Here is a 113,889-nt window from a genome sequence, read left to right on the forward strand (position 1 = left end):
GCTTCCGCGGGCCCTGAGGCGTCCGGTCCTCACGGATCTCGAAGTCCAATGCATCCCCTGAACTGGGGTGTTGCAACAACTCCTAGAACCCAAGCCCGGGAGGCCGCCCCTTCGTCCCTCGTCACACCACCTGGTGCAGCCAGCGCACCGGAGCGCCTTCGCCGGCGTACCGGAACGGCTCCAGCTCGTCGTCCCAGGGTTTGCCGAGCAGCCGGGCCAGCTCGGCCTCCAGGTCGGTGCCCTCGCTGCGGGCCCGCAGCAGCACCGAGCGCAGCCGGTCCTCCGGGATCAGGATGTCGCCGTGGATCCCGGTGACGGCGTGGAAGATGCCCAGGCTGGGCGTGCTGCTGTAGCGCTCGCCCTCGGCCGCGGCGCAGGGTTCGCTGGTCACCTCGTAGCGGATCAGCTGCCAGCCGCGCAGCGCGGAGGCCAGCCGGGACGCGGTGCCCGGCTCTCCCTGCCAGGAGAACTCGGAGCGCCAGTGACCGGCGGCGGCCGGCTGGCGGATCCAGTCGAGGCTGACCCGCACGCCGAGTACGCCCGCCACCGCCCATTCGACGTGCGGGCACAGCGCGCGGGGCGCGGAGTGGATGTACAGGACTCCACGTGTCGTCACCGGGACCTCCAGGCTGTGGACGAGGGTCGCCTTCCCCAGCTGCCTCGTACCCGTGGCCGGTCAGTCCTGGGCGCCACTTGGCCAAACCCCGCCCGTTTGCCACTCAGGTCAATCGACATTAGGTCACTAACTTGAGCAAAACGGACAGGCTTCAACCATGTTAGTCAGTTCCCCACCGAGGTCTACCCCTGATCGGGATCTCTCCCCCGAACGGCCCCATCCGACGCCGGTCCGGCAGTGCCGCCACGCTATCGCGCCGGAGCCGGAGTGGTCCGACGGTCCGTCGGATGCGGCGGAAAACCGTCTCCAGGGGTCGCGCGGAACAATGCCGCGCGCCCCGAGGGACCATGACGGTCCGTCGGGGCGCGGTGTGCGTCGACGATCGATCAGGCGCCGAGCCGGACCACCATCTTGCCGGTGTTGTCACCGCGCAGCAGGCCGAGGAAGGCGTCCACGGCGTTCTCCACGCCGTCCCGCACGGTCTCGTCGTAGCGCAGGCTGCCGTCCTTCAGCCAGCCGGCCACCTCGGCCACGAACTGCTGCTGGAGGTCCGCGTGGTCGCGCACCAGCATGCCCTGCAGGCGCAGCCGCTTGCCGATGGCCTGCACCAGGTTGCGCGGGCCGGCCGGGGCGCCGGTCTCGTTGTACTGCGCGATGGCGCCGCACAGGGTGGCCCGGCCGTGCACGTTGAGCGCGCCGATCGCGGCCTCCAGGTGGTCACCACCGACGTTGTCGAAGTAGACGTCGATGCCCTCGGGGGCGGCCGCGGCGAGCTGCTCGGCGACCGGGCCGTCCTTGTAGTTGAAGGCCGCGTCGAAGCCGTAGTCGGCCACCAGCCTGGCGACCTTCTCGGCCGAGCCGGCCGATCCGATCACCCGCTTGGCGCCCTTGAGCTTGGCGATCTGGCCGACCAGCGAGCCGACCGCGCCGGCCGCGCCGGAGACGAAGACGGCGTCGCCCTCCTTGAAGCTGGCCACCTCCAGCAGGCCCGCGTAGGCGGTCAGGCCGGGCATGCCGAGCACGCCGAGGTAGTAGGAGAGCGGCGCGCGCGCCTCGTCGACCTTCACCACGTGCTTGGCCGGCACCGTCGCGTACTCGCGCCAGCCGAGCCCGTGCAGGACGGCGTCGCCCACCTGGAACCCCTCGGCGGCGGAGGCCACCACGTGGCCGACCGCGCCGCCGTCCATCACCTGGCCCAGCTGGAACGGCGGCACGTACGACTTCACGTCGTTCATCCGGCCGCGCATGTACGGGTCGACCGACAGGTAGGCGTTGCGCACCAGGATCTCGCCCGGCTCCGGCTGCCGGACCGGAGCCTCGACCAGCTCGAAGTCGGAGGCCACCGGCCAGCCGTTCGGACGGGACACCAGGTGCCACTCGCGGGCGGTAGCGGGCACGGTCTGCTCGGCCATCGGTTTGCTCCCTTGCTCAGTGTTGCCCTGAAAGGTTGAGGAACTGAAGCAACCATGGACATGAAAGGTTCACCTTGTCAAATATTCAGGTAGACTGTCGGCATGTCGAACCAGTCGGCCCCCACCCCGGAGGCACCCGCCGTTGCCGGCCCCGCGGACGACCTGACCCGCGAGGTCGTGGACCTCATGGCGGGCCTGGTCGCGCTCTTCCACCGGGAGTACGAGGAGGCCGCCGCCGCCCGCTCGCTCACCGGCGCCCAGGCCAAGGTGCTCGCGCTGCTGCGGCGCGGCCCGATGCCGATGCGGCACATCGCGCAGACGCTGAGCTGCGAGCCGTCCAACATCACCGGCATCGTGGACCGGCTGGAGGCCCGTGGCTTCGTCACCCGGGAGGCCGATCCGCAGGACCGCCGGGTGAAGCTGGTCGCCGCCACCGAGCCCGGGCAGGCCGCCTCGGACGAGCTCCGGGAGTCGCTCAACTTCGCCCGCGAGCCGCTCGCCGCGCTCGGCCAGGACGAACGGCGCACCCTGCGCGACCTGCTGCAGCGCATGATCACCGGGGCCGGCGGCCAGGCCTGAGGCCCTATTCGCGCCCAGCCGCCCAGCGGCGCCAGAGCGCCCGGCCGCACAGCAGCAGCCCGGCGTAGCCGGCCACCACCAGCGCCAGCGGCCCGTACGCCTCGGCCGGCAGCCCCTCGAAGCCCAGCCCCTTGCCCAACGGGCTGCCCGGCAGCAGCACCCCGGCCACCGTCAGCACCCCGGCCGCCCACCACACCGGGCGCGGCGGCCGCACCCCCGCCCGGTCCAGTCCGTACAGCACCAGCAGTGCCAGCGCCTGGGTGACCAGGTTCTCGGTGAAGAAGGCGGTGTGGAAGGCGGCGGCCGAACCGGCCCGCCGGAAGCCGTCGGTCACCTCCCGCATCGCCTCGAACATGCCGATGTCGGCGAGCGAGTTCAGCAGGCCGAAGACGACCGCGAAGATCCCGAGCGTCCCCCAGCGCAGCCGGGCCGGCCCGAGCGACCGTCCGCCGCGGCTGCCGGCCAGCGCGAACGACAGTTGGGCCGCGTCGAAGCAGAGGTTCTGCAGCAGTACCTGGGCCGGCAGCATCGGCAGGAACGGCAGCAGCACCCCGCCGGCCAGCATCGAGGCCGCGTTGCCGAGGTTGCAGGAGAGCGCGATCCGCAGGTAGGCGGCCACCTTGGCGACCGCCGCCCGGCCCGTCCACAGCGCCGGCACCAGCGCGCTCGGCCCGTCCTCGCCGAGCACCGCGTCGGCCCAGCCGCGGGCCGCGCCGACCGCGCCGCTCGCGCTGATCCCGAGATCGGCGGCGCGCAGCGCGGGCACGTCGTTGACACCGTCGCCGAGGAACCCGACGCTCCCGCCGCCCCGCCGCAACGCCAGTACCACCCGGGCCTTCTGCTCCGGCGCGCAGCGGGCGAAGACCGCCGTGCCACCGGCGGCCTCGGCCAGCTCTCCGTCGGTCAGCGCGTCCAGCTCGGAGCCGATCAGCACCCGGCCCGGCGGCAGGCCGAGCCGGTCGGCGAGCCGGACCGCGGTCGCCGGGTGGTCCCCGGTCACCACCTTCACCGCGACGCCCGCCCGGGCCAGCGCGGCCAGCGCCTCGGCGGCCCGGTCGACCGGTTCCTCCGCCAGGGCGACGAAACCGAGCAGGGTCAGGTCGTCCTCCTGCCAGGCCCGGTGGCCGCCGAGCCGCGCCGCGCGCTCGGCCCGGGCCACCGCGAGCAGCCGCAGCCCCTCACCGGCCCGGGTCGCCACCAGCCGGTCCAGCTCGGCCCGCCGGCCCTGGTCCAGCGCCCGCGGCCCGGCCGCGGTGGTCACCTCCGCACAGCGCGCCAGCACCGCCTCCGGGGCGCCCTTGACCAGCAGTACGGCCCGGCCGCGCTCGCGCAGGAGCACCGTGGCACAGCGCCGGACCGGATCGAACGGGACCGCGTCCAGCAGCACCGGCGCCGGGCCGTCCAGCAGTCCGGCCGCCGCCGCGGCGTCCAGCAGCAGCTCGTCGGTCGGGTCCGGCAGGCCCGGATCGCCGTCCCCGAACGCGGCCTCGGCGGACAGACCGGCCCAGTACAGCGGTCGCGGGTCGGGCCGGCCGTCCGGGTCGAACGAGCCGGCCACCACGGGCGCGCCGGTGGTGAGCGTGCCGGTCTTGTCCACGCAGAGCACGTCCAGCGCGCCCAGCTCGCTGACCGCCGAGAGCCGGCGGACCGGCACCCCGCCGGCCGTCAGGTCGTGGCTGCCCCGGGCGAGCACGGTGCTCAGGACCAGCGGCAACAGCTCGGGGGTCAGCCCGACCGCCGCCGCCACCGCGAACGGCAGCAGCTCGGCGCTCCAGCCGTGCAGCACGGCGTCCGCGCCCACCGTGAGCGGGACCGCGGCGATCATGAACAGCACCAGCGCCCGGACCGCGCGGCGCACCCCGTGCTCCACCGCCGACCGGCCGCCGCCGGGCAGCGGGGCCGGCCGGTGCGCGGCGCCGAAGCGGGTCGCGCCGCCGGTGGCGAGCACCACGGCGGTGGCGCTGCCGGTGACCACCCGGCTGCCGGCGAAGCAGAGGTGCGGCTCGTCGAAGGGCTGTCCGGCCGCGCCGGCGGGCGGCTGGTCCAGGGCCCACCGGGCCACCGGCTCGCTCTCACCGGTGAGCGCGGACTGGTCCACCGTCAGGCCCTCGGCGCGCAGCAGCCGCAGGTCCGCCGGGACGGCGTCGCCGACCGCCAGCCGGACCACGTCACCCGGGACCAGCTGGTCGGCCGGCAGCTCGCGGGCCATCGGCAGGTCCTGCCGCTCGGCGCGGCGCAGCACGGTCGCGGTCTCCGGCACCAGCGCGCGCAGCGCCCGCAGCGCCCGGGACGAGCGCCGCTCGCCGACCAGTCGCAGCAGAGCACCGGAGAGCACCAGGAAGCCGAGTATCGCCGCGCTGCCCCAGGAACCGATCAGCGCGCAGATCCCGGCGAGCCCGGTCAGCAGGACGGTGAACGGATCCCCGAGGGCGGTCGCGGCGTGCCGGGACCAGGAGACGTCCGGCCGGGGGAGCACGGTGTTCTCACCGTGCAGGGCCAGCCGGGCCTCGGCCTCCGCCTCGGTCAGTCCGCGCGGCGAGGAGTCCAGCTCGCGCAGCAGCGGCAGCCGGCCCAGCCGGGCCGCACGGCCCGGTTCACCGCCCCGCCGAGGGACCGCGTCGGCGGACCGGCCGACGAGCGGGAGCAGGCGCGCCCCGCTCTCAGGCACCACGGCTCCGGAACCGGTGGGCCTCGCCGCCGGCCGCCGGGCCGTCGAGCTTCTCCACCATCAGCCGGACCAGCGTGGCCACCTGCGGGTCGTCAACCCCGTACACCTGGCGGCGGCCCTCGCGGCGGTTGGTCACCATGCCCGCCAGCTTGAGCTTGGCGAGGTGCTGGCTGACGGCCTGCAGGGTGCCGCCGACCCGCTCGGCCAGCGTGCCGACGTCGGCCTCGCCCTGGCTGAGCACCCAGACGATGTGCAGTCGCATCGTGGAGGCGAGCAGGCCGAACGAGGCCGCCGCCTGCTGCAGGAGCTGCGGGGAGGGGTCGTCGAGCTTGGTCCAGCCCGTCATCCGTACCGCCCTCTCCAAGATCTGCGAGGGGGACAGTCTAGCCGGGCGCTCTCCCGGCGCGCAGTGGCCGTCCGCACGCCCGGCCCGGCTCCCCGTGCCGTCCGGTCCACCGGGCCCGTGGACCGGACGGCCGCTCCGTCGTGCGAGAATTCGGCGGTCCGGATCGACGGCCTGTGGGGAGTTCGTGTGATAGGCAGCCAACGGGCCGAGGGGCGACGCGCCGCCAGTCGGCGCCGCAACCTTGAACTGGTCATGCTGGCGTTCGCCCTGGTGGTCCCCCTCTACGGCTACATCGACGCCAATCTGGCGATGAACAACAAGATGCCCGCGGGCCTGCTGGAGTGCGGGGTCGCCTTCACCGCGCTGGCGCTCGGCGCGCACCTGGTGGTCCGGCGCTTCGCGCCCTACGCCGACCCGCTGATCCTGCCGATCGCCACGCTCCTCACCGGCATCGGCCTGATGCTGCTGAACCGGCTGGACCAGTCGTACGCGATCGTCATGGCGGGCAACTTCCAGAAGTACCCGACCGCGCCCACGCAGGCGATGTGGACCTTCATCGCGGTCTTCGTGGCGCTCGCGCTGATCGTGTTCGTCAAGCACCACCGGTTCTTCCAGCAGTACCAGTACATCCTGATGGTGGGCTCGCTGGTGCTGCTGGCCGCGCCGGCCTTCTTCCCCGCCGACGCCACCTACGGCGCCAAGCGGTGGATCGAGCTGCCGGGCGTGACGCTGGAGCCGGACGAGTTCGTCAAGATCGCGATCACCATCTTCTTCGCCGGCTACCTGACGGTCAGCCGGGACGCGCTGGCACTGGTGGGCCGCAAGATCTGGGGGCTGAGCCTCCCTCGCGGGCGCAACGCCGGTCCGGTGCTGGCGATCTGGGTGGTCAGCCTGCTGGTGCTGATCTTCGAGCGCGACCTGGGCACCTCGCTGATCTTCTTCGGGATCTTCGTGGTGATGCTCTACATCGCCACCGAACGGACCAGCTGGGTGATCCTCGGCGTGCTGATGGCGGTCGGCGGCGCGGCCGTGGTCGGCAGCTACGAGCCGCACGTGCACGGCCGCGTGGTGGCCTGGCTGCACCCGCTGGACTACTACAACGCCCACCACGACCCGGCGCTGATCTCCAACCAGCCGGCCGAGGCGCTGTTCAGCTTCGGCACCGGCCACCTGCTGGGCACCGGGTTGGGCCAGGGCCGGCCGTGGCTGGTCGGCTTCGCCGGCCGCAGCGACTTCATCTTCACCACGATCGGCGAGGAACTCGGCCTGGCCGGGGTGACCGTGATGCTGATGATCTACGTGCTGCTCGTCCAGCGCGGGCTGAAGACCGCCACCCAGCTGACCGACCCGTTCGGGAAGCTGCTGGCCAGCGGCCTGGCCGCGGCGGTGGCGCTGCAGGTCTTCGTGGTGGTGGGCGGGGTCACCGGCCTGATGCCGCTGACCGGCAAGGCGCTGCCGTTCCTGGCCCAGGGTGGTTCCTCCATGGTGGCGAACTGGCTGCTGACGGCCCTGCTGATCAAGCTGAGCGACGCGGCCGGGCGGGCCACCCTGGAGCCCGAACCGGAACCGGGACCGACGCCGGCGCTCGTCACGGTCTGAGCCCGGTCCCAGCCCGGTCCTCCGGCACGGTCCGAACGCGGTCTTCGTGCCCCCGGTCACCTTGGGTGGCCGGGGGCACCGGCACGGGTGATACTGGCAACGGGTCATACTTGCCTCATGGCGCAAGTGTGACCCGCACGCCTGCCCGAGCAGTCCTCCTGGCCGACCGGCCCCCGGCTCGCCGGCGACCGCATGGAGACCACCGATGAGCGATCCCCAGGCCCGCCCCGCCGACGAACCCTCGACCCCGCCCACCACCGGCGGACGGACCCGCCGCCGGGCGGTCCGGATCGCCGCCGGCACGCTGGCCGGCTTACTCCTGGCCGCCGGTGGCCTGAGCCTCTGGTTCTACCACCGGCTCGACGGCAACCTGCACGTCTTCGACAGCGGCGGGCTGGCCGGCACCCGCCCGCCGGCCGGCCCGCTCGACCCGAGCGGCAACAGCCCGGTCAACGTGCTGCTGCTCGGCTCCGACAGCAGGGCCGACGGCAACGACCAGCTGGCCGGCGGCCAGGTCGACAGCAAGGGCAACTCCGACACCGCGATCCTGCTGCACGTCGCCGGCGACCACCGGCACGCCGTCGGGGTCTCCATCCCGCGCGACTCACTGGTGGACATCCCGCCCTGCCGGCTGCCCGACGGCCGGTGGACCGCGCCGCAGCACGACCAGATGTTCAACTCCGCGTTCGGGGTCGGCGGCGCCCCGAGCGGCAACCCGGCCTGCAGCCAGAACACCGTGGAGGCACTGACCGGCCTGCGGGTGGACCACACCATCGTGGTCGACTTCAAGGGGTTCGCCGCGATGACCAGCGCGGTCGGCGGGGTCCCGGTCTGCGTGCCGGCGAACGTGGACAGCTACGGCATCCACCTCAGGCAGGGCCGCCAGGTGCTCTCCGGCGAGCAGGCACTGTCCTACGTCCGGGCCCGGCACGGCATCGGCGACAGCTCGGACATCGGCCGGATGAAGCGCCAGCAGGCGTTCATGTCCGCGCTCTTCACGAAGGTCCGGGCGCAGGGCTTCGACCTCCCCACGCTGCTCCCCCTCGCCGACGCGGCCACCCGTTCGCTGACCGTCGACCGCGACCTGGGCAGCCCGACGAAGCTGGCCACCTTCGCCGGGTCGCTGAGCGACCTCAAGCCGGCCGACGTCCTCTTCGTCACCACCCCCTGGCGCTACGTCGGCGACCGGGTGGCGCTGGTGCACCCCGACGTCGACCAGCTCTGGGCCCTGCTCCGCGAGGACCACCCCCTGGACGCCCGTCCCGCCACCGCACCCCCGTCCCCCGCCGCCGGTCCGGGCGGCCCGCCACCCAGCACGCTGCCGACCGCCCTCCCCACCACCATCACCCGGAACACCCGCCCCGCCGACACCGACCCCTGCGCCGACCTCAGCTACGGCTGAACCAACCTGCCGAAGGAGAACTCACCAGATGCTCTCGGGGGATCGCGAGACGGCCACCCGGCTCCGACTGGCGGCCGCGGTGGCCGAGATCGAAGGCCTGCACGCCGCCCTGCTGCACGCCACCGACCCGGCCCGCCGGATCCGCCTGCTGACCCGCCTCAGCGAGGCCGGCCACCGCCTCGGCGAACTCGCCAGCCCCACCGGCGCCGCCGTCCCACCGCAGAGCCGCCGCGCCCCGGCCCGCCAACGCCGCCGCGCCGCCATCCTCCGCGGCGCGCGCTGGCTCACCCGCCTCACCCGCTCCCCCGACCACCCCTGACCCCGGGTCAGCCGGTGCCGGTGTTCGGCCGTGCCGCGGAGGCCGGCAGGTGATCGGCGACCCGTCCCCTGTCCATCGGCACGGCCGGTCATGCGCCCGAGCGGGTGAACCTCGGCGTGGCGGTGGGGTCGCGGAGCAGGTCGTACTCTAGGATCTGCGCCAGAGGCCGGGGCGTTTCCGCAGGTCAGCCACAGGATTACTCTGATGATCCATCAGGATCTTGGGGTAGGGCGGGTGGGACTCGAACCCACGACCCAGGGATTATGAGTCCCCTGCTCTAACCGGCTGAGCTACCGCCCCGACTCACCGCGTCGGTACTGGCCACCACAGTGGCTGTCCATCGCAGCAACAGACGGCCCCGCAAGGCCGTCTTGGGCAGCATATCCGGTCGATCAGCCGTGGTGCGCGCCGGGGGCGCACCACGAGTGCGTCCTCCGGGCCCTTTCCGTTCCCGCCCGGGCGGCGGGCGTGCGGTGTCCGGCACACCACCGCCCGGGCGGGAACGCGGTGGTCACGGGGGGATCGAAGGGCGCGGAGGGAGTCGCAGTGACGGTCCGTACGGTCGCCCTCGGCTGCGCCTGGGCGCTGCTGCTGGCTCTCGGGGCCGCCGGCTGCGACTCGGGGCCGTCCGGTGGCGCGGTCTGGCTGCCCGCCGCCCCGAACAGCGGCCCGGCCACCTGGAGCCGCGAGCGCTTCCTGAAGGCCACGGACCGGCATCCGGGCACGGCCACCCCCGGCGCCTCCCCGGACGGGCCCGACGGGCCGGTCGGAGCGCTCTTCGCCAGTGACGCCGCCGGGGATCACCTCTGCACCGCCAGCGTGGTCGACAGCCCCGGGCGGAACCTGATCGTCACCGCCGCGCACTGCCTCTACGACCCCGGCAAGGGCGCCCGCGGCGAGCCGGTCTTCGTGCCCGGCTACCGCGCCGGCGACGCCCCGGACGGCGTCTGGCCGCTGGCCGCCATCACCGTGGACCGGAGCTGGGCCGAACACGGCAACGCCGACCTGGACGTGGCCTTCGCCGTGGTCCAGCCGATGAGCGGCAGGCAGGTGCAGCAACTGCTCGGGGCCAACCGACTGGGCACCGACCCGGGCTACCAGCAGGCGGTGCGGCTGACCGGCTATCCGAGCCCCGCCGGCCCGCCGGTCGGCTGCGCCAACCGGACCGCCGAGCAGAGCGCCGGCCAGCTGCGGCTAAACTGCCCGGACCACGCCGCAGGTGCCGGCGGCAGCCCGTGGGTGACCGGCGCCGACCCGGTCACCGGGGCCGGCACGGTGATCGGCGTGGTCGGTGGCTACCAGCAGGGCGGGGACACCCCGGGCACCTCGTACAGCAGCTACTTCGGCGGCGCCGTACGGGCCCTGTTCGCCCGCGCCACCGGCTGATCTGGCGTCCGACCGGCCGTGCCTGGTAGATCTTGGGTAGATCTTGTCACGGCGCGCCCGGCGCCGACCGAGCACCAGGAGGCGGCGGCGGATGGCCGAGCGGGGCTACCAGCGGCGCACACTGGTGCTCTCGGCCGCCCTGGCCGCGGTGCTCCCGCTCGCGGCCTGTGAGAGCCGCTCGCACCGTCCGGCGCAGAGCGCGGTCACCGCTCCGCGGGACGCGGCGGACAGCCGGATCGGGGTGCTCACGCTGCCCGCCGAGAGCGACAGCCGGTCCTGTACCGCCAGCGTGGTGGACAGCCCGCGGCGGAACCTGATCGTCACCGCGGCGCACTGCGTCTACCAGCCCGGCGTCGGGCCGGTCAGCGGCCTGGCCTTCTCCCCCGGCTACCGGGACGGCGACTCCCCGTACGGCAGCTGGCCGGTCGATCAGATCACCGTGGACCAGCACTGGCAGGACGACGGCGACCCGGAGTACGACGTCGCGTTCCTCACCGTGGGCCCGCTGAACGGTCGGCGGATCGAGGACGTGGTGGGCGGCAACCGGCTCGGCATCAACCGCGGCTTCGACCTGCCGGTGACCGTGACCGGCTACCCCAACGAGAGTGACCAGCCGATCAGCTGCGCCATCCGGACCACCGCCCGGAGCTCCACCCAGGAGCGCTTCGACTGCGGCGGCTTCACCGACGGCACCAGCGGCAGCCCGTGGGTGACCGGGACCGACCCGGCCACCGGCGTCGGGACGCTGGTCGGGGTGATCGGTGGCTACCAGGAGGGCGGGGACACCGCGGACACCTCGTACAGCGTCAGCTTCGACGACCGGGTCGCGGCGGTGTACCAGCGGGCCGTCAGCTGACCGCCCCGGCGGGGCCGTCGGGGACCGGCGGGGACCGGCGGGGACCGGCGGGGACCGGCGGAACCGACGAGAAACGCCGAACGCCCCTCGGCGGGCCGAGGGGCGTCGGTACTGGCTCCCGCAATTGGACTCGAACCAATAACCTGCCGATTAACAGTCGGCTGCTCTGCCAATTGAGCTATGCGGGATCGCACGGACAAGCAGCCTGCACCGACCGGAACCGGACCAGCTGCCTGAGCTCCCGCATTTGGACTCGAACCAAAAACCTGCCGGTTAACAGCCGGCTGCTCTGCCAATTGAGCTATGCGGGATTGAGTTGTTCGCATCGGCCGCACCTCGGTGCGGCGTTCGCTGCGGGACATACATTAGCGCATCCAGGGGGGTGGTCCGCCAATCGCTTTCCCGGCCCGGAGCCGCACCCTCCGGCTGGCGCGCCCGGCGGGCGGCGGTCCGCGCCGCCGGGGATGCTGAGGGGGACCCTCCGCTCGGCAGGCGGTTCGCCGCCCGCCGGGGCGGGTAGGGCATCGCGGCAAGGGGCCGCGAGAGAGCGCGAGAGAGGGTGGAGACCGAGACATGTGGAAGCTGACGTTGGTGGTGGGAGCCGCGGCCGGGTACGTCCTGGGGGCCCGGGCGGGCCGGGAGCGGTACGAGCAGATCGCCGCGACGGCCCGGCGGATCTCGCAGAACCCGAAGGTCCAGGACGCCACCCACCGGGCCCGCGAGTCGGCCGGCTCGGTGGCCGGCAAGGCCGCGCACGCGGTGACCGACCGGGTCGGCGAGCGGTTGCCGGACGCGTTGACCGACCGGGTGCCGTACTTCCACCGCCGGCACGAGGAGGACGACAGCTGGGGGACCGTCCGCCGCTGAGGGCGGCCGCGGTACCGACTGGGCAACACTTGCCGGGACGGTTCCCGGGCGGACCGCCGGCTGAGGCATGATCTCCACCATGGCCATCGTCGCGGGCATCGACAGCTCGACCCTCCGCACCCGGATCGTCGCGTGTGACGCGGACACCGGAGCCGTCCTGCGGTCCGGCAGGGCCCCGCACCCGGAGTCCGAGGCCTCCCAGCAACGCTCGACCCAGGCCGACCCGCAGTCCTGGCTGCACTCACTGGGCGAGGCGGCCACCGGCGGCCTGCTGGAGGGCGTGCGGGCGATCGGCGTCTCCGCCCAGCAGCACAGCCTGATCGGGCTCGACGCGGGCGGTGTGCTGGTCCGTCCGGCGCTGCTCTGGACCGACCCGCGCTCCTCCGGCGCGGCGGCCGCCCTGGTGGACGCGCTGGGCGGCCCGTCCGCCTGGACCGAGGCGATCGGCGCGGTGCCCGCCGCCACCTACACCATCGCCAAGCTGCGCTGGCTGGCCGAGTTCGAGCCGGCCAACGCGCGGCGGATCGCCGAGGTGCTGCTGCCGCACGACTGGCTGGTCTGGCAGCTGCTCGGCCACCCCGCCCGGCGCACCACCGACCGTGGCGACGCCTCCGGCACCGGCTACTGGTCGCCGATCACCGGCGAGTACCGGCAGGACCTGATCAAGCTCGCGCTCGGCCACGAGCTGCTCCGGCTGCCCGAGGTGCTCGGCCCCAACGAGCCCGCCGGACACACCCCCGAGGGCCTGCTGATCTCGGCCGGCACCGGCGACAACATGGCGGCCGCGCTCGGCCTGGGCCTCGGCCCCGGCGACGCGGTGGTCTCGCTCGGCGCCTCCGGCACCATCTTCGCGGTGCACGACCAGCCGGTGGTGGACCCGACCGGGACGGTCTCCTCGTTCGCCGACGCCACCGGCAAGCACCTGCCGATGGTCGGCACGCTCAACGCCGCCCAGGTGCTGCGCGCCACCGCCCACCTGCTCGGCCGCGACCTGGAGGGCCTGAGCGAGCTGGCGCTGCGCTCCTCCCCCGGCGCCTACGGGGTGGTGCTGCTGCCGTACCTGGACGGCGAGCGGACGCCCCGACTGCCGCACGCCACCGGCACCCTGACCGGCCTGCGCTCCGAGTCGATGACCCCCGAGCACCTGGCCCGGGCCGCGGTCGAGGGCATGCTCTGCAACATCGCGGACGCGCTGGACGCGCTGCGCGCCCGGGGCGTCGCGGTACGCCGGGTGGTGCTGCTGGGCGCGGTCGGCCGGCTGCCGGCGGTCCGCGAGATCGCCCCGCTGATCTTCGGCGTCCCGGTGCTGATCCCGCCGCCGGGCGACCACGCGGCCCGCGGCGCGGCCCGGCAGGCCGCCTGGGCACTGGCCGGCACCCCGGAACCGCCGCAGTGGGAGCTGCCGGACGTGCTGACCGTCGAGCCCGACCCGGACCAGCCGTTCGGGCGGGCGGTCCGCCAACAGTACGGCTCGGTTCGCGATCAGGTGCACCCCGAACTCAACGCGACGCCCTAACTTGGGATCACCTACCCCCGAGCGAAGGGCTCTTGCCCCATGCCACTGCACAAGGGCAACGGAACCGGTCACCGATCCGCCGTCGACTCCGCGTTCTCGGACGCCGATCCGGTCGGGGCGATGCGGCTGGCGCCGCCCAAGCACCGGCTGCACCACGCTCCGATCCCGCCGCACACCGCCTACCAGCTGATCCACGACGAGCTGATGCTGGACGGCAACGCCAAGCTCAACCTGGCCACCTTCGTCACCACCTCGATGGAGGACGAGGCGGGCCGGCTGATGGCGGAGTGCCTCGACAAGAACATGATCGACAAGGACGAGTACCCGCAGACCGCCGAGCTGGAGCGGCGCTGCGTGGCGATCCTGGCCGATCTCTGGCACGCGCCCGACCCGGCCGCCGCGATCGGCTGTTCCACCACCGGGTCGAGCGAGGCCTGCATGCTCGCCGGGCTCGCCCTGAAGCGCCGCTGGATGCGCCGCAACCAGGCCCGCTACGACGCCGGGGCCCGGCCCAACCTGGTGATGGGCGTCAACGTCCAGGTGTGCTGGGAGAAGTTCTGCAACTTCTGGGAGGTGGAGGCGCGCACCGCGCCGATGGAGGGCGAGCGGTTCCACCTGGACGCGCCCTCCGCGGTGGCGCTCTGCGACGAGAACACCATCGGGGTGGTCGGCATCATGGGCTCCACCTTCGACGGCTCCTACGAGCCGATCGCGGAGATCTGCGCCGCGCTGGACGAGTTCCAGCGGACCACCGGCCTGGACATCCCGGTGCACGTCGACGGCGCCTCCGGCGGCATGGTCGCGCCGTTCCTCGACCCGGACCTGGTCTGGGACTTCCGGCTGCCGCGGGTGGCCTCGATCAACACCTCCGGGCACAAGTACGGGCTGGTCTACCCCGGCGTGGGCTGGGCGCTCTGGCGGGACTCCGAGGCGCTGCCGGAGGAGCTGGTCTTCAAGGTGAACTACCTGGGCGGCGACATGCCCACCTTCGCGCTCAACTTCTCCCGCCCGGGCGCCGAGGTGGTCGCGCAGTACTACATCTTCCTGCGGCTGGGCCGGGAGGGCCTGCGCGCGGTGCACCACTCCTGCCGCCGGGTGGCCGAGGCGCTGGCCGACGGACTCGCGAAGCTCGGGCCGTTCCGGCTGCTCACCCGGGGCGACGAGCTGCCGGTGATCGCCTTCACGGTGGCGGACGAGGTGACCTCGTTCGACGTCTTCGACGTCTCCCGGCGGCTGCGCGAACGCGGTTGGCAGGTGCCCGCCTACACCTTCCCGGCCAACCGGGAGGACCTCTCGGTGCTGCGGGTGGTCTGCCGCAACGGGTTCAGCCACGACCTGGCCGACCTGCTCCTCGCCGACCTGGCCCGGTTGCTGCCCGAGCTGGAGTGCCAGCCCGGACCGTTGCGGGAGCACGGGGTCGCGCCGGCCACCGCCTTCCACCACTGACACCACTGGTACTACTGACACCTCTGACATCACGGGCCCCGGAGCACGGCGACCGGCGGGTCAGTCCAGGTAGCCGCGCAGTTGCTCGGCGTAGGCGTGGTCGCGCAGCTTGGCCAGCGTCTTGGACTCGATCTGCCGGATCCGCTCCCGGGTCACCCCGAGCAGCGCGCCGATCTCCTCCAGGGTGCGCGGCCGGCCGTCACTCAGGCCGTAGCGCAGCTCGACCACCATCCGCTCGCGCTCGCCGAGGATGGCCAGCACGGTCTCCAGGTGCTCGCGCAGCAGCAGGAAGGCGGCGCTCTCGGCCGGCGAGGCGGCGTCCGCGTCCTCGATCAGGTCACCGAGCGCGACGTCCTCCTCCTCGCCGATCGGGGTGTGCAGCGAGACCGGCTCCTGGGCCAGCCGGAGCACCTCGCGGACCCGCTCGACGGAGAGCTCCAGGGCGGCGGCCACCTCGGCCGCGGTGGGCTCGCCGCCCCGCTCCTGGAGCAGCCCGCGCTTGACCCGCAGCACCCGGTTGATCAGCTCGACCACGTGCACCGGGACCCGGATCGTGCGGGCCTGGTCGGCCAGCGCGCGGCTCATCGACTGGCGGATCCACCAGGTCGCGTAGGTGGAGAACTTGTAGCCGCGGACGTAGTCGAACTTCTCGACCGCCCGGATCAGGCCCAGGTTGCCCTCCTGGACCAGGTCGAGCATGGTCAGGCCACGTCCGACGTAGCGCTTGGCGACCGAGACCACCAGGCGCAGGTTGGCCTCGACCAACCGGCGCTTGGCGATCCGGCCGAGCACCACCAGCTGGTCCAGCTCGTCGGCCAGCCGACCGGTCGGGAGGCCGTGGTCGTGCAGGTACTGCTCGGCGAAGAGGCCGGCCTCGATCCGGCGGGCCAGCTCGACCTCCTCGGCGGCGGTGAGCAGCCGGATCCGGCCGATCTCGCGCAGGTACTGGCGGAACAGGTCAGCGCTCGGGCCAACCGAGCCGTCCCGCGGCAGGACGGGCGGCTCGTCGTCCAGCGGCCCGTCCGGGTCGAACTCCTCGTCAGGCGGTCGCTGCCGCACGGCAGCGACCGGTCTGCCCTCCGGGGACGCCGCGGGCCGGGACTCCGCTCGCGCGTCCGGCTCGGCTTCCTGGGTGGCGGTGATCTCCAACGGGCCCACCCCTCTGCGGGTCGGGCGGGCCCGACGCTGCGGACTGAGACCCCCTCAGTGTGGGGTACCCCGCGCCCGGCGGCCGATAGTCGTGCGGTGAGTTTTCTGCCGGAGTGGCGGGGCGCCGGTGCGCCGGGTTCAGAGCCCGGCCGCGCCGCGCGTCCGCAGGCTGTCGTCGTACTGCTGGAGCGCCCACAACTCCTGCTGCACCGGCGCCAGTTGCTCGGCAGTTGCCCGGTTTCCCAGGCGCTGGAGATGCCCGCGGACCTCCTCGATCCGGCGCTTCACCGAGGCCCGGCGCAGGTTCACCAGGAACTCGCCGGCGTAGAGCGCGTCCGGCTTGCGCCGGGTGCGGACCGGCTCGACCGTCAACTCGGTGACCAGCGAACGGACCTGGTCGTTCTCGGCCACCTCGCGGACCGCCCCGACGAAGTCCGGCACGGTACAGCCGTGCGTGGTCCCGCCGGCCTTGCCGATCGCCCGGCGGACGGCCGCGTAGGGCGCCGTCGGGAACTCGTCCTCGCCGTACTGGTCGAACGCCGGACTGACCAACTCCGGGTACTGCACGGCGAGTTTGAGCAGCTCACGCTCGACGAACTGGGCCTTGTCGCGCGGGTCGAGCCGGTACGCCGGCCGGGCCGGCTCCGGTGCCGGCGCCAACTCCGGCCCCCGACGCAGCTGTTGGCGGCCCTGCTGGGGCGCCTCGCGCTGCCAGCGGGCGATCTGGGCCACCCGGCGCACCACGAACTGCTCGTCCAGGATGCCCAGCAGACCGGCGAGTTGGACCGCGTACTCGTGCCGGATCGACGGGTCCTTGATCTTGGCGACGATCGGCGCGGCCTCCTCCAGCGCCGCGGCCCGGCCCTCCGCGGCGTCCACCCGGTGCCGGGCGACCGCCGAGCGCAGTGCGAACTCGAAGAGCGGCACCGGGTTGGCGATCAGCTCGCGGACCGCCTCGTCGCCCTGGGCGAGCCGCAGTTCGCACGGGTCCATGCCGTCGGGGGTGACCGCGATGGACGTCCGGGCGGCGAACTTCTGGTCGTCCTCGAAGGCGCGCAGCGCGGCCTTCTGACCGGCCGCGTCACCGTCGAAGGTGAAGACCGTCTCGCCCCGGTACTGCGAGGTGTCCATCAGCAGCCGACGGATGATCTTGACGTGGTCCTCGGCGAAGGCCGTACCGCAGGTGGCCACCGCGGTGGTCACGCCCGCCAGGTGGCAGGCCATCACGTCGGTGTAGCCCTCGACCACCACCGCCCGGCCGGACTTGGCGATCTCCTTCTTCGCCAGGTCGATGCCGTAGAGCACGTGCGACTTCTTGTAGATCGGGGTCTCGGGGGTGTTCAGGTACTTCGGCCCGTTGTCGTCCTCGCGCAGCCGGCGGGCGCCGAAGCCGACCACCTCGCCGCCCAGGTCGCGGATCGGCCAGACCAGCCGGCCGCGGAACCGGTCGATCAGGCCACCGCGCTGCCCCTGCGAGGCCAGCCCGCCCTGCAGGATCTCCCGGTCGGTGAAGGTCCTGCCGCGCAGGTAGCGGACCAGGTGCTCCCAGCCGGCCGGCGCGTAGCCGACCCCGAACCGCGCGGCCGCCGCGGCGTCGAAACCGCGCTCGGCCAGGAACCGGCGGCCGATCTCGGCCTCCGGCGTCTCCAGCTGCTCCTGGTACCAGGCCGCGGCCACCTTGTGCGCCTCGACCAGCCTGGTCCGCTCGCCCTGCTGGCTGCGCTGGGTGTAACCGCCCTCGATGTAGCGCAGCGTGATGCCGGCCTGGGCGGCCATCCGCTCGACCGCCTCGGCGAACGAGAAGTGCTCGATCTTCATCAGGAAGGAGATCGTGTCGCCGCTCTCGCCGCAGCCGAAGCAGTGGAAGACCCCCTTGGCGGGGTGCACGTAGAACGAGGCCGACTTCTCGTCGTGGAACGGGCAGACACCCTTGAGCTGGGCGCCGCCACCGTTGGTCAGCTGGACGTAGTCGCCGACCACCGCGTCGATGGGCAGCGCGTTGCGCACCGCCTGCACGTCTTCATCCCGGATCCGCCCTGCCACCCCGGAAGTCTACGGCTTTCCGCCGGCGCTCAGTCGAGCGTGCAGGGCCAGCGCCGAGGCGTCGGTCAGGGTGGCGATCTGGTCGATCACCGCGCGCAACGCCGCCCGGTCGTCCTCGGCCTCCCGGTACTGCGCGGCGAAGACCGGGTCCAGGCCGGCCGGTGCGTCCCGCCCGAGCAGCTCGGCCAACTCGGCGATCACGATCCGCTGCCGGGCCCGCAGCTGCGCCTGCTCGTCGCGCTGCATGACGTAACGCACGGCCACCGCCTTGAGCACCGCGCACTCCAGCCGCACCTCCCGCGGGACCACCAGCTCGGCGGCGTACCGGCTCAGCCGGCCCGGGCCGTAGCGGGCCCGGGTGGCCTGCTCGGCGGCCAGGCAGAAACGGCCGATCAGCTGGCTGGTGAGGTCCTTCAGGCCGGCCCGGGCGCGTGCCGATCCGTCGTACCCGCGCGGCCACCACTCCTCGGCCAGCAGCCGGTCCAGCGCCTCGCCGAGCTCCTCCGGCCCGGCGTCCCCGGCGTACCGCTCGGCGATCTTGAAGAGCTCGGCCCGTTCCTCGGCGCCGTGCAGCGCGGCCGGGTCGATGTGGCCGGCCTGCAGGCCGTCCTCGACGTCGTGGGTGGAGTAGGCGACGTCGTCGGACCAGTCCATCACGGTCGCCTCGAAGCACCGCCGGCCGAGCGGGGCGCCGGCCCGCAGCCAGTGGAAGACCGGCAGGTCGTCGGCGTAGACGCCGAACTTGGGCGAGTGCGGGTCGGTCGGGTGGCCGCCGCGGGCCCACGGGTACTTGGTGGCGGCGTCCAGCGCGGCGCGGGTCAGGTTGAGCCCCACGCTGCTGCCGGGGCGCGGACCGAGCCGGGTCCGCTCCGCGCCCGCCGGGGCGAAGCGCTTGGGCTCCAGCCGGGTCAGGATGCGCAGCGACTGGGCGTTGCCCTCGAAGCCGCCGCAGGCCTCGGCGGCCTGGTCGAGCGCGGACTCACCGGTGTGGCCGAACGGTGGGTGGCCGATGTCGTGCGCCAGGCAGGCGGTCTCCACCAGGTCCGGGTCACAGCCCAGCGCCGCCCCCAGCTCCCGGCCCACCTGGGCGCATTCGAGCGAGTGGGTGAGCCGGGTGCGCGGGAAGTCGCTGCGCATCGGGGCGACCACCTGGGTGGTCCCGGCCAGCCGGCGCAGCGCGGCGGAGTGCAGGACCCGGGCCCGGTCGCGCTGGAACGCCGTCCGGCCGGGCCGTTTGTCGGGTTCGGGGACCCAGCGGGCCTGCGCGTGGTCCGCCGCGGGCATCTCGTCGGTCGTCATCGGGTCGGTCGAGTACGAGGTGGCGTCCATATACAGGCCACCGTACGCCGTGGGGGTGACGGCCGGCTGGAGCGGCACTCGAACCCGTGTTTACCCGACGGTGAACACCAGCGAGGCGTTGTGGCCGCCGAAGCCGAAGGCGTTGGCCAGCGCCGCGTGCGGGGCCGCCGCGCGCGGCTCGCCCGCCACCACGTCCAGCTTCACCTCCGGATCCGGCTCGTCGAGGTTGAGCGTGGCCGGGATGACCCGGTCGCGCAGCGCCAGCACGGTCGCCAGCGCGCCGAGCGCCCCGGCGGCGCCGAAGAGGTGCCCGGTCATCGACTTGGTCGCGGTGACGGCCGGGTGGACGCCGATCGCCTCGGCGATCGAGCCGGCCTCGGTGAGGTCACCCAGCGGCGTCGAGGTGGCGTGGGCGTTGACGTGCCCGACGTCCAGCGGGTCGAGGCCCGCCGCGGCCAGCGCCAGCCGCATCGCGCGGAGCTGGCCCTGCGGGTGGGCCGCCGTGATGTGGTGCGCGTCGGCGGTGATCCCGGCGCCGGCCAGCACCGCGTGACCGCGCGCCCGTCGGGCCGCGGCGAACTCGGCCCGTTCCAGCACCAGCACGGCCGCTCCCTCGCCGACCACCAGGCCGTCCCGGTGCCGGTCGAACGGGCGGGACGCCCGCCGCGGCTCGTCGTTGCGCGTGGAGAGCACCTTGGCCTGGGCGAACCCGGCCAGCGGCAGCGGGTGGACGCACGCCTCCGCGCCGCCCGCCACCACCACGTCGGCCCGGCCCAGCCGGATCAGGTCGAGGCCCAGCGCGATCGCCTCGGCGCCGGAGGCGCAGGCGCTGACCGGGGTGTGCGCCCCGCCGCGGGCACCGAGTTCGATGCTGACCCAGGCGGCCGGCCCGTTCGGCATCAGCATCGGCACGGTGTACGGGGAGACCCGGCGCGGGCCGGCGGACTCCAGGACGTCGTCCTGGGCGAGCGTGGTCAGCACACCACCGGTCCCGGTGCCGATCACCACCGCGAGCCGCTCCGGCTCGACCTCGGGCCGCCCGGCGTCCGCCCAGGCCTCCCGGGCCGCGACGATGGCCACCTGCTCGCAGCGGTCCAGCCGCCGGGCCTGGACCCGGTCCAGCACCTCGGTCGGCTCGACCCTCAGCCGGCCCGCGATCCGGGCGGGCAGCCCGGCCGCCCAGTCCTCCTCGATCGTCCGGATCCCGGACTCCCCCGCCAGCATCGCCGCCCAGGTCGACGGCACGTCCCCGCCCAGCGGGGTGGTGGCACCGAGCCCGGTCACCACCGCTCGAGTCTGTCCAACTGTCATTTCGCCCCCTTGTTTGTGGATAGGGCACACAGCCGATGCCGGTTCGACGTGGTCGGTGTGCCCGGACAGCCACTACTCTGCCAAGGGGTTCACGGCGCGTCAGATGCCGTGCGACACGGACTCCGCACGGCGTTTATTGGAGGATCTCCACAGCATGGTCAGCCCCGGATCGCGGCCAGCACCGCCTGCGCCATCGCCTGCTCGCCGGCCGCGTTGGGGTGCAGCGGCGCCCGACCGGCCGCCGGAAAGGGCGGCTCCACCCAGCGCTCCGCCTGCCCCGCGCACATGTCGTGCCCGGTGGAGGGCGTGTAGGTGTCAACGAAGGTCGCCCCGGCGGCCCGAGCCTCGTCCCGCAGCACGCCGTTGAGCCGCTGCTCCTTCGCGGCGAGGTAGCCCAGGTCGGCCGGCGGCACGGTGCGTCCGAGCACCGGCAGGCAGCCGGCCGGGTCGGCGGGCAGCAGGGTGGGGTAGCCGACCAGGAGGACCCGGGCCTGCGGGGCCCGCCGCCGGGCCTCCTGGAGCACACCGGCCACCTTGTCCCCGACCGTCGCGAGTTGGGCGTCGAGCCGGTCCGTACCGTCCGCCGCCGTGTAGGAGGCGCGGCACGGCGAGTCCTGGGCCTTCACCAGGTCGAGCTTGGCCAGCACGCCCTGGGTCAGCCCCTTCTCGACGCAACGGGTGACCACCGTGGTGAAGTCCGCGTCGTTGCCGCCGATCCCGAGCGTGACCAGCCTGGTCCGGGCGTTCAACGCGCCCAGTTGGGCCGGGTTGCTGCCGCCGTCCAGCTGCTGGGGCGCGGTCAGGTCGGCCGTGGTCGCGCTGGAGCAGCTCATGTCGGTGAAGTCGGCGCCGCCGATGCCCAGCCCCTGGGCGACCAGGGCCGGGTAGTCCACCGCCGACCGGCCGCAGCCCTTCGGCCCGTCGGCCTGCGGCTGGACCTGCAGGCCCGCGGTGTAGGAGTCGCCGAGCGCGACGTACGGGCCGCGCGGCGGCGAGGCGGACGGCTGGGCGGGAGCGCCCCCGTCGGCCGTCGAGCAGCCCGCCAGCAGCAGCCCCGCGCCCAGCCACCCGACGGCCCTGGCCCGGCGTTTCACGCGTCACCCCCCGACTCGCGCGGTGGGACGGCCCGCCACCCGGGCCTCCCGGAGGTCAACGAACGGGTGGGCCGGAACGACTCCCGGCCCACCCGTTCGGACGCTCCCGGGCCCCCGAGCACCGCGCCGGCTACTCCGCGCCGCGCTCGTGCTCGGCCAGGAACTGCTCGAACTGCCGCCCCAACTCGTCGGCCGAGGGCAGCTCGGTGGAGGCGGCGAGCAGGCTCTCCCGGGTCTCGGCCCCCGCCACCGCGTCGTACTGGCCCTCCATGCCGCGGATCGCCGTGCGCAGCTCGCCGTCGCCGTGCGAGAGCTGCTCCTCGATGTCGGCGTACACCTCGCCGACCCGGTCGCGCAGCTCGTGGCCCGGCAGGACCAGACCGGTCGCCGACTGGACCGCCTCCAGGATCAGCACCGCCGCCGCCGGGTAGGCCGAACGGGCCACGTAGTGCGGCACGTGCACCGCGAAACCCAGCACGTCGTGGCCGGCCTCGGCGAGCCGGTACTCCACCAGCGCCTGGGCGCTGCCCGGCACCTCGGCCCGCTCGAACCACTGCGGGTAGCCGACCGCCAGGTCGATCCGGTTGCCGTGCGGGGTCAGGCCGACCGGGCGGGTGTGCGGGACACCCATCGGGATGCCGTGGAAGTCCACCGTGAGGCGCACCCCCAGCTCCTCCACCAGCCGGCGGACCGCCGCCGCGAAGGCCTCCCACTCGACGTCCGGCTCCGGGCCGCTGAGCACCAGGAAGGGCGCGCCGGTGGCGTCGTGGACCAGCCGCAGCAGGATCTCCGGCGGCTCGTACGCCGACCAGCTCTCCCGATCGAAGGTCATCACCGGGCGGCGGGCGCGGTAGTCGACCAGCCGGTCGTGGTCGAACCGGGCCACCACCACCGGGCTGCCCTGGTCGAGCAGGTGGGCCAGCACCTGGCCGCCGGCCTCACCGGCGTCCATGAAGCCCTCGAAGTGGTACAGCAGGACCAGGCCGGTCTCCGGCCCGCCCTGGACGGAGGTCGCCGCGGCGGTCGCCGCGGCCACCGCCGCCACGCCCTTCGGCTCCAGCTCGTACAGCGCCTCGGGATCACGCACCGCGCACCCAACCGTTTCTCGTCGTCGGTCCTACTCCTGGCCGGGGCCGCCCGACCGCAGCCGACCGCGGCGAACCCTCGCCCAGTGCAGCATGCCGCGAGTCGCGGACATTCCCCCGCTCACCCGTCCGGCGTGCACCCCCACCGGCCGCGCGGCCGGTGGGCGACCCGCCGACGCCATCCGGACGGTGTCGGAATCATCTCATCCCGCAACCGGCAACCGACGGAGAACCCCTGGTCAGAGGCGGTCCGGACGTTCCGGCGGCCAGGCCGCCGCCAGCTCGCGACAGCACCCGGCGCGCCGCGAAGTGACGTGCGGGGCCAAGGCAGGTATCGTCCTCTCGCTGCCTCGCATCATCGCGTCGCCGCCACGTCGTCTGTCACGCCGTGGGCCGCGGTCCCGATCCATGTACGGCCAGCCACCTGAATGTCACCTTGCCTTCATCTGGCCGCCTGCTTCCTTCGCGCTCTCCTTCCTCTCTCGGCCATCTCGCGGACGCACACTGTCCCCTCGCACGTCCCGCCGGATCGGTCCATGTGAACCATGCCCGCGCCGGCACCGCGTTGCCCGCCTCCCGGGCCGCCCCCTCCCCCTGGTACGACCCGCCCCGGCGTACCCGGGACCGGGGAACGGCAGGGGACGGGGCGACCTGTCCTCCCGACCGTCCGTACCCCGGACGTCAGGGCCCTCCGATCGCCGAAGGACCGAAGGTTCCGTGCCAGCACCCGTTACCCTGACCGGCCGCACCGTCCGGCTGGAGCCCCTGACAGAGCAGCACACCGAGGCGCTGGCCGCGGCCGCCGCCGAGGATCGCAGCTCGTACGCGTTCACGGCCGTCCCGCAGGGGCTGTCGGGCGCCCGCGAGTTCATCGCCACCGCGCAGGCCGACCAGGCGGCCGGCCGCTCGCTGGTCTTCGCCACCGTGCGGGCCTCGGACGGCCTGGTGGTCGGCTCGACCCGGTTCCTGGAGCTCGACTACTGGCAGGGCCCGGTGGTCTGGCCGCCGCTGCCCCAGGGCCCGATCGGCGACCCGGCGACCGCCACCCCGGACGCCGCGGAGATCGGCCGCACCTGGCTCTCCGCGCACGCCCAGGGCACCGGCATCAACACCGAGGCCAAGCTGCTGATGCTGCGCCACGCCTTCGAGGTCTGGGGCGTGCAGCGGATCTCGCTCCGGGCCGACGCCCGCAACCTGCGCTCGCGCGCGGCTATCGAGCGGCTCGGCGCCACCTCCGAGGGTGTCCGGCGGGCGCACAGCCGGGGGCTGGACGGGGTGGTGCGGGGCACGGCGTTCTACTCGATCCTCGCCGAGGAGTGGCCGGCCGTCCGCGACATCATCGAGCTGCGGATCGCCGCGGCCACCTCGCCGAGCGCTCCGGACCGCCGGATCGCCCGCGGCATGGGCCGCGAACTCGACCAGGAGTGTGTCAGACACGCCGGTTCCCTGATCCCGGCCTGATCTGATCCCGGCCCTGCCGGCAGCGGGCCCGGCCTCCACCGTCCGAGCCCGCACCGGGTGTGCCGCGGCCGCGGAGTCAACCGCGATCGGGGTTAGCCACCTGCGGGGGATATTTCGCATACCTACCGTCCTGCCGGGCACCCCTCCCCCATGACCGCGCTCAACTCCCTGCGACTGCTCGGCGCCGAGCAGCAGCACATCGTCACCCGTGCCCAGCTGATCGAGCACGGCGTTCCGTCCGGCACCATCGCGCACCGGCTGCGGCCGGGCGGACCCTGGCAGCGGGTGCTGCCGCGGGTGATCTGCCTGCAGAACGGGCGCCTGACACCGCACCAACGCCTGCGTGCCGCACTCAGCTACGCCGCGCCCAAGGGCCAGCGGCCGCACCCGGGCGCGGTGCTGCTGACCGGCATGGCGGTGCTGGCCGACGTCGGGCTGGCGAGCGCCGGGCACCCGGCGGATCTGGAGATGGTCGACGTGCTGATCCCGGGCTGCCGCCGGGTGGCCAGCCGCGACTTCGTCCGGGTGCACCGCAGCCCCGGGATGCCGGCCGGCTTCCAGCGCGACGACGGGCTGTGGAGCGTCGAGGTGGGGCGCGCGCTGGCCGACCTGGCCCCGGTGCTGACCGGCGACCGGCGGTTCCGCGCGCTCTGCGCCGAGGCGGTGCAGGGGCGGCACTGCGAGCGCGCCGAACTGCTCGGCAAACTGCTCGGCGGCTCGCCGGCGACGGCCTCGTTGCCACACGTCCGGCAGGTGGCGGACGAGCTGACCACCGGGGTGTACTCGATCGCCGAGGCCGAGGCGCGCGAGGTGTTGCGAGCCGGCGGACTGCCGGAGCCGCTGTGGAACCCGGTGCTGCTGCTGGACGGTCAGTTCCTCGCGGTGCCCGACGCGTTCTGGCCGGACGCCTGCGTGGCGCTGGAGGTCGACTCCCGCGCCTGGCACCTGCGGCCCGCGGACCACGAGTGGACGCTCACCCGGGGCAACCGGCTGCAGGTGGCCCGGTTGCCGGTGGTCCGGGCCACCCCGGCACAGCTGCGCCGGGACCCGGCTCCGGTGCTGCACGAGCTGCGGACGCTGCTGGCCTCCGGCCCGCACGGCCCCTACCACCGGGTCAGCTGGCAGCGGGCCTGCTGACCCGGCCGGATCGGGCCGGCGGGGTCGCGCGGCTCAGCAGCGGTCGTCGATCTCCTGGAAGGTGCCGTAGTGGTCCGCGGTCCAGTACTCCTCGCCCGCACCGCCGGTGACCACCCGCCGGGTCCCCCGGTCGGCCGAGCCCGGGGTCCGCACCGTGTACTCGTGGTAGTAGCCGCTGCGCTGCCGGGGCAGCCGGCCCTCGCGGTTCTCGAAGACCACGCCGTCCGACCGGTAGGGGTACGGGCCACCGCGGGCGATCAGCACCAGGGTGTCGCGGGCCTGACTGGGCAGCTTGCTGCGGCAGACGTCGGCGCGGGCCGGGCTGCCGGGTGCCCGGGAGGCCACCGGTCGCGCGCTGGTGACCGGGGAGCCGGCCGTCGGTGTCGGATGCTGCCCGTCGGTCAACGCGTAGCGCGCGGCCGCGGCGACGGCGACGGCGAGCAGGACGGCGACGACGATCAGACGGGCGCGACTGGTCATGAGGCCAGCTTGCCGGGCGCCCCCGGCCCGGCGTCGGCGAGCCGGCCGGGCCCACCCGGATGGCGCAGCCCCCGCGGGCGCCCCGGGAAACGCCTCCGGGGCGGGAACGGACGCCATTGTCCTTTCCCGCCCCGGCTGCTGTACGTACGGCGGCCCTCCTGCGCCGAGCTCCGCCGTACGCCCCTCCCCGCTGGAGGGGTCGCGGTCAGCGAGAGTCGCTGCCCGCAGTCTCGAGGGCGGCCCGGCCGGCCTCCAGCCGCGCCACCGGGATCCGGAAGGGCGAGCAGGACACGTAGTCCAGGCCCGCCTCGTGGAAGAAGTGCACCGAGTCCGGGTCGCCGCCGTGCTCGCCGCAGACCCCGAGCTTGAGGTCGGGGCGGGTCGCCCGGCCGGCCTCCACCGCGTGCTTGACCAGCGAGCCGACGCCGTCGCGGTCGATGGTCTCGAACGGGGACACCCCGAAGATGCCCTTCTCCAGGTAGGCGGTGAAGAAGCTGGCCTCCACGTCGTCGCGGGAGAAGCCCCAGACCGTCTGGGTGAGGTCGTTCGTCCCGAAGGAGAAGAACTCGGCGGCCTCGGCGATCTGACCGGCCGTCACGGCGGCGCGCGGCAGTTCGATCATCGTACCGAGCTTGATGTCCAGCGTGACGCCGGTGGACTTGGCCACCTCGGCCAGCACTCGCTCGCACTCGTCGCGGACGATCTCCAGCTCCTGCACGGTGCCGACCAGCGGGATCATCACCTCGGGCCGCGGGTCACCGCCGGCCAGCTTGCGCTCGGCGGCGGCCTCCGCGATCGCCCGGACCTGCATGCCGAACAGGCCGGGGATCACCAGGCCGAGCCGGACGCCGCGCAGACCCAGCATCGGGTTCTGCTCGTGCAGCTTGTGGACGGCCTGGAGCAGCCGCAGGTCGTTCTCGTTCGGGTCCTTGCGGGCCTCGGCGAGGGCGACCCGGACCGACAGCTCGGTGATGTCGGGCAGGAACTCGTGCAGGGGCGGGTCGAGCAGGCGCACCGTCACCGGCAGCCCGTCCATCGACTGGAAGAGCTCGACGAAGTCGCCCTTCTGCAGCGGGAGGAGGGTGGAGAGGGCCTGCTCGCGGTCCTTGTCGTTGTCCGCCAGGATCAGGTGCTCGACCTCCTTGCGGCGCTCCTCGCCGAGGAACATGTGCTCGGTGCGGCACAGGCCGATGCCCTGGGCGCCGTAGCGGCGGGCGCGGTTGGCGTCCTCGGCGTTGTCGGCGTTGGCCCGCACGGCGAGCCGGCGGCGCACGTCGGCGTGCGACATCAGCCGGTGCACGGCCTGCACCAGACCGCCCTGGACGTCCGCGCCGGCGTGCAGGGTGCCCTCGAAGTACTCCACCACCGGGGAGGGCAGCACCGGGACCTCGCCCAGGTAGACCTTGCCGGTCGCGCCGTCGATCGAGACGACGTCGCCCTCCTCGATGACCTGCCCGTCGGCGGTGGTCATCCGGCGGCGCTTGGTGTCGACCTCCAGCTCCTCGGCGCCGCAGACACAGGTCTTGCCCATGCCACGGGCGACCACGGCGGCGTGCGAGGTCTTGCCGCCGCGCGAGGTCAGGATGCCCTCGGCGGCGATCATGCCGTCCAGGTCGTCCGGGTTGGTCTCGCGGCGCACCAGGATGACCTTCTCGCCGGAGCGGGACCACTTGACGGCGGTGTAGGAGTCGAAGACCACCTTGCCGATCGCGGCGCCGGGCGAGGCGGCGAGGCCCCAGGCGATCTGCTTGGAGCTGGTGTCGGGGGCGAACCGCGGGAACATCAGCTGGGAGAGCTGACCGCCGGTCACCCGGTGCAGCGCCTCGTCCAGGTCGATCAGACCCTGGTCGACCAGCTGGACGGCGATCCGGAAGGCGGCCGCGGCGGTGCGCTTGCCGATCCGGGTCTGCAGCATCCAGAGCTTGCCGCGCTCGATGGTGAACTCGATGTCGCACAGGTCGCGGTAGTGCAGTTCGAGCTTGTGCATGATCGCCATCAGCTCGTCGTACGACTTCTTGTCCAGCTGCTCCAGGTCGGCCAGCGGGAGGGTGTTGCGGATGCCGGCGACGACGTCCTCGCCCTGGGCGTTGGAGAGGTAGTCGCCGTAGACGCCGACCGCGCCGGTGGAGGGGTCGCGGGTGAAGGCGACGCCGGTGCCGGAGTCCTCGCCGAGGTTGCCGAAGACCATGCTGCAGATGTTGACCGCGGTGCCCAGGTCGTTGGGAATGCGCTCCTGGCGGCGGTAGAGGCGGGCCCGGTCGCCGTTCCAGGAGTGGAAGACGGCGTGGATCGCCAGGTCCATCTGCTCGCGCGGGTCCTGCGGGAACTCCCGGCCGGTCTCGCGCAGCACGATCGCCTTGAAGGTCCCGACCAGGGCGCGCAGGTCGGCGGCGTCCAGGTCGAGGTCGTTGGTGCTGCCCTTGGCGCGCTTGGCCTCGTCGAGGGCCTCCTCGAACAGCTCGCCCTCGACGCCCAGCACGGTCTTGCCGAACATCTGGACCAGCCGGCGGTAGGAGTCCCAGGCGAACCGCTCGTTGCCGGACTGCGCGGCGAGCCCGGCCACCGAGGCGTCGGACAGGCCGATGTTGAGGACGGTGTCCATCATGCCGGGCATCGAGAACTTGGCACCGGAGCGGACCGAGACCAGCAGCGGGTTGTCCGGCTGGCCCAGCCGCTTGCCCATCTGCTGTTCCAGCGCGGCCAGGTGCTCGCTGACCTCGTTGTGCAGCGAGGCCGGCTCGGCGCCGGTCTCCAGGAAGACCTTGCAGGCTTCGGTGGTGAGGGTGAACCCCGGAGGGACCGGGAGCCCGAGGTTGGTCATCTCGGCGAGGTTGGCACCTTTGCCGCCGAGCAGGTCCTTGAGGTCCTTGTTTCCTTCGGTGAAGGAGTAAACAAACTTCTGCGTCGCCGCCACGGGTCGGTCTCCTCGCACGGGGTTGCCCTGACGCCGGAGAACATACCCATTTCGAAGGCACTTCCGCGCTGTCGATAGGCCGTCCGAGGCCGATTGCCAGCGGTGACCCACGAGATCAAATGCCCGTGAAGGTGTTCACCTCTGTTGATGAAATCGTCCGGCTGACGCTAGCGATCGTTCAAGTCTTGAAAGCAATGGCCCAGGAAGATCAACCGGAGCCGACAGAGGGTAGTGGCTCGCACGGCAGGCCGTTGCCTCGGCTTGATTTCCTGCAGTCAAGAGGTCCGATCCGCTCCGACACCCGTTCGGGAAGCGATTTGGACACCACGGCCTCTTTCGCGCTCCCGACACCCCTTCCGGGGTGGCCCGATGTGGTGAGGGTCACGGCCACGGTCTGCCCATGGTACGTACTAGAACTCATCGATCCGTCGCGGAACGCGCCGGATATCCTACGCTCCGTGGTGGATATTCTCCAAAAGGGAGCCCTCTTGGCCAGTATGGCCAAGAGGGCTGGGCCGTGACGTCCGGACCGGGCGCGCAGCGAATTTTGCCTCTACGTCAGGGGTCAGCCGCCCGAGGTGTCCAGTTCGGCGTCAACGCTCGGCAGGGCGCAGTCGTACGGATCGTCCAACCAGCCTTCGGGCAGGACCACCCGGCCGTTGCCACTGGTCCGGCCGCGCGGACCGTCCGCGCCGGCCGGCCAGCCCTGCTCCTGCCCCACCTGGCCGAGCAGCTCGGCCAGTTCGGCCAGCGAACCGGCCATCGCCAGCTTGACCCGCAGTTCCGAGCCGACCGAGAAGCCCTTGGTGTACCAGGCGACGTGCTTGCGGAAGTCCACGACGCCGCGGCTCTCGTCACCCATCCACTGCCCGAGCAGCTCGGCGTGGCGCAGCATGGTGCGGGCGACGTCGGCGAAGGTGGGGCGGGCGTGGTCGGTGTCGCCCTCGAAGATGGCGACCAGGTCCTTGAAGAGCCACGGGCGGCCCAGGCAGCCGCGACCGACCACCACGCCGTCGCAGCCGGTCTCGCGCATCATCCGCAGGGCGTCGTCGGCCGACCAGATGTCGCCGTTGCCCAGTACCGGGACCTCGGCCGGGACGGCCTCGCGCAACCGGGCGATGGCGGACCAGTCAGCGGTGCCCCCGTAGTGCTGGGCGGCGGTGCGACCGTGCAGGGCGATGGCGGACACCCCCTCCTCGGCGCCGATCCGGCCGGCGTCCAGGTAGGTGAGGTGGTCGTCGTCGATGCCCTTGCGCATCTTCATGGTGACCGGGAGGCTCCCGGCGTTGCCCACCGCCTCGCGCAGGATGTCCCGCAGCAGGTTGCGCTTGTAGGGCAGCGCGGAGCCACCGCCCTTGCGGGTCACCTTGGGGACGGGGCAGCCGAAGTTCAGGTCGATGTGGTCGGCGAGGTTCTCGTCCGCGATCATGCGGGCGGCCTTGCCGACGGTGGCCGGGTCGACGCCGTAGAGCTGGATCGACCGGGGCTTCTCGCTCGGGTCGAAGTGAATCAGCTGCATGGTCTTGGCGTTCCGCTCGACCAGCGCCCGGGTGGTGATCATCTCGCTGACGTACAGCCCCTTGCCGCCGCTCTGCTCCCGGCAGAGGGTGCGGAAGGGGGCGTTGGTGATCCCCGCCATCGGCGCGAGCACCACCGGGGGCCAGACCTCCAGCGGGCCGATGGCGAGCGGCGCGAACTCGCCGGGCGCGGGGACGGCCGGCGCGGGGATGTCCGCCGCCACGGCCGGGGGGACGCTCGCCGCAGGGGTGGTCGGGGCACTGTCAGGCGTGGTGGTCATGCGCGGCGGATCCTCAGCAGGTGCACGGTGGGCGGACGGGACTCTCCATTGTCCCCCACCGCCCACCGACCCCCGCTGGCGCTGCCTGCGGGCTCGATCCGCAGGGGCCCGTCAGCCGGTCGACGAGTAGGCCAGGCTCGCGTGCCCGGAGGTGGTGGACACCGTGATACTCCTGCTGGACTGCGGATCGTCCAGCCCCGGATCCCGATCGACCCCGCCCCCCGACGCGGTGTGCGTGGTGACCCGGTAGGTGCTCCCGGGGGGCACGGTCAGGTCGGCCTCGCCCGAGGTGGCGCTGACGGCGACCCGGGCCGGTGGCGCGGTGAACCCGAGGCTGAGCTGCCCGGAGGTCAGTGTGGTCTCCACGTCCTGGGAGGTCAGCCCCTGTCCCTGGATCTGCCCGCTGGTGCTGTGGGCGGAGATCCGGCCGGAGTCCCCGTCCAGCTCGATGCTGCCGGAGGAACTGCGCAGGCTGAGCTCGCCGCTCAGCCCGCTGACCTTGGCCGAGCCCGAACTCAGCCGGACCGTCACCGCCGTCGCGCGCGGGACGTTGATGCTCAGTGCCACCGAGCACGTGGGTTCACCGACTCCGAGGATGCTCGGGCAGCGGACCTTGATCCGGAGCAGCCGGCCGATCAGCGTCTGCTCGACAACCGGTCGGCGGAAGGTCCAGTCCAGGTTCTGCTGTATCCCGACCTGGCCCTCCGCCCCGGGACTGATCCGGGCCGAGGCATCGTCCAGGTCGAGGTCGAGGGCGCTGATCGGGCCAAGGACCTGGGTGGGCTCGCTCTCGGTCTGTTCGGTGAGCGCGCCCCATGCCTGGCCCGCGCCGATCAGGATCACCAGCACGGCGAGCACCAGGCCGGCCGGCCGCCAGACTCGCTGCTCCAACTGCGGTGACAGCATGGCGCGCTACCCCTCGCCCAGGAACCGGAGCACCGCCAGCACCCGCCGGTGGGTGGCGTCCGCCGCGGGCAGCTCAAGCTTGGTGAAGATGCTGTTGATGTGCTTCGCCACCGCGCTGTCGCTCACCACCAGGTGTTCCGCGATGGCCGCGTTGGAGTGGCCCTGCGCCATCAGGCCCAGCACGTCCCGCTCGCGCGGGGTCAGCCGCTCCAGCGGATCGCGACGGCCACGGACCAGCAACTGCGCCACGACCTCCGGGTCCAGGGCCGTGCCGCCGGCCGCCACTCGCTGCAGCGCCTCCACGAAGTCGTCGACGTTGGCCACCCGCTCCTTGAGCAGGTAGCCCACCCCGCTGGTGTTGGAGGCGAGCAGATCGGCCGCGTAGCGCTCCTCCACGTACTGGGAGAGCAGCAGGACGGCAACCTCGGGCCACTCGCGGCGGATCACCAGTGCGGCGCGGACCCCCTCGTCGGTGAAGCCCGGGGGCATCCGGACGTCCACCACGACGACCTGCGGCCGGTGCTCCTCGACCGCGGTGAGCAGTGCCTCGGCGTCACCCACCGCCGCCGCCACCTCGTAGCCGACCGCCTCCAGGACCTTGACCAGGCCGACCCTGAGCAGGACCGAGTCCTCAGCGATCACAGCACGCACGGCAACTCCACAGTGATGGTGGTGGGGCCCCCGAGGGGGCTGGTTATGGCAAGGGTCCCGTCGACCGAGGCCGCGCGTTTTCGCAACCCGACGAGTCCGGTTCCCTTGGCGGGATCGGCGCCGCCCACCCCGTCGTCGGTGATGGATATCCGCAGCCGCGGCCCTTGGAGGCGAACCGAGACATCCGCCTTGGCAGCCCGGGCGTGCTTGGCCACGTTGGCCAGCGCCTCCGAGACCACGAAGTAGGCGACCGCCTCGACCGTCGGCTCCACGCGGCGTGGCAGATCGACGTCCAGCCGGACGGGCAGCGGGGCTCGGGCCGCGATCCCGGAGAGCGCCGCGTCCAGCCCCCGGTCCTCCAACACCACCGGATGCAGGCCGCGGACCAGGTCGCGCAGCTCCACGATGGCGGCCTGCGCCTCCTCGTGCGCCTCGATGATGACCTGCATCGCGTCGGGCGGGACGTCCTTCAGGGTCTTCCGGGCCAGCCCGAGGTTCATCGCCAGCGAGACCAACCGCTGCTGGGCACCATCGTGCAGATCACGCTCGATCCGGCGGCGCTCGGCGTCGGCGGCGTCCACCACGCCGGCCCGGCTCTCGGCGAGGTCCTCGACCCGGCGCTCCAACTCCCGCGCCCGGTTCGGGCCGAGCAGCGCGGCGGCGGCCCGCCGGTCGCCGCGGGCGATCCGGCTGATCGCCCAGGGGGCGATGACCAGCAACAGCAGACCGAGCGCGGTGACCCAGGTGTCCAGCGTCGTCCAGCCGTCGCCACGGACCGGACTGCCGTGCGGCATCAGCCAGGCCCAGCCGAAGACGGTGGCCAGCACCACCCCGGCACCCCAGCCGAACAGGGTGAGCACCCCCGCGGTCGCCAGCAGCGGTCCGACCACCCAGTGGTAGGCGAACTGGCGCCAGGTCGCCTCGGCGCGCAGCCAGGCGAGCGGGGTCCACCTCGTCCCCGGTGGGAGGACCGGCCGGCGGGGGATGTCCAGCCCACCGAGCACCCGGAACCGGCTGCGCTGGCCGACCGTCAGCACGGCCGGCAGGAGCGCGAGGAGCGTGAACATCGGCCCGATCGCGTTGGCCTGGGTCAGCATCAGCACCACCGGCACCGCGAACGGCGCCCCGGCGGCGACCAGCACGGCGTCCCGCCAGGCCGCGGCGGCCCAGGCCAGCGGATCGGCATGGCCGGGCGCGGCGGCGGCCGCGCCGCCCGACGCGCTGCCGCCGCCACTGTCGCGCCCTCGGCGCAGCCCGCTGATGCTGATCATGCCGCTCAGCTTAGGACTCGCTCCCTGGCCCTGACATTGCACCTGGGTGCCCGCTTGGGGTGTACCTAGGTACACCCCAAAGACGGAAGTGAGCGACAAGGACTTCCGGTCCCGGGGCCGCGATTCTTGATTCCGTCAGCGGGAGAACCGGGATGAACGGGGGATCCGGCCAGTGAACGAGACGGACGGGGTGGTCGAGGTGGCCGAGGCGCAGCAGCCTGGCGGCGAGCAGGGGGAGGGCGGGCTGGTGCGCTCCGGCAACGCGGTCCGGGAGCTGGCCGACGAGCCCGGCGGGATCGACACGCTGGCATGGCCGGCCAAGGGTCCGTGGTCGGTGCGGACGACACCGCGGCGCAACGGCCGGTCGGCGCTGGAGATATACGAGCACGACCAGTTGCTTGACGTCCTGGTCGGCTCCTCGCTCACCGGCGAGCTGCTGCGCGGGGCCCGGCAGTCCCTCGGTGAGGGCGGCGGCAGCGGGTTCGCCTGGGGCCGCCTGAGGGCGGACGGTTCGGCACCCCAGGTGCTGTTCGCCATCGCGAAACTGCGCGAGGTCCAGCCACCGGCCGATGTCGTCACGGTCGCCGGGGAGTTCTGGCTCGCCTGGGTACCGGGCCGGGTGGCCGGGGTCCTGGTCCGGCACCCCGAAGGGACGACCGAGCGGCTGCGCCCGGCCCGGGTGGGCTGAGCAGCAGCGCGGCGCCACCGGGCCCGGCGGTTCCCGGGGAGCGGTGATCGGGGCCGGCGGTCGAGAGCGGGCGGTCAGGGCTCGGTGATCGAGGCCGGGGGCGGCAGTGGGCGAGGGGAGGGTGACGGTGATCGAGTCGAGCAGGGCGAAGGAGGTGCGGACGATGTCGGGGCTCTGGGCAGTGCGGACCAGACAGGCAGTGGCAGGGGTGGCAAGGAGCACCAGCGGGATGGGGCGGCTGCGGGTAGCAACCACCCTGCGCAGTACCGGGGTTCGGATACCCTCCCTGCTCCTCGGAGGGGCCGGCATCGTCCTGATTCCGTGGATCGCCGTGCTGGCCATCGTGGTTCGGCACTCGACGGGTTGGGTGGTACTGGACGTCCTGGAGGCGGTCTGCCTGCTCACCACGGCCGTCCTGCTGCGCCGGGGCGGCGAGCAGCACCGGCCCGCCGCCCTGGCGGCGGCTCTGCTGCTGAGCGGCGACGCCTGGTTCGACGTACGGACGGCCGCACCTGGCAGTGCCCTGGCGATAGCCGTGGCCATGGCGGTGCTCGCTGAGCTCCCGCTGGCAGCACTCTGCCTGGCCATGGCCAAGCGCCCCCGCAGGGCCACCGCGGGCGCGGCACCGCGCAGCAGCACGTCGCCGGCACTGCGGAAGATCGGAACAGTGGCGTGGAACGTGGGAGTGGCGATACGTGAGGTGCCGGCGGTACTGCGGACCGTGGGCACCGTGATACGGGATGCGGGAACGCGGGCCCGGGCACTGGGAGCAGCGGTGCTGCACCTGGCAACAGTGCTGCGGGCGCTGGGGGTTGTGGCAGGGGGAGCGGTGACGATGGTGCGGGTAGTGGGTGCGGCGGTACCGGAAGTGCGGGCGGCGGGAACGGCAGTGCGGGCAGCGGGAGTAGCCGTGGCACGGGCTGTGGAGATGTTGACAGGGGAGAGCACGGCCCAGGGAGCCAGTGGTCAGCGCCCCTGGAGCCAGCTGTGGCAGCCTCAACGCCTCAGCATGCAGCACTCGTAAGCGGTATCCGGTCGGGAACGGTCGGGAAGCCCGGGCCAGGAAGCCCGGGTTGGGAGGACCAGGTTAGAGGCCCCTGGCTGGGAAGCCCGGATCAAGAAGCCCGGTCGGCGGCGGCCAGACGCTGCAGTCGCTCCCGGGTCTCGTCGTCCATCGGGGTGTAAGCCACCAGCCGGCGGCCAGGTTGCGGAGAGAGCCAGAAGTTGGTGAAGTCCAGCCGCAGCAGGCCGACTTCCGGATGCAAGAAGCCCTTGCTCCCGTTGTCGCGCGCGGCGACCTCGTGCCGCTGCCAGGCCGCCTCGAAGTCCGGCGAGGCCTGCCGCAGCCGAGCGAGCAGCGCCTTCCAGGCGGGATCGTCGACGTAGTCAGCCATCGCCGCCCGGAGTCGGGCGACCGAGACGGTCCGGGCCGACTCCAGGTCCACCCAACGCGACTGGTACTGCTGGTTGGTGAAGATCAACCAGATCAGGTTCCGGTCCTCGTAGGGCAGTTCGGAGAGGCCGAGGACCCGGTCGTAGGCCCGGTTGTACGCGAGCACGTCGAACCGGCTGTTGAGCACGCAGGCCGGGTACGGCTCCAGCTGGTCGAGTACCAGCTTGATCGCCGGAGTGACCACCGGGCACTCCTCGGTCGGCGCCGGGTCGCCCGCCCCGGCCAGGGTGAACAGGTGCTTCCGCTCGTTCGGGTCGAGCATCAGCGCCCGGGCGACCGAATCGAGCACCTGGACCGATACCTGGATATCCCGCCCCTGCTCCAGCCACGTGTACCAGGTCACCCCGACCGCGGCGAGCTGGGCGACCTCCTCGCGCCGCAGCCCCGGAGTGCGGCGGCGGCCGGTCTTCGGCAGGCCGACCTGCTCCGGGGAGATCCGCTCCCGCCGGCTGCGCAGAAAGGCGGACAGCTCCTGCCGCCGGACGTCCGCGGCATGCGGCACGGCGGGGGCCGCGGGTGTGGCCGCAGTGGCGGAGGAGGCCGTAGCAGCGGCGGTGGCGGGAGAGATCAAGCTACTCATACTCCTAGGATGCGCCTGCGGCGATCCGGGTTCCAGGTACTCCTGATAACAGGATAAACAGACTCTGGTACCAGGTTCCCGCTCATCAGATCGTAGTACCCGTGACACAGCAACTGGATCGCCTACCGGCTCACCTCCTGCCAAACACCGCGCCCACCACCCCGACCGTCCCCCACCGCACCCTCACGGTCGCCGGACTGGTCACCGTCCTGCTCGGCGCCTTCCTGCCGATGCTGGACTTCTTCATCGTCAACGTCGCCCTGCCCACCATCGACCACGACCTGACGGCCGGGCCGGCCGTGCTGGAGCTGATCGCCGCCGGATACGGCATCGCCTTCGCCGTCCTGCTGGTGCTGGGCGGCCGGCTCGGTGACAGTGTGGGCCGGCGCCGGCTCTTCATCATCGGCGCCGCCGCCTTCGCACTGACCTCGCTGGCCTGCGGCCTCGCGCCCACCGCCTGGACGCTGGTCGCCGCCCGGGTCGCCCAGGGTGCCTCGGCCGCGCTGCTGATCCCCCAGGTGCTCGCCACCATCACCGCCGCCACCGACGGCCCGCAGCGCGCCCGCGCCCTGAGCATCTACGGCGCGGTGGGCGGCATCGCCGTGGTGATCGGCCAGGTGCTCGGCGGCATGCTGGTCTCCGCCGACCTGTTCGGTACCAGCTGGCGCGCGGTCTTCCTGCTGAACGTCCCGTTCGCCCTGGCCGCCGCGGTCCTCGCGATCCGCTGGGTCCCGGAGAGCCGGTCGGCGGCGCCCAGCCGGATCGACCTGCCGGGCACGGCGCTGCTCACCGTTGCCCTGCTCGCCCTGTTCATCCCGCTGATGGAGGGCCGCGCGGTCGGCTGGCCGCTCTGGACCTGGCTGTCGATGGGTCTGTTCCCGTTCGCCGCGGCCGCGTTCATCGTCGTCGAACTGCGCGCCGAGCGGGCCGGGCGGCTCCCCTTGGTACCGCCGTCCCTGCTGCGGATCCCCGAGATGCGCCGCGGGCTGGGCATCGCGCTCCCCTACTTCACCGGCTTCGGCGGCTTCATGTTCGTCCTGGCGATCACGCTCCAGCAGGGCCTGCGGCTCGACCCGGTGATGGCCGGTTGGGCACTGGTCCCGCTGGCCGTGGGCTACTTCACTTCCTCGCTGGCCGGTCCGCGGCTGATCGGCCGCTTCGGCAGCCGGGTGATCACCGCGGGCGCCGTGGTCCAGGCGGTCGGGACCGGCACCATGATCGCCACCGTGCTGGGCGACTACCACGGCCTCTCCGGCCTCACCCTGCTGCCCGGGATGGCACTGACCGGTCTCGGCAACGGGCTGATCGGCACCCCGTTGTTCCGCGTGGTGCTCTCCAAGGTGCCGCTGGAGCGCGCGGGCGTCGGCAGCGGCGTGCTGGCCACCGCCCAGCAGTCCAGTCTGGCCCTGGGCGTGGCCACCCTGGGCACTCTGTTCCTCGCCCTGGCCCCCTCGCTCGGCACCGGCCACGCGCTGTCGCTGGTGCTGGCGATCCAGCTGGCCGGCGCCCTGGTGATCTTCCTGCTCAGCGCCCGGCTGCCCCGCACCATGAGCTGACTCCAGGACAGCGGGAGTGGACGGCAGGAGAGGACAGCGGGAGTGGACGGCCGGTGGGAGCCCCGGTACGGCGGAAGAGGACCCGCGCCGGGGCGCCTGACCCGTGCCGGGGAAAATCCCCGACCGCCGTCAGTCCCTGCTGCGAGGATGATCGCCATGACGCACCAGACGCCGCCGACCGCCGCCGATGCCCGTGACCGCAGCGAACTCACCGCGTTGGTGGCCGCCGGCGAGCGCCCCAGGTACCTGCTGTTCTGGGGGCACCGCCCGAGCCGGGACGGCGGCATCGGTCCGGGCGCGCTCAGCCAGTGGTGGCCGTCCGAGTTCACCGTCGACGGCGTCCGCTACCCGACGGCCGAGCACTGGATGATGGCCGGCAAGGCCCGGCTCTTCGGCGACGAGGAGGCCGTGCCGCGCATCCTGGCGGCGAAGACACCCGCGGAGGCCAAGAAGCTCGGCCGGCTGGTCCGGGGCTTCGACGAGCAGCGCTGGGTCGAGCAGCGGTTCGAGCTGGTGGTGGCCGGCAGCGTGGCCAAGTTCGGGCAGGACGACGCGCTGCGCGGCTACCTGCTCGGCACCCGCCGCCGGGTGCTGGTCGAGGCCAGCCCGCTGGACCGGGTCTGGGGCATCGGACTGGCGGCGGACCACGAGCACGCCACCGAGCCGGCGTACTGGCGCGGCCTGAACCTGCTGGGCTTCGCCCTGATGGCGGCCCGGGAGCGGCTCGCCGCCGAACCCACCGGCTGAGCGCGGCGGGAACGGCGGGAACGCTGAATGCCGTTGCCCCCTCCACCCGGCCGGGTGGAGGGGGCAACGGCATTCAGCAGGCCGAATCGGCGGCCCCGGCTCAGCGACCTCAGCAGCCGATCAGCCGCGCGCCGAGGTAGGCCTTCACCTGGTCCAGCGAGACCCGCTCCTGCGCCATGGTGTCGCGCTCGCGGATGGTCACCGCGTTGTCCTCCAGGGTGTCGAAGTCGACCGTCACGCAGAACGGCGTGCCGATCTCGTCCTGGCGGCGGTAGCGCTTGCCGATCGCGCCGGCGTCGTCGAACTCGACGTTCCACGCGGTGCGCAGGTCGGCGGCCAGACCGCGGGCCTTCGGCGAGAGGTCGGCGTTGCGCGACAGCGGCAGCACGGCCACCTTGACCGGCGCGAGCCGCGGGTCCAGCCGCATGCCGACCCGCTTCTCCATCTGGCCCTTGGCGTTCGGCGCCTCGTCCTCGAAGTAGGCGTCGAGCAGGAAGGCCAGCATCGCGCGGTTGAGGCCCGCCGCCGGCTCGATGACGTACGGGAAGTACCGCTCGCCGGACTCCTGGTCGAAGTACTTCAGGTCCTGGCCGGAGTGCTCGCTGTGCACCGACAGGTCGTAGTCGGTGCGGTTGGCGATGCCCTCCAGCTCGGAGAACTCGCTGCCGCCGAAGTTGAAGCGGTACTCGATGTCCACCGTGCGCTTGGCGTAGTGCGAGAGCTTCTCCTTCGGGTGCTCGAAGAAGCGCATGTTCTCGGTGCGCAGGCCCAGGTCGGTGTACCAGTTCCAGCGCTGCTCGAGCCAGTACTCGTGCCACTTCTCGTCGTCGCCCGGCTTGACGAAGAACTCCATCTCCATCTGCTCGAACTCACGGGTCCGGAAGATGAAGTTGCCCGGGGTGATCTCGTTGCGGAAGCTCTTGCCGACCTGCGCGATGCCGAACGGCGGCTTCTTGCGCGAGGTGGTCTGCACCGCCTTGAAGTTGGTGAAGATGCCCTGCGCCGTCTCCGGGCGCAGGTACGCCAGGCCGGACGCCTCCTCGGTGACACCGAGGTGGGTCTTCAGCATGCCCGAGAACTCCTTGGGCTCGGTGAAGGCGCCCTTGGTGCCGCAGTGCGGGCAGTTGACGTCGGCCAGGCCGTTGGCGGGCACCCGGCCGTGCTTGGCCTCGTACGCCTCCTCCAGGTGGTCCGCGCGGAACCGCTTGTGGCAGGAGGTGCACTCGGTCAGCGGGTCGTTGAAGGTGGCGACGTGACCGGAGGCCTCCCAGACCTCACGGGCCAGGATCACCGACGAGTCGATCCCGACGACGTCCTCCCGAGCGGTGACCACCGCACGCCACCACTGGCGCTTGATGTTCTCCTTGAGCTCGACGCCCAGCGGTCCGTAGTCCCAAGCGGCCTTCGAACCGCCATAGATCTCGCTGCAGGGGTAGACGAAGCCACGGCGCTTGCTCAGGCTGACGATCGTGTCGATCTTGTCGGCGGCCACAGTGCTCTCTTCAGTACGACGACGCGGTCAAGGACCAGGGCGGGGCGCAGACAGGGCCCGCGCCGGGAGGGTGGGCGCCGCGACCGGAACCGCGCGCCCGAATACCTCAGGTTACCGGCCCGGTGGGTGGGGGGTTCAAATCGATAAGCACATGTCCCACCCACTCCCCCACGGCTCGGCCATAGCGAGTTGACAATCATTTCCAATTAAGATGAGAATGATTGTCATGATGTTGCGCCGCCTCCCCACCTCGACAGCCCTGGCCGCCACCGCGCTGACCGGGACGCTGCTGCTCGCCGCCTGTGGCAACGGCTCCACGGCCACCAGCGGCGACGGCCGACTGAAGGTGGTGGCGTCGTTCTATCCGATGCAGTACCTCGCCGAGCAGATCGGCGGCGACCACCTTGAGGTGACCGGGCTCACGCCGGCCGGTGCCGAGCCGCACGATCTGGAGCTGACGGCCAAGCAGGTCGGCACCGTCCAACGGGCCGGTGTGGTCCTGTACCTCAAGGGTCTGCAGCCGACCGTGGACAAGGCCGTCGCCGAGTCGAACGCCAGCCAGGTGGTGGACGCCGCCGCCGCGTCCCCGCTGGTCGACCACCACCTCGACGAGGACACCGAGGGCCACGACGGTCACCCGTCGTCCGAGGCGGCCGGCGATCCGCACGTCTGGCTGGACCCCAGCCGCTACGCGGCGGTCGCCAGGAGCGTCGGCGACGGGCTGGCCAAGGCCGACCCCACGCACGCCGCCGACTACCAACAGCGCACCGAGGCCGTGGTGCAGCGGCTCGACGGGCTGGACCAGCAGTACCGGGACGGGCTGCGGAGCTGCTCCGGCAAGGCCTTCGTGACCAGCCACGCCGCCTTCGGCTACCTCGCCGACCACTACGGCCTGCAGCAGATAGCCATCAACGGCGTCGACCCCGAATCCGAGCCGACCCCGGCCCGGCTCGCCCGGATCCAGCAGGCCGCCAAGGCCAACGGGGTCTCCACGATCTTCTTCGAGACGCTGGCCAGCCCCAAGCTGGCCGATTCGGTGGCCCAGGACCTCAAGCTGAAGACCGCGGTGCTGGACCCGATCGAGGGGGTCAAGGACCCGACCCGGTCCGACTACTTCTCGGTGATGGGCCAGAACCTCGACAACCTGCGCACCGCCCTCGGCTGCGCCAGTGGGGGCTGACCCCGTGACCGACACCCCCGTGACCACCGCCCCCGTCATCCGGCTGCGCGGCGCCGTCGCCGCCCTCGGCGGCCGCCCGGTACTGCGCGGCGTGGACCTCACCGTCCGCCCGGGCGAGGTGGTCGCCCTGCTCGGCGCCAACGGCTCCGGCAAGTCCACCACGGTCAAGGCCGTGGTCGGCTCGGTCCCGCTGGAGGACGGCGAGTTGGCACTCTTCGGCACCCCGCTCGCCGGGTTCCGTGCCTGGCAGCGGATCGGCTACGTCCCGCAACGCACCACCGCGACCGGCGGCGTCCCAGCGACCGTGCGCGAGGTGGTCGCCACCGGACGGCTGCCGCTGCACCGGCTGCTGCCACTGCGCCGCCGGGACCGGGCCGCCGTGGACCGCGCGCTGGACGCGGTCGGCCTGCTCGACCGGGCCGGCGACGGCGTCGCCGACCTCTCCGGCGGCCAGCAGCAGCGGGTGCTGATCGCCCGCGCCCTGGTCGGCGCGCCGGACCTGCTGATCATGGACGAGCCGATGGCCGGGGTGGACCTGGCCAGCCAGCGGGTGCTCGCCGACACCCTGCGCCACGAGGTCGCCCGCGGCGCGGCCGTACTGCTCGTGCTGCACGAACTCGGGCCGCTGGAGCCACTGATCGACCGCGCGGTGCTGCTCCGCGACGGCCGGGTGGTCCAGGACGGACCTCCCGACGCACACCACCGCCCGTTCACCGCCCAGGGAGTGCCGGCATGACCGAGATGCTCTCCTTCGCCTTCATGCAGCGCGCCCTGCTGGCCGCCCTGCTGGTCGGCGTCACCGCGCCGATCGTCGGCATCTACCTGGTGCAGCGCCGGCAGGCCCTGATGGGCGACGGCATCGGCCACGTCGCACTCACCGGCGTCGGCCTCGGCCTGGTCTTCCGGACCAGCCCGGTCTGGATGGCCGTGCTGGTCTGCGTGGCGGCCGCGGTGATCATGGAGCTGGTGCGCTCGCGCGGCAACCAGCGCGGCGACATCGCGCTGGCGATGCTCTTCTACGGCGGGATGGCCTGCGGCCGGCTGCTGATCAGCAAGGCCCCGACGGCCAGCGGCACCGGCGGCAGCCTGGACAGCTATCTCTGGGGCTCGATCCTCGCGGTGGACTCGTCCGATCTGCTGACCACCGCGGTGCTCGGCGCCGTGGTGATCGCGGTGACCCTGGGGCTGCGCCGGCAGCTCTTCGCGGTCTGCCAGGACGAGGAGTTCGCCAGGGTCACCGGGATCCCGGTGCGGCTGCTCAACCTGCTGCTCGCGGTGATGGCCGCGGTGACCGTGACGGTCGCCATGCGGGTGGTCGGCCTGCTGCTGGTCAGCGCGCTGATGGTGGTCCCGGTGGCGGCGGCGCAGCTGCTCACCCGCTCCTTCCTGGCCACCCAGGCACTGGCGATCGGGCTCGGCGTGCTGGTCTCGCTGGGCGGGGTGGGTCTCGCCTACCAGGCCGACGTGCCGCCCGGGTCGGCGATCGTGCTGCTGGCGATCGCCTGCTTCGCGCTCTTCAGCGCGCTGGCCGCGCCGCTGGCCCGCCGACGGCACCGGAGGGCGGCGCCGGCCGCGCTGCCGGGCCAGCGCGCGGACGGCGACGACGTGCGGCCGGCGGCCGCCGAGGAGGACCCGGTCGGGAGTGCGAGGCTGGCACAATGAGGGGTGACCCGCCCCATCCACAGGAGGAGCACCGGTGACCACCGCAGGCCCGTCGCCACGAGCCCGATCCACCCGTCAGCGCGCCGCCGTCTCCGCCGCGCTGGACGAGATCGAGGACTTCCGCAGCGCGCAGGAACTGCACGACATGCTCAAGCACCGGGGCGACTCGGTCGGCCTGACCACGGTCTACCGCACCCTCCAGTCGCTGGCCGACGCCGGTGAGGTGGACGTGCTGCGCACCGCGGACGGTGAGGCGGTCTACCGGCGCTGCAGCAGCGGGCACCACCACCACCTGGTCTGCCGGCACTGCGGCAGCACGGTCGAGGTGGAGGGCCCGGCGGTCGAGCGCTGGGCCAACACGGTGGCGGCGGAACACGGGTTCACCGACATCGCGCACACCCTGGAGATCTTCGGCACCTGCGGCGACTGCGCGGCCAAGCAGCGCTGAACAACGTCCGTGGGGCCGCGTCCCGGTCGGGACGCGGCCCCACGGACGTCGGGTCAGTGCTGCGCCGGCAGCGGCTCGCCCGGGGCGACCTCGTTCGGCAGCGCCCCCCCGAACCGGCGGTCGCGCATCGCGAACTGCTCGCAGGCGCGCCACAGATCGCGCCGGTCGAAGTCCGGCCAGAGCACGTCCTGGAACACGAACTCCGCGTAAGCCGACTGCCAGAGCAGGAAGTTGGAGGTGCGCTGCTCGCCGCTGGGCCGCAGGAACAGGTCCACGTCCGGCATGTCCGGGTGGTACAGGTACTTCGCGATGGTCTTCTCGTTGACCTTCTTCGGGTCCAGCTTCCCGGCCGCCACGTCGGCGGCGATCGCCGCGGTGGCGTCCGCGATCTCGGCCCGGCCACCGTAGTTGACGCACATGTAGAGGGTGACCTGGTCGTTGCCCCTGGTCTGCTGCTCGGCCACCTGGAGCTCCTGGACCACGCTCTTCCAGAGCTTGGGCATCCGGCCGGCCCAGCGGATCCGCACGCCCAGCGCGTCGAGCTCGTCGCGGCGGCGGCGGATGACGTCCCGGTTGAAGTTCATCAGGAACTTGACCTCGTCCGGGGAACGCTTCCAGTTCTCGGTGGAGAAGGCGTAGAGCGAGACGTTCTTCACGCCCAGCTCGATCGCGCCGGCCAGCACGTCGAGCACCACGCTCTCGCCGACCTTGTGCCCCTCGGTGCGGGGCAGGCCACGCTCCTTGGCCCAGCGGCCGTTGCCGTCCATCACGATGGCGACGTGGTTCGGGACCAGCTCACCGGGGATCTTCGGTGGCTGGGCGCCGCTGGGGTGCGGGGTCGGAGGAAGGTACTCCTTCTGCTTGCTGCCACCGAAGAGCCGTCGCGCTGCCATGCTCACTTCTCCACGTATCTCATCGAGCGGATACCCCGCTCAAGGTGCCACTGCAGGTAGGCGGCGACCAGACCGCTGCCCTCCCGCCAGTACCTGGGTTCGCAGGTGTCGGCCGTCTGCCAGTCTCCGGACAGCAGCGCGCCGAGCAGGACCAGTGTCTCAGGGGAGGGTACGGCACATCCGGGCACTCGGCAGTCCGGGCAGAGCACGCCGCCCGCCTGGAGCGAGAAGAACCGGTTGGGCCCGTCCAGTCCGCACTTGGCGCAGTCGGTGAAACTGGCACCGTATCCGTTGACCGCGAGCGACCGCAGCAGGAAGGCGTCCAGCACCAGGTGCGACTCGTGCAGGCCGGCGGCGAGCGTGCGCAGGCCGCCGACCAGCAGCAGGTACTGCTGGACGGCCGGTTCGCCCTCGTTCTCGGCGAAACGTTCCGCCGTCTCCAACATCGCGGTCCCGGCGGTGTAGCGGCCGTAGTCGGTGACGATGCCGCCGCCGTAGGGGGCGATGGTCTCCACCTGGGTGCAGAGCGGCAGCGAGCGGCCCACCAACTCGCTGCCACGGCTGAAGAACTGCACGTCCACGTGGGAGAACGGCTCCAGCCGGGCGCCGAACTTCGACTTGGTCTTGCGGACCCCGCGGGCCACCGCCCGGACCTTGCCGTGCTGGCGGGTCAGCAGGGTGATGATCCGGTCGGCCTCGCCGAGCTTCTGGGCCCGGAGCACCACGCCGTCGTCGCGGATCAGGCTCATCGCGCGGCCGTCCGGTGCTCGGAACGGGCTCGCTGGGGATGCCGGGCCGCACGGGGACGGCGGGACAGGATGGCCATCCACCCATTCTCCCGCACCCGCGGGGGCGGCCGGGCCATCGGCCCGGGTCCTGACAGCCGCGCGCCCGCACCGGGGGCTACGGGGGAGCCGGTGCGGGTCGCGGCGGGCCCGGAGGGGGGATCGGGCCCGGCTCGGGTGCCGTACGGCGGGGCCGGTGCGGGGGGCTAGTGCGGGGTACGGGTGGCGGCCTCGAGCAGCCGGCCGACGGCCTCCTCGCCCAGCCGCAGCCGACCGCCCACCGCGGTCAGCGTCGCGCGCTCCTGCGGCAGGTACCGGCCGTCGGCCAGCGCGATCCAGGCGCCCTGCAGCAACAGCCGCTCCCGGCCCTGCTGGCTGAGGTGCGGGGCCAGCGGTTCGAGCGCGGCGTGCAGTTCGATCGCCAGCCCGCCGCCCACGCCGTGCACGTCGAACGGCTCGCCGTCGCCGCGACCGGAGAGCGCGGCCAGCGCGGCCAGCACCTGGGCCTCGCCGCAGTCCTCGAAGCCGGCCGCCCGGATCACCTCGCAGGCCTCGCCGCGGACCGCCGCCGAGCCCGTCCCGCCGGCCGCGAGCACGGCCAGCGCGATGGTGTACTGCGCGTCGCGCAGCATCCCGGTCAGCCGGACGCAGGTCGGGGCCTCCAGGCTCTCCACGCCGTACCGGCCGTGGCAGGAGGTGCACTGCACGCTGCCCAGCACCGGGCCGAGCGGCAGCAGTGGCGTGCCGAGCAGCCGCAGCCACCGCCGACCGTGCTGCCGGCGGTAGTTGCGGTCCCCGCCACAGCCGGGACAGAAGAAGTCGCCGAGAACATCCGTCCGCCACCTCGGGCGAACACCCCACAACCGTGTCACGGCGCCAACTCCCCAGACATGGCAGGCGGCCTGCACGTCGACCGGCAGGTCTCGCGACCGGAAGTGCGGGTGGTCCCACCGACCCCGTTTCCGGTGCGTCGATGTTGCCATGGTTGCCGGGATGTGTCAGTACCCCGAACGCCGGCGGGACGGAAAAAGTGTGTCCCAGGCCACACCTGCGACCGGAGTCCACTCCTGCGGGTCAGTGGGGCCGCCCGGTTGACGGCCGGGCACGCCCGAGGGCCGCCGCGGCGAGCGACGGCCCTCGGGATCAACGCGGGGATCGAGCGGGGTCAGCGGCGGCCGCTCCGGTTGACCGCGCTGATGATCGCCTTCAGCGAGGCGCGCACGGTGTTGCCGTCGATGCCGACGCCCCACAGCACCTGGCCGTCCACCGCGCACTCCACGTACGCGGCGGCCTGGGCGTCGCCGCCCTCGCTCAGCGCGTGCTCGGCGTAGTCCAGCACCCGGACGTCCACCCCGATCGCGGCCAGCGCGTCCGCGAAGGCGGAGACCGGGCCGTTGCCGCTGCCGCTCAGCGTGGTGGCGACGCCGTCCACCAGCGCGGCCACCGCCAGCGCGTCGCGTCCGTCCTCGGTGGTCAGGCTCTGCTGCTCGCGCAGGCTGATCCGGCCCCACGGGTTCCGCTCGGTGGGCAGGTACTCGTCCTGGAAGACCTCCCAGATCGCGGCCGGGGTGACCTCGCCGCCCTCGGCGTCGGTCTTGGCCTGGATGATCTTCGAGAACTCGATCTGCATCCGGCGCGGCAGGTCCAGCTTGTGGTCGTTCTTCAGGACGTACGCGATGCCGCCCTTGCCGGACTGGCTGTTGACCCGGATCACGGCCTCGTACGAGCGGCCGACGTCCTTGGGGTCGATCGGCAGGTACGGGACGCCCCAGGTGTACTCGCCGACCGGCACGCCGGCCGCCGCCGCGTCCGTCTCCAGGGCGTCGAAGCCCTTCTTGATGGCGTCCTGGTGCGAGCCGGAGAAGGACGTGTAGACCAGGTCCCCGGCGTACGGGTGTCGCTCCGGTACGTTCATCTGGTTGCAGTACTCGTAGGTGCGCCGGATCTCGTCGATGTCCGAGAAGTCGATCATCGGGTCGACGCCCTGGGAGAACAGGTTCATCCCGACGTTGACCAGGTCCAGGTTTCCGGTCCGCTCACCCTGGCCGAACAGGCAGCCCTCGACCCGGTCGGCACCGGCCATGACGGCCAGCTCGGCCGAGGCCACGCCGGTGCCGCGGTCGTTGTGCGGGTGGGTGGAGAGCGCGACGAACTCGCGGCGCGACAGGTTGCGCGACATCCACTCGATCTTGTCGGCGTAGACGTTCGGGGTGCAGCGCTCGACCGTGGTCGGCAGGTTCAGGATGATCTCGCGGCCCTCGCCGGGCTGCCAGACGTCCATCACGGACTCGCAGACCTCCAGCGCGAAGTCCAGCTCGGTGTCGATGAAGATCTCCGGCGAGTACTGGTAGCCGAAGACCGTCTCCTCGCCCAGCAGCTTCTCGGCGTACTCCATGACCAGTCGGGTACCGTCCACCGCGATCGCCCTGATGTCGGCCTTGCTGCCCCGGAAGACCACCCGCCGGAACAGCGGCGAGGTGGCGTTGTACAGGTGCACGGTGGCGCGCGGAGCGCCGACCAGCGACTCCACGGTCCGCTCGATCAGGTCCTCGCGGGCCTGGGTCAGCACCGAGATGGTGACGTCCTCGGGGATCGCGCCGTCGGTGATCAGCGAACGGACGAAGTCGAAGTCGGTGGCGCCGGAGGACGGGAAGCCGACCTCGATCTCCTTGTAGCCCATCCCCACCAGCAGGTCGAACATCTTGCGCTTGCGAGCCGGCGACATCGGGTCGATCAGCGCCTGGTTGCCGTCCCGCAGGTCCGTGGAGAGCCAGCGCGGCGCCTGGGTGATCACCTTGTTCGGCCAGCTGCGGTCCGGCAGCTCGACGGTGCCGAACGGCACGTAGCGGCCGAAGGGCATGCCGGACGGCTGCTGCCGGACGTTCGCCGCGGTGATCGGAGTGGGCCGGTCGATGAACGCGCGAGCGACGGAGGACTGCTCGGTCATAGTGAGACTCTCGGCTTCTGTTCGAATGCGGGCTGGTCGGGGTGGCACTCACCCGACGGGCCGACTCGTGCGGCGCAGCGCTTCACTGGGATGCGCACAGCACAGACTCCGCGGCGAGGGAGCCGGCCTGGATTCGGTTTACAGGCCCTCGCCGCGGCAGCTAAGAAGAAGCAGCCCGTAACGCATGATGCTGCCAGGGTAGCCCAGGGCTCCGACGAGCCGAAGCGAACCAGGACAACGTTCCACTCCGTGAGACGGCGGGCCGCTCCGCCGCCGCGTGACCGGCTGTGACCTGGCGCGCAGCGACGGAGTTGGCGGAACCCGGGCGAAGCCGAGCACTGCGTAGCAGACTGACGACCATGCGTATCCAGGTGACCAGGACCGGCGGCCTCATGGGGCGCACCACCAGCGCCGAACTGGACACCGAGCGACGACCCGACGCGCCGCACGTGCACGCGCTCACCCGCGAGGCGGTGGCCGGGGCCTCCCGGCAGCCGGCCTACGGGGTACCGGACGGCTACCACTACACGATCATCGTGGACGGCCGGACGGTGCACTGCGCCGACCCACAACTGACAGACTCTCAGCGCGAGTTGGTGTCCCTTGTGCTGCACCAGGGGGTCGCCCGCTGACGGACGCGGTGAAGCGCAGCCCGGCCGGCACCGCCGCGTCGACGGCCCGGACGGCCGGCCCCGAGCCGGCGAAGAGGCCCGGCAGCACCGGGATGACACAGCCGTCCCGCCCGTACACCACCCGACCCGGGCCGCGCACCTCGACGCCGACCACCGAGGAGTACGGCAGCTCGCACAGCTCGCCGCCCGGCGAGCGCAGGACCAGCCCCCGGTCGGTCACCCAGAGCCGGGCCTCCCGGGCGGCCCCGCTCAGCAGCCGGTCCCGGCGCCGCGGCCGGAGCTGTCGCCCGGCGCCCGGCGGGGTGCGGTGCGCGCCGCAGCGGTGGGCGGGCAGGCCGGCCGCCGCCAGCCCCGACCCGGCGCCGCGGGGCACCACCAGCAGCGCCCCACCCAGCGCACCGGCGAACGCCTCGCGCACCCGGTCCGCCGTCAACTCCTTGAGCGCGTCGAGCTCCTCCTCCGGCGAGCGGTGCCGCCAGCCGAGCAGCTCGGCGTGTGCCCGGGCGAACGGCTCGGCCGGGTCGAGCGGCCGGTCCGCGGCGCGGGCGAGCCGCTCGGCCAGCTCCGCCGCACCGGGCCCGTCCGCGGCCAGCCGCCGGGCCTCGGTCCAGAGCAGTTCGGCCAGGCCCGGGTCCGCGCCGGACAGGTGGACGATCCGCTCGCCCCACCCGGGTCCGGTCAGCACGGACTCCTGCTCGACCCGGTCCCCCAGCGCCACCCGGAGCCGCCCGGCCAGCACCGTCATCGCCAACCGCACGGCCGCGTCGGCCAGCTCGACCCGGATCGCGAGGCCGGCCCCGGACACCCCGGCGGCCCGCCAGGACGGCCCGGCGGGCAGCACCGGCTCGGCCGCCCCGAGGACCGGACGGCGCCCCGGCGGCAACGGCAGGCGCAGACCCTCCGGGGGCGGGCCGGTCAGCACCAGGACGGCGTTGCCGGCGTGGAAGTACCGCCGCACCCGGTCGCGGACCGCCGCGGCCGGGATCCCACCGCACTCCGGGTACAGCGCCAGGCCCGGCCCCTGGATCCCGTAGCGGTGGGCGAGCAGGGCGCCGACCGTCGGGTGGGGCAGCGCATCGCCCGCGCGGCCGGCCCGCCCCGCCGACGGCTCGGCCAGCGCCCGGCAGACCCCTTCGAGGAAGCCGGCCACCTGCTCCGGACGGCCGGCGCAGCCGAACTCGGCGAGCTCCAGGGTGACCGTGGCGTGCTGCCGGCACCCGAGCCGCGGCAGCGCGCCGAGCACCCGTCGGGCGACCAGGCGGGTGACGCCCCGGGTCCGGAAGGTCTCGTCGCGGACGCCGCAGCCGAACAGCAGGGCGGCCTCCAGCGGGCCGGGGCCCGCCTCCCCGCCGGGGGCCGGCTCCCAGAACACCGGTACGCCGTCGATCAGATCACGCTGCACCAAATGATCATATGAAGCCAGTTTCCAACGTCAAGCATGGTTCAAGAGAGACCAAGGGGAGGCAAAGTCGCCCTTTTCGCCGATTCGGCCGATTCAGAAGCCCAGCTTGCGCAGCTGCTTGGGGTCGCGCTGCCAGTCCTTGGCCACCTTCACGTGCAGGTCCAGGTAGACCGGCGTGCCGAGCAGTGCCTCGATGTGCTTGCGGGCCGTGGTGCCCACGTGCTTCAGTCGCGCGCCCTTCGCACCGATCACGATCGCCTTCTGGCTCTGCCGCTCGATGTAGACGTTGGCGTGGATGTCGAGCAGCGGGCGGTCGGCCGGGCGCCCCTCGCGCGGGATCATCTCCTCGACCACCACGGCCAGCGAGTGCGGCAGCTCGTCCCGCACCCCCTCCAGCGCGGCCTCGCGGATCAGCTCGGCGACCATCACCTGCTCGGGCTCGTCGGTCAGGTCGCCGTCCGGGTAGAGCGGCGGGCTGGTCGGCAGCAGCGGGGTGAGCAGGTCGGCCAGCAGGTCGACCTGCTTGTCGCCGACCGCGGAGACCGGGATGATCTCGGCCCACTCGATGCCCAGCTCCACCCCGAGCTGCTGGACCGCGATCAGCTGCTCGGCCAGCCGCTTGGAGTCCACCAGGTCGGTCTTGGTGACGATGGCCACCTTGGGGGTCTTCCGGATCTCGGCCAGCTCCTTGGCGATGAACTTGTCGCCGGGGCCGAGCTTCTGGTCGGCGGGCAGGCAGAAGCCGATCACGTCGACCTCCGCCCAGGTGCTGCGGACCAGGTCGTTGAGCCGCTCGCCGAGCAGGGTGCGCGGCTTGTGCAGACCGGGCGTGTCCACCAGCACCAGCTGGGCGTCCGGGCGGTGCACGATGCCGCGCACGGTGTGCCGGGTGGTCTGCGGGCGGTCCGAGGTGATCGCGACCTTCGTCCCCACCAGGGCGTTGGTCAGGGTCGACTTGCCCGCGTTGGGACGGCCGACGAAGCACGCGAAGCCCGCGCGGTGGGGGGCTGCCGGGGAGGAGGGAGTGTCGCTCATGCGCACCATTCTCCCTGATCACCCCGGGCCCCCCGGACCGCCGGCCCGGGCGCGGTGACCCGGCTCACTTCCGACGCGAGGTCAGCGCACCGATCAGCGTCAACACCAGCAACGCGATCGAACCCGCCAGCCAGTACGGCGAGTGCGTCTCGTGCCACCGCCCCATGCCCATCACCACCACGAGCAGCGCGGCGAAGAAACCCAGCGCCCCCATCGCTCACCCCCAGTCAGGGTGAGGTTATCGGTAATTCATTCGATCGACGGTGGGCCTACCGGGGGTGACCGGACGCCGGATCAGGCCTCGGTCCGGCCACGGAGCGCTCCGTCCGGACCGGCCAGCAGCAGCGGGGTGCCGGCACCGCCCAGGTCGCGGACCGCGGCCAGGTCCTCGGCCGCGGGCTCCGCCGCCGCGGTCACCACGGCCGCCGCCTCCAGCCCCTTGGCGCCGCTGGCCACCGCCATCGCCACCGCCGTCTGCACCGCGCTCAGCCGCAGCGAGGGCAGCGCGACCGTGCCGGCCACGTACGTCCGGCCGGTCTCGTCCCGGACCGCCGCCCCCTCCGGCACGGCGTTGCGGGCCCGGGCCGAGCGGGCCAGCGTGATGATCTTCCGGTCTTCGGCGTCCGGGCCGTGATCAAGGTCAGTCATGCTGCCGAGCATAGGACGCCCGGCCCCCACCGGGCACGGGCGTCCACCGAGTGGTCCGTACCGTGGACGGCCGGCGCTACTCGCCCTCGTCCGGGGCGCCGGCGGTCGCGTGCACCGGGGCCGTCACGATGGTGCCGATCCGGTTGCGGCGGCCGGCCGAGCTCTCGGCGGTCAGCCGGATGCCGGCCAGGCCGTCCGGGGTGTCCGGGGGGAGCGGGATCTCGCAGGCGGAGCCGGGGATCGGCACCCGTCCGAGGTGTTTGGCGAGCAGGCCACCGACCGTCTCGACGTCCTCGTCCGCCAGCCGGATGCCGAACAGCTCCCCGAGGTCCTCGACCAACAGCCGGGCGGTGACCCGGTACGAGCCGTCGCCGAGGTCCTCGATCGGGGCGATCTCCCGGTCGTACTCGTCGGTGATCTCACCGACGATCTCCTCCAGGATGTCCTCGATGGTGACCAGCCCGGCCGTGCCGCCGTACTCGTCGATCACGATCGCCACGTGCGAGCGCATCTGCTGCATCTCGCGCAGCAGGTCCCCGGCCGGCTTGCTGTCCGGGATGAAGACGGCCGGCCGCATCACCGCGTCCACCGGCTCCGACTCGGCGTCCCGGTTGACGTGGGTGCGCCGGACCAGGTCCTTGAGGTAGACGATGCCGACCACGTCGTCCTCGTTCTCGCCGACCACCGGGATCCGCGAGAAGCCGGAGCGCAGCGCCAGGGTGAGCGCCTGGCGGACGGTCTTGTTCCGCTCGATCATCACCAGGTCGGTGCGCGGCACCATGACCTCGCGCACGATGGTGTCGCCCAGCTCGAAGACCGAGTGCACCATCCGGCGCTCCTCGTCCTCGATCAGGTCGTCCTTCTCCGCCAGGTCGACCAGCGCCCGCAGCTCCGCCTCGGAGGCGAACGGCCCCTCGCGATAGCCCTTGCCCGGGGTCAGCGCGTTGCCGAGCAGGATCAGCAGCCGCGGGATCGGGCCGAGCACCCCGGCCAGTGGCAGCAGCACGAAGGAGGCCGCGGTCGCGGTGGTCAGCGGGTGCTGGCGGCCGATGGTGCGCGGCGAGACGCCCACCGCCACGAACGAGACCAGCACCATCACGCCGAACGCCAGCAACACCGCCTGCCAGGCCTGCTGGAGGTTGCGCACGCACACCACGGTCACCAGGACCGCCGCCGCCATCTCGCTGGCCACCCGGATCAGGGTCGCCAGGTTGAGGTAGCGGATCGGGTCGCTGGCCATCGCCAGCAGCCGCTGCGCGCCCCGCCGGCCGCGGCGCAGGGCCTCCTCGGCGCGGAACCGGGAGACCCGCGAGATGCCCGCCTCGGCGCAGGCGGCCAGCCAGCCGAGCACCACCAGCAGGCAGGCCCCGATCAGGAAACTCGTACTGTCAGCACTCATCGGATCAGTGGGTGGTGGGCGCCGGGGAGATCCCCGTCAGCCCGCGACCGGCCCGCCAGTCGTCCAGGATCCGCTTCTGGAGGGCGAACATGGTCTGCTCCTCCTCCGGCTCCTCGTGGTCGTAGCCGAGCACGTGCAGCACCCCGTGCACGGTGAGCAGCTGCAGCTCCTCGTCCATCGAGTGGTTGGACGGCGCCGCCGCGCCCTGCGCCTTGGCCACCTCCGGGCAGAGCACGATGTCGCCGAGCAGTCCCTGCGGCAGCTCCTCGCCCTCCTTGCCCGGGCGCAGCTCGTCCATCGGGAAGGACATCACGTCGGTCGGGCCCGGCAGGTCCATCCACTGGATGTGCAGCTGCTCCATCGCCTCGCTGTCAACGATGATCACGGACAGTTCGGACTGCGGGTGGATCCGCATCTTGTCGAGGGCGAAGCGGGCGACGTCGAGGATGGACTCCTCGTCGACGTCCCAGCCGGACTCGTTGGCGATGTCGATGGACATGGGGAGGTCTGTGCTCAGCTTTCGGTGCGGTGGGGCTGTCGGGGGGTGCGGGTGCGCGGGCCGCGCGGGGCCGACTTGCGCGGCGCCGGGCCGGTCTCGTCGCCGTTCTCGGCGTCCCAGCGTTCGTAGGCGTCCACGATCCGGCCGACCAGCTTGTGGCGCACCACGTCGGTGCTGGTCAGGATCGAGAAGTGGATGTCCGGGATGTCGGCCAGGATCTCCTGGACCACCTTGAGGCCGCTGCGGGTACCGCTCGGCAGGTCGATCTGGGTGGTGTCACCGGTGACCACGACCTTGGAGTTGAAGCCGAGGCGGGTCAGGAACATCTTGATCTGCTCGGGCGAGGTGTTCTGCGCCTCGTCCAGGATGATGAAGGCGTCGTTCAGGGTCCGGCCGCGCATGTAGGCGAGCGGGGCGACCTCGATGGTCCCGGCGGCCATCAGCCGGGGGATCGAGTCCGGGTCCATCATGTCGTGCAGCGCGTCGTAGAGCGGGCGCAGGTACGGGTCGATCTTCTCGTAGAGGGTGCCGGGCAGGAACCCGAGCCGCTCGCCGGCCTCGACCGCCGGGCGGGTCAGGATGATCCGGTTGACCTCCTTGGCCTGCAGCGCCTGCACGGCCTTGGCCATCGCCAGGTAGGTCTTGCCGGTGCCGGCCGGGCCGATCCCGAAGGTGATGGTGTGCTTGTCGATCGCGTCGACGTAGCTCTTCTGGTTGAGCGTCTTGGGCCGGATCGTGCGACCGCGGTTGGAGAGGATGCTCGCGGTGAAGACCGAGGACGGGCTCGTGCCGGCGCCGTCGGGGTCGCCCGCGTTGGCCTTCAGCATCGCGATCGAGCGCTCGACGGCGTCCTCGGTCAGCGGCTGGCCGGTCCGCAGCACCAGCATCATCTCGCTGAACAACTGCTCGACCAGGGCGATCTCCGCCCGGTCGCCGGTCGCGGTGACCTCGTTGCCCCGGACGTGGATGTCGGTCTCGGGGAAGGAGCGCTCGATCACTCGCAGGAAGGAGTCGGTGGCACCGAGCAGGGTGACCATCGGGTGCTTCTCGGGAATCACGATCCGGGCGCTGAACCCGTTGGTGCCCTGGGTGCGGGACTGTGCGGTGTCACTCATCGGTTCGCTCATGGGTCGGCGCTGAGGCCTGCCTCATCCCATCCGTGGTCTCGGGGTGGCCACTCGGTCGGTTTCCGAGGCCACCAGGGTACGCCGCGCAGGTGTTCGCCGGTGTCGCGCGGCCTGATCGATGGTGCGACAGCCGATCCTCCGGCGCCACCTCTTTTGCCGCCGGGGCCGGTCAGCGCCGGTTTTGCCGCCGGGTCCGGTCAGCGCCGGGGCGGCAGCGGGATCCGGGCCAGATCCTCGGCCAGCACCAGTTCACCGTCGAACTCCGCCCGAGCCTCGGCCAGGTGCCCGGCCAGGTCCGGATAGCGCTGCGAGAAGTGGGTGAGCACCAGGGTCCGCACCCCTGCCGCGGCGGCGGCCCGGGCGGCCTGGCCGGCCGTGAGGTGGCCGTGCTCCTCGGCCAGGTGGGCCTCGGCCGCCAGGAAGGTCGCCTCGACCACCAGCAGGTCGGCGCCCTCGGCCAGCGCCGCCACCCCGTCGCACAGCCGGGTGTCCATCACGAAGGCGAACCGCTGGCCGCGCCGGGGCTCGCTGACCTCGTCCAGGGTGACCGTCCGGCCGGCCAGCTCCAGCCGGCCCTCGCGCTGCAGCCGGCCGACCGCCGGGCCGCGCAGCCCGAGCGCGGCCAACCGCTCGGGCAGCAGCCGGCGGCCGTCCGGCTCGGTCAGCCGGTAGCCGAAGGACTCCACCGGGTGCGAGAGCCGCACCGCCTCCAGCGCGAACGGCGCGCCGGCGGCCTCCAGCGGGCCGGGCCCGGCGACCGGGTGCGGGCGCAGCTCGGCCGTCTCGTGGAACGCGGTGGCCTGCCGCAGCCGGTCGAAGTAGGCCTGCCCGGAAGCCGGGTAGTAGGCGTGCACCGGGTGCGGCACCCGGTCCAGGTTGATCCGCTGGATCACGCCAGCCAGGCCCAGGCTGTGGTCGCCGTGGAAGTGCGTGACGCAGATCCGGGTCAGGTCGGTGGCCGAGACGCCCGCGTGCAGCATCTGCCGCTGGGTGCCCTCCCCCGGGTCGAAGAGCACCCCCTCGCCTTCCCAGCGCAGCAGGTAGCCGTTGTGGTTGCGGTGCCGGGTGGGCACCTGGCTGGCCGTACCGAGGACGACGAGTTCGCGCTGCGTCACCGGATCAGACCAGGCCCTCGTGGAAGGCCTGGCCTCCGAGCACGTGCACGTGCGCGTGGTAGACGGTCTGGCCGGCGGCCGCGCCGGTGTTGAAGATCAGCCGGTAGCCCGACTCGGCGATCTTCTCGTCGGCCGCCACCTCGGCCGCCTCGGTCAGCAGCGCGGCGGCCAGCTCCGGGTCGGCGGCGGCCAGCGTGGCGGCGTTCGGGTAGTGCGCCTTGGGGACCACCAGGACGTGCGTCGGGGCCTGCGGGTTGATGTCGCGGAAGGCCAGCGTGCGGTCGGTCTCGCGGACCACGGTCGCCGGGATGTCCCGCGTGACGATCTTGCAGAAGATGCAGTCGGGGTCGGGCAGGTCGGCCATCGGTCGGGCTCCAGGAGGGGTGACGGGCAAGGGGTGTGACGTGCCGCCAAACTACCCGACGGCGCCCGGCGGTCCGCTCGCGGGCGGACCGCCGGGCGCCGGCCGGCGGGCTCAGCGCCGCGGGCCCGGCGGCGGGAGCGGCGGTGCCGCCTTGGCCGGCCGCTCGGCCAGCGCGGCCAGCGCGATCCGGACCGCCTCGACCAGCTGCGGGTCCTCCCCTGCCGCCCAGTGGTGCGGCCCGATCGGCACCTCGACGTCCGGGTCGACTCCGTGGTTCTCCACGCCCCAGCCGTAACCCTCGATCCAGGTCGCGTACTTGGGCTGGGTGACGCCGGTGCCGTCGACCAGGCTGTAGCGCGAGTCGATGCCGATCACGCCGCCCCAGGTCCGGGTGCCGACCACCGGGCCGATCCCGAGCGCCTGGATCGCGGCGTTGACGATGTCGCCGTCCGAGCCGGAGAACTCGTTGGCCAGCGCCACCACCGGGCCGCGCGGGGCGTCCGCCGGGTAGACCTCGGGGGTGGCCACGTCGCGGGCCAGGCCCCAGCCGACCACCCGGCGGGCCAGCTTCTCGACGATCAGCTGCGAGGTGTGGCCGCCACGGTTCTCCCGCAGGTCGACCAGCACCCCCTCCTTGGCCATCTCCACCCGCAGGTCGCGGTGGAGCTGGGCCCAGCCGGCGCTCAGCATGTCCGGCACGTGCAGGTAGCCGAGCCGTCCGCCGGAGCGCTCGCGGACCTCGGCGCGCCGGCCGGCCACCCAGTCGTGGTAGCGCAGCGCCTCCTCGTCGGCCAGCGGGACCACCACCGGGTGGCGGACCGTGCCGTCCGCGCCGCGGACCGCCAGCTCGACCGGCCGACCCGCGGTGCCGGCCAGCAGCGGAGCCGGTCCGCGGACCGGGTCGACCGGGCGGCCGTCGACCGCGAGCAGCGCGTCCCCGGCCCGGACCGCGACGCCCGGCGCGGACAGCGGCGAGCGGGCCCGCGGGTCGGAGGACTCACCGGGCAGCACCCGGGCGATCCGCCACTCCCCGCCGTCCCGGACCAGGTCCGCGCCGAGCAGCCCCTGCCGGCGGCCCGGCTCGGCGCCCCAGCCGGGTGGGGAGACGTAGGCGTGCGAGGTGCCCAGCTCGCCGACCACCTCCCAGAGCAGGTCCACCAGGTCGTGGTGCGAGCCGAGCCGGTCGACCAGCGGGCGGTAGCGGTCCAGCACGCCGGCCCAGTCGACCCCGTCCAGATCGGCCCGCCAGAAGTTGTCCCGCATCAGCCGGCCGTTCTCGTCGAACATCTGCCGCCACTCGGCCGCCGGATCGACGGTGACCCGCAGCCGTTCCAGGTCGACCCGGGTCTCGTCGTCCTCGCCGGGCTTGCGGTCCGCGGGGACGATCCGCAGCTCGGCGCCGTCCAGCACGGCGAGCCGGCTGCCGTCGCCGCTGACCGCGAAGGTGTCGACGCTGTCGGTGAGCTGCTCCAGCCGCAGCTTGCGCAGGTCGAAGCGCTCCAGCACCGGGCCGGGCCGCTCGTCGTCCAGCGAGGCGGCCTCGTCGCCCAGCTCGCCGAGGAGCGGCAGCCTGGTCCAGAGCACGCCGTCCCGGGCCGCGCGCAGGCTGCCGAACCGGCCGGCCTCGACCGGGAACGGAACGATCCGGTCCGCCAGGCCGGGCAGGTCGACGGTGGTGGTGACCACCGCCTCCTCACCGTCGGCGGCCTTCTCCTCGCGGTCCTCGCCCTCGGCCGGCCGCCCGGCCCGCTGCGGCCCGAACGGCGACGGGGTGTCCGCCGCCAGGGTGACCAGGTACGGGCGGGCACCGCCGGGGAACCCGAGGTCGAAGGTGTGCGCGTCGTAGACCGGGTCGAAGTTGCGCACCGACAGGAAGGCCAGGTGCCTGCCGTCGGCGGTGAAGACCGGCGAGGTGTCCACGAAGCGCTGGGGGGTCGCCTCGCTGACGGTGCCCCCGGTGAGGTCGGCGAGCATGATCTGCCGCAGCGACCAGGGGCTCAACGCCGGCTGCGACCAGGCCAGCCAGGCCGAGTCCGGCGCGAAGACCAGCCCGCTGACCTCGCCGTCCGCGCTGCGGGCCAGCTCCCGCACGGCGCCGTCGGAGAGCGTGACCAGCAGCACCCGGCCGTCGTGCGCGGCCACCGCGGCCCGCTTGCCGTCCGGCGAGACGGTCAGCCCGAGCACCCGGCCGAGCCGCCCGGCGGCCAGCCGCCGACGCTCGGGGCCCAGCGCGTCCGGGGCGTACTCCAGGGCGTCTTCGCCGGCCGCGTCGGTGACCCAGAGCGCGCCCTGCGCCGTGCCCTCGCCGGTCGGCGGCACCACCCGGGCGAGCCGGGACCGGGTGCCCGGGGTCTCGTCCAGCACCCGGGCCGGGCCCTCCCGGTGGGTCAGCCAGTGCGCGGTGCCGCGGACCACCACGGCGGCGGCCCGGCCGGTGCGGTCCGGGCTGACCGTCTCCAGCCGGCCGGCGGCGGCCACCGGGTACGGGCGGCGGCCGGTGCGCGGGCCGCCGAGCCGGACGTCCAGCCGGCGCGGGGTCGCGGCGTCGAGGTCGTCCAGGATCCAGAGGTCGCCGGCGCTGTGCCAGACCACCCGGGTGCCGTCGGTGGCGGCGTTGCGGGCGTAGAAGCCGTCCGCCCGCGCATGGGCGCGCAGGTCGGAGCCGTCGGGGAGGCTGGAGTAGAGCCGGCCGGTGCCCTCGTGGTCGGAGAGGAAGGCGATCCTCGCTCCTCGGTGGGGCCCGTTGCCGAGCCAGAGCGGGGAGTCCAGGTTGCCGTCCAGCTCGGCGTGCAGGCGGACGAACCCTCCCCCGCCCGGGCTGCCGATCCAGAGCTTCCCGGCGGTGCCACCGCGGTAGCGCTTCCAGTGCGCGGGCTCCCGGCTGAAGGCGGAGAGCAGCAGCACGCGGTCGCCGTCGGGCTCGAAGGCCAGCCCGCCGACCGGCCCGTACGGCAGCCGGCGCGGCTCGCCGCCGTCCAGCGGGACGGCGTGGGCCCAGGTCCGGCGGGAAGTGGCCTGCCCGGCGGAGGTGATCGCCACCGGCTCGCCCTGCGGGGTCCAACCGCGCACCAGGCCCTGGCCGCCGGAGCCCCAGTGGGTCAGCCGCTCGGCCGGGCCGCCGTCCACCGGCGCGGTGTACACCTCGGCCGAGCCGTCCCGGTACGAGGTCCAGGCGAGCCGGCGGCCGTCCGGCGAGAAGCGCGGGTGGGCGACCGGGAAGCGGTCGGCGGTCACCCGCCAGGCCCGGCCGCCGTCGAGGGGGGCGAGCCAGACGTCGTCCTCGGCGACGAAGGCCAGCAGGTCGCCGTGGAGGTGCGGGTGGCGCAGGTAGGCGCCGGCGGAGGTGCTCACGGGTTCCGTCACGGCGTCAGGGTATGCGCGACGGCCGCGGCCCGGAGGGCTTTCTTTGACAGCGAACGACGGGTGGGGCGGCTCGGGCTCAGGACCAGCGGCCGGTGCGACCCAGCAGCAGCGCGCCGGCGGCCACCCCCGCGGTGGAGGTGCGCAGCACGGACGGGCCCAGCCGGTACGGCCGGGCGCCCGCCTCGGCGAAGGCGGCCAGCTCCTCGGGGGCGACCCCGCCCTCCGGCCCGACCACCAGCACCAGGTCGCCGCTGCCGGGCAGCTCGGCGGTGGCCAGCGGCTCGGCGCCCTCCTCGTGCAGCACCGCGGCGAAGGCCGCCGCGGCCAGCAGCGGGCCGAGCTGCCGGGTGGTCATCGGCTCGCGCACCTCGGGGAAGCGCAGCCGGCGCGCCTGCTTGCCCGCCTCGCGGGCGGTGGACCGCCACTTGGCCAGTGCCTTCGCGCCGCGGTCGCCCTTCCACTGGGTGATGCAGCGGGAGGCCGACCACGGGATCACCACGTCCACCCCGACCTCGGTCATGGTCTCCACCGCCAGCTCGCCCCGGTCGCCCTTGGGCAGCGCCTGCACGACGACGATCCGGGGGCTCGGCCCGGGCTCCGCGCGCAGCTCGTCGAGCGTGACGTCCAGCGCGTCCTTGCCGTGCACCGCGCTGACCGTACCGTCCCCGCCGAGGCCCAGGCCGTCGGTCAGGGTGACCGCCTCGCCGGTGGTCAGCCGCTTGACGGCGGCGGCGTGCCGGCCCTCGGCGCCGTCCAGCCGGACCACCGTGCCGGGGGTCGCGGCGGCGAGCCGGGCGGTGTCGACGACGAAGACGGGCGCGGTCATGGGCGTTCCTGGAAGTGGGTTCTCTGGGTGAGAAGCCGGAGTGGCCGGCCGACGACGGGTCGGCCGGCCACCCCGGTCAAGCGGTTCAGCGGCCGTTGAACGCGTCCTTCAGGCGCGAGAACAGCCCCTGCTGGCCGGGCGCGAAGTGGCCGGAGGGCCGCTCCTCGCCGCGCATCACCGCGAGCCGGCGCAGCAGCTCCTCCTGCTCGGTGTCGAGCTTGGTGGGCGTCTGCACCTCGACATGCACTATCAGGTCGCCCCGGCCGCCGCCGCGCAGGTGGGTGACGCCCCGCCCGTGCAGCGGGATCGACTGGCCGGACTGGGTGCCGGGCCGGATGTCGACCTCCTCCAGACCGTCCAGGGTCTGCAGCGGCACCTGGGTGCCGAGCGCCGCGGCGGTCATCGGGATGGTCACCGTGCAGTGCAGGTCGTCGCCGCGGCGCTGGAAGACCGCGTGGTTGGTCTCGGCGATCTCGACGTAGAGGTCGCCGGCCGGGCCGCCGCCGGGGCCGACCTCGCCCTCGCCGGCCAGCTGGATCCGGGTGCCGTTGTCGACCCCGGCCGGGATCTTGACGGTGAGCGTGCGGCGGGCGCGCACCCGGCCGTCGCCGGCGCACTCGGGGCACGGGGTCGGCACGACCGTGCCGAAGCCCTGGCACTGCGGGCAGGGGCGGGAGGTCATGACCTGGCCCAGGAAGGACCGGGTGACCTGGGAGACCTCGCCCTTGCCGCGGCACATGTCACAGGTCTGCGCGGAGGTGCCGGGGGCCGCGCCCTCGCCGCTGCAGGTGGTGCAGGTGACCGCGGTGTCGACCTGGAGTTCCTTGGTGGTGCCGAAGGCGGCCTCCTCCAGGGTGATCTCCAGCCGGATCATGGCGTCCTGGCCGCGCCGGGTGCGCGAGCGCGGGCCGCGCTGGCCCGAGGCGGCGCCGAAGAAGGCGTCCATGATGTCGGAGAAGCCGAAGCCGGCCGCGCCGGCGCCGAAGCCGCCCGCGCCGCCCCCGCCGTTCGGCGAGAGCGGGTCGCCGCCGAGGTCGTAGACCTGCCGCTTGGCGGGGTCGGAGAGCACCTCGTAGGCGGCGTTGATCTCCTTGAACCGCTCCTGCGTCTTCGGGTCCGGGTTGACGTCCGGGTGCAGTTCGCGTGCGAGGCGCCGGAACGCCTTCTTGATCTCGTCCTGCCCCGCATCCCGTCGGACGCCGAGTACCGCGTAGTAGTCCGTGGCCACCAAATGCTCCGCTTGTTCCGCCTGTAGAAGTGCTTGCGACTGGTCTCGGCCACCTGCCGGGTCCGGCAGGTGGGTGCTTCTCTACGACTCGGCCAGGATCTGGCCCACGTACCGTGCCACCGCTCGCACCGCCCCCATTGTGCCCGGATAGTCCATCCGGGTCGGGCCGATCACACCCAGTTTCGCCACGCTCTCGTCGCCCGAACCGTAACCGACCGAGACGATGGAGGTGGAATTCAGACCCTCGTAGTCGTTCTCCCGGCCGATCCGGACGGTCATCCCGGCGTCCGCCGTCTCACCCAGCAGACGGAGCAGGACGACCTGCTCCTCCAGGGCCTCCAGCACCGGCTGGATGGTCAGCGGGAAGTCGTGGCCGAACCTGGTCAGGTTGGCGGTGCCGGCCAGCATGATCCGCTCCTCGTTCTGCTCCACCAGGGACTCGAAGAGGGTCGAGAGCACGGTGGTGACGGTCGGCCGGTCGGCCGGTTCGAAGGAGGCCGGGAGGTCCTCGACCAGCGCCGGCACGTCCGGGAAGCGGCAGCCGGCGGCCCGGGCGTTCAGCCGGGTCCGCAGGTCGGCCAGGGTGGTCTCGCGGACCGGGCCCGGGCAGTCGACGACCCGCTGCTCGACCCGGCCGGTGTTGGTGATCAGCACCAGCATCACCTTGGTCGGGGCGATCAGCACCAGCTCGACGTGCCGGACCGTGGACCGGCTCAGCGACGGGTACTGCACCACCGCGACCTGACGGGTCAGCTGGGCGAGCAGCCGGACGGTGCGGGCCACCACGTCGTCGAGGTCCACCGCGCCGTCCAGGAAGTGCCGGATCGCCCGGCGCTCGGGCGCGCTCATCGGCTTGACCTCGGCCAGCCGGTCGACGAAGAGCCGGTAGCCCTTGTCGGTCGGGATCCGGCCCGCGCTGGTGTGCGGCTGCTGGATGTAGCCGTCCTCCTCCAGCGTGGCCATGTCGTTGCGGACCGTGGCCGGGGAGACGCCCAGGTTGTGCCGCTCCACCAGGGCCTTGGAGCCGACCGGCTCCTCGGTGCCCACGTAGTCCTGCACAATGGCCCGCAGCACGGCGAGCTTGCGCTCGTCCAGCGGACGGATGTCGCCGTGCGACTCGACCAGCCCGCGCGGGGTGATCGGGGGCCTGGCGCCGGACGGACGTGCGGCCCTCGCGGCCGACGGGCCGTCGGACGCCGACTCGCGCCCGGTCGGTCGGGAGCCGGACTCGGGTTCGTCGAACATGGCACGCACCTCCCTCTTCGCGCGTTGTCCTGGTGCCAGGCCTTGCGGTGTCGGTTGATCGCTTTGGCACTCTGCTCAGCAGAGTGCCAGAACGGTACCTGCCAGTGTAAGGCCCGGGTCCGACAGCAGGAACGCCCTGGCCCGGGATGCCACGCGGATCACGTCGCGTCCGGCCGGTGCGCCCGCCCCGTGGCGGGGCCCGGACCGGGCGCGACGCGCGAGCGCGGAAGCCCCGGCAGGGGTGGTGCCTGCGACCGGACGAAGTGGCAGCATCGATAGCGTTTCTAGACGGAAAGATCTGAGGAGCAACCATGTCGGCGTCTGGCCCCCACACCCGCTTCGCGCCCGACCGTGGTCTGACCGGGCGGATGGTCACCACCATGTTCCTGATCGGGCTGCTGTACGTCGGTTTCACCGGGGTGCTGATCGTGCTGCTGCGGGGGGCCTGGCCACTCGTGGTGCTGCTCGCCGGCGGGCTGTTCGTGGCGCAGTTCTGGTTCAGTGACAAGATCACCGAGCGGGCCATGGGCGCCCACGAGGTCACCCCCGAGCAGTACCCGCAGCTGCACGGCACCATTGACCGGCTCTGCGCGCTGGCCGACATGCCCAAGCCCCGGGTCGCGGTCGCCAACAACGACATGCCCAACGCCTTCGCCACCGGCCGCAACCCGCAGAACTCGGTGGTCTGCGTCACCACCGGCCTGCTGCGCCGGCTGGAGCCGGAGGAGCTGGAGGGCGTGCTCGCCCACGAGTTGTCGCACGTCGCCCACCGGGACGTCGCGGTGATGACGGTGGCCGGCTTCCTCGGCGTGCTGGCCGGTGCGATCACCCGGATCGCGCTCTACAGCGGGATGATGAGCGGCGGCAACAACCGGAACAACAACAACGACAACTCCGCCGCGATCGCGATGATCCTCATCCCGCTGGTGTCGATGGTGGTCTACGCGATCAGCTTCCTGCTCACCCGGCTGCTCTCCCGCTACCGCGAGCTGGCCGCCGACCGGGCCGCCGCCCAGCTCACCGGCCGGCCCAGCGCGCTGGCCTCGGCGCTCACCAAGGTGACCGGCCAGATCGCCGCGATTCCGACCCAGGACCTGCGCAAGGCGCAGCCGTACAACGCCTTCTACTTCGCCCCCGCGCTGAACGCCCGGGAGGCGGCCAGCCAGCTGATGTCCACTCACCCGAGCCTGGAACAGCGGCTGGAGCAGCTGGCCAAGATCTCGGCCGAGCTGGGACGCTGAGCCCCCTGAGACCGACCTGAGGAAGGAACGACCGTGGGTTTCCTGGATGCGCTGCTCGGCCGGAGCAAGCCGGTCCGGCCGGACCTCGACCAGCTCTTCGGCGTGCCGTCCGCGGCCCTGACCCTGGAGGCCGCCGCCGGCTTCAAACCGACCGGGCGCGGCTCGGTCTGCTTCGCCGCCGTCGAGGGCGGGGCGTTCGGCGAGGTGGAGCGGCAGGTGCGGGCGCTGCTGGACGCCGACACCGCCTCGGGCGGGGTGCCGGTCGAGGCCAGCCAGGACGACTACGGGTACTCCTGGCTGCTCGCCCGGCACGCCCCGGAGGAGCTGCCGGAGCTGGTCAACGACCTGCACGCGGTCAACAGCGAGCTGGAGGCGAACGGCTTCGGGCCGCAGCTGCTCTGCTCGCTGGTGGGCTTCCGCAACGAGGCCGGGCAGTCGCTGGCGCTGGTGTACCTGTACAAGCGCGGCACGTTCTACCCCTTCGCCCCGATGCCGGGCGGCGGGGAGCGCCGCAACAGCCCGCTGGAGCTGCAGGTGAAGGCGATGCTGGGGAACGACCTGCGGGTGGAGTCCGACCTCAGCCGCTGGTTCCCGGTCTGGGGCGCGCCGGGTCTGTGAGCCGGCGCCGGGCGGGCCGGAGTGGGCGTCAGGCTGCCTATAGTCGCTGGTTATGCGGAGCACTCAGTACGGACCCGACCTCACCCCGCCCTGGAAGCGGCAGCGGCCCGCGCCGGAGGTGGCCGCCGAGCGCGACCTCGTGGTGGAGGAGGCGGCCACCGGCTTCTGCGGCGCGGTGGTGCGCTGCGAGAAGACCGCCGAGGGGGTGACCGTCACCCTGGAGGACCGGTTCGGCAAGCACCGGGTCTTCCCGCTGGTACCGCGCGGCTTCCTGCTGGACGGCCAGCTGGTGACCCTGGTGCGGCCCGGCTGGGCCGCACCGGGCCCGCACCGCCCGGCCCGCACCGCCTCCGGCTCGCTGGCGGTGCCGGGCGCCCGGGCCCGGGTGGCCCGCGAGTCGCGGATCTACGTCGAGGGACGGCACGACGCCGAGCTGGTCGAGCGGGTCTGGGGCGACGACCTGCGGATCGAGGGCGTCGTGGTGGAGTACCTGGAGGGGATCGACGACCTGCCGGCCATCGTCGCCGACTTCGCCCCGGGCGGCGGGCGGCGGCTCGGCGTGCTGGTCGACCACCTGCTGCCCGGCACCAAGGAGCAGCGGATCGCCGCGGCGGTGACCGGCGAGGCGGTGCTCGTGGTCGGCCACCCGTTCGTCGACGTGTGGGAGGCGGTCAAACCGGCCAGCGTGGGCATCGCCAGCTGGCCGCGGGTACCGCACGGCGAGTCGTGGAAGGAGGGGATCTGCCGGCGGCTGGGCTGGCCGGTGGACACCCCGGCCGCCTGGAAGCGGATCCTCTCCTCGGTGAACTCCTTCCGCGACCTGGAGCCCGAGCTGCTGGGCAAGGTGGAGGAGTTGATCGACTTCGTCACCCAGCCGGGCAGCTGAGCGCGGTCAGTCGACCAGGTCGCGAACGACGGCGTCGGCGAGCAGCCGGCCGCGCAGGGTCAGCGCGGCCCGGCCGGCCGCGAAGGCCTCGGCGGCCAGCAGACCGTCCGCCAGGGCCTGCTCGGCGGCCTTGCGGCCGGCCGGGGCGAGCAGGTCGAGCGGGCAGCCCTCGACCAGTCGCAGCTCCAGCAGGATCCGCTCCACCCGGCGGTCCTCGGCGGCCAGCACCTCGCGCCCCAGCCCCGGCGTGCGGCCCTCGGCGAGCGCCTGCGCGTAGGCCGCGGGGTGCTTGGCGTTCCACCATCGCACGCCCCCGACGTGACTATGTGCGCCCGGCCCGGCGCCCCACCAGTCGGCGCCGGTCCAGTAGAGCTCGTTGTGCCGGCAGCGGCCCGCCGGCGTGGTGGCCCAGTTGGAGACCTCGTACCAGGCGTAGCCGGCCGCCGCGAGCGCCTGCTCGGCGATCAGGTAGCGGTCGGCGTGCACGTCGTCGTCGACCATCGGCAGCTCGCCGCGCCTGATCCGGGCGGCCAGCCTGGTGCCGTCCTCGACGATCAGCGAGTAGGCGGAGACGTGGTCCGGGCCGGCGCCGATCGCGGCGTCCAGCGAGGCCCGCCAGTCGTCGTCGGACTCCCCCGGCGTGCCGTAGATCAGGTCCAGGTTGACGTGCTCGAAGCCGGCAGCGCGGGCCTCGGCGACGCAGGCCTCCGGCCGGCCGGGGGTGTGGTGCCGGTCCAGCAGCGCGAGCACGTGCGGGCGGGCGCTCTGCATGCCGAACGAGATCCGGTTGAAGCCGCCCTCGCGCAACTCTGCCAGGTACGCCGGGTCGACCGACTCCGGGTTGGCCTCGGTGGTCACCTCGGCGTCCGGCGCCAGGCTGAACTCGTCGCGGATCGCCGTCAGCGCGGAGACCAGGTCACGGGCCGGCAGCAGGGTGGGCGTGCCGCCGCCGAGGAAGACCGTGCGGACCGGGAGCTCGGCCTCGCCCAGCACCCGGCGGGCCAGCCGGATCTCGGCGACCAGGTTCTGCGCGTAGGTCTCCTGCGAGGCCACCGCGCCCGAGGAGCGCAGCTCGGTGGCGGTGTAGGTGTTGAAGTCGCAGTACCCGCAGCGGGTCGCGCAGTACGGCACGTGGAGGTAGAAACCGAACGGGCGCTCGCCGATTCCGGCCAGGGCGTGGGCGGGCAGCGAGCCGTCGGACGGCACGGGTTCGCCGTCGGGGAGTGCGGAGGGCATGCCCCCATTGTCCGGTACGACCGGGCGGACTCGGCCGGCCGTACCGGAACGGGCGGGGCTCAGGCCTCGTTGGCGCCCGCGTACATCTCGGTGACCGCGTCGGCGTAGGTGCGCTCGACCACCGGCCGCTTGATCTTGAGGCTCGGGGTCAGCTCGCCGTGCTCGACGTCCAGGTCGCGCGGGAGCAGGGTGAACTTCTTGATCGTCTGCCAGCGCTGCAGCTCACCGTTGAGCCGCTGCACGTAGCCCTCGATCAGGGTGCGCACCTCGGGCGTCGCGCAGACCTCCGCGTACGTCCTGCCCGGCACCCCCTTCTCGGTCGCCCAGGGCATGATCGCCGTCTCGTCCAGCGAGATCAGCGCGGTGCAGTAGTTGCGGCCGTTGCCGATCACCAGGATGTTGCTGACGAACGGGCAGAGCGCCTTGAACTTGCCCTCGACCTCGCTGGGCGCCACGTACTTGCCGCCGGAGGTCTTGAACATGTCCTTCTTGCGGTCGGTGATCCGCAGGTAGCCGCCCTCGGTGAGCTCGCCGACGTCGCCGGTGTGGAACCAACCGTCCGACTCCAGCACCTCGGCGGTCTGCTCCGGCAGCTCGTGGTAGCCGCGCATCACGCCCGGTCCGCGCAGCAGGATCTCGCCGTCCTCGGCGATCCGCACCTCGGTGCCCGGCAGCGGCACGCCGACCGTGCCGATCCGGACGTCCTCGGCCGGGTTGACCGCGGAACCGGCGCTGGTCTCGGTGAGCCCGTAGCCCTCCAGGATCGGCACCCCGGCCCCGAGGAAGAAGTAGCCGATCTCCGGCGCCAGCGCGGCGCTGCCGGAGACCGAGCCGCGCAGCCGGCCGCCGAACGCGGCCCGGATCTTGGCGTAGACCAGCTTGTCGGCGATGGTGTGCTGGAGTCCGAGCCCGAACGGCACGCTGTCCCGGCCGGTGGCGATCCGGTTCTCCTGGCTGACCCGGGCGTGCTGCCGGGCCACCTTCGCCGCCCAGAGGAAGATCTTGTACTTGGCGCCGCCCTCCGTCCGGGCCTTGCCGGCGATGCCGTTGTAGACCTTCTCGAAGATCCGCGGCGCGGAGGCCATCAGGGTGGGGCGGACCACCGGCAGGTTGTGGATGATCCGGTCCACCCGACCGTCCACCGCCATCACGTGGCCGGTGGCGATCTGGCCGCAGATCAGGGTCTTGCCGAACACGTGCGACAGCGGCAGCCACATGAACTGCACGTCGTCCGAGCGCAGCATCCCGCTCTCCTGCTGGGCCACCCCCTCGTAGGCCCAGCAGTCGTGCACCAGCCGGACGCCCTTGGGCCGGCCGGTGGTGCCGGAGGTGTAGATCAGGGTGGCCAGCTGCTCGCGGTCGAGCGCCTCGACCGCGCGCTCCACCGCCTCCGGGTGCTCCTTGAGGTGGCCGGCGCCGCGCTCCTCCAGCTCGGCCAGGGTGAGCACCTCCAGACCGGCTGCCGCGGGCCGCTCGGCCGGCGCGTCGAACAGCACGACGTGCGCCAGGGCCGGCAGCCGGTCGCGCTCGGCGATCGCCTTGTCGAGCTGCTTGGCGTTCTCCGCGAAGAGCACCTTGCTGCCGGAGTTGCCGAGGATGAAGGCGGTCTCGTCGGCGTTGGTGCTCGGGTAGACGGTCGTGGTGGCCGCGCCGGCGCACATGTTGCCGAGGTCGGCGAGGATCCACTCGATCCGGGTCGAGGAGGCGATGGCGACCCGGTCCTCGGCCTCCACGCCCAGCGCCATCAGGCCGGCCGCGATGTTCCGCACCCGGACCGCCGTCTGCGCCCAGGTCATCGACCGCCACTGCTCGGCGCCCGGGGCGCCGTCGGCGGCGTGCTCGTCGACCGGGACCGGGTACCGGTACGCCTCATTGTCAGGGGTGGCCTCTACCCTGCTGAAGAACAGATGCGCTACTGAGGCCGGGCGCCCGGCGATCGTGTCAGTACCGATCAGGGACTGCGCTGAACTCAACGAGACCTCCGGGGGACCAGGTGGCCGAGGGTGGAAGCCGAGCGGGTGTGGGGGTGGTCCGCCCGACAGACTTGTTAACTCGCTGGTAACAAGGGCTGACGACAGCCTAGGGGTTATCGGGCCACCGGCGTAAGACCACCGGCGCAAGAGGTTCACTCAGAATGAGCTTGCGCACACCTCCTGCCGACAACGAGAGTTTCCGAGTGCTCATCCGACTCCTCAGGGCCCACTTGGGGCCCTACTCCAAACCCATCTCACTGCTGGTACTGCTCCAGCTCGTCTCCACCATCGCCGCGCTCTACCTGCCCACGCTCAACGCCGACATCATCGACAACGGCGTGGTCAAGGGCGACACCTCGTACATCCTGCGGACCGGCGGGGTGATGATCGGGGTCACCCTGGTCCAGGCGCTCTGCTCGATCGGCGCCGTCTTCTTCGGCGCGCGCACCGCGATGGCGCTCGGCCGGGACATCCGCACCTCGGTCTTCGACCGGGTGCAGAGCTTCTCCTCGAGGGAGCTCGGCCGGTTCGGCGCGCCCTCGCTGATCACCCGCACCACCAATGACGTCCAGCAGGTGCAGATGCTGGTCCTGATGACGTTCACGCTCATGGTCGCCGCACCGATCATGTGCGTGGGCGGCATCATCATGGCGCTCAACCAGGACGTCGAGCTCTCCTCGCTGCTGATCGTCGCGGTGCCGCTGCTCGGTGTCCTGGTGACGCTGCTGATCCGCCAGCTGCGCCCGCAGTTCCGTAGCATGCAGACCAAGATCGACACTGTCAACCGCATCCTGCGCGAGCAGATCAGCGGGATCCGGGTGATCCGGGCCTTCGTCAAGGACGGCCACGAGCAGCGCCGGTTCGACACCGCCAACACCGACCTGACCGGCACCTCGCTGCGGGTCGGCCAGCTGCTGGCGCTGATGTTCCCGACCGTGATGCTGGTGGTGAACTGCTCCAGCGTCGCCGTGCTCTGGTTCGGCGCGCACCGGATCGACAGCGGTGGGATGCAGGTCGGCGCGCTGACCGCCTTCCTGTCCTACCTGATGCAGATCCTGATGAGCGTCATGATGGCCACCTTCATGTTCATGATGGTGCCGCGCGCCGAGGTGTGCGCCGAGCGCATCGTGGAGGTGCTGGACACCGAGTCCAGCGTCGTCCCGCCGCACGCGCCGGTCACCGAACTGCGGGCGCACGGCCACCTGGACCTGCGCGGCGTCGAGTTCCGCTACCCGGGCGCCGAGGCCCCGGTGCTGCGCGGGATCGACATCGCCGCCCGGCCCGGCGAGACCACCGCCGTGATCGGCAGCACCGGCAGCGGCAAGAGCACCCTGCTCGGGCTGATACCGCGGCTGTTCGACGCCACCGACGGCGAGGTCCTGGTCAACGGCGTGAACGTGCGCGAGCTCGACCCGGCCAAGCTGGCCGAGTCGGTCGGCCTGGTGCCGCAGAAGCCGTACCTGTTCTCCGGCACGGTGGCCAGCAACCTGCGCTATGGCCGGCCCGACGCCACCGACGAGGAGCTCTGGCACGCGCTGGAGACCGCCCAGGCGAAGGACTTCGTGTCGCGCCTGGAGGGTGGCCTGGAGGCCCCGATCGCGCAGGGCGGCAGCAACGTCTCCGGCGGCCAGCGGCAGCGCCTCGCGATCGCCCGGGCACTGGTCCGCAAGCCGCAGATCTACCTCTTCGACGACTCCTTCTCGGCCCTCGACTACGCCACCGACGCGCGGCTGCGCAAGGCGCTGGCCCGGGAGACCGCGGACGCCACCGTGGTGATCGTCGCGCAGCGGGTGAGCACCATCCGGGACGCCGACCGGATCCTGGTGCTGGACGAGGGGTCCGTGGTCGGCAGCGGAACGCACCACGAGCTGATGGCCGACAACCCGACGTACCGGGAGATCGTGCTCTCCCAGCTCACCGAGCAGGAGGCGGCGTGACCACCCCGAAGAAGTCCGGCGGCTCGCAGGAGGCGGCCGCCCGCCGCGGCCCGGCCGGCCCGGGCCGCTTCATGGGCGGCCAGGGGACCGAGAAGTCGATGGACTTCAAGGGCTCCGCCAACCGGCTGCTCAACCGACTGCGCCCGGAGCGGGCGGCCTTGGCCGGGGTGTTCGGGCTGGGCACGCTCAGCGTGGGCTGCGCCGTGATCGGGCCCAAGGTCCTCGGCAACGCGACCGACCTGATCTTCGCCGGCGTGGTGGGCCGCGAGATGCCGGCCGGCCTGACCCAGGCCCAGGTGATCCAGAATCTGCGGGCGCAGGGCAAGGGCGGCATCGCCGACGTGCTCGGCTCCGTGCACTTCACCCCCGGCCACGGCATCGACTTCAACGCCATCGGCAGCGTGCTGCTCTGGGTGCTGGTGATCTACCTGGCCTCGGCCGGCTTCGCCACCCTGCAGGGCCGGCTCGCCGCCGGGGCGATCAACCGGACCGTCAACCGGCTGCGCACCGACGTCGACGCCAAGCTCTCCCGACTGCCGTTGAGCTACTTCGACAAGCAGCCGCGCGGCGAGGTGCTCAGCCGGGTCACCAACGACATCGACAACATCGGCCAGTCCATGCAGCAGACCATGGGCCAGGTGGTGAACTCGTTGCTCACCATCATCGGCGTGCTGGTGATGATGTTCTGGATCTCCTGGCTGCTGGCGCTGATCGCGCTGGTCTCGGTGCCGCTCTCGGTGGTCGTCGCGACCCGGGTCGGCAAGAAGGCGCAGCCGCAGTTCAGTGCCCAGTGGAAGACCACCGGCGCGCTGAACGGGCACATCGAGGAGATGTACACCGGCCACGCGCTGGTCAAGGTCTTCGGCCGGCAGCGCGAGGCCGCCGAGATCTTCCGCCAGCAGAACGAGGCGCTCTACGCCTCGTCGTTCAAGGCCCAGTTCATCTCGGGCATCATCCAGCCCGCGATGATGTTCATCGGCAACCTGAACTACGTGGCGGTCGCGGTGGTCGGCGGTCTGCGGGTGGCCAGCGGCGCGCTGTCCATCGGTGACGTGCAGGCCTTCATCCAGTACTCCCGGCAGTTCAGCCAGCCGCTCACCCAGGTGGCCTCGATGGCCAACCTGGTGCAGTCCGGCGTCGCCTCGGCGGAGCGGGTCTTCGAGCTGCTGGACGCCGAGGAGCAGTCCGCCGAGCCGGAGCGGCCCGAGCGGCCGGCCGAGCTGCGCGGGCTGGTCGCCTTCGAGGACGTGGCGTTCCGCTACGAGCCGGAGAAGCCGCTGATCGAGGGCCTCTCGCTGAAGGTCGAGCCGGGGAACACGGTGGCGATCGTCGGCCCGACCGGCGCCGGCAAGACCACCCTGGTCAACCTGCTGATGCGGTTCTACGAGGTCACCGGCGGCCGGATCACCCTGGACGGGGTGGACATCGCGGCGATGTCGCGCGAGGAGCTGCGCTCCGGGATCGGCATGGTGCTCCAGGACACCTGGCTGTTCGGCGGCAGCATCGCCGAGAACATCGCCTACGGCTCCGAGAACGCCACCCGCGAACAGGTGATCGAGGCGGCCAAGGCGGCGCACGTGGACCGCTTCGTGCGCACCCTGCCGGACGGCTACGACACGGTGATCGACGACGAGGGCACCGGGGTCAGCGCGGGCGAGAAGCAGCTGGTCACCATCGCCCGGGCGTTCCTCGCCCAGCCCAGCATCCTGGTGCTGGACGAGGCGACCAGCTCGGTCGACACCCGGACCGAGGTGCTGATCCAGCGGGCGATGGCCACCCTGCGCACCGGCCGGACAAGCTTCGTGATCGCCCACCGGCTCTCCACCATCCGGGACGCCGACGTGATCCTGGTGATGGAGAACGGCTCGATCGTCGAGCAGGGCACGCACGACGACCTGATCGCCTCGGAGGGCGCCTACGCGCGGCTCTACCAGGCTCAGTTCGCCCAGGCCGTCGCGGAGACGGACTGACCCGTCCAGCGGCCGGGTGCGGAGGGTCGGCCGGTCCGACCTCCCGCGCCCGGCCGTTGGCGTATCCGCCCGCCTGTCCTTCCGCCCGGTGAGCTGCCCTCTGCTGATGCCGCCTCTGATGACCCGCCCTCCGGCGATGTGACCGGAGTCCGATGTGACCGGAGTCACTGTCACGTCCCGGCCGGCTGCCCGGTCCCCACTTCGAACACGCCCACGGCGCACGGAGTGAGGACGACATGACCGAGGAACAGCAGATCGTGGTGGTCGGAGCGGGCTACGCGGGACTGACCGCGGCCGGCGGTGCGGGCCGGCGGCACCCGGTGGCCCTGGTCGCCCCGGAGACCCGCTTCCTGCAGCGGATCCGCCAGCACGAGACCGCCGCCGGCCACCCCGAACAGCGGCCGACCATCGAGGGGCTGCTGCGCGGCCGGCGGGTGACCCACCTGCCGGCCCGGGTGACCAGGCTGGACCTGGCCGGCCGCAAGGTCTTCCTGGACTCCGGCCAGGCGGTCGGCTACGACACCCTGGTGTACGCGCTGGGCAGCCGGACCGCCTGGCACGGCGTCCCCGGCGCCGCCGAGCACGCCTACCCGATGGAACGGGCGGCCGAGCTGCGCGACCGGCTGCGCGGTGCGGACCGGACGGGCTCGGTGGCGGTGGTCGGCGGCGGGTCGACCGGGATCGAGCTGGCGACCGAGCTCGCCGAGGCGTTCCCCGAGCGGCGGGTGCGGATCGTCGCGGCCGGGCAGGTCGGCGGCTGGCTCTCGGACAGGGGGCGGGCGCACGTCCTGCGGACCCTGGACCGGCTCGGGGTGCGTGTACACACACAGGCCAGAGTGACCGAGGTCGGCCCGGACGGGCTGCGCACCACGGCCGGGCCGATCCCGGCCGCCGTGGTGGCCTGGGCGGCCTCGATGGAGCCACCGGCGCTGGCCACCGAGGCCGGGCTGGCGGTCGCCGCCGACGGACGTGCCCTGGTGGACGGGCACCTGCGGTCGGTCTCCCACCCGGAGGTCCTGGTGGCCGGCGACGCGGCCGCGGTCACCGTGCCCGGCACCGGCACGCTGCGGATGGGCTGCGCGACCGCCCTGCCGATGGGCCAGTACCTCGGCCGGGTGCTGGCCGGCCGGACCGACCGGCCGTTCGCGTTCCGCTACACCGGCCAGTGCCTGAGCCTGGGCCGCCGGGACGGGCTGACGCAGCTGACCCACGGCGACGACTCGATGCGGCCCAGCGTGCTCACCGGCGGTGCCGGACGGCTGACGAAGGCGGCCATCCTCTCGTACGTCGCCCGCACGCTGCGCTGAACGGAGCAGTCCGGGGCACGGAGGATACGGACGGACAACCCGAGGGCCCCGGGGCGGCTGCGGCTGCCCCGGGGCCCTCGGCCCGTTCCGGTGGGTACTACTTCTTGTCCTTCGGAGCTTCCGCGTCCGTCGACAGCGCGGCGATGAAGGCCTCCTGCGGGACCTCCACCCGGCCGACCATCTTCATCCGCTTCTTGCCCTCCTTCTGCTTCTCCAGCAGCTTGCGCTTCCGGGAGATGTCACCGCCGTAGCACTTGGCGAGGACGTCCTTGCGGATCGCGCGGACCGTCTCACGGGCGATCACCCGCGAGCCGATGGCGGCCTGGATCGGCACCTCGAACTGCTGGCGCGGGATCAGCTTCTGCAGCTTGCCGGCCATCATCACGCCGTAGTTGTAGGCCTTGTCCTTGTGCACGATCGCGGAGAAGGCGTCCACCGCGTCGCCGTGCAGCAGGATGTCCACCTTCACCAGGTTGGCGCTCTGCTCGCCGATGGGCTCGTAGTCCAGCGAGGCGTAGCCACGGGTCTTGGACTTCAGCTGGTCGAAGAAGTCGAAGACGATCTCGGCGAGCGGCAGGGTGTAGCGCAGCTCGACCCGGTCCTCGGAGAGGTAGTCCATGCCCTGCAGGCTGCCGCGGCGGGACTGGCAGAGCTCCATGATCGCGCCGACGAACTCGTTGGGCGCGAGGATGGTGCCGCGCACCACCGGCTCGAAGACCTCGGCGATCTTGCCGGTGGGGAACTCGCTCGGGTTGGTGACGGTGTGCTCGCTGCCGTCCTCCATGACCACCCGGTAGATCACGTTCGGGGCGGTGGAGATCAGGTCGAGGTTGAACTCGCGCTCCAGGCGCTCCCGGATGATCTCCAGGTGGAGCAGGCCGAGGAAGCCGCAGCGGTAGCCGAAGCCGAGCGCGACCGAGGTCTCCGGCTCGTAGACCAGCGCGGCGTCGTTGAGGCGCAGCTTGTCCAGCGCGTCGCGGAGCAGCGGGTAGTCGGAGCCGTCCAGCGGGTAGAGGCCGGAGAACACCATCGGACGCGGGTCCTTGTAGCCGCCCAGCGGCTCGGTGGCGCCCTTGTTCATCGAGGTGATGGTGTCACCGACGCGGGACTGCCGGACGTCCTTCACACCGGTGATGATGTAGCCCACCTCGCCGACGCCGAGGCCCTGGGAGACCTTGGGCTCCGGCGAGATGACGCCGATCTCCAGCAGCTCGTGGGTGGCGCCGGTGGACATCATCGCGATCCGCTCGCGCTTGGTGAGCTGGCCGTCGACCACCCGGACGTAGGTGACCACGCCGCGGTAGGAGTCGTAGACCGAGTCGAAGATCATCGCGCGGGCCGGGGCGTCCTTGACGCCGACCGGGGCGGGGATCTTGGCGACCACGTGGTCGAGCAGGTCCTCGACGCCGAGGCCGGTCTTGGCACTGACCTTGAGCACGTCGTCCGGGTCGCAGCCGATGATGTGGGCGATCTCGGCCGCGTACTTCTCCGGCTGGGCGGCCGGCAGGTCGATCTTGTTCAGGACCGGGATGATCGTGAGGTCGTTCTCCAGCGCCAGGTAGAGGTTGGCGAGGGTCTGCGCCTCGATGCCCTGGGCCGCGTCCACCACCAGGACGGTGCCCTCGCACGCGGCGAGGGAGCGGGAGACCTCGTAGGTGAAGTCCACGTGGCCGGGCGTGTCGATCATGTTGAGGATGTGGGTCGTCCCCGCGTGCTCACCGGTCTTCGGGGCCCACGGGAGGCGGACCGCCTGCGACTTGATGGTGATGCCGCGCTCGCGCTCGATGTCCATCCGGTCGAGGTACTGGGCACGCATCTGCCGGGGATCGACGACGCCGGTGATCTGCAGCATCCGGTCGGCGAGCGTCGACTTGCCGTGGTCGATGTGGGCGATGATGCAGAAGTTGCGGATCAGCGCCGGGTCGGTACGGCTGGGCTCTGGCACGTTCGTGGGGGTCGCGGGCACCTTGGTCCGATTCTCCGTTGGTCCGGGGGCCGGGTGCTCGCCCCCTCTTCCGCTGCGAGAGCAGGAACGGTGGGAGCCGCTTCCCGGGGACCGGACGGTCTCGTCCGATCGATATGGCTGTGACCATCTTCCCACGAGCGCGCCGCGCCGCGCCGTCCAGCTTGTGCGGTGCCGTTGTCCGGCCCCCTCGTGCGGTCCTCCCGTGCGGTCCCCGCGGGGGCGCTCGCGCTCGCTCCTAGGATGCGGGCATGATCCTGGAGAGCGCGCTGCTCGATGTCCTGCCCGGCCGCGAGGAGGAGTTCCTCGCGGCCTTCGCCGAGGCCAAGCCGCTGATCGCGGGGCAGCGCGGGTTCCACTCGCTGCGGCTGCGACGCTGCCTGAACGAGGGGCGCGGCGGTCGCTTCCTGCTGCAGGTGGAGTGGGAGACGGTGGCCGACCACACCGAGGGGTTCCGCCACTCGCCCGAGTACCGGCGGTGGCGGGAACTGCTGCACCACTTCTACGCGCCGTTCCCGGAGGTCGAGCACTACGGCGAGCCGCTGGCGAGCGCGTGACCGCGCTGGCGAGCACGTGGCCGCGCTGGCGGGCGTCGCGCGCGAGCGCGGCAGGCGGTTTGGGTGGCGGACGGGAGCCCTGGTAGCGTAGGGCGCTGCACCTCGCTTCGGCATGCCCTCTCAGCTGGTCCGGAGCGCCGCGTGCACCCCCTCCCCCGGCCTCCGGCGGGAGGTACCCGTGAACCGCACAGACAAAGACTGAGGCTCCTTCGTGGCGAACATCAAGTCCCAGATCAAGCGCAACAAGACCAACGAGAAGGCGCGCCTGCGCAACAAGGCCGTCAAGTCCTCGCTGAAGACCGCTCTGCGCAAGGCCCGTGAGGCCGCTGCCGCCGGTGAGACCGAGAAGGCCACCGTGCTGGCCCGCGAGGCCTCCAAGGCCCTCGACAAGGCCGTGAGCAAGGGCATCATCCACAAGAACCAGGCCGCCAACAAGAAGTCGGCGATCACCAAGCAGGTCATCAAGGCCGCCTGAGGTCTTCCTCCGCTCGACCGCTGAGCGACCGCCTCGCCGCGCGAGGAGGCACTCGGAGGCAGCACCCTGAACCACCCCTCGGGAAGGACCGGCCCTCTACCCGGAGCCCCCGAGGTGCACGATCACGTACCGCACGCGGCCTGCGTTCGCCACGCGGGTGCGGTGCAGCAGCTCGAACGGCAGGCGCCGTGGCTCGTCCCCTTCCCCGGGACGGCCGCGGCGCCTGTCGGCGTTCGGGGGGGTACCGCGCTCCGCGGGGACACCGCCGGGGCAGCCCCGGCCCGAGCGGGGCCGCCGCCGGTCAGTACTGGCGGGCGCCCGCGCGGGCGGCACGGGCGACCGCGACCACGGCGCGCTCCAGCGCGTACGCCGGGTCGTCGGAGCCGCCCTTGACGGCCGCGTCGGCCTGGGCGATCGCGGTCAGCGCGGTCGCCACGGCGTCCGGCGTCCAGCCACGCATCTGCTGACGGACCCGGTCCACCTTCCAGGGCGGCATGCCCAGCTCGCGGGCCAGGTCGGCCGGACGCATCGAGCGGCCCGCGGTGGCGAGCCGGCCGATGCTGCGCACGCCGGAGGCCAGCGCGTAGGTGATGCCGGTCGGCGGCTGGCCGACCGCGAGCGCCCAGCGCAGCCGCTCCAGGGCGTCGGCCGCGCGGCCGGTCACCGCGAGGTCGGCCACCTCGAAGCCGGTCGCCTCGGCCCGGCCGCTGTAGTAGCGCGCGACCACCCGCTCGTCGATCGTGCCCTCGACGTCCGACACCAGCTGGCTGCACGCGGCGGCCAGCTCGCGGAGGTCACCGCCGAGGGCGTCCAGCAGCGCCTGACAGGCCTCCGGGCTGGCGGACCGGCCCAGCGTCTTGAACTCCCCGCGGACGAACGCGATCCGCTCGCTCGCCTTGGTCAGCTTGGCGCAGGCGACCTCGCGCGCGCCGGCCTTGCGGGCCGCGTCGAGCAGGCCCTTGCCCTTGGCGCCCCCGGCGTGCACCAAGACCATGATCACTTCCTCGGCCGGGGAGTCGAGGTAGGCCTTGACCTCCTTGACCGAGTCCGCGCTCAGGTCCTGGGCCGCCCGGACGACGATCACCTTGCGCTCGGCGAAGAGCGACGGCGTGGTCAGCTCGGCCAGGCCGCCGGGCTGGAGACCACCGGGCGCGAGGTCGCGCACGTCCGTGTCGGGGTCGGCCGCCTTCGCCGCGGCCACCACCTGGGCGACCGCGCGGTCGAGCAGCAGCTCCTCCTGGCCGACCGCGAGAGTCAGCGGGGCGAGCAGGTCATCGGGTGCACTCTTCCTGGCCATCGCGTACCAGCATCCCACGGGGTACGGACAGCTCCGACGCACCGGTGACGGCGACGGTGGGCGGGGCGGTGGCCGTGCCGGCGGTCGTCCGGGTCCACCCGCGCGACCGGCCACAATGGGGAGGTGACCGACCATGACATCGAGAACCGGCCCGTTAGCACCGGCCGCCAGTTGCTCGTCCTCGCCGACCGTGACGCGGCCGAGGAGATCGCCCAGGAGATCGCGGAGACCCTCCCCCGGCTCGGCCAGCCCGAGTTGGTCCGGGACGCCCTGGCCGGTGAGGACGACGCCGAGGACGCCCAGTGGCTGGTCGTCCTGGAGGCCCCCGAGGACGGCTGGGACCTGCGGGTGCTGGCCGAGATCGACGCCCTGCTGGCGGAGCACGACGGCTGGCGAGAGGACGGCTGAGGGACACCGCCCGGCGGACCACGACGACGGGTGAGCCGGCGGGGGCCCAAGTGGCGGAGGCGGCGGAGGCGGTCCTCCCGAGGGGGTGCCCCGGCGTGCCGGCCGGGTCCGGGTCCGGCGGGCTCGACGGGTTCGGGCGGTCGAGGGCGGCGTTCTCCTCGACCTCACCGGTGGCCTCGTGCGGATGGACGAGGACGTGCAGCGCGGCCGGGGTGTCGCCGAGCACCGCGAGGTCACCCGAGCGGTCGGTGCGCAACACCGTGGCGCCGAGCGCGCGGAGCCGGTCGACCGTGCGGGCGGCCGGGTGCCCGTAGGGGTTGCCGAGGCCCGCGGAGATCAGTGCCAGCCGGGGGTGCAGAGCCTCGGCCAGCGCCCAGTCCTGGTTGGCCGAGCCGTGGTGCGCCACCTTGAGCACGTCCACCGGTCCCGGGCGAGCGTGGCTGAGCAGTTCCGCCTGGGCCGGCGGCTCCAGATCACCGAGCAGCGCCAGCCGCAGCCCGGCCGAACGGACCAGCAGCGCGATGCTCGCGTTGTTCGCCCCCGGGGTCGCCGGCCCGAGCGGTCCGGCCGGCCACAGGACGTCCCAGGACAGCCCCGGCCCGGCCGTCCGGTGCTCCCCCGGCACGGCCCGCACCACCGGGACGTGCGCCGCGGCCGCCCAACCCAGCACCCTGGCCTGCTCACCGGGCGGTGTGCCGAGCGTGGTGGTCTCGACGGCACCCACCGCGCGGTTCCGCAGCACACCTGGCAGACCCTCACTGTGGTCCGCGTGGAAGTGGGTCAGCACGACCAGGGCCACCCGGGTGATGCCGAGGCCGCGCAGACAGGCGTCGGCCGCCGCCGGATCGGGCCCTGCGTCCACCACCACCGCGGTGTCCGGGACCTCCGCCACGCCGTCCGAGACCGGCAGGACCACCAGATCGCCCTGCCCGACCGAGCACATGACGAGCCGCCAGCCGGCCGGCGGCCAACCGGTGGCGATCCGGACCAGGGCCGGTGGCCGCAGCAGGAGCACGATCAGGGCGATGGTCAGCACGGCCACCACGAGCAGCCCGCGCCACCACGGGCGGCGCCGGGCGGGCCGGAGGAGCGAAACCGGGTGATGGTCGCCCGCCTCCGCAGGAGTACCCCGGGAGGCGGCCGCGGGGCTCCCCGATTCGGGGCACCCGACGGGCCCCGGCTCCACCGCCGCCCGGGCCGGTACCGGCAGCAGCAGCGGCGCGGCCCAGCAGGCCGCCGCGATCGCCACGGACAGCGTCACCGCGCCGGGCCAGCCCGGAGTCCAGGCGAGTTCGGCGCCGGGCAGCGCGGCACCGAACCGGGCGACACCCGCGAGCCACTCGGTCGGCAGGGCCGCCAGCTCCGCCAGGACCCGCGCCGCGGCCGGCCAGACCGGCGCCACCACCAGGGTGCCGAACCCCAACAGGGTGGCGGGAGTCACCGCCAGCTCGGCGAGCATGTTGCACGGGACGCCCACCAGACTCACCCGGGGCGCCAGCAGCACCGCCGCCGGCGCGCACAGCGCCTGCGCCGAGGCCGCCGCGGCGACCGCACCCGCCAGATGGTGCGGCCACCCTCGCGCGCTGAGCGCGGCCGTCCATCGCCGACCCAGCGTCAGCAGGCCCAGGGTGGCGAGCGAGGAGAGCAGGAAACCGTACGAGCGGGCGAGGAAGGGATCGGCCAGCAGCAGCACCAGCACGCCCCCGGCCAGCGCCGGAACGGCCTGCCGGGGACGGCCGGTGGCCAGCGCCAGCAGCCCGACCAGCCCGGTGGCGGCCGCCCGGAGCACGCTCGGATCGGGCCGGCAGAGCGTCACGAACGCCAGCGTCAGCACCGTCCCGAGCAGGGCCGAGACGCGGAGTGGGACCCCCAGCAGCGCTGCCAGGCCGCCGCGCTCGGCGGTACCCACCCGGCCCGGTGTGCCGAGCAGGACGGCGAGGACGATCGACAGGTTGGCGCCGCTGACGGCGGTGAGGTGGACCAGATCGGTACTGCGGAAGGCCTCGTCCAGCTCCTCCGGCATCGCCGAGGTGTCTCCGATCACCAGGCCGGGCAGCAGTGCCCGCACGTCCGGCGACAGGCCCTGGCAGGCGCGCCGCAGACCGGCGCGCAGCCGCCCGGCGATCCGCTGGGCGGTGCCGGGGCGGGCGAGCAGCCGAGGCGACCCCTCGGCGAGCAGCACGGCGCCGGTGTCCGCGCTCCCCTCCCGTGCGGGGAGCACCCGGGCCTCGACCGCGAGCCGGGTGGACGGCAACAGGTCCTGCCACTCGGGCACGTCCGCGGCGCGGACCAGGACGGTGACGGGCGTCCGGGTACGGGTGCGGGTGGCGGCGGGGGTCGCCGCGGGGTCGGCCGGGCGGGTCTGCGACGGGAGAACGGCCACCTCGTCGGCGGTGGCGGCCACGGTGAGCAGGGTCTGTCCGGGGGCGGTGCCACGGGCGTGGGTGGTGCGGGTGCGTGGATCACCGGTGATGGTGAGGTCGGCGATCACCCGAGGGCGGGCGGGCGAACCGCGGTTCGGGGCACCGGTGCCGGCGGTGCGGGCCAGCGCGGGAAGCGGGCCGCGGTGCAGGTCGGCGGTGTGCAGCACCGTGCAGGCGGTGGCCGCCGCGGCGGTCAGCAGCACGGCGGCGGCCAGCACCCGGCCCGGGCGCCAGGCCGATCGGTGACGGCGGAGGCAGCCGAACAGCAGGACCGCGGCGAGCAGGGCGGCCAGCCCGGCGATCCCGAGGAGCGGGGGTGCGTACCGGGCGTCGACGTCGGGCAACAGGGCGGCGAGGCACCAGGCGGCGATGGTCGGCAGCAGTAGCCGGAGGTCGGCCTCGCCCCGGGGGTGCGGGGTGGGAGCGAGAGCGCCGGTGGTCGGCGGCAGGGGGTCGGAAGCGGGCGCGGGCGGGACGGCGGCGGGGGTGGGCGTCATGTCCTTCCGGCCTCTCCGGTGGCGGGTGGTCGAGGTCGTGGCGGGTGGGCGGGATCAGAGGGTGAGCAGCGGTTTCAGGTCGGCGAACTTGCGTTCGCCGATGCCGCTGACCTGGCGGAGCTGCTCGATCGAGCGGAAGCCGCCGTGGGAGTCCCGGTAGTCGACGATGTGCTGGGCGAGGACCGGGCCGACGCCGGGAAGCGCGTCGAGTTGGGCCGCGGTCGCGTGGTTCAGGCTCACCGGTGCCCGCGGGCCGACCCCCGCGGTGGCACTGCCCGGTGGTGGGGACAGCGCGCCGACCAGGACCTGCTCGCCGTCGGTGAGCACCCGGGCCAGATTGAGCCCGTCCGTGTCGACCCCGGGCAACGGACCGCCGGCGGCCCGGACCGCGTCGGCGACCCGCGATCCCGCCGAGAGGGACAGCACACCCGGGTGGGCGACCTTCCCGGCGACGTCGACCACGACCTCGCCGGCGGGCCGGCCTGCCGTGCCGTCGGCGGTGGGGTGCGCGGCGGTGCCGGGGAGCGACTCGGACGGCTGGTCCGCCGCACCACTCGGGAGCGCCGGAGCGTCGGAACGGCCGCTGAGCTGCCGGGCCGCGCCGACGGTCGTGGCGGAGGCCACCGGGACGGCGACCGCCTGCGGCCGGCCGAGCCAGAAGTGCTGGACCGCGTACGCCACCGCGAGCAGGAGCAGCACGGTGAGGCCGAGCAGGGCCCGGCGATCCGCCCAGAGCAGCGGCTGAAGTGACGGGGGCAGCCGGGACCGGGGGCGGGTGCTCCGGACCGCGACCGATGCTGGGGGTTCCGTGGGCGCGGTGGACGGGACCGTGGCCGCGGTGGGTGGGACGGACGAGGCGGGCGGATCGGGCTGGTCGGGCGGCGCGGGCGGCCCTGGTGCCGTGCCGGGGGCGGCGGAGCCCGGCACGGGCGGTGGCTCGGCGAGGTAGACGCCGTCCGGCTCCGGAAGTGCGGGCGCGGGCGGGTGGCGCCGGCGGCCCGGACCGTAACCGTGCGGCCAGTCGTCCGGCAGCATGGGCGGACCCGGTGCCGTGGCGGGGGCTTCACCGGGCGAGCCGACGAGCCGGGCCATCCGCTGCCGGGCGACCTCGGCGGCCTCCTCGCGCCGGGCTCGGACGGGGTGGAGTGTGCTGCTGAGAGTGGTGAGAGGGGTGCTGACGCTTCGCATGGCCACGACGGTAGGCCGGGCGACGACGGCGACGCCGAACTCGTTGAATTCCTGTGGATAAACCGGGGGTTGTGGACAACCCCTGACGTCGGCCCGACCCGGCTCAGCGCGGCGCGAGGACCACCGCGAGCAGCCCCGGCCCCACGTGCGCGCCGATCACCGCGCCCACCTCGCCCACGTACAGCTCGCGCAACCCCGGCACCCGCTCGCGCAAGCGCTCGGCAAGCGGCTCCGCCCGGTCCTCGGCGGCGAGATGGTGGACCGTCACGTCGACCTCCCCCTCGCCCGCCTGCTCGACCACCAGCTCCTCCAGCCGGGCGATCGCCCGGGAGGCGGTCCGGACCTTCTCCAGGGGCTCGATCCGCCCGCCCGACAGGTGCAGCAGCGGCTTCACCGCGAGCGCCGAGCCGAGCAGCGCGCGGGCCGTCCCGATCCGGCCGCCGCGCCGCAGGTGTTCGAGCGTGTCGACGTAGAAGAAGCCGTGCGAGCGGCCGGCCCGCCGCTCGGCCGCGGCGGCCACCTGGTCCAGCCCCTGCCCGGTCGCCCGGGCCTCGGCGGCGGCCAGCACCGCGTAGCCGAGCGCCATCCCGACCATCCGGCTGTCCACCACCCGCACCGGGATCTCCGACTCGGCCGCCGCCAGCCGGGCCGCCTCGCAGGTCCCGGAGAGTTCGGCGGAGAGGTGCACGGAGACGACGCCCTCGGCGCCCGCCTCGGCGGCGGCGCGGTAGGCGGCGGCGAAGGTCTCGGGATTGGGCCGGGAGGTGGTCACCCGGCGCCTGGCGCGCAGCGCCTCGGCGACGTCCTTGGGCGAGACCTCCACGCCTTCGGTCAGCACCTCGTCGCCCACCACGACGCTCAGCGGCACTACCGCGATCCCGTGCCGGTCCACGGCTTCCTGAGGCAGATAGGCCGTGGAATCGGTGACGAGAGCGAGGTCGGCGGGCATGAGCCGGAGGTTACTCCCCGGAGGTCCGGGACGACAGCGCAGGCCGGGGGGCGAACGGGCAGGCCCGAGGCCGGGGCGGTCAGCCGGTCGACGACCCCGGTGCGGGCTTGCGCAGCCGCTGGGCGAGGCGGGCGAGCGGTTCGCCCAGACCGAGCACGTCCTCCGCGCTCGCCCGGTCCACGGCGGCGGCGATGCCGGCGCGGGCCTCCGCACCGGACGACGGCCGGCCGAACGACGTGCCACCCGACCCCGCGGCGGCGCGCCCCGCGGACGCATCCGCCGACCCCCCGGTGTCCCAGTGCCGCAGCGCTCCCGCCTCGCTCTCGCACTCCGCGCTCAGCCGGCTCAGCTCGTCCTCCGCGAACCGGTGCATCCGGTCCTGCGCCGCCCACCGCATCGACTCCGCCGACCGCGTGATCCGCTCCGCCCGCTCGCGCAGCTCGGGCAGCCTGGCCGCCACCCGGCTCGGCTCCGGCTCCCGCTCCAGCATCCGCAGCTCGCCGTCCAGCTCGGCCGCGTGCGCGTCCAGCCGGGTCAGCAACCGCAGCGCCTCGGCGAGCTGACCGTCCGCGCCGACCCCGCTCTCCAGCACCTCGCGGGTCCTGACGAGCGAGGTGCGCAGGCCCAGCCGGACGGCCGCGAGCTCCCCCTGCGAGCCCGGCTTGGTGAAGGTCCTGGCCTTCAGCGTGACGTTCTCGACGGCCCGGCGGGCGGTGGCCTCGGTCTGCTCGACCTTGGCGGCGACGGCCTTGGTCGCCTTCACCGCCGCGACCACCAGCAGCACGACGATGCTGATCCCGATCAGGGCGGCCAGCCCGACCAGTACGCCGATCGCTTCCATGGTGGTGCCGCCTTCCGCGTGGGCCGGTCCGGTGTGCAGTTACCACGGTATCCGCCGGCCGGTCCGCCGGAACGGGATGCCCGGGGTTCCCCGGGGCTGGATCAGGGGCGGATCAGGGATGTCCCTGAGGGCCGCCCGGAACAGCGGAACGCGGGCCGGCCGCTCCCCCGAGGAGCGGCCGGCCCGCGAGCGGGTTGGCGCTACGTCAGCCGGTCACGATGTTGACCAGCTTCGGCGCCCGCGCGATCACCTTGCGCACCGGCGCCTCCCCGATCGCGGCGACCACCGCCGGGTCGGCCAGCGCCAGCGCCTCCAGCTCCGCGTCCGAGATGGTCGGCGGCACCTCCAGCCGCGCCTTGACCTTGCCCTTGATCTGGACCACGCAGGTCACCGACTCGTCGACCACGTACGCCGGGTCGGCCACCGGGAAGTCGGCGAAGGCCAGCGACTCCTGGTGCCCCAGCCGCCGCCACAGCTCCTCGGCGATGTGCGGCGCCAGCGGCGCGACCAGCAGCACCAGCTGCTCGGCCACCTCGCGCGGCGTGCTGCCGCGCTTGACCAGGAAGTTGTTCAGCTCGATGGCCTTGGCGACCGCCGTGTTGAAGCGCAGTCCGGCCATGTCGCCGCGGATGCCGTCGATCGCCTTGTGCAGCGCGCGCAGCGTCGGCTCGTCGGCCGGCTCGTCGGTGACCACCAGCTCGCCGGTGCTCTCCGAGACGACGTTGCGCCACAGCCGCTGCAGGAAGCGGTAGGAGCCGACCACCGCGCGGGTGTCCCACGGCCGCGAGACGTCCAGCGGGCCCATCGCCATCTCGTACAGCCGCAGCGTGTCGGCACCGTACTCGTCGCAGATCTGGTCCGGGGCGACCGCGTTCTTCAGCGACTTGCCCATCTTGCCGGCCTCGCGCCTGACGGCCTGGCCCTGCCAGAAGTACCCGCCGTCGCGCTCCTCGATCTCGGCGGCCGGCACCGGGAAGCCGCGGTCGTCGCGGTAGACGTCGGCGGTGATCATGCCCTGGTTGAACAGCTTGTGGAACGGCTCGACCGAGGAGACGTGGCCCAGGTCGTGCAGCACCTTGTGCCAGAACCGCGCGTACAGCAGGTGCAGCACCGCGTGCTCGGCGCCGCCCACATACAGGTCGACGCCACCGGCCGGCTTCTGCTCGGTCGGGCCCAGCCAGTACCGCTCGTTGGCCGGGTCGACCACTCGCTCCGGGTTGACCGGGTCGACGTAGCGCAGCTCGTACCAGCAGGAACCGGCCCAGTTGGGCATGGTGTTGGTCTCGCGGCGGTAGCGCTTGACGCCGTCGCCCAGGTCCAGCTCGACGTTGACCCAGTCCTCGTTGCGGGACAGCGGGGTCTTCGGCGAGCTGGCCGCGTCGTCCGGGTCGTAGGTGTGCGGCGAGTAGTCCTCCACCTCGGGGACCTCGACCGGCAGCATCGACTCGGGCAGCGCGTGCATCACGCCGTCCTCGTCGTAGACGATCGGGAACGGCTCGCCCCAGTACCGCTGGCGGCTGAACAGCCAGTCGCGCAGCCGGAAGTTGACGGTGCCCTCGCCGATGCCGCGCTCGGTCAGCCAGGCGGTGATCCGGGCCTTGGCCCCGGTCACCGACAGGCCGTCCAGCGAGATCTCGCCGTTGGCCGAGCCGACGATCGTCGAGTCGTAGGTGTCGAAGGCGTCGTCCCAGCTCAGCGGGTCATCGCCGCGCCCGTCGGTCGGCTGCACCACGCAGCGCATCGGCAGCGAGAAGGCTCGGGCGAAGGCGAAGTCGCGGTGGTCGTGGGCCGGTACCGCCATGATCGCGCCGGTGCCGTAGCCCGTCAGCACGTAGTCCGCGATGAAGACCGGGACCGGCTTGCCGGTGACCGGGTTGGTCGCGTAGGCACCGGTGAAGACGCCGGTCTTGACCTTGGCGTCCATCTGCCGCTCGACGTCCGACTTCGCGGCGGCGGCGGCCCGGTAGGCGGCGACCGCCTCGGCCGGGGTGTGCGCCTCGCCCTTCCAGTCGTTGTGGGTCTCGGCCGGCCAGGCGGCCGGGACGATCGCGTCGACCAGCTCGTGCTCGGGGGCCAGCACCATGTAGGTGGCGCCGAACAGGGTGTCGGGGCGGGTGGTGAAGACGGTGATCGCCCGGTCACCGGCGACCGGGAAGTCCACCCGGGCGCCCTCCGAGCGGCCGATCCAGTTGCGCTGCTGCAGCTTGATCGCCTCGGGCCAGTCCAGCTGGTCCAGGTCGGCGATCAGCCGGTCGCCGTAGGCGGTGATCCGCATCATCCACTGGCGCAGCTTGGACTTGAAGACCGGGAAGTTGCCGCGCTCCGAGCGGCCGTCCGCGGTGACCTCCTCGTTGGCCAGCACGGTGCCCAGGCCGGGGCACCAGTTGACCGGCACCTCCTTGGCGTACGCCAGCCGGTACTCGCCCAGCAGCTCGTCCCGCTCGACACCGGACAGCTCCGCCCAGGCGCGGCCGTCCGGGGTGGGCCGGGCGCCGCTCTCGAACTGGGCGATCAGCTCGGCGACCGGGCGGGCCCGGCCGGCCTCGGTGTCGTACCAGGAGTTGAAGATCTGCAGGAAGATCCACTGGGTCCAGCGGTAGTACTCCGGGTCGATGGTGGAGATCGACCGGCGCGCGTCGTGGCCCAGGCCCAGCCGGCGCAGCTGGGCGCGCATGTTGGCGATGGCGGCCTCGGTGGAGACCCGCGGGTGCACGCCGGTGGCGACCGCGTGCTGCTCGGCGGGCAGGCCGAAGGCGTCGTAGCCCAGGGTGTGCAGGACGTTGTGCCCGGTCATCCGCTGGTAGCGGGCGTAGACGTCGGTGGCGATGTAGCCCAGCGGGTGCCCGACGTGCAGACCGGCTCCGGACGGGTACGGAAACATGTCCATGATGAAGCTGTGCGGCTTCGTGGTGACGTCGCCGGCGGCGGGGTCGGCCAGCGGCCCGGCCGGGTTGGGCGCGTTGAACGTCCCTTCCTTCTCCCAGACGTCCTGCCAGCGTGACTCGATGTCGGCTGCCAGGGCGGCGGAGTATCGGAACGGCTCGGTGGCGGGCTCGGTGGCTCCGGCGGCAGGGGTCGTCTCGCTCATGGTCCTTCAGGCTCCATCTGTCAGATTGCGAATCGTCAGCCGGCGGGCCGCGCCGCCGCGGTGACCGCGCCGCGCGCCCGGGCAGCCGCGGAAACTGGCCGGGGAAACAAAAAAGCCCCTCGCAGGAGGGGACGCCACGCTGACTCCGGCGCTGCCCTGACGGGTCGGCCGGTGCTGGTCAGCGCGGCCGGCTAAGAAGCAGGCGCACGGTTCGCATGGGGTCAGGGTACCCCAGGCACGCCGGGGCCGTGGCGAGCGGGCCGCCACGGCCCCGGGCGGTGCGGGCCCGTCAGTCGCGGGGGGCCAGCCGCTGGTCGCGGACCTCCGCCCAGCGCAGCGAGTCGCGGATCCCGTCGGCGATGCCGAACTCCGGCTCCCAGCCGAGCAGCCGCTTGGCCCGGTCACTGCGGGTGAACGCGCCGGCCACGTCGCCCGGCCGCCGCTCGGTCTCGACCACCGCGACCGGCCGCTCCACCACGCTGTTGAACGCCGTGACCAGCTCGGTCACGGTGGTCCCGGTGCCGGTCCCCAGGTTGATCACGGACGAGCGGACCGGGCCGGCCAGCACCTCGTCGAACGTCCGCAGCGCGGCCACGTGCGCGGCGGCCAGGTCCCAGACGTGCACGTAGTCGCGGATCCCCGAGCCGTCCCGGGTCGGGTAGTCGGTCCCGGTGATCCGGAACGGCACGCCCTCCTCGTGCGCCTCGATCAGCTTGCCGAGCGCGTGGCTGGGCCGGCGCACCTGCAGACCGGTGCGCAGCCCGGGGTCGGCGCCGATCGGGTTGAAGTAGCGCAGCGACAGGATCCGGATCGGCTCGCCGGCCGCGATGTCCGCGAACATCCCCTCGCAGACCGCCTTGGTCCGCGCGTACGGGCTCTGCGGGGCGATCACGGACTCCTCGTCGACGCTGAAGTCCTCGCCGGGCTGGTAGATCGAGCCGGAGGAGCTGAAGATCATCCGACCGCAGCCGTTGCGGATCAGGTGGCCGACGAACTCCAGGCTCTTGGCGACGTTGGCCCGGTAGTAGCCGACCGGGTCGCCGACCGAGTCGGGGACCACGATCAGCGCGGCGCAGTGCACCACCGCGGCGATGTCCGGGTGCTCGGCGAAGATCCGGTCGACCAGCTCGCCGTCCGCGATGTCGCCCTGGTAGAAGGCCCGGCCGTCGGTGAACTCACGGCGGCCGGTGACCAGGCTGTCCAGCACGACCGGGGTGATCCCGGCGTCCAGGCAGGCCGAGCCGACGGTGCTGCCGATGTAACCGGCGCCGCCGGAGATCAGTACCTTCATGGAGATGTGCCACCCTTCCTGTCCGCCCGGTCGCGCGGGCTGCCGGCACCGAGCCTAACCGGCGACCGGTAGCGGCCCCGCCACGGCGGCTAGGACGCCCGGCGCAGCTCGGCGTCGAGGTCGCGCAGCGCCCGGGCGACCCGGCCGGACTGCATGCCGGCGGCCAGCCGGCGGGCCTGGTCGGCGGTCCGCACGGCCGCCTCGCGCTCCCCCGTCTGCCGGTACGAGTCGGCCAGCCGGACCAGCAGGAGTGCCCGGGCCCGGGCCCGCTCGGCGGTCAGCCCGCCGACCGCCGTGTCCAGCAGCGGCCGGGCCCGCCCGTGGTCGCCCAGCAGCAGGTAGGCCTCCCCCACCATCCCGGCCAGGTCGGCCCGCTCCAGCGGCCGCTCCGGGTCGTCCCCGAGCTCGCCGAACGCCCGCTCGGCGGCCGCCTCGGCACCGTCCCGCTCGCCGCGCCGGGCGTGCGCCCGGGCGATCCGCCCCAGCTGGAGCGCCCGCTCGCACGGGGTGACCCGCGGCCCGGCCACCTCCAGCGCGGCGCCCAGCATCGCCACCGCGTCCAGGCCGCGGGCGACCGGGTTGTGGGTGGCCTGCACCGCCAGGCAGCCCACCACGCTCAGCCCGAGCCGCAGGTCGCCCGAGACGTGCGCGGCCCGCAGCGCGGCGACGAAGGCGCGCTGCGCGGCGGCCTCGTTGCCGAGGTCGAAGTTGGCCCAGCCGACCAGCCGGGCCAGCCGCCCGGCCGCGCCGTACAGCGAGCGGCCCAGCCGCTCGTCCCAGGCGTACGAGCCCAGCTCCAGCAGCTTGCCGGCCATCGCCAGCTCGGACCGGGCCGCGCCGACCACCAGGCCGCCGCCGCAGCAGCGCTCCAGCCGCTGCTTGCCGTCGTGGCTGCGCCGCAGGTCGGCCAGCTGTTCGGGGGCGATCGCCAGCGCGCCCTCGCCGCCGGTGACCCGGGGCGGCGGCGAGGCCCAGTGCCGGGCCGCCCGCTCCAGCTCGTCGCCCCGGAAGAGGTCGGTCAGCCGGACCGGCGCGGCGTCCGCCCCGGCCTCGCGCAGTGCGGTCTGCGCGGTGTCGGCGGTCCACGGGTCGGTGAGCAGCCGGGGCGAGAGCACCTTGGCGCCGCGGTGGCTGCCCATCCGTCCCCAGAGCTGCTCGTAGGTCACCGCGATGCCGGCGGCCCGGCTCAACACCTCGCAGACGGTCTGGTCGTGCGGGGCCCTCGGCACCATGCCGCGGTCGCGCCACTTGTAGGGCGCGGTGGAACTGATCGCCATCGCCGGCGGCAACATCAGGTTGACCTCGCGGGCCAGCCGCTCAGGGCTCCAGACGAGCTGGTGCAGCAGCCGGGCCAGCTCTTCGTTCCGCTTGCGCGCGAGGTCGGCCATGGGGACGACGTTAGCGGCCGCGCGGGTTCAGGACACTTGCGCTACCAGGTTAAGTGACTCTCCGTGCGCACATACAGCCGAACGGCCCAACACATTCACCCGGTTTGGTCCGCTTCACCGGTGGTGGCGTTACCGAGCGTGCTCATTCGCCGTAACACAGCCCGAAACCCCCTGGCTCTCCCGGAAGCGGTGACCTCTTGCTGCGCTCTGCCACTCTGCTCCACCCCCTCGCCGTGCCGCCGACCACACCCAGGCCACGCCGGCGGATCGGCCGCCGCCGGGGCCTGGTGGCGGCCGCCGTGGTGCTCAACCAGCTCGCCTACGGCTCGGTCTACTCCTGGAGCATCCTCTCCGCGGGCCTGCAGTCCCCGCACAGCGGCTTCGCGCTGGGCCGGGACGAGGCCGGGCTGCCGTTCGCCACCATGCACGCCCTGGTCTTCCTCGGCACCGTGCTGGGCGGCGTGCTGATGGGCCGCCGCGGGCCGCGCGGGATCGCGCTGCTCGCCGGGGCGCTCTACGCCGGCGGGTTCCTGCTGGCCGGCTGCGCGGACGGCCGGGGCGACTTCTGGCTGGTGCTGCTCGGCTACGGCGTGGTCAGCGGGTTCGGGCTGGGCCTGGGGTACATCGTGCCGACCACCCTGCTGCAGCGCTGGTTCCCCTCGCACCGGGCGTTGGCGGCCGGGGTGGCCACCGGTGGCTTCGGGCTCGGTTCGGTGCTCGGCGCGCCGCTGATGCGCGCGCTGGTGGCGCACTACTCCGCCGACCCGGCCCGCGCGCTGCTGGTCCTCGGCGGCCTCTTCCTGCTGACCACGCTGACCGGCGCGGCGTTCTTCCGGAACCCGCCGAAGCCGGCGGTCCTCCCCGCGCAGTCCGCCGCCCCGGGCCACCGGCCCGGCCAGGCGCTGCGCACGCCGCAGTGGTACCTGCTGACCCTGATCCTGCTCTGCAACACCGCCGCCGGGATCAGCATGCTGGCGGTGGTCGCCCCCGCGGCCGGCAGCCTGACCGGCCTCAGCCCGACCGCCGCGGCCGCGCTGACCGGCGCGCTGGGCGTCTTCAACACCGTCGGCCGCCCGCTCTGGGGCTGGCTCTCCGGGCGCACCGGGCTGATGGTCGCCTTCGTGCTGATGCTGCTCACCCAGGGCCTCGGCCTGATCGCGCTCTCCCAGGTCGGCTCGCCGGCGCTCTTCCTGCCCCTGGCCGCGCTGGTCTGCCTCTCCTTCGGCGGCGGGTTCGCCACCATGCCGGCCACGGCCTCCGAGTTCTTCGGCCTGGCGCACGCCGGCGCGATCTACGGGCTGATGCTGGTCGGCTGGAGCCTCGCCGGGATCGCCGGGCCGCTGCTGGTCTCCCGGCTGGCCGCGGACTCGGGCTACCGGACGGCGTTCCTGGTGCTCGGCGCGATCACCGTGGCCGCCGCGGTGCTGCCGCGCCTGACGTCCCGTCCGAAGCCGCTGCCGGCCCGTTCGGTCTGAAGCAGCGGCAGGAACGAACGGCCGAGGGCCGCCTCCCCTACCGGGAGGCGGCCCTCGGCCGACTGTGGAGCTACGGGGAATTGAACCCCGGACCTCTTGCATGCCATGCAAGCGCTCTACCAACTGAGCTACAGCCCCATGTGCATTTTTTTGCCACCGGCGGTTTCCCGCGGCGACACGTCTTACTTTACACGGTCGGCGGGGTGCTCCACGAATCGGTTCCCGCACCGCCCCGGCCGGGCGGCGCACCACCGGACCGGACGACGACGAAGGCCGGCACCCATCGGGTACCGGCCTTCGATCCGTTGTGGAGCTACGGGGAATTGAACCCCGGACCTCTTGCATGCCATGCAAGCGCTCTACCAACTGAGCTACAGCCCCGCGACACGCCAGGCCCTCACGGACCCCGGGTGCGGAGTGGAGCTACGGGGAATTGAACCCCGGACCTCTTGCATGCCATGCAAGCGCTCTACCAACTGAGCTACAGCCCCTCGGAGGAAGCCCCGCCGCCCGGACCGGGCCGCGTTCTTTCCTGCGAACGAGGAAGACTCTAGCTGGTCAGGCCCGGAACTACGAAATCCCGGGGTCCAGGCCGTCCACTCCCGCTGAGGCCGGGCCTCAGGTGTCGTCGCCCATCACCGGCTCCGGCAGGGTGCCCGCGTTGTGCTCCAGCAGGCGCCAGCCACGGATCCCCTGGCCGAGCACCGACCAGCAGCAGTTGGACAGGCCGCCGAAGCACTCCCACTGCATCGGCTCCAGGCCGAGCAGCCGGCCGAGCATGGTGCGGATGGTGCCGCCGTGGCTGACCACGACCAGCGTGCCGTCCTCGGGCAGCTTCTCGACCGCCTCCAGGACCACCGGCACCGACCGGTCCGCGACCTCGGTGCTCAGCTCGCCGCCACCGCGCCGCACCGGCTCGCCACGGCCGTGCGCCGCGTACTGCTCGGGGTAGCGGGCCCGGATCTCGGCGTTGGTCAGGCCCTGCCACTCGCCGGCGTAGGTCTCCCGCAGGCCCTCGTGGTGGCTCACCTCCAGCCCGGTCAACCGGGCCAGCTCACCCGCGGTGTCGACGGCCCGCTGCAGGTCGGAGGAGATCAGCCGGTCCGGGCGCAGTCCGGCGAGCAGCCGGGCGGCCCGCTTGGCCTGGGACAGCCCGGCCTCGGTCAGCGGGATGTCGGTGCTGCCCTGGAAGCGCGACTGCAGGTTCCAGGAGGTCTGGCCGTGCCGCCAGAAGACGATCCGCGGTCCCCCCGCCCGGCCGGTCAGCTGAAGTCCTGGATGAAGCCGACGGCGTTGCCCGCCTGGTCGGTGACGGCCTCCTCCGGACGGTTGCGGGTGGCCAGGGCGTCCTCGGGGAGCGGCAGCTCGGGGCAGTCCTTCCAGAGCCGGTCCAGCGAGTAGAAGGAGCGCTCCTCGGCGTGCTGGACGTGCACCACGATGTCCAGGTAGTCGAGCAGGATCCAGCGGCCCTCGCGCTCGCCCTCGCGACGCACCGGCTTGATGTCCAGCCGCTCGCGCAGCTGGTCCTCGATCTCCTCGGCGATCGCCTTGACCTGGCGGTCGTTGGCGGCCGACGCGATCAGGAAGGCGTCGGTGATCGACAGCACGTCGCTGACGTCGAAGGCGATCACGTTGTGGGCCAGCTTGTCGGCCGCCGCCTGTGCGGCGACGGTGATCATTTCCTGCGAGCGGTCTGTTGCGGTCACGGTGTTCTTCCGGCTCGGTGGCGTTCTCTCGCCTCCCAGGATCTCACGCCGGCGCCACCGGCCCGGCCGGATGTCCGGGGGCCGGCTACTGCTGGGGCGGCTGGTAGTCCTTTCCGAGCACCACCAGGATGTCCACGGTCTGCGGGTTGGTGGTCTTCTGGACCGCGCTCGGCGGCAGGTTGAGGGTGGTCGCCAGCGCCTTCGCGGCGGCCGCCCGGGAGTCGTCGGTGTAACGGATCTCGGTGCTGGCCTGCGGGCTGGGCGCGGTGCCCCCGCCGGCCACGAAGTTCAGGCCGGCGTTGATGATCTGGATCTGGGCGGCCTGCGCCGCCTGGGCGTTGCCGCTGGCGTCCAGGATGCCGACCCGGGCCGGGGCGTTGGTCACCGCGGCGGCGTGCACGGTGCCGCCGAGCACCTGGCTGACCACCGGGCCGGCGGTGTTGGCGTCCAGCGAGCCGTCCGACTTCACCGGCAGCGTGGTGGAGCCGAAGTGGCCGGCCTTGGCCTGCTGGGCGAGCTCGGTGAGGATCCCGGCCAGCGCCTTCGCGGGCAGCGACGGGTCCAGCACGGCGTTCATCCGGTTCACGTCGTCGGTGGTGTCCGGCAGGTCGGTGGGCAGGGTGTTGATCAGAGCGTCGAGCACCTGGCCGAACCGGGCCAGCCGGGCGTCCGGGCCCTCGCCGGGTGCCTGGTAGGTGGCGTAGGCCACCGCGGCCTGGCCGGTCAGGGTGCGCTGGCTGCCCTGCTCGACCAGCACCTTGCCGTCCGGGCCGAGGATCTGGGCGTTGGTGTCCACCTTGATCCCACCGAGCTGGGAGACCAGCAGCTGCAGGTAGGGGGTGTCCAGCCGCCAGGTGCCGGCCACCGGGGCGCCGAGCAGGCTACTCAGGGCGTCCCGGGTGGGGGCCGCACCGAGCGCGTCCAGCGCCTTGTTGACCGGGGTGGCGGGCGATTCACCAGTGGACGGCAGCATCAGGTCGTCCGGCAGCAACAGGGCCGAACCCTTGTGCCCGGCGGCGTCGTTGACCAGCAGCGCGGAGCTGACGTTGCCCTGCAGGTCACGCAGGTGGACGACGATCACGCTGCGCGACCCGGCGGCCGCCGCGGCGCTCTGCGAGCCGCTGAAGGCGCCGGCGTACCAGAGGTAGCCGGCGCCGCCGCCGGCCAGCAGCACCAGGGCCACCGCCGCGCCGATCACCCGGGTGCGCAGCCTGCGGCGGCGCTCGTCACGCCGCTCGGTGCGCGACTCGGCGAACTTCAGCCAGTCGATGACGTCCTCGGACTCCTCGGCCGGCTCGTCGACGAAGGTGAACTCGCCGGTCTGGTACGGGTCCTGGCTGCTCTCCCGGCTCTGCTGCGGGATGTTGCGGCGGCCGCCGACCTGCTCGGACGGGGTACTCGCCGACTCCGCCCCGGGAGCCGGGCGCGGGCGCGGGGGCACCGGCGTGACGGGGGCGGCGGGGGCGACCGGAGCGGCGGGCGCCTGGTAGGCCTGCTGCTGGTAGGCCTCGTAGACGGGCTGTTGCTGCTGGTACGGGTCGTACGGCTGTTGCTCGTACCCCTGCTGCTGGTAGGGCTGGACGTAGCCCTGCTGCTGCCCGTACCCGTCGTAGACCGGCTGCTGTTGCTGCTGGTAGGGGTCGTACGGCTGTTGCTCGTACCCCTGCTGCTGGTAGGGCTGGACGTAGCCCTGCTGCTGCCCGTAGCCGTCGTAGACCGACTGCTGCTGGTACGGGTCGTACGGCTGCTGCTCGTACCCCTGTTGCTGGGCCTGCGGGTGCTGCCCGCCGGACCAGTCGCCGTTCTCGGGCCCCCTGCGGTCTGCCGTTCCGGTCACGCCGTCCCTCAAGGTCTTCCGTGTGGGCCGGGCTGCCGCCCCGCCGTCGTACGTCCGCAGCCTGCCGGATCAGCCGGCGTTCCTGTAGAGCGCCCGCTTGTCGATGTAGCGGACCACTCCGTCCGGGACCAGGTACCAGACCGGCTCACCCTTGGCCACCCGGTCCCGGCAGTCCGTGGAGGAGATGGCCAGCGCGGGCACCTCGACCAGCGACACCCCACCGGCGGGCAGGCCGGCGTCCGAGAGCGTGTGCCCCGGACGGGTGCAGCCGATGAAGTGGGCGAGCGAGAAGAGCTCCTCGGCGTCGCGCCAGGAGAGGATCTGGGCGAGCGCGTCCGCGCCGGTGATGAAGAACAGGTCGGCGTCGGGGTGCAGGGCGCGCAGTTCGCGCAGGGTGTCCACGGTGTAGGTGGGGCCCTGGCGGTCGATGTCGATCCGGCTGACCGAGAACTGCGGATTCTCGGCGGTCGCGATCACCGTCATCAGGTAGCGGTCCTCGGCGGACGAGACCGTCGTGTCACTCTTCTGCCACGGCTGCCCGGTCGGCACGAAGATCACCTCATCGAGGTGGAACGCGCTGGCGACCTCGCTGGCGGCGACCAGGTGACCGTGGTGGATCGGGTCGAAGGTCCCGCCCATCACGCCGAGCCGCTCGCGCCGCCGGTTCGCTGTCGGCCTGCTCTCTCCCATGCCGCCACACCTTACGCGACCCGAATGGCGGCCGATCGCCCCGCCCACCGCGTACGCCGAAGGGAGCGTCCGGTGGACCGGGCGCTCCCCTGCGGACCGCGCGGGTCAGCGGTCCTTGTTGAACCGGGTGGTGATGAAGAGCAGCAGCAGCAGGATGAAGAGCGCGCTACCGCCGGTCAGCGCCGGCTGCAGGCTGGGGTGGTTGCCCCCCTCGGCGAGGGTGCTGAGGGCGGGCAGAGCGGCGTGGGTCATGATCGGCAGGGCCTTCTCGACTCGGTGGCGGGCCAGCGCGCGGGTCCCGGCGACCGGGACGGCCGCGGGGTCATCGTACGGGGCCGCCCGCGGCAACCGCTCGGCGGCTCCCCGCGTCTGACCTTGGGTGAGGTGTCACTCGTCGTCGCGGTGGGCCCGCACCATGATCCACGCCAGCAGGCAGACGCCGACCATCGAGCCCAGCACGACAAGGCGCAGGAAGAGACCCGGGCCCGGAGCATTGGAGATCGCTGCCAGGTTCACCAGGGCTTCAGGGGACATCGGGGGAGCTCCTAGGGGTGTTGTCGCTGGGAAATCCAGCGTAGCCCCGGGTCTCCCGGCCGGCAGCCACCGCCCCCGCAGGTCGTACGCTGAGTCCGGGGACGAGTACGCAGGGCAGACACGTTGTCGAGCAGCGGGGGCCGGCAGACCGCCGGGACCGGCGTCGAGCAGGAGGTACTCAGAGCATGACCACGTCCAACCGCGGCAGTGACCGCCCCGACACCGGCGACAACACCCCGAGCAGGCGGCGGCAGCGCTTCGCCGGCATCTCCACCCGGGCCTGGGAGCACCCGGCCGACCGCTCCGCGCTGGTCTCGCTGCGCCGGCTGAGCGGCTTCGACGAGGTCCTGAAGAAGCTGGCCGGTCTGGTCTCCGAGCGCAGCGTCCGGCTGATGTTCCTGGCCACGGCGGTGAAGACCTCCGAGCGGCAGTTCCCGGAGCTGTACGACATGGTCCGGGACGCGGCGTACACGCTGGACCTGGAGCGGGTGCCCGACCTCTACGTCACCCAGGATCCGGACGTCAACGCGATGTGCATCGGCATGGACAGCCCGGTCATCGTGGTGACCACCGGCCTGGTCGAGCTGATGGACGAGGAGGAGCTGCGGGCCGTGATCGGCCACGAGGTCGGCCACGCGATGTCCGGCCACGCGGTCTACCGGACGATGCTGCTGATCCTCACCAACCTGGCCAGCCGGGTCGGCTGGATCCCGCTGGGCAACCTGGCGATCACCGCTCTGGTCAGCGCGCTCAAGGAGTGGTTCCGCAAGGCGGAACTCTCCTGCGACCGGGCGGGTCTGCTGGTCGGCCAGGACCCGCAGGCGGCGATGCGCGGGCTGATGAAGCTGGCCGGCGGCCACCGGCTGGGCGAGATGAACGTGGACGCGTTCCTGGAGCAGGCCGAGGAGTACGAGAAGGCCGGCGACCTGCGCGACGGCGTGCTCAAGCTGCTCCAGGTGCTGCCGCAGACCCACCCGTTCGCGGTGGTCCGGGTCGCCAAGCTGAAGCAGTGGTCGGAGGGCGAGGAGTACCGCTCGATCCTGGCCGGCGCCTACCCGCGCCGCGAGGACGACCCGGACACCTCGGTCTCCGAGCAGTGGAAGGCCGCGGCGGACTCCTACGGCAAGTCCATCAAGGACAGCAGGGACCCGCTCTTCGGCCTGCTGCGCGACATCGCGGACGGCGCCGGCTCGGTCGGCGGCAAGCTCCGCGACACCTTCGCCGGCGCGCGCGGCTCGGCTCCGCGGGACGCCGATGCCCCGCAGGGCACCGACGAGAAGTAGCCGCGACCCTCAGAACCCGGGCGCCAGCACCGAGCACCGCTGCCAGGCCGGCTGCGAGCGGTCGCCCGGGTTGACGGCGCCCGGCGCCCCCGCGGCCGGCCCGGCGGGCCCCGCCAGCAGCGGCTGGAGGTAGCTGGTCTGGACGCTGCCGCAGGCGGTCGGCCCGGCCTGCAGCACCGCGTCCACGGGCTGCAGCTGGCCGGCCGCGACGTCCGTCCCGTCCAGGTAGAAGTGCAGCTCGCGGCGGACGGAGTAGAGGCTCACCGGCCCGCTCACCGCCGTCCCGGCCGGCCGCAGGGCGTAGACCATGGTGTGGTCGGTGGTGATCTCCAGGGTGGCGGCGTCCGCCTCGGTCACCGTGACCTTGCCGGCCACCTTGACGTTGTCCGAGGCCAACGCGACCCTGGCCGGGTCGAAGCGGACCAGCCAGCCGGTCGGCTCGTGGTGCTGGTCGTCGGTGGGCGTGGCCAGGCTGTCGTCGAACTGGCCCGTCGCGGCCGGCGCCAGCAGCACCCGGACCGGCGAGGTGTCGCCCTGCACCAACACCGCCGGCGACAGCGCGGAGGCCTCCAGGTAACGGCGCACGACGGCCAGTGCCCGGCCGACCTGGGCCTTGGAGAAGTGCGCGGTGGCGGTCGGCGCGGGCAGGCCGAGGCCCGCGGCGCCGTCCGCGTAGCCCGCCGCGGGGCTGAGCGAGCCGAACGGGTCGGGCCCGGAGACCGCCGGCACGGTCGAGCTGGCCGGGGCCAGCGCGGTGATCCCGGTGGTCAGCTGGGTGCCGGCGGCCAGCCCGGCGTCCCGGCGCGGCGCGCTGACCCCGAAGTACACGGCGGCGGCGAAGGCCACCACGATGAGCAGCAGCAGGGTCAGCGCCTGCCGGGGCAGCGAGGTGAGTGGGCCGAGCCGGCGGCGGACCGGGTGCGAGAAGCCGCCGCCGAGCCGTTCCTGGGCGGAGAGTTCGGTGATCCGGGCAGCACGGACGAAGGACTCGTCGAAAACGACGGACCGATACTCGTCATCGCTTCCGGAACCGCCCTCGGGCACACCCTCCGGAGGCTCACCCGGGTCACCCATGCATCAAGGGTAGAGCCGCCGGCCGGTCCGGAACGAGGCCCGGGGAGCAGGTTCCTGGCCCGCGGGCCGGGCCGGACTCACCCGGCCGGCTGCGGCACGGCCGACACCGTCGGCCCGGCGGGGACGGCCGCCGGGATGGTGCCGACCGTGCTGGTACCGACCTCGGGCCGCCGACCGGGCGCGCTGCCCGTGCCGCCGGTGCCCCGGTAGATGGCCGCCACCGCGACCGCCACCAGGCTGACTCCCATCACCATCACCAGCACCCAGGCCACCGGCCGGTGCCAGCGCTGCTGGGCGACCTGACCGCGCGGGCTGTAGCCCGGCCAGCGGACCGCGCGCCGGCCGCCGGTTCGCCCGGCGCCGACCCAGGGCTCGGTGTAGATCCGGTCGTCCTCCAGGCCCGAGGGGTGCGGGCGCAGCTCCAGCGGCACCCCGTCCGTCCCGAGTGGGTCCAGCCCCCAGCCCGGTACGGTCGCCTCCGGCTCCAGCCGCGCCTCGGCGGCGGCCAGTTGCCGCTCCTTGGCGCTGGGCTCGTGCACGGCGGCGGAACGGACAAAGGCCTCATCAAGGACCACGGTGGCGAACTCGTCGTCCGCACCACCGTGGTCGGCGCCGTCGGGGTACGGCAAGCCCCCCACATCCTCAGCCACGGGATTCAGCGTATTACCGGTCGCGCGATTTGTCTGTGGCTCCCGGCACTTGGAACCTGGAACCGGCTCACTCGGATCCGCTGACGGTCTGTCGGGCCTCGCCGCGGACATGACCGTCGCCGGTGACGATGTACTTGGTGGAGGTCAGCTCGGGCAACCCCATCGGGCCCCGGGCGTGCAACTTCTGGGTCGAGATGCCGATCTCGGCGCCGAAACCGAACTCAGCCCCGTCGGTGAACCGGGTGGAGGCGTTGACGGCCACCGCGGCGGCGTCCACCAGCTGGGTGAAACGGCGGGCGGCGGCCTGCGAGGTGGTGACGATCGCCTCGGTGTGGCCCGAGGACCAGCGCCGGATGTGTTCGACCGCGGCGTCCAGCGAGGGCACCACGGCGGCGGCCAGGTCGAGCGAGAGGTACTCCGCCGCCCAGTCCTCCTCGGTGGCCGGCACGACCGTGGCCGGGCCGCCCGCCGCCGCCTCCTGCACCGCCGCGTCCCCGTGCACGGTCACCCCGGCCTCGGCCAGCGCCTCCAGCGCGAGCGGCAGGAAGGCGTCCGCGACGTCCTGGTGGACCAGCAGGGTCTCCGCCGAGTTGCAGACGCTGACCCGCTGGGCCTTGGAGTTCAGCAGGATGCCCACCGCCACCGCGAGGTCGGCCCGGGCGTCCACGTAGACGTGGCAGTTGCCGGTGCCGGTCTCGATCACCGGCACGGTGGAGCCCTCCACCACCGTCCTGATCAGCGCCGCCCCACCGCGCGGGATCAGCACGTCGACCAGGCCGCGGGCGCGCATCAGCTCGGTGACCGAGTCCCGGCTCTCGCCCGGGACCAGCTGGATCGCGTCGGCCGGCAGCCCGGCGGAGGCGACGGCCTCCCGCAGCACCTCGACCAGCGCGGTGTTGGAGCGGTAGGCGGAGGCCGAGCCGCGCAGCAGCACCGCGTTACCGGACTTCAGACAGAGCGCGGCGGCGTCCACCGTGACGTTCGGGCGGGCCTCGTAGATGATCCCGACCACGCCCAGCGGCACCCGGACCTGGCGGACGTCCAGCCCGTTGGGCAGCGTGTAGCCGCGCACCACCTCGCCCACCGGGTCCGGCAGGCCGACCACCTGGCGGACGTCCGCGGCGATCGCGGCCACCCGCTCGGTGGTGAGGCTGAGCCGGTCGACCACCGACTCCGGGGTGCCGGCCGCCCGGGCCCGCTCGACGTCCTCCGCGTTGGCAGCGGTGATCTCGGCGCTGCGGGCCACCAGGGCGTCGGCGATCGCCAGCAGCGCGGCGTCCTTGGCCGAGCGCGGCAGCGGGGCGAGTGCGGCGGCGGCCGTACGGGCGCGGCGCGCGGTGGCGAGGACGGGGCTGTCGGTAGTCATGCCTGCAGGGTAGTCACTTCTCCGGACCCGCCGGGCCGGTCAACCACCCGCTGAGACGGCTAGTACGGGTGGACGCTGCCCAGCTGCGGCGGCGGATCACCGAAGCCCTCCGCGACCCGCTGGTGGTAGGTGGCCCGGTCGACCACCTCCAGGCCGACGATCTCCCACGGCGGCAGCTTGGCGCTGGCCTTGTGCTCGCCCCAGAGCCGCAGCGCGATGGCAGCCGCGTCATGCAGGTCGCGGGCCTGCTCCCAGTAGCGGATCTCGGCGTGGTCGGCCGCGTAACGGGCCGTCAGGAAGAACGAGTGGTCGTGCGCCAGCCGCTCCAGCGAGGCCCGCAGCGCGGCCAGCGGGGTGGCCTCGCCCGCGACGCTGAGCACCACGTGCCAGAGCCGGCCCTGCTCGGTCCCCTCCGCGGCGTCGCTCGGCCGCGCGACCTCGCCGGGCTGACCCGTGCCGATCCCCGGGCGCAGCTCACGGACGGTGGCGCCGCGCTCCCCCGCGGTCCGCCCCGGGCTCCGCGGCCCGGCCGTCGCTCCGGGCAGCGCCTCCATGCGCCTGCGTCCCACCGGCGGCCTCCTGTCCGACGCTGCTCCCGTCAGCCCCGCAGCACGACCAGGTCGTCCCGGTGGATGACCTCGCGCTCGTAGGCGGCGCCGAGTTCCTGGGCCAGGTCTCGCGTCGACCGGCCGAGCAGGCGCGGCAGCTCCCTCGCATCAAAGTTGACCAGCCCACGCGCGACGATGTGGCCGTTTTCGGCAAGAAGGTCCACCGGATCACCCGCGGCGAAGTCGCCGTCCACTCCGGTGACCCCGGCCGGCAGCAGTGATTTGCCGCCCTCCACGACCGCGCGCACCGCGCCGGCGTCCAGGTGCAGGGCGCCGCGCGGGCTGCTCGCGTGGGCCAGCCAGAGCAGCCGGTCGGCGGTCCGTGAGCCGGTCCGGGTGAAGAGCGTGCCGGTGGGACGGCCGGCCAGCGCGTCGGCGGCGTGCCGGGCGGCGGTGAGCACCACCGGGATGCCGGCGCCGGTGGCGATCCGGGCCGCCTCGACCTTGGTCACCATGCCGCCGGTGCCCACCCCGGCCTTGCCGGCGCTGCCGATCTCGATGCCGGCGAGGTCCTGCGGGCCGTGCACCTCGGCGATCCGGCTGCTGCCCGGGCGGCTCGGGTCGCCGTCGTAGAGGCCGTCCACGTCCGAGAGCAGGATCAGCAGATCGGCCCGGACCAGGTGGGCGACCAGGGCGGCCAGCCGGTCGTTGTCACCGAACTTGATCTCCGCGGTGGCCACCGTGTCGTTCTCGTTGACGATCGGGACGGCGCCCATCGCCAGCAGCTGGTCCAGGGTGCGGTAGGCGTTGCGGTAGTGGGCCCGGCGGCTGGCGTCCTCGGCGGTCAGCAGCACCTGGCCGACCCGCAGGCCGTAGCGGGCGAACGAGGCGGTGTAGCGGGCCACCAGCAGGCCCTGGCCGACGCTGGCGGCGGCCTGCTGGCGGGCCAGGTCCTTCGGGCGCCGGTCCAGCCCGAGCGGGGCGAGCCCGGCGGCGATCGCCCCGGAGGAGACCAGCACCACCTCCGGCGGCCGCGGCCGGCCGAGCACCTTGGCGAGCGCGTCCACCAGGGCGTCCACCCGGTCGGCGTCCAGCCCGCCGGCCGCCGTGGTGAGCGAGGACGAGCCGACCTTGACCACGATCCGCCGCGCGGTCAGCACGTCCTGCCGCAGTTCCTGCTCGCTCATCAGCCGTCCCTCATCCGTACCGGTGCGTCTTTGCGCGCAATCTACGCGAAAAGCCGCACCGGCCCGTACCGGATATCACCCGCTGGGACGTGACGGTGACTCAGCAGTCCTCGTCGTCGCCCTCGACCGCCGGGCGGCCCGAGGAGAGCGCCTCGAAGGCGAGGAACTCGGCCTCGGCGGCGTCCCGGCCCTTCTGCTTCTCGCGGCGGCGGTCGACCGCCGGACGCGGGCTCTCGAAGCGGTGGTCCTCACCGCGCCGGCCGAGCATCTCGGCACCGGCGGCCATGGTGGGCTCCCAGTCGAAGACCACCGCGTTCTCGTCCGGGCCGATGATGACGGTGTCGCCCTCGTGCGCGCCGACCTTCCACAGCTCCTCCTCGACACCGAGGCGGGCCAGCCGGTCGGCCAGGTAGCCGACGGCCTCGTCGTTGCTGAAGTCGGTCTGCCGGACCCAGCGCTCCGGCTTGACACCGCGCACCCGGTAGGCGCCGTCCTCCTCGGTGACGGTGAAGCCGGCGTCGTCCACGGCCTTGGGCCGCAGCACGATCCGGGTCGCCTCCTGGACCGGCTTGGCGGCCCGCGCGTCGGCGACGATCTTCGCCAGCGCGAAGCTCAGCTCGCGCAGCCCGGCCCGGGAGGCGGCGGAGACCTCGAAGACCTGGTAGCCGCGCTCCTCCAGGGAGGCCCGGGTGAGGTCGGCGATGTCCTGGCCGTCCGGGACGTCCACCTTGTTGAGCGCGACCAGCCTCGGCCGGTCCTCCAGGCCGCCGTACTCGGCCAGCTCGGCCTCGATGGTCTGCAGGTCGGTGAGCGGGTCGCGGCCCGGCTCCAGGGTGGCGCAGTCCAGCACGTGCACCAGCACCGAGCAGCGCTCGACGTGCCGCAGGAACTCCAGACCCAGGCCCTTGCCCTGGCTGGCGCCCGGGATCAGCCCCGGGACGTCGGCGATGGTGTAGACCGTCTCGCCGGCGGTGACCACGCCCAGGTTGGGGATCAGGGTGGTGAACGGGTAGTCGGCGATCTTCGGCTTGGCCGCGGAGAGCACCGAGATGAGCGAGGACTTGCCGGCGCTCGGGTACCCCACCAGGGCGACGTCGGCGACGGACTTGAGCTCCATCACGATGTCGCGGGCCTCGCCCGGCTCGCCGAGCAGCGCGAAGCCGGGGGCCTTGCGACGGGCCGAGGCCAGCGCCGAGTTGCCGAGCCCGCCGCGACCGCCGGCCGCGGCGACGAAGGTGGTGCCGTGGCCGACCAGGTCGGCCAGCACGTTGCCCTGCTTGTCCAGCACCACGGTGCCGTCCGGCACCGGCAGCTCCAGGTCCTCGCCGTTGGCACCGGTGCGGTGGCCGCCCGCGCCCGGCTTGCCGTTGGTGGCCTTGCGCTTGGGCGAGTGGTGGTACTCGAGCAGGGTGGTGATGTTGGCGTCGACGACCAGGGTGACACTGCCGCCCTCGCCGCCGTTGCCGCCGTCCGGCCCGCCGAGCGGCTTGAACTTCTCCCGGTGCACGGAGGCGCAGCCGTGGCCCCCGTTACCCGCGGCGACATGCAGTTCGACGCGGTCCACGAAGGTGGTCATGACGGTGGCCTCCAAGCCGGGGGAAGAACAACGGGGGGTGAAACAGCGAGGGTGGACCGGAATGTTCCGGTCCACCCTCCAGGATCCAACCGAGCCGCGTCAGTGACGCGGCGTCAGTGGAATCAGGCCTCGACGGCCACGATGTTGACGACCTTGCGGCCGCGACGGTTGCCGAACTGAACCGCACCGGCGGTCAGCGCGAACAGGGTGTCGTCGCCACCGCGACCGACGCCCGCACCCGGGTGGAAGTGGGTGCCACGCTGGCGGACCAGGATCTCGCCGGCGCTGACGACCTGGCCGCCGAAGCGCTTCACGCCGAGGCGCTGGGCGTTCGAGTCACGGCCGTTGCGGGTAGAGCTTGCGCCCTTCTTGTGTGCCATCTCGCTATCCCCTTACTTACTTCGCGGAGTCGATGCTCGTGATGCGGACGGCGGTGTGGCGCTGGCGGTGACCCTGGCGCCGACGGTAGCCGGTCTTGTTCTTGTAGCGCAGGATGGTGATCTTGTCGCCCTTGGTGTGGTCGACGACCTCGGCGTGAACCTTCACGCCGGCGAGCACCCAGGGGTCGGAGGTGACAGCCTCACCGTCGACGATCAGGATGGTCGAGAACTCCACCGAGTCACCCGGCTTGGCGTCAACACGGTCAATCTCCAGCACGTCGCCGACGGCGACCTTGTGCTGGCGGCCGCCAGCGCGAACGATCGCGTACATGCGGTACCTGCTTTCTCTAACTCGGTCGGAACTCTCGATGCCAGCACCTGGGTATGGACACAGGCGCCTCCCCCGGTCGCTGGGCGATCCGGGAGGTGATCCGCTCGGGAGCAGGCGTGAGACACGCCGATGGTCAAGAATACGGATCGGTCGCCGACAGGGCAAACCGGACCGTACGGACCGGCCGGGTGCCGCGGGGCACGCCGGCCGGCTCGGGCCGGACCGCGCCCCCGGGCAAGCGACACGCGGCCGCTCGCCCGGGGGACGCCCAGGTCCTACTCCGCCGCCGTATCACCCTCGGCAGCGGCCGCCTTCTTGGCCGCCGCGCTGGTCCGCTTGGTGGCGGTCTTGCGGGCGGTGGTCTTCTTCGCCGTCGTCGTCTTCTTGGCGGCGACGGTCTTCTTCGCGGCGGCCTTGCGCGGGGCCCGCTTCTTCGGCGCGGGGGCCTCCTCGACCGGCTCGGCCTCGGACGGCTCCGCGGCGACGGCGGTCTCGGCGGCCTCCGCGATCGCCTCGGCGACCTGAGCCTCCTCGACGACCTCCTCGACGGCCGCGGCCTCCTCGACAGCCTGCTTCGGCGCCTCGGCGGCGGCGAACGCGGCCTGCATCGCGGCCTCGGCCCGGGACTGCAGCACCACGATCTCGGCCTCGCCCGGCGCACCGGCCGGCGCGGTCGCCTTGCGCACCGCACGGCGGCGGGTGCGACCGGCCGCGGGGGCCGGGGCGGGCGCGATCTCGACCAGGCTCGGCTGCTCGGCGACGACCGGCTCCGGCTGCGCCGCGGCCGGCTCGGCCTCCTCGACGGCCGGGGCAGCCTCGACGGCCTCCTCCATGGCCGGGGCGACCTCGACCGTCGGGACCAGCTCGAACTCCTCGTGCTCGTGCTCCGCGGCCAGCTCGGCCTCGACCGGCTGCGGCTCCTCGACCGCGGCCCCGCCCTTGCCGCGCCGGCGGCGCTTGCCGCCGCCGGCCGCGGCCTCGCCGGAGGTGCCCACCGGGCCGCCACCGCCACCCGGCGAGGTGGGCTGCTCCATGTGGACGATCACACCGCGGCCGTTGCAGTGCACGCAGGACTCGGAGAAGGACTCCAGCAGCCCCTGGCCGACCCGCTTGCGGGTCATCTGCACCAGGCCCAGCGAGGTGACCTCGGCCACCTGGTGCTTGGTCCGGTCCCGGCCCAGGCACTCCAGCAGCCGGCGCAGCACCAGGTCGCGGTTGGACTCCAGCACCATGTCGATGAAGTCGATCACGATGATGCCGCCGAGGTCGCGCAGCCGCAGCTGGCGGACGATCTCCTCGGCCGCCTCGATGTTGTTGCGGGTGACGGTCTCCTCGAGGTTGCCGCCCTGGCCGACGAACTTGCCGGTGTTGACGTCGACCACGACCATCGCCTCGGTCCGGTCGATCACCAGCGAGCCGCCGCTCGGCAGCCAGACCTTGCGGTCCAGCGCCTTCATCAGCTGCTCGTCGATCCGGTAGGTGGCGAAGACGTCGACCGTGGAGGTCCACTTCTGCAGCCGCTCGGCCAGGTCCGGGGCGACCGAGGAGACGTACTCGTGGATGGTGTTCCACGCCTCGTCACCGGAGACGATGACCTTGCTGAAGTCCTCGTTGAAGATGTCGCGGACCACCCGGACGGTCATGTCCGGCTCGCCGTACAGCAGGGTCGGCGCGTTGCCGCTGGCCGCCTTCTTCTGGATCTCCTCCCACTGCGACTGCAGCCGCTGCACGTCGCGGGTGAGCTCCTCCTCGCTGGCGCCCTCGGCGGCGGTGCGCACGATGACGCCCGCGTCGTCCGGGACGATCTTCTTGAGGATCTGCTTCAGGCGGGCCCGCTCGTTCTCCGGCAGCTTGCGGCTGATGCCGGTCATCGAGCCCTCGGGCACGTAGACCAGGTAGCGGCCGGGCAGCGAGATCTGGCTGGTCAGCCGGGCGCCCTTGTGGCCGATCGGGTCCTTGGAGACCTGCACCAGCACGGACTGGCCGGACTTCAGCACCGACTCGATCCGGCGCGGACCGCTGTGGCCGAGCTGCCCGAAGTTCACCTCACCGGCGTACAGCACCGCGTTGCGGCCCTTGCCGATGTCCACGAACGCGGCCTCCATCGACGGCAGCACGTTCTGGACCTTGCCCAGGTAGACGTTGCCGACGTACGAGGTGGCCTGCTCCTTGTTGACGTAGTGCTCGACCAGGACGCCGTCCTCCAGGACGCCGATCTGGGTGCGCTCGCCGTTCTGCCGGACCACCATGACCCGCTCGACCGACTCGCGGCGGGCCAGGAACTCGGCCTCGGTGATGATCGGCACCCGGCGGCGGCCCAGCTCGCGGCCCTCGCGGCGGCGCTGCTTCTTGGCCTCCAGGCGGGTGGAGCCCTTGATCGACTGCACCTCGTCCGGGTCGAAGGACGGCTCGGTGGAGCGGCGGCGCGGCTCGCGAACCTTCACGACCGTGCGGACACCGTCCTCGGCGGTCTCCGCGGCCAGCTCCGGACCGGTGTCCCCGCTGCGGCGGCGACGGCGACGGCGACGACGCGAGGAGGCCAGGCCACCGGCCAGCTCGTCCTCTTCCTCCTCCTCGGCGCCGGCCTCGACCGGCGCCTCGGCCTCGGCGGTCTGCTCGGCCTCCTGGGCCTCCGGCTCGAACTCCTCGGCCTCACCACGACGGCGGCGGCGGCCACCCCGGCGACGACGACGCGAGGGGCGGCCGTCCTCCTCCCACTCCGCCTCCTGCTCCGGGCCGGCGGCCGGGGCCTCGACGGGCTCGACGGCCCCGGCCGCCGGTGCCTCGGCGACCTTGGCGACCGGTGCCTCGGCGACCGGCGGGCGGACCGGGCCGGCCACCCGGACCGCGGTGCGGCCGCGGCGGCGCCGGCCGACGCCGCTGTACTCGAACTCCTCGTCCTCCGCGGCGGCCGGCGCGGCGGCCGGCGCGGCGGGGGCCTCGGCCGGGGTGGCGGCGGGTGCCGGCGCGGCGGGCGGGGTGTAGGCGGTCGGCTCCTGGAAGACCGGCGCCTGGAAGATCGCGGTGGACGGGCGGACCGCCCGTCGGCGGGCGCGCGGGGCCTCGGCCACCGGCTCCGGGGCGGGCTCGACCGGCTGCTCGGCGACCGGCTCCTCCTCGGTCTCCTCGGGCTCGGCGACCTCGGCCACCGGCTCGACGATCTCCACGGGGGCCGGCTCGGCCGCCACCGGGGCACCGGCCGGCGCCTCCGCCCGCTTACGGGTCCGGCGCGCCCGCACCGGCTTCTCCGCCTCAGTGGCCTCTGCGGCCGGGGTGGCGGGGGTTTCGGCCTCGACGGCCGGAGCCTCGGCGACGGGGGTCTCGGGGACCGGCGCGGTCTCGGTGCGCTTGCGGGTCCGCCGGGCCCGCACCGGCTTCTCCGGCTCGGCGGGCTGCTCGGCCGCCGGCTCGACGGCCTCCACGGGGGCCGGCTCGGCCACCACCGGGGCACCGGCCGGCGCCTCCGCCCGCTTACGGGTCCGGCGCGCCCGCACCGGCTTCTCCGGCTCGACGACCGGCGCCTCGGCGGCCAGGGTCTCGACGGCGGGAACCTCGGCGGCGTTCTCCGCCGAAATCACGGTCTCGGCGCGCTCCGTGGCCGCGCCCTGCGGGGCGCCGGCCGGGCGGGACACCGCGCGCCGGCGGCGGCGCGGCGGGACGGCGGAGGTGTCGCCGGCGGTATCGTCGCCCGCGCTCTGCTGCGGGTCGTTGTTCTCAGGCATGCGGGTGGATCTCCCGTCAGGCCCCCGGGCTCCGCATCCGGGCACGGCGCGGCACCGGTGGCCGGCCCCGGGCGCTCGGCGCCCCGGCCGACTCTCCACAGCGCCGCCGTGCGGACGCGAGGCCGCACAGGGGCTCGTAGTCTCGCTCGGCGCCCCGCTGGTGCGGGGTGTCGAAAGTCTTCTGGTCTGACCAGTCTTCTCAGGTTTTCCCTAGCTGCGCCGCCCCACAACCCCGGGTGGCTCCCTGGGCGGGTCCCGCCGGCCCTGCGGGCGGCGGGGTTTCCTGGGGCCCATCTGCCCTCGGGCCGATGAGCCACCGGAGGAATGGCCTCTGCGCGACGACGCTCGCTCCCCTGGGGAGCCGCGGGGGCCTGGAGCACGCAGGACCGGGTGGTTGGACCGGTCCTCGGCTCCGCCCGCTAGGCGGACGCTACGGCCTGCGGCCCGGCGGTCTCGGTAGGGACGGCCTGGGCCGCAGCGCGGTCGAGCGCCAGCGGGTCGGTCACCGTGCCGGTCTCCTCGTCGAGCGGCCCCTGCGCCAGCCTGGTCACCTCAGCGGGGACCGGCGGCGCGAGGTCGGCCGTCGCACGAAGACCGGACAAGACGTCGTCTGGTCGTACGGCGGGTGTGGCGTGTCGTACTACCAGGCGCAGTATCGCACAGGGACCGGTGGTCCGAACATCGGAGGTGGCCACGGATTCCCCGAGCGGACCAACACCGCTCCCGCCGGGAACCAGCGCGAAGCCGGCCACCGCACCGCGCGCGTCGAAGACCCGCAACCCGTTCTTGGTCTGCCGTTCCACCTCGACCCGCTCGGCCGCCAGGAAGAGTTCGACCGCGCGGCCGGCCTCCTCCTCGGTCACCCCGTCGAGCCGGATCTCCCACTGGGAGGCCTCCAGCCGCTCCACGAAGTTCGGGGTGCGGACCTCGACCGCGTCGATGACGTCCAGGCCCGCCGGGAGCGATTCGTCCAGCTGGGCACGGAGCTCCTGCGGGTCGCGGAAGTCGGCCAGACCGATCTCCAGGTACTCGGCCTCGCTGGCCACCCCAGTGGGCGCCGCGTTGGCGTACGACACCTTGGGGTGCGGGGTGAACCCGGCCGAGTACGCCATCGGGACGGCGGACCGGCGCAGCGCCCGCTCGAAGGCGCGCTGGAAGTCACGGTGGCTGGTGAAACGCAGACGGCCCCGCTTGGTGTAGCGCAGACGGATGCGCTGCACCGTCGGTGCGGGAGGCGGGCCGTCGGGCATGCGGCGTGCCAGGGTCGCTCAGTCCTTCGTCAGTGGCCGCGTCCGGCAGCGCGTTGTCCTGCGCGTTCGTCCGGACTCTGTCAGGTCAAAGGGTACGCGCCCGGTCGGCGGGCTCGCGCCGAGCCCGGCGCGCTCCGGCGGACGCGACCCCGGTGGGAGCGCGCGCCGTGGCCCGCGCCCCCACCCGGATCGAGCTACTGCTTGACGACCGTCAGCGGCAGCAGCTTCTTGCCCGTCGGGCCGATTTGAATGGCCGTGCAGAAACGCGCCCAGCCGTGCGAGTAGCGGCTGAGCACGCTTTCACCTTTCGGTAGCGTCGTGGGACACCCATGCAGCAGGGCCCAGACAGACAAGTCCGTCACCGCTGAGTCCTATGAGGCAGTCCCCCATCCACGTGTCACAAGAAAGCTCTCGAACTCTGCGCGCTGGTCATCGGTGAAGGCGCGCACGGGCAGCAGCTGGAACATCTTCTCGGAAGCGTGCAGATGCCACCAGTCGCCCTTGCGGCGTACCGAGTGCATCCGGGACCAGTCCAGCGAGCGCGTCACTGCTCCCGACTGGGAGGTGAACGCCTCAGCGGTGATCACGAAGGTGCGCGGGGCGTTGGCGTCGTGCTTCGTGCCGAGACGTGCAGCGCGCCGGAGAGTCAGCTCAGTGAGCATCGCCATTGCCAGGCCACCTGCCGCCAGGCCCACCCTGAACTGAAGGGGCAGAGCCGGCACGCAGGCTATTGCGATACACAGACCAGTGGCGGAGTAACGCGCGGCCCACCAGCGCCGCCGAGCGACTCGAACCATGTGCAAGAGCTCGGCACGGCTGTACTGGAAAGATGTTTCTATGTGCACGGGCTCAGATGCTGACAGCACGTGGACACCTTCAGCAACAGGGGCCGCTTGCCTGAAAAGGTCAGCCTTCACGAAGAGTGGTACCTCAGCGCCAGCCAGCAGGAGCGCACTGGGCAGCCCCTGGTGGGCTGACGCGCCGGGGCCACCGGTCACGGACGATGGCCGGACGCGCTTCGCGTGCGGCACCGTGTAGACAGTGCGGACCGTAGTGAGCCCCAGCGGTCCTGAGTCTCGGTGGGTGACCGCGGAGACGGACAAGCAGACAGGGGTGGCTACTGCCCAACGTGGCTGGACTGCCTCCGAAGGCCCCGACACTCCGCAACCGTGTGCTGGGGCGACCCGCTGTGGTTACTGCCGCAAGTGGCCCGAACAGGTGCGCTGGAGGCCCCGGAGAGGGGGCCTCCAGGTTCACGCACAGGAGCCTCGGGGCGCCATCAGGGGACTTGTACGCTGTGGCCGAACACGGAGACAGCATCGTCACCGGGATCGACCACCTGGAGCACACGCCCCTGGCAGTTCTGGCCGTCGAAGACGAGGACGGGCTGATCGGTGCGGTTGTCGACAAACAGCGGCCATCTGTCCGAGTTGTAACAGCCGCTCGGGTTGTTGATCACCTTGCCGTCGAGGACGAGCTGTCCAGTGGCGGCACTGGCGCTGATGGCGGTGGTCAGACACAGGGCGGCGGCGGTGAGTGCGACACCAGCCGCATGAAGCGCTCGCTTCAAGGGATCCTCCGGATCGGGGGGTGGGATGGCGAATCTGCCGCACAAGTAGTCCCCATACGAAGCAGCCTGCTATCCAGGCAGAAGAGTGAACCCAAGCCGAGCCGACGGGGCTCAGTCACATCACCCCGGCGACGAGATCGCCGCTGCTGGCGCCGCTTGCCATCTCACCGCCGGGTGGCCCTCCGGTCCAAGGAAATCGAAGCCTCGATCACGGCAACAGGCGAACGGCTCCAGCACCACCAAGCCAAACCCGTCGGCTCTCCGAAGGGGCCGCCGCAAATCTTCTTCGCTTCCTCAAGCGGCGGCGCTGCCGCGCCGCCGGGCGGCCCCAGCCGCCCGGCCGGGCATGCGGCCTGGCGGCCGGGCCACCCCGCGCGAGGCCCCCTTGGCGCCATGAAGACGCCCGCCCTCTCCCAGCCCCTGGGTCAGGTTTGGCGCTGCGGATCGACCTCGATCACGACCGTGCGCATCACCGTGTCCGCCCACGTCTGCCGGTACCGGCTCCACACCGGCCGCACCAGCCCCAACCCGATCGGCAGCACGTCCATCACGTGCGCCAGACTCCGCAGCACGCTGCGCGCCGGTCCGATCGGCTGCCCCGTCTCCGCGTCCACCACCCGCACACCAACGAGTTGCTGACCGAGCGTCTGCCCCGTCCGGCCCCGCAGCGCCCACTGCCACAGCCACCACCCACCGAAGATCACGTAGTAACCCGCCGAGAACGCGTCCACCTGCCCACCGAACGCACTCACCACAGCACGCCCGCACCGCAGCCACCGGCACCGGCACCGGACCACCGACCGGAGCAGCACCCACCGGGACCGTCCCCGGCATCCCCCACCAGACAGGACCCCACCCCGCCGCCGGCCCCGCACCAGACGCCGACGGCGAGCCGCTCACCACCCACGCACTCGGCGGCGCTCCCTGCGGCACCCATCCCGGAGGTAACCCCGTCGGCACCCACCCCGGCCCCGCCGCAGCCCAGCCCATCCCCGTAGGCGCACAGGCAGGCGGCTCAGGCGGCCTGCCGTCCGGCCACGACGGTCCGCTATGTCCATCCGGTCCCATGCTTGACATGCGCCATCACCCCTCACGCGTCTAACGCCAACGCGCTTGCATCGCAACGAATCTGGGCGAACTAGAACAGACTGCCGGGGCGAGACTCGCTCCTACGTCGGAGTCGAGGAGGCCAGGCTCCACACCAGTGCCGGGACAAGGTCAGGCGACGTCGTCCCGCGCTGCGGCGGCCAGGTCGAGCAACCGCCCCAAGAGCAGCCGGCCCTCTGGCCCGCCGACCAGTCGGACCACGCCATGCCCCTGCGCGTCGGTGTCTGCGACCGCCCGAAGTGCCGACCGTTCCACCCCACACGCCAGCAGCAGCGCGTTAACCTCCTCGGCCTCCTTACGTGCCGCCCGCCAGCCGGCCACGTAGTCCACGCCGGGCAGCCACAGCCACCTGTCCGGGTCCAGGACGTCGTCCCAGGCCCCGGCGGCCTCCTCATCCCCGTGCAGTGCTCTCAACTCCCTTGTTTTGTTGGCATATGGCGCCCATTTGTGCACGGACATGCCGAAGATCCCGGTACCATCGGCACCGGGTTCACACCCACCGGACCACCCCGTACCCGCCAAGGAAAGGGGGTGGTCCGGTTCGCTTTCTTCGGTTGTCCTTGCTCCTGCCAGGGGCGGGGGCGGGCCCGGGTACTCACCGGGACGAGAGCAGTACCCAGGCCCAGGGTCACGGCCGACCAGGGAAGGGCAGAGGAGTCGGCCGCGCCCAGCTCATCACGTCATGACGTCGCCACCGGCCGGGCGGGGCGCAGCTTGAGCAGGTGGGTGCCGTCGCCGAGTCCGAAGGACAGCACCAGGCCGCCCGGTTGCGCCGCGAACTCGATCGCCCGTTCTTCGGCGTCCGGCCGGGTCAGGAAGTGCTCGTAGGCCAGGTAGGTGGTGCGGTCCAGTGGCAGGGCCCGCATCGACGCCCACAGGGCCGCCAGGGCGTCCGAGACCCGGTCGAACGTGGCCGGCTGTGTGACGCCGGTCAGCTCCACGACCACCGGGCCGAACACCGTCCCTGTCTCCGTGATTTCGATCTCGCCGGTCACCTGTCACTGCTCCTCTCGCCAGGCCGGGGGACGGATCCGTTACCGCCCGGTCCGAGTACTTCCAGTTCCACGGCAGCGCGCACGGTCGGCTGCCCGACCCGGCGGAAGTCCTCCAGGAGGTGCGCGCCGTCCCCCAGAGGTCCATCGACG

At 73.0% G+C, this 113,889-nt stretch carries 98 protein-coding genes and 6 tRNA genes (1 of these 104 only partly in view); 30 read left to right on the forward strand and 74 right to left on the reverse strand.

Features of this window, described 5'->3' with window-relative positions; genetic code table 11:
* Nucleotides 1–121 precede the first annotated feature (121 nt).
* Nucleotides 122–616: a DUF3145 domain-containing protein gene (locus tag ACIGXM_RS23835; RefSeq protein WP_396564050.1), complete on the reverse strand. Its 495-nt coding sequence runs from the start codon at nt 614–616 to the stop codon at nt 122–124.
* Between the two features lie 386 nt (nt 617–1,002).
* Nucleotides 1,003–2,028, reverse strand: coding sequence for an NADP-dependent oxidoreductase (locus tag ACIGXM_RS23840; RefSeq protein ID WP_396564052.1), 1,026 nt, complete (start codon nt 2,026–2,028; stop codon nt 1,003–1,005).
* 102 nt (nt 2,029–2,130) lie between these two features.
* On the opposite strand from ACIGXM_RS23840, the gene ACIGXM_RS23845 reads away from it, so the two are divergent.
* Nucleotides 2,131–2,607 carry a MarR family winged helix-turn-helix transcriptional regulator gene (locus ACIGXM_RS23845; protein WP_396564054.1) on the forward strand — a complete coding sequence of 159 codons (477 nt, stop codon included), beginning with the start codon at nt 2,131–2,133 and terminating at the stop codon, nt 2,605–2,607.
* Nucleotides 2,608–2,611: 4 nt separating this feature from the next.
* Here the strand turns inward: ACIGXM_RS23845 and ACIGXM_RS23850 are convergent, their stop codons facing one another.
* Nucleotides 2,612–5,275 (reverse strand): cation-translocating P-type ATPase, encoded by a 2,664-nt coding sequence (locus ACIGXM_RS23850; RefSeq protein ID WP_396564056.1) that lies wholly within the window; start codon nt 5,273–5,275, stop codon nt 2,612–2,614.
* A complete protein-coding gene (locus tag ACIGXM_RS23855) occupies nt 5,268–5,621 on the reverse strand; it encodes an ArsR/SmtB family transcription factor (protein ID WP_396564057.1) in 354 nt (117 codons plus the stop codon). Before ACIGXM_RS23855 ends, ACIGXM_RS23850 begins: the two co-directional genes overlap by 8 nt.
* A 186-nt stretch (nt 5,622–5,807) precedes the next feature.
* Here ACIGXM_RS23855 and ACIGXM_RS23860 point away from each other — a divergent pair, with 186 nt between their 5' ends.
* The 3 genes from ACIGXM_RS23860 (at nt 5,808) to ACIGXM_RS23870 (ending at nt 8,941) form a co-directional block, all read left to right on the forward strand.
* Nucleotides 5,808–7,220 carry an FtsW/RodA/SpoVE family cell cycle protein gene (locus ACIGXM_RS23860; protein ID WP_396564059.1) on the forward strand — a complete coding sequence of 471 codons (1,413 nt, stop codon included), beginning with the start codon at nt 5,808–5,810 and terminating at the stop codon, nt 7,218–7,220.
* Nucleotides 7,221–7,425: 205 nt separating this feature from the next.
* Complete coding sequence (locus tag ACIGXM_RS23865) at nt 7,426–8,622, forward strand: LCP family protein (protein WP_396564061.1); 1,197 nt, start codon at nt 7,426–7,428, stop codon at nt 8,620–8,622.
* 28 nt (nt 8,623–8,650) lie between these two features.
* Nucleotides 8,651–8,941: a hypothetical protein gene (locus tag ACIGXM_RS23870; RefSeq protein ID WP_396564063.1), complete on the forward strand. Its 291-nt coding sequence runs from the start codon at nt 8,651–8,653 to the stop codon at nt 8,939–8,941.
* Between the two features lie 226 nt (nt 8,942–9,167).
* On the opposite strand, the gene ACIGXM_RS23875 is transcribed toward ACIGXM_RS23870, so the two are convergent.
* A tRNA-Ile gene (locus ACIGXM_RS23875) sits at nt 9,168–9,241 on the reverse strand.
* A 246-nt stretch (nt 9,242–9,487) separates the two neighbouring features.
* On the opposite strand from ACIGXM_RS23875, the gene ACIGXM_RS23880 reads away from it, so the two are divergent.
* A complete protein-coding gene (locus ACIGXM_RS23880; protein ID WP_396564065.1) occupies nt 9,488–10,327 on the forward strand; it encodes a trypsin-like serine peptidase in 840 nt (279 codons plus the stop codon).
* Nucleotides 10,328–10,418: 91 nt separating this feature from the next.
* Complete coding sequence (locus ACIGXM_RS23885; RefSeq protein WP_396564067.1) at nt 10,419–11,183, forward strand: trypsin-like serine peptidase; 765 nt, start codon at nt 10,419–10,421, stop codon at nt 11,181–11,183.
* Nucleotides 11,184–11,295: 112 nt separating this feature from the next.
* Here the strand turns inward: ACIGXM_RS23885 and ACIGXM_RS23890 are convergent.
* Both ACIGXM_RS23890 and ACIGXM_RS23895 read right to left on the reverse strand, forming a co-directional pair.
* A tRNA-Asn gene (locus tag ACIGXM_RS23890) sits at nt 11,296–11,371 on the reverse strand.
* A gap of 50 nt (nt 11,372–11,421) precedes the next feature.
* Nucleotides 11,422–11,494 (reverse strand) — tRNA-Asn (locus ACIGXM_RS23895).
* Between the two features lie 262 nt (nt 11,495–11,756).
* Here ACIGXM_RS23895 and ACIGXM_RS23900 point away from each other — a divergent pair.
* The 3 genes from ACIGXM_RS23900 (at nt 11,757) to ACIGXM_RS23910 (ending at nt 15,012) form a co-directional block, all read left to right on the forward strand.
* Nucleotides 11,757–12,050, forward strand: coding sequence for a hypothetical protein (locus ACIGXM_RS23900; RefSeq protein ID WP_396564069.1), 294 nt, complete (start codon nt 11,757–11,759; stop codon nt 12,048–12,050).
* 79 nt (nt 12,051–12,129) lie between these two features.
* The gene (locus ACIGXM_RS23905) at nt 12,130–13,566 is read left to right on the forward strand and encodes an FGGY family carbohydrate kinase (RefSeq protein ID WP_396564071.1); all 1,437 of its coding nucleotides are present in this window, start codon (nt 12,130–12,132) and stop codon (nt 13,564–13,566) included.
* Nucleotides 13,567–13,605: 39 nt separating this feature from the next.
* Nucleotides 13,606–15,012 (forward strand): glutamate decarboxylase, encoded by a 1,407-nt coding sequence (locus ACIGXM_RS23910; protein ID WP_396564073.1) that lies wholly within the window; start codon nt 13,606–13,608, stop codon nt 15,010–15,012.
* A 60-nt stretch (nt 15,013–15,072) separates the two neighbouring features.
* Here ACIGXM_RS23910 and ACIGXM_RS23915 read toward each other — a convergent pair whose 3' ends face one another.
* The 6 genes from ACIGXM_RS23915 to ACIGXM_RS23940 all read right to left on the reverse strand — a co-directional run bounded on the left by ACIGXM_RS23915 (nt 15,073) and on the right by ACIGXM_RS23940 (nt 22,995).
* Nucleotides 15,073–16,161, reverse strand: coding sequence for an RNA polymerase sigma factor (locus ACIGXM_RS23915; protein WP_396564075.1), 1,089 nt, complete (start codon nt 16,159–16,161; stop codon nt 15,073–15,075).
* A 138-nt stretch (nt 16,162–16,299) separates the two neighbouring features.
* Nucleotides 16,300–18,204, reverse strand: coding sequence for a DNA primase (gene dnaG / locus ACIGXM_RS23920; RefSeq protein ID WP_396564077.1), 1,905 nt, complete (start codon nt 18,202–18,204; stop codon nt 16,300–16,302).
* A gap of 9 nt (nt 18,205–18,213) precedes the next feature.
* A complete protein-coding gene (locus ACIGXM_RS23925) occupies nt 18,214–19,533 on the reverse strand; it encodes a deoxyguanosinetriphosphate triphosphohydrolase (protein WP_396564079.1) in 1,320 nt (439 codons plus the stop codon).
* Between the two features lie 60 nt (nt 19,534–19,593).
* Nucleotides 19,594–20,814: a beta-ketoacyl-[acyl-carrier-protein] synthase family protein gene (locus ACIGXM_RS23930; RefSeq protein WP_396564081.1), complete on the reverse strand. Its 1,221-nt coding sequence runs from the start codon at nt 20,812–20,814 to the stop codon at nt 19,594–19,596.
* Nucleotides 20,815–20,972: 158 nt separating this feature from the next.
* Complete coding sequence (locus ACIGXM_RS23935) at nt 20,973–21,908, reverse strand: SGNH/GDSL hydrolase family protein (RefSeq protein WP_396564083.1); 936 nt, start codon at nt 21,906–21,908, stop codon at nt 20,973–20,975.
* 130 nt (nt 21,909–22,038) lie between these two features.
* Complete coding sequence (locus ACIGXM_RS23940) at nt 22,039–22,995, reverse strand: PAC2 family protein (protein WP_396564085.1); 957 nt, start codon at nt 22,993–22,995, stop codon at nt 22,039–22,041.
* Nucleotides 22,996–23,710: 715 nt separating this feature from the next.
* On the opposite strand from ACIGXM_RS23940, the gene ACIGXM_RS23945 reads away from it, so the two are divergent.
* Nucleotides 23,711–24,454, forward strand: a complete 744-nt coding sequence (locus ACIGXM_RS23945) for a GNAT family N-acetyltransferase (protein ID WP_396564087.1) — start codon at nt 23,711–23,713, stop codon at nt 24,452–24,454.
* A gap of 150 nt (nt 24,455–24,604) precedes the next feature.
* Nucleotides 24,605–25,591, forward strand: coding sequence for a hypothetical protein (locus ACIGXM_RS23950; protein ID WP_396564089.1), 987 nt, complete (start codon nt 24,605–24,607; stop codon nt 25,589–25,591).
* Between the two features lie 33 nt (nt 25,592–25,624).
* On the opposite strand, the gene ACIGXM_RS23955 is transcribed toward ACIGXM_RS23950, so the two are convergent.
* The 6 genes from ACIGXM_RS23955 to ACIGXM_RS23980 form a co-directional block, all read right to left on the reverse strand.
* The gene (locus ACIGXM_RS23955) at nt 25,625–26,071 is read right to left on the reverse strand and encodes a ribonuclease domain-containing protein (RefSeq protein WP_396564091.1); all 447 of its coding nucleotides are present in this window, start codon (nt 26,069–26,071) and stop codon (nt 25,625–25,627) included.
* A 205-nt stretch (nt 26,072–26,276) separates the two neighbouring features.
* Nucleotides 26,277–28,985 carry a pyruvate, phosphate dikinase gene (gene ppdK, locus ACIGXM_RS23960; protein ID WP_396564093.1) on the reverse strand — a complete coding sequence of 903 codons (2,709 nt, stop codon included), beginning with the start codon at nt 28,983–28,985 and terminating at the stop codon, nt 26,277–26,279.
* A gap of 565 nt (nt 28,986–29,550) precedes the next feature.
* Nucleotides 29,551–30,783, reverse strand: a complete 1,233-nt coding sequence (gene dusB / locus ACIGXM_RS23965; protein WP_396564095.1) for a tRNA dihydrouridine synthase DusB — start codon at nt 30,781–30,783, stop codon at nt 29,551–29,553.
* 111 nt (nt 30,784–30,894) lie between these two features.
* On the reverse strand, nt 30,895–31,689 hold the full coding sequence (locus tag ACIGXM_RS23970; RefSeq protein ID WP_396564097.1) for a DUF4097 family beta strand repeat-containing protein: 795 nt from the start codon (nt 31,687–31,689) through the stop codon (nt 30,895–30,897).
* Nucleotides 31,690–31,695: 6 nt separating this feature from the next.
* Complete coding sequence (locus ACIGXM_RS23975) at nt 31,696–32,340, reverse strand: response regulator (RefSeq protein WP_396564099.1); 645 nt, start codon at nt 32,338–32,340, stop codon at nt 31,696–31,698.
* Nucleotides 32,328–33,611, reverse strand: coding sequence for a histidine kinase (locus tag ACIGXM_RS23980; RefSeq protein WP_396564101.1), 1,284 nt, complete (start codon nt 33,609–33,611; stop codon nt 32,328–32,330). Before ACIGXM_RS23980 ends, ACIGXM_RS23975 begins: the two co-directional genes overlap by 13 nt.
* Before the next feature lie 172 nt (nt 33,612–33,783).
* Between ACIGXM_RS23980 and ACIGXM_RS23985 the strand changes: the two genes are divergently transcribed.
* Together ACIGXM_RS23985 and ACIGXM_RS23990 are read left to right on the forward strand one after the other, a co-directional pair.
* Nucleotides 33,784–34,299, forward strand: coding sequence for a hypothetical protein (locus ACIGXM_RS23985; protein ID WP_396564103.1), 516 nt, complete (start codon nt 33,784–33,786; stop codon nt 34,297–34,299).
* 208 nt (nt 34,300–34,507) lie between these two features.
* Nucleotides 34,508–35,323, forward strand: a complete 816-nt coding sequence (locus ACIGXM_RS23990) for a hypothetical protein (RefSeq protein ID WP_396564105.1) — start codon at nt 34,508–34,510, stop codon at nt 35,321–35,323.
* A gap of 91 nt (nt 35,324–35,414) precedes the next feature.
* Here the strand turns inward: ACIGXM_RS23990 and ACIGXM_RS23995 are convergent, their stop codons facing one another.
* Complete coding sequence (locus ACIGXM_RS23995) at nt 35,415–36,332, reverse strand: helix-turn-helix transcriptional regulator (protein ID WP_396564107.1); 918 nt, start codon at nt 36,330–36,332, stop codon at nt 35,415–35,417.
* Between the two features lie 101 nt (nt 36,333–36,433).
* Here ACIGXM_RS23995 and ACIGXM_RS24000 point away from each other — a divergent pair, with 101 nt between their 5' ends.
* Nucleotides 36,434–37,888, forward strand: coding sequence for an MFS transporter (locus ACIGXM_RS24000; RefSeq protein ID WP_396564109.1), 1,455 nt, complete (start codon nt 36,434–36,436; stop codon nt 37,886–37,888).
* Nucleotides 37,889–38,044: 156 nt separating this feature from the next.
* On the forward strand, nt 38,045–38,635 hold the full coding sequence (locus ACIGXM_RS24005; RefSeq protein ID WP_396564111.1) for an NADAR family protein: 591 nt from the start codon (nt 38,045–38,047) through the stop codon (nt 38,633–38,635).
* Between the two features lie 109 nt (nt 38,636–38,744).
* On the opposite strand, the gene ACIGXM_RS24010 is transcribed toward ACIGXM_RS24005, so the two are convergent.
* Nucleotides 38,745–40,127, reverse strand: coding sequence for a glycine--tRNA ligase (locus tag ACIGXM_RS24010; protein ID WP_396564113.1), 1,383 nt, complete (start codon nt 40,125–40,127; stop codon nt 38,745–38,747).
* A gap of 226 nt (nt 40,128–40,353) precedes the next feature.
* Here ACIGXM_RS24010 and ACIGXM_RS24015 point away from each other — a divergent pair, with 226 nt between their 5' ends.
* The 4 genes from ACIGXM_RS24015 to ACIGXM_RS24030 are packed head-to-tail and all read left to right on the forward strand — an operon-like array spanning nt 40,354 to nt 43,417.
* Nucleotides 40,354–41,307 carry a metal ABC transporter solute-binding protein, Zn/Mn family gene (locus ACIGXM_RS24015; RefSeq protein WP_396564115.1) on the forward strand — a complete coding sequence of 318 codons (954 nt, stop codon included), beginning with the start codon at nt 40,354–40,356 and terminating at the stop codon, nt 41,305–41,307.
* 4 nt (nt 41,308–41,311) lie between these two features.
* Nucleotides 41,312–42,043 (forward strand): metal ABC transporter ATP-binding protein, encoded by a 732-nt coding sequence (locus tag ACIGXM_RS24020; protein WP_396564117.1) that lies wholly within the window; start codon nt 41,312–41,314, stop codon nt 42,041–42,043.
* Nucleotides 42,040–42,969 (forward strand): metal ABC transporter permease, encoded by a 930-nt coding sequence (locus ACIGXM_RS24025; protein ID WP_396564118.1) that lies wholly within the window; start codon nt 42,040–42,042, stop codon nt 42,967–42,969. The genes ACIGXM_RS24020 and ACIGXM_RS24025 overlap by 4 nt, the downstream gene beginning before the upstream one ends.
* A gap of 34 nt (nt 42,970–43,003) precedes the next feature.
* A complete protein-coding gene (locus ACIGXM_RS24030) occupies nt 43,004–43,417 on the forward strand; it encodes a Fur family transcriptional regulator (RefSeq protein WP_396564120.1) in 414 nt (137 codons plus the stop codon).
* A gap of 53 nt (nt 43,418–43,470) precedes the next feature.
* Here the strand turns inward: ACIGXM_RS24030 and ACIGXM_RS24035 are convergent, their stop codons facing one another.
* From ACIGXM_RS24035 to leuA, 4 genes are all read right to left on the reverse strand, one after another.
* Nucleotides 43,471–44,310 carry an isoprenyl transferase gene (locus tag ACIGXM_RS24035; RefSeq protein WP_396564122.1) on the reverse strand — a complete coding sequence of 280 codons (840 nt, stop codon included), beginning with the start codon at nt 44,308–44,310 and terminating at the stop codon, nt 43,471–43,473.
* Between the two features lie 2 nt (nt 44,311–44,312).
* A complete protein-coding gene (recO, locus tag ACIGXM_RS24040) occupies nt 44,313–45,059 on the reverse strand; it encodes a DNA repair protein RecO (RefSeq protein WP_396564124.1) in 747 nt (248 codons plus the stop codon).
* 242 nt (nt 45,060–45,301) lie between these two features.
* Nucleotides 45,302–45,967, reverse strand: a complete 666-nt coding sequence (locus ACIGXM_RS24045; RefSeq protein WP_396564126.1) for a TerB family tellurite resistance protein — start codon at nt 45,965–45,967, stop codon at nt 45,302–45,304.
* Between the two features lie 293 nt (nt 45,968–46,260).
* Nucleotides 46,261–48,042 (reverse strand): 2-isopropylmalate synthase, encoded by a 1,782-nt coding sequence (leuA, locus tag ACIGXM_RS24050; RefSeq protein WP_396564128.1) that lies wholly within the window; start codon nt 48,040–48,042, stop codon nt 46,261–46,263.
* A gap of 359 nt (nt 48,043–48,401) precedes the next feature.
* Between leuA and ACIGXM_RS24055 the strand changes: the two genes are divergently transcribed.
* The gene (locus ACIGXM_RS24055; RefSeq protein WP_396564129.1) at nt 48,402–48,674 is read left to right on the forward strand and encodes a protealysin inhibitor emfourin; all 273 of its coding nucleotides are present in this window, start codon (nt 48,402–48,404) and stop codon (nt 48,672–48,674) included.
* Here the strand turns inward: ACIGXM_RS24055 and ACIGXM_RS24060 are convergent.
* The 13 genes from ACIGXM_RS24060 to hrcA all read right to left on the reverse strand — a co-directional run bounded on the left by ACIGXM_RS24060 (nt 48,574) and on the right by hrcA (nt 62,925).
* A complete protein-coding gene (locus ACIGXM_RS24060) occupies nt 48,574–50,076 on the reverse strand; it encodes a hypothetical protein (RefSeq protein ID WP_396564131.1) in 1,503 nt (500 codons plus the stop codon). The genes ACIGXM_RS24055 and ACIGXM_RS24060 overlap by 101 nt on opposite strands.
* 93 nt (nt 50,077–50,169) lie before the next feature.
* Nucleotides 50,170–51,120 carry a GTPase Era gene (gene era, locus ACIGXM_RS24065; RefSeq protein ID WP_396564133.1) on the reverse strand — a complete coding sequence of 317 codons (951 nt, stop codon included), beginning with the start codon at nt 51,118–51,120 and terminating at the stop codon, nt 50,170–50,172.
* Between the two features lie 55 nt (nt 51,121–51,175).
* Nucleotides 51,176–51,325 (reverse strand): hypothetical protein, encoded by a 150-nt coding sequence (locus ACIGXM_RS24070; RefSeq protein ID WP_396564135.1) that lies wholly within the window; start codon nt 51,323–51,325, stop codon nt 51,176–51,178.
* An 80-nt stretch (nt 51,326–51,405) separates the two neighbouring features.
* Nucleotides 51,406–51,771, reverse strand: coding sequence for a cytidine deaminase (locus ACIGXM_RS24075; protein ID WP_396564136.1), 366 nt, complete (start codon nt 51,769–51,771; stop codon nt 51,406–51,408).
* A 64-nt stretch (nt 51,772–51,835) separates the two neighbouring features.
* A complete protein-coding gene (locus tag ACIGXM_RS24080) occupies nt 51,836–53,158 on the reverse strand; it encodes a hemolysin family protein (RefSeq protein ID WP_396564138.1) in 1,323 nt (440 codons plus the stop codon).
* 4 nt (nt 53,159–53,162) lie between these two features.
* A complete protein-coding gene (ybeY, locus tag ACIGXM_RS24085) occupies nt 53,163–53,657 on the reverse strand; it encodes an rRNA maturation RNase YbeY (RefSeq protein WP_396564140.1) in 495 nt (164 codons plus the stop codon).
* A 14-nt stretch (nt 53,658–53,671) separates the two neighbouring features.
* A complete protein-coding gene (locus ACIGXM_RS24090) occupies nt 53,672–54,772 on the reverse strand; it encodes a PhoH family protein (RefSeq protein WP_396564142.1) in 1,101 nt (366 codons plus the stop codon).
* A gap of 209 nt (nt 54,773–54,981) precedes the next feature.
* A complete protein-coding gene (locus tag ACIGXM_RS24095) occupies nt 54,982–55,899 on the reverse strand; it encodes a ribonuclease Z (protein ID WP_396564144.1) in 918 nt (305 codons plus the stop codon).
* 4 nt (nt 55,900–55,903) lie between these two features.
* Nucleotides 55,904–56,263, reverse strand: coding sequence for a histidine triad nucleotide-binding protein (locus tag ACIGXM_RS24100; protein WP_396564146.1), 360 nt, complete (start codon nt 56,261–56,263; stop codon nt 55,904–55,906).
* A 111-nt stretch (nt 56,264–56,374) separates the two neighbouring features.
* Nucleotides 56,375–59,626: a PDZ domain-containing protein gene (locus ACIGXM_RS24105; protein WP_396564148.1), complete on the reverse strand. Its 3,252-nt coding sequence runs from the start codon at nt 59,624–59,626 to the stop codon at nt 56,375–56,377.
* Nucleotides 59,627–59,702: 76 nt separating this feature from the next.
* Entirely contained in the window at nt 59,703–60,452 is a 750-nt protein-coding gene (locus ACIGXM_RS24110; protein WP_396564150.1) for a 16S rRNA (uracil(1498)-N(3))-methyltransferase, read from the reverse strand.
* Between the two features lie 85 nt (nt 60,453–60,537).
* Nucleotides 60,538–61,680: a molecular chaperone DnaJ gene (gene dnaJ / locus ACIGXM_RS24115; RefSeq protein WP_396564152.1), complete on the reverse strand. Its 1,143-nt coding sequence runs from the start codon at nt 61,678–61,680 to the stop codon at nt 60,538–60,540.
* A gap of 81 nt (nt 61,681–61,761) precedes the next feature.
* Nucleotides 61,762–62,925: a heat-inducible transcriptional repressor HrcA gene (gene hrcA, locus ACIGXM_RS24120; RefSeq protein WP_396564154.1), complete on the reverse strand. Its 1,164-nt coding sequence runs from the start codon at nt 62,923–62,925 to the stop codon at nt 61,762–61,764.
* 311 nt (nt 62,926–63,236) lie between these two features.
* On the opposite strand from hrcA, the gene htpX reads away from it, so the two are divergent.
* The 3 genes from htpX to ACIGXM_RS24135 are packed head-to-tail and all read left to right on the forward strand — an operon-like array spanning nt 63,237 to nt 65,670.
* Nucleotides 63,237–64,166 carry a zinc metalloprotease HtpX gene (htpX, locus tag ACIGXM_RS24125; RefSeq protein ID WP_396564156.1) on the forward strand — a complete coding sequence of 310 codons (930 nt, stop codon included), beginning with the start codon at nt 63,237–63,239 and terminating at the stop codon, nt 64,164–64,166.
* Between the two features lie 33 nt (nt 64,167–64,199).
* Entirely contained in the window at nt 64,200–64,784 is a 585-nt protein-coding gene (locus tag ACIGXM_RS24130) for a hypothetical protein (protein WP_396564158.1), read from the forward strand.
* A gap of 52 nt (nt 64,785–64,836) precedes the next feature.
* Nucleotides 64,837–65,670 carry a DUF3097 domain-containing protein gene (locus ACIGXM_RS24135; protein ID WP_396564160.1) on the forward strand — a complete coding sequence of 278 codons (834 nt, stop codon included), beginning with the start codon at nt 64,837–64,839 and terminating at the stop codon, nt 65,668–65,670.
* A 6-nt stretch (nt 65,671–65,676) separates the two neighbouring features.
* On the opposite strand, the gene hemW is transcribed toward ACIGXM_RS24135, so the two are convergent.
* Both hemW and ACIGXM_RS24145 read right to left on the reverse strand, forming a co-directional pair.
* Nucleotides 65,677–66,906 carry a radical SAM family heme chaperone HemW gene (hemW, locus tag ACIGXM_RS24140; protein ID WP_396564162.1) on the reverse strand — a complete coding sequence of 410 codons (1,230 nt, stop codon included), beginning with the start codon at nt 66,904–66,906 and terminating at the stop codon, nt 65,677–65,679.
* 59 nt (nt 66,907–66,965) lie between these two features.
* On the reverse strand, nt 66,966–68,879 hold the full coding sequence (locus ACIGXM_RS24145; protein ID WP_396564164.1) for an AMP-dependent synthetase/ligase: 1,914 nt from the start codon (nt 68,877–68,879) through the stop codon (nt 66,966–66,968).
* Between the two features lie 203 nt (nt 68,880–69,082).
* Here ACIGXM_RS24145 and ACIGXM_RS24150 point away from each other — a divergent pair, with 203 nt between their 5' ends.
* The 3 genes from ACIGXM_RS24150 (at nt 69,083) to ACIGXM_RS24160 (ending at nt 74,093) form a co-directional block, all read left to right on the forward strand.
* Nucleotides 69,083–70,816, forward strand: a complete 1,734-nt coding sequence (locus tag ACIGXM_RS24150) for an ABC transporter ATP-binding protein (RefSeq protein ID WP_396564166.1) — start codon at nt 69,083–69,085, stop codon at nt 70,814–70,816.
* A gap of 71 nt (nt 70,817–70,887) precedes the next feature.
* A complete protein-coding gene (locus ACIGXM_RS24155) occupies nt 70,888–72,786 on the forward strand; it encodes an ABC transporter ATP-binding protein (protein ID WP_396564323.1) in 1,899 nt (632 codons plus the stop codon).
* A 236-nt stretch (nt 72,787–73,022) separates the two neighbouring features.
* Entirely contained in the window at nt 73,023–74,093 is a 1,071-nt protein-coding gene (locus ACIGXM_RS24160; protein WP_396564168.1) for an NAD(P)/FAD-dependent oxidoreductase, read from the forward strand.
* Between the two features lie 97 nt (nt 74,094–74,190).
* Here ACIGXM_RS24160 and lepA read toward each other — a convergent pair whose 3' ends face one another.
* Entirely contained in the window at nt 74,191–76,059 is a 1,869-nt protein-coding gene (gene lepA / locus ACIGXM_RS24165) for a translation elongation factor 4 (RefSeq protein ID WP_396564170.1), read from the reverse strand.
* 248 nt (nt 76,060–76,307) lie between these two features.
* On the opposite strand from lepA, the gene ACIGXM_RS24170 reads away from it, so the two are divergent.
* A complete protein-coding gene (locus tag ACIGXM_RS24170; RefSeq protein WP_396564172.1) occupies nt 76,308–76,613 on the forward strand; it encodes an antibiotic biosynthesis monooxygenase family protein in 306 nt (101 codons plus the stop codon).
* Between the two features lie 211 nt (nt 76,614–76,824).
* Nucleotides 76,825–77,088, forward strand: coding sequence for a 30S ribosomal protein S20 (rpsT, locus tag ACIGXM_RS24175; RefSeq protein WP_396564174.1), 264 nt, complete (start codon nt 76,825–76,827; stop codon nt 77,086–77,088).
* Between the two features lie 301 nt (nt 77,089–77,389).
* Here rpsT and holA read toward each other — a convergent pair whose 3' ends face one another.
* The 8 genes from holA to ACIGXM_RS24215 form a co-directional block, all read right to left on the reverse strand.
* On the reverse strand, nt 77,390–78,385 hold the full coding sequence (gene holA / locus ACIGXM_RS24180; protein ID WP_396564176.1) for a DNA polymerase III subunit delta: 996 nt from the start codon (nt 78,383–78,385) through the stop codon (nt 77,390–77,392).
* A gap of 154 nt (nt 78,386–78,539) precedes the next feature.
* Nucleotides 78,540–81,713 (reverse strand): ComEC/Rec2 family competence protein, encoded by a 3,174-nt coding sequence (locus tag ACIGXM_RS24185; RefSeq protein WP_396564178.1) that lies wholly within the window; start codon nt 81,711–81,713, stop codon nt 78,540–78,542.
* A 54-nt stretch (nt 81,714–81,767) separates the two neighbouring features.
* A complete protein-coding gene (locus ACIGXM_RS24190) occupies nt 81,768–82,901 on the reverse strand; it encodes a helix-hairpin-helix domain-containing protein (RefSeq protein ID WP_396564180.1) in 1,134 nt (377 codons plus the stop codon).
* Nucleotides 82,902–83,004: 103 nt separating this feature from the next.
* Nucleotides 83,005–83,850: a DegV family protein gene (locus ACIGXM_RS24195; protein ID WP_396564182.1), complete on the reverse strand. Its 846-nt coding sequence runs from the start codon at nt 83,848–83,850 to the stop codon at nt 83,005–83,007.
* Between the two features lie 79 nt (nt 83,851–83,929).
* A complete protein-coding gene (locus ACIGXM_RS24200; protein WP_396564184.1) occupies nt 83,930–84,691 on the reverse strand; it encodes a hypothetical protein in 762 nt (253 codons plus the stop codon).
* 205 nt (nt 84,692–84,896) lie between these two features.
* Nucleotides 84,897–87,779: a leucine--tRNA ligase gene (gene leuS, locus ACIGXM_RS24205; RefSeq protein ID WP_396564185.1), complete on the reverse strand. Its 2,883-nt coding sequence runs from the start codon at nt 87,777–87,779 to the stop codon at nt 84,897–84,899.
* Nucleotides 87,780–88,068: 289 nt separating this feature from the next.
* Nucleotides 88,069–89,070, reverse strand: a complete 1,002-nt coding sequence (gene galE, locus ACIGXM_RS24210; protein WP_396564187.1) for a UDP-glucose 4-epimerase GalE — start codon at nt 89,068–89,070, stop codon at nt 88,069–88,071.
* A gap of 89 nt (nt 89,071–89,159) precedes the next feature.
* A complete protein-coding gene (locus ACIGXM_RS24215) occupies nt 89,160–90,458 on the reverse strand; it encodes a hypothetical protein (RefSeq protein WP_396564189.1) in 1,299 nt (432 codons plus the stop codon).
* Nucleotides 90,459–90,655: 197 nt separating this feature from the next.
* Between ACIGXM_RS24215 and ACIGXM_RS24220 the strand changes: the two genes are divergently transcribed.
* Entirely contained in the window at nt 90,656–91,933 is a 1,278-nt protein-coding gene (locus ACIGXM_RS24220) for an MFS transporter (RefSeq protein ID WP_396564190.1), read from the forward strand.
* Nucleotides 91,934–91,998: 65 nt separating this feature from the next.
* On the opposite strand, the gene ACIGXM_RS24225 is transcribed toward ACIGXM_RS24220, so the two are convergent.
* The 9 genes from ACIGXM_RS24225 to ACIGXM_RS24265 form a co-directional block, all read right to left on the reverse strand.
* Nucleotides 91,999–92,071 (reverse strand) — tRNA-Ala (locus ACIGXM_RS24225).
* A gap of 170 nt (nt 92,072–92,241) precedes the next feature.
* Nucleotides 92,242–92,314, reverse strand: a tRNA-Ala gene (locus ACIGXM_RS24230).
* Nucleotides 92,315–92,351: 37 nt separating this feature from the next.
* Nucleotides 92,352–92,424: transfer RNA gene (locus ACIGXM_RS24235), tRNA-Ala, on the reverse strand.
* Nucleotides 92,425–92,551: 127 nt separating this feature from the next.
* Entirely contained in the window at nt 92,552–93,199 is a 648-nt protein-coding gene (locus ACIGXM_RS24240; protein ID WP_396564325.1) for a histidine phosphatase family protein, read from the reverse strand.
* Nucleotides 93,196–93,639: a ribosome silencing factor gene (gene rsfS, locus ACIGXM_RS24245; protein ID WP_396564192.1), complete on the reverse strand. Its 444-nt coding sequence runs from the start codon at nt 93,637–93,639 to the stop codon at nt 93,196–93,198. Before rsfS ends, ACIGXM_RS24240 begins: the two co-directional genes overlap by 4 nt.
* 85 nt (nt 93,640–93,724) lie before the next feature.
* On the reverse strand, nt 93,725–95,476 hold the full coding sequence (locus ACIGXM_RS24250; protein ID WP_396564194.1) for a LytR C-terminal domain-containing protein: 1,752 nt from the start codon (nt 95,474–95,476) through the stop codon (nt 93,725–93,727).
* Nucleotides 95,477–95,545: 69 nt separating this feature from the next.
* Nucleotides 95,546–96,166 carry a nicotinate-nucleotide adenylyltransferase gene (gene nadD / locus ACIGXM_RS24255; protein WP_396564196.1) on the reverse strand — a complete coding sequence of 207 codons (621 nt, stop codon included), beginning with the start codon at nt 96,164–96,166 and terminating at the stop codon, nt 95,546–95,548.
* A 105-nt stretch (nt 96,167–96,271) separates the two neighbouring features.
* A complete protein-coding gene (locus ACIGXM_RS24260) occupies nt 96,272–96,418 on the reverse strand; it encodes a hypothetical protein (protein WP_396564198.1) in 147 nt (48 codons plus the stop codon).
* Between the two features lie 135 nt (nt 96,419–96,553).
* Nucleotides 96,554–96,700, reverse strand: a complete 147-nt coding sequence (locus ACIGXM_RS24265; RefSeq protein ID WP_396564200.1) for a hypothetical protein — start codon at nt 96,698–96,700, stop codon at nt 96,554–96,556.
* 185 nt (nt 96,701–96,885) lie between these two features.
* Here ACIGXM_RS24265 and ACIGXM_RS24270 point away from each other — a divergent pair, with 185 nt between their 5' ends.
* Nucleotides 96,886–97,983: a M48 family metallopeptidase gene (locus ACIGXM_RS24270; RefSeq protein WP_396564202.1), complete on the forward strand. Its 1,098-nt coding sequence runs from the start codon at nt 96,886–96,888 to the stop codon at nt 97,981–97,983.
* A gap of 9 nt (nt 97,984–97,992) precedes the next feature.
* Here the strand turns inward: ACIGXM_RS24270 and ACIGXM_RS24275 are convergent, their stop codons facing one another.
* The 16 genes from ACIGXM_RS24275 to ACIGXM_RS24350 form a co-directional block, all read right to left on the reverse strand.
* On the reverse strand, nt 97,993–99,057 hold the full coding sequence (locus tag ACIGXM_RS24275) for a hypothetical protein (RefSeq protein WP_396564204.1): 1,065 nt from the start codon (nt 99,055–99,057) through the stop codon (nt 97,993–97,995).
* 77 nt (nt 99,058–99,134) lie between these two features.
* Entirely contained in the window at nt 99,135–99,707 is a 573-nt protein-coding gene (locus ACIGXM_RS24280; RefSeq protein WP_396564206.1) for a hypothetical protein, read from the reverse strand.
* 67 nt (nt 99,708–99,774) lie between these two features.
* The gene (locus ACIGXM_RS24285; RefSeq protein ID WP_396564208.1) at nt 99,775–101,073 is read right to left on the reverse strand and encodes a glutamate-5-semialdehyde dehydrogenase; all 1,299 of its coding nucleotides are present in this window, start codon (nt 101,071–101,073) and stop codon (nt 99,775–99,777) included.
* Between the two features lie 59 nt (nt 101,074–101,132).
* Nucleotides 101,133–101,627, reverse strand: a complete 495-nt coding sequence (locus tag ACIGXM_RS24290; protein ID WP_396564327.1) for a hypothetical protein — start codon at nt 101,625–101,627, stop codon at nt 101,133–101,135.
* A 44-nt stretch (nt 101,628–101,671) separates the two neighbouring features.
* Entirely contained in the window at nt 101,672–102,808 is a 1,137-nt protein-coding gene (proB, locus tag ACIGXM_RS24295; RefSeq protein ID WP_396564210.1) for a glutamate 5-kinase, read from the reverse strand.
* Between the two features lie 100 nt (nt 102,809–102,908).
* Entirely contained in the window at nt 102,909–104,384 is a 1,476-nt protein-coding gene (gene obgE / locus ACIGXM_RS24300; RefSeq protein ID WP_396564212.1) for a GTPase ObgE, read from the reverse strand.
* A gap of 122 nt (nt 104,385–104,506) precedes the next feature.
* Nucleotides 104,507–104,764, reverse strand: coding sequence for a 50S ribosomal protein L27 (gene rpmA, locus ACIGXM_RS24305; RefSeq protein ID WP_030058248.1), 258 nt, complete (start codon nt 104,762–104,764; stop codon nt 104,507–104,509).
* Nucleotides 104,765–104,780: 16 nt separating this feature from the next.
* Nucleotides 104,781–105,095 (reverse strand): 50S ribosomal protein L21, encoded by a 315-nt coding sequence (rplU, locus tag ACIGXM_RS24310; RefSeq protein WP_396564214.1) that lies wholly within the window; start codon nt 105,093–105,095, stop codon nt 104,781–104,783.
* A 275-nt stretch (nt 105,096–105,370) separates the two neighbouring features.
* Nucleotides 105,371–108,817 (reverse strand): Rne/Rng family ribonuclease, encoded by a 3,447-nt coding sequence (locus tag ACIGXM_RS24315; protein WP_396564216.1) that lies wholly within the window; start codon nt 108,815–108,817, stop codon nt 105,371–105,373.
* A gap of 419 nt (nt 108,818–109,236) precedes the next feature.
* A complete protein-coding gene (locus ACIGXM_RS24320; RefSeq protein WP_396564218.1) occupies nt 109,237–110,037 on the reverse strand; it encodes a TIGR03936 family radical SAM-associated protein in 801 nt (266 codons plus the stop codon).
* A gap of 401 nt (nt 110,038–110,438) precedes the next feature.
* Nucleotides 110,439–110,735, reverse strand: coding sequence for a YcxB family protein (locus tag ACIGXM_RS24325; RefSeq protein WP_396564220.1), 297 nt, complete (start codon nt 110,733–110,735; stop codon nt 110,439–110,441).
* A 611-nt stretch (nt 110,736–111,346) separates the two neighbouring features.
* Entirely contained in the window at nt 111,347–111,637 is a 291-nt protein-coding gene (locus ACIGXM_RS24330; RefSeq protein ID WP_396564221.1) for a hypothetical protein, read from the reverse strand.
* 425 nt (nt 111,638–112,062) lie between these two features.
* Nucleotides 112,063–112,368: an RDD family protein gene (locus tag ACIGXM_RS24335; RefSeq protein WP_396564223.1), complete on the reverse strand. Its 306-nt coding sequence runs from the start codon at nt 112,366–112,368 to the stop codon at nt 112,063–112,065.
* A gap of 487 nt (nt 112,369–112,855) precedes the next feature.
* Entirely contained in the window at nt 112,856–113,158 is a 303-nt protein-coding gene (locus ACIGXM_RS24340; protein WP_396564225.1) for a hypothetical protein, read from the reverse strand.
* Nucleotides 113,159–113,424: 266 nt separating this feature from the next.
* Complete coding sequence (locus tag ACIGXM_RS24345; protein WP_396564227.1) at nt 113,425–113,739, reverse strand: hypothetical protein; 315 nt, start codon at nt 113,737–113,739, stop codon at nt 113,425–113,427.
* Nucleotides 113,736–113,889: the final stretch of a hypothetical protein gene (locus ACIGXM_RS24350; protein ID WP_396564229.1), read on the reverse strand. It continues 302 nt past the right edge of the window; the window shows 154 of its 456 coding nt (coding positions 303–456); the start codon falls outside the window, past its right edge — the gene reads right to left on this strand; it ends in the stop codon at nt 113,736–113,738. Before ACIGXM_RS24350 ends, ACIGXM_RS24345 begins: the two co-directional genes overlap by 4 nt.

Source organism: Kitasatospora sp. NPDC052896, assembly GCF_044547075.1.
In the GTDB taxonomy this organism is placed as follows: Bacteria; Actinomycetota; Actinomycetes; order Streptomycetales; family Streptomycetaceae; genus Kitasatospora.

Bases quoted from the DNA above. Each gene is read 5' to 3' on its own strand.
- ACIGXM_RS23840 (WP_396564052.1), bottom strand. From the start codon at position 2,028: ATGGCCGAGCAGACCGTGCCCGCTACCGCCCGCGAGTGGCACCTGGTG.
- ACIGXM_RS23845 (WP_396564054.1), top strand. From the start codon at position 2,131: ATGTCGAACCAGTCGGCCCCCACCCCGGAGGCACCCGCCGTTGCCGGC.
- ACIGXM_RS23855 (WP_396564057.1), bottom strand. From the start codon at position 5,621: ATGACGGGCTGGACCAAGCTCGACGACCCCTCCCCGCAGCTCCTGCAG.
- ACIGXM_RS23865 (WP_396564061.1), top strand. From the start codon at position 7,426: ATGAGCGATCCCCAGGCCCGCCCCGCCGACGAACCCTCGACCCCGCCC.
- ACIGXM_RS23870 (WP_396564063.1), top strand. From the start codon at position 8,651: ATGCTCTCGGGGGATCGCGAGACGGCCACCCGGCTCCGACTGGCGGCC.
- ACIGXM_RS23885 (WP_396564067.1), top strand. From the start codon at position 10,419: ATGGCCGAGCGGGGCTACCAGCGGCGCACACTGGTGCTCTCGGCCGCC.
- ACIGXM_RS23900 (WP_396564069.1), top strand. From the start codon at position 11,757: ATGTGGAAGCTGACGTTGGTGGTGGGAGCCGCGGCCGGGTACGTCCTG.
- ACIGXM_RS23905 (WP_396564071.1), top strand. From the start codon at position 12,130: ATGGCCATCGTCGCGGGCATCGACAGCTCGACCCTCCGCACCCGGATC.
- ACIGXM_RS23910 (WP_396564073.1), top strand. From the start codon at position 13,606: ATGCCACTGCACAAGGGCAACGGAACCGGTCACCGATCCGCCGTCGAC.
- ACIGXM_RS23925 (WP_396564079.1), bottom strand. From the start codon at position 19,533: ATGGACGCCACCTCGTACTCGACCGACCCGATGACGACCGACGAGATG.
- ACIGXM_RS23930 (WP_396564081.1), bottom strand. From the start codon at position 20,814: ATGACAGTTGGACAGACTCGAGCGGTGGTGACCGGGCTCGGTGCCACC.
- ACIGXM_RS23950 (WP_396564089.1), top strand. From the start codon at position 24,605: ATGACCGCGCTCAACTCCCTGCGACTGCTCGGCGCCGAGCAGCAGCAC.
- ACIGXM_RS23955 (WP_396564091.1), bottom strand. From the start codon at position 26,071: ATGACCAGTCGCGCCCGTCTGATCGTCGTCGCCGTCCTGCTCGCCGTC.
- dusB (WP_396564095.1), bottom strand. From the start codon at position 30,783: ATGACCACCACGCCTGACAGTGCCCCGACCACCCCTGCGGCGAGCGTC.
- ACIGXM_RS23970 (WP_396564097.1), bottom strand. From the start codon at position 31,689: ATGCTGTCACCGCAGTTGGAGCAGCGAGTCTGGCGGCCGGCCGGCCTG.
- ACIGXM_RS23980 (WP_396564101.1), bottom strand. From the start codon at position 33,611: ATGATCAGCATCAGCGGGCTGCGCCGAGGGCGCGACAGTGGCGGCGGC.
- ACIGXM_RS23995 (WP_396564107.1), bottom strand. From the start codon at position 36,332: ATGAGTAGCTTGATCTCTCCCGCCACCGCCGCTGCTACGGCCTCCTCC.
- ACIGXM_RS24005 (WP_396564111.1), top strand. From the start codon at position 38,045: ATGACGCACCAGACGCCGCCGACCGCCGCCGATGCCCGTGACCGCAGC.
- ACIGXM_RS24015 (WP_396564115.1), top strand. From the start codon at position 40,354: ATGATGTTGCGCCGCCTCCCCACCTCGACAGCCCTGGCCGCCACCGCG.
- ACIGXM_RS24025 (WP_396564118.1), top strand. From the start codon at position 42,040: ATGACCGAGATGCTCTCCTTCGCCTTCATGCAGCGCGCCCTGCTGGCC.
- ACIGXM_RS24035 (WP_396564122.1), bottom strand. From the start codon at position 44,310: ATGGCAGCGCGACGGCTCTTCGGTGGCAGCAAGCAGAAGGAGTACCTT.
- recO (WP_396564124.1), bottom strand. From the start codon at position 45,059: ATGAGCCTGATCCGCGACGACGGCGTGGTGCTCCGGGCCCAGAAGCTC.
- leuA (WP_396564128.1), bottom strand. From the start codon at position 48,042: ATGACCGAGCAGTCCTCCGTCGCTCGCGCGTTCATCGACCGGCCCACT.
- ACIGXM_RS24055 (WP_396564129.1), top strand. From the start codon at position 48,402: ATGCGTATCCAGGTGACCAGGACCGGCGGCCTCATGGGGCGCACCACC.
- era (WP_396564133.1), bottom strand. From the start codon at position 51,120: ATGGTGCGCATGAGCGACACTCCCTCCTCCCCGGCAGCCCCCCACCGC.
- ACIGXM_RS24070 (WP_396564135.1), bottom strand. From the start codon at position 51,325: ATGGGGGCGCTGGGTTTCTTCGCCGCGCTGCTCGTGGTGGTGATGGGC.
- ACIGXM_RS24075 (WP_396564136.1), bottom strand. From the start codon at position 51,771: ATGCTCGGCAGCATGACTGACCTTGATCACGGCCCGGACGCCGAAGAC.
- ACIGXM_RS24080 (WP_396564138.1), bottom strand. From the start codon at position 53,158: ATGAGTGCTGACAGTACGAGTTTCCTGATCGGGGCCTGCCTGCTGGTG.
- ybeY (WP_396564140.1), bottom strand. From the start codon at position 53,657: ATGTCCATCGACATCGCCAACGAGTCCGGCTGGGACGTCGACGAGGAG.
- ACIGXM_RS24090 (WP_396564142.1), bottom strand. From the start codon at position 54,772: ATGAGTGACACCGCACAGTCCCGCACCCAGGGCACCAACGGGTTCAGC.
- ACIGXM_RS24100 (WP_396564146.1), bottom strand. From the start codon at position 56,263: ATGGCCGACCTGCCCGACCCCGACTGCATCTTCTGCAAGATCGTCACG.
- ACIGXM_RS24110 (WP_396564150.1), bottom strand. From the start codon at position 60,452: ATGACCGCGCCCGTCTTCGTCGTCGACACCGCCCGGCTCGCCGCCGCG.
- hrcA (WP_396564154.1), bottom strand. From the start codon at position 62,925: ATGTTCGACGAACCCGAGTCCGGCTCCCGACCGACCGGGCGCGAGTCG.
- htpX (WP_396564156.1), top strand. From the start codon at position 63,237: ATGTCGGCGTCTGGCCCCCACACCCGCTTCGCGCCCGACCGTGGTCTG.
- ACIGXM_RS24135 (WP_396564160.1), top strand. From the start codon at position 64,837: ATGCGGAGCACTCAGTACGGACCCGACCTCACCCCGCCCTGGAAGCGG.
- hemW (WP_396564162.1), bottom strand. From the start codon at position 66,906: ATGCCCTCCGCACTCCCCGACGGCGAACCCGTGCCGTCCGACGGCTCG.
- ACIGXM_RS24155 (WP_396564323.1), top strand. From the start codon at position 70,888: ATGGGCGGCCAGGGGACCGAGAAGTCGATGGACTTCAAGGGCTCCGCC.
- ACIGXM_RS24160 (WP_396564168.1), top strand. From the start codon at position 73,023: ATGACCGAGGAACAGCAGATCGTGGTGGTCGGAGCGGGCTACGCGGGA.
- ACIGXM_RS24170 (WP_396564172.1), top strand. From the start codon at position 76,308: ATGATCCTGGAGAGCGCGCTGCTCGATGTCCTGCCCGGCCGCGAGGAG.
- holA (WP_396564176.1), bottom strand. From the start codon at position 78,385: ATGGCCAGGAAGAGTGCACCCGATGACCTGCTCGCCCCGCTGACTCTC.
- ACIGXM_RS24185 (WP_396564178.1), bottom strand. From the start codon at position 81,713: ATGACGCCCACCCCCGCCGCCGTCCCGCCCGCGCCCGCTTCCGACCCC.
- ACIGXM_RS24190 (WP_396564180.1), bottom strand. From the start codon at position 82,901: ATGCGAAGCGTCAGCACCCCTCTCACCACTCTCAGCAGCACACTCCAC.
- ACIGXM_RS24195 (WP_396564182.1), bottom strand. From the start codon at position 83,850: ATGCCCGCCGACCTCGCTCTCGTCACCGATTCCACGGCCTATCTGCCT.
- ACIGXM_RS24200 (WP_396564184.1), bottom strand. From the start codon at position 84,691: ATGGAAGCGATCGGCGTACTGGTCGGGCTGGCCGCCCTGATCGGGATC.
- leuS (WP_396564185.1), bottom strand. From the start codon at position 87,779: ATGAGCGAGACGACCCCTGCCGCCGGAGCCACCGAGCCCGCCACCGAG.
- galE (WP_396564187.1), bottom strand. From the start codon at position 89,070: ATGAAGGTACTGATCTCCGGCGGCGCCGGTTACATCGGCAGCACCGTC.
- ACIGXM_RS24215 (WP_396564189.1), bottom strand. From the start codon at position 90,458: ATGGCCGACCTCGCGCGCAAGCGGAACGAAGAGCTGGCCCGGCTGCTG.
- nadD (WP_396564196.1), bottom strand. From the start codon at position 96,166: ATGGGAGAGAGCAGGCCGACAGCGAACCGGCGGCGCGAGCGGCTCGGC.
- ACIGXM_RS24260 (WP_396564198.1), bottom strand. From the start codon at position 96,418: ATGACCCACGCCGCTCTGCCCGCCCTCAGCACCCTCGCCGAGGGGGGC.
- ACIGXM_RS24265 (WP_396564200.1), bottom strand. From the start codon at position 96,700: ATGTCCCCTGAAGCCCTGGTGAACCTGGCAGCGATCTCCAATGCTCCG.
- ACIGXM_RS24270 (WP_396564202.1), top strand. From the start codon at position 96,886: ATGACCACGTCCAACCGCGGCAGTGACCGCCCCGACACCGGCGACAAC.
- ACIGXM_RS24275 (WP_396564204.1), bottom strand. From the start codon at position 99,057: ATGGGTGACCCGGGTGAGCCTCCGGAGGGTGTGCCCGAGGGCGGTTCC.
- ACIGXM_RS24285 (WP_396564208.1), bottom strand. From the start codon at position 101,073: ATGACTACCGACAGCCCCGTCCTCGCCACCGCGCGCCGCGCCCGTACG.
- ACIGXM_RS24290 (WP_396564327.1), bottom strand. From the start codon at position 101,627: ATGGAGGCGCTGCCCGGAGCGACGGCCGGGCCGCGGAGCCCGGGGCGG.
- proB (WP_396564210.1), bottom strand. From the start codon at position 102,808: ATGAGCGAGCAGGAACTGCGGCAGGACGTGCTGACCGCGCGGCGGATC.
- obgE (WP_396564212.1), bottom strand. From the start codon at position 104,384: ATGACCACCTTCGTGGACCGCGTCGAACTGCATGTCGCCGCGGGTAAC.
- rpmA (WP_030058248.1), bottom strand. From the start codon at position 104,764: ATGGCACACAAGAAGGGCGCAAGCTCTACCCGCAACGGCCGTGACTCG.
- rplU (WP_396564214.1), bottom strand. From the start codon at position 105,095: ATGTACGCGATCGTTCGCGCTGGCGGCCGCCAGCACAAGGTCGCCGTC.
- ACIGXM_RS24315 (WP_396564216.1), bottom strand. From the start codon at position 108,817: ATGCCTGAGAACAACGACCCGCAGCAGAGCGCGGGCGACGATACCGCC.
- ACIGXM_RS24325 (WP_396564220.1), bottom strand. From the start codon at position 110,735: ATGGCGATGCTCACTGAGCTGACTCTCCGGCGCGCTGCACGTCTCGGC.